The sequence below is a fragment of the Methylobacterium oryzisoli genome (assembly GCF_046557895.1).
GTDB lineage: Bacteria > Pseudomonadota > Alphaproteobacteria > Rhizobiales > Beijerinckiaceae > Methylobacterium > Methylobacterium oryzisoli.
In genome coordinates this window covers 1-91168 of sequence record NZ_JBKIBX010000023.1, presented here as the reverse complement: position 1 = coordinate 91168, position 91168 = coordinate 1, and the positions used below count along the sequence as shown (strand labels likewise).

82 protein-coding genes, 1 tRNA gene and 3 pseudogenes are annotated in these 91168 nt (G+C 71.8%); 52 read left to right on the top strand and 34 right to left on the bottom strand.

The features are described 5' to 3' along the window. Positions 1 to 396 precede the first annotated feature (396 nt). Positions 397 to 1623 carry an FAD binding domain-containing protein gene (locus ACKUB9_RS20870; protein ID WP_407526454.1) on the top strand — a complete coding sequence of 409 codons (1227 nt, stop codon included), beginning with the start codon at positions 397 to 399 and terminating at the stop codon, positions 1621 to 1623. A gap of 4 nt (positions 1624 to 1627) precedes the next feature. On the opposite strand, the gene ACKUB9_RS20865 is transcribed toward ACKUB9_RS20870, so the two are convergent. Further along, the gene (locus ACKUB9_RS20865) at positions 1628 to 2074 is read right to left on the bottom strand and encodes a cupin domain-containing protein (protein ID WP_407526452.1); all 447 of its coding nucleotides are present in this window, start codon (positions 2072 to 2074) and stop codon (positions 1628 to 1630) included. After that, on the bottom strand, positions 2040 to 2789 hold the full coding sequence (locus tag ACKUB9_RS20860) for a TetR/AcrR family transcriptional regulator (RefSeq protein ID WP_407526450.1): 750 nt from the start codon (positions 2787 to 2789) through the stop codon (positions 2040 to 2042). Before ACKUB9_RS20860 ends, ACKUB9_RS20865 begins: the two co-directional genes overlap by 35 nt. 114 nt (positions 2790 to 2903) lie before the next feature. Between ACKUB9_RS20860 and ACKUB9_RS20855 the strand changes: the two genes are divergently transcribed. The 10 genes and pseudogenes from ACKUB9_RS20855 to ACKUB9_RS20810 all read left to right on the top strand — a co-directional run bounded on the left by ACKUB9_RS20855 (position 2904) and on the right by ACKUB9_RS20810 (position 13248). Continuing rightward, complete coding sequence (locus ACKUB9_RS20855) at positions 2904 to 3749, top strand: FAD binding domain-containing protein (protein WP_407526447.1); 846 nt, start codon at positions 2904 to 2906, stop codon at positions 3747 to 3749. Further along, entirely contained in the window at positions 3749 to 4276 is a 528-nt protein-coding gene (locus ACKUB9_RS20850; protein WP_407526444.1) for a (2Fe-2S)-binding protein, read from the top strand. Before ACKUB9_RS20855 ends, ACKUB9_RS20850 begins: the two co-directional genes overlap by 1 nt. Then, positions 4273 to 4467, top strand: a pseudogene (locus ACKUB9_RS20845) (hypothetical protein); the annotation flags it as partial. The gene ACKUB9_RS20850 and the pseudogene ACKUB9_RS20845, both read left to right, overlap by 4 nt. A gap of 130 nt (positions 4468 to 4597) precedes the next feature. After that, positions 4598 to 6751, top strand: coding sequence for a xanthine dehydrogenase family protein molybdopterin-binding subunit (locus ACKUB9_RS20840; RefSeq protein ID WP_410825884.1), 2154 nt, complete (start codon positions 4598 to 4600; stop codon positions 6749 to 6751). Between the two features lie 23 nt (positions 6752 to 6774). Continuing rightward, complete coding sequence (locus ACKUB9_RS20835; RefSeq protein WP_407526441.1) at positions 6775 to 8019, top strand: ABC transporter substrate-binding protein; 1245 nt, start codon at positions 6775 to 6777, stop codon at positions 8017 to 8019. 156 nt (positions 8020 to 8175) lie between these two features. Then, positions 8176 to 9066: a branched-chain amino acid ABC transporter permease gene (locus ACKUB9_RS20830; RefSeq protein WP_407526438.1), complete on the top strand. Its 891-nt coding sequence runs from the start codon at positions 8176 to 8178 to the stop codon at positions 9064 to 9066. Next, positions 9063 to 10064, top strand: coding sequence for a branched-chain amino acid ABC transporter permease (locus ACKUB9_RS20825; RefSeq protein ID WP_407526435.1), 1002 nt, complete (start codon positions 9063 to 9065; stop codon positions 10062 to 10064). The genes ACKUB9_RS20830 and ACKUB9_RS20825 overlap by 4 nt, the downstream gene beginning before the upstream one ends. After that, positions 10061 to 10828, top strand: coding sequence for an ABC transporter ATP-binding protein (locus ACKUB9_RS20820; protein ID WP_407526433.1), 768 nt, complete (start codon positions 10061 to 10063; stop codon positions 10826 to 10828). Before ACKUB9_RS20825 ends, ACKUB9_RS20820 begins: the two co-directional genes overlap by 4 nt. Further along, positions 10825 to 11541, top strand: coding sequence for an ABC transporter ATP-binding protein (locus ACKUB9_RS20815; RefSeq protein WP_407526430.1), 717 nt, complete (start codon positions 10825 to 10827; stop codon positions 11539 to 11541). The genes ACKUB9_RS20820 and ACKUB9_RS20815 overlap by 4 nt, the downstream gene beginning before the upstream one ends. 186 nt (positions 11542 to 11727) lie before the next feature. Further along, positions 11728 to 13248: a carbohydrate porin gene (locus ACKUB9_RS20810; protein WP_407526427.1), complete on the top strand. Its 1521-nt coding sequence runs from the start codon at positions 11728 to 11730 to the stop codon at positions 13246 to 13248. A 20-nt stretch (positions 13249 to 13268) separates the two neighbouring features. Here the strand turns inward: ACKUB9_RS20810 and ACKUB9_RS20805 are convergent, their stop codons facing one another. Next, the gene (locus tag ACKUB9_RS20805; RefSeq protein ID WP_407526423.1) at positions 13269 to 14291 is read right to left on the bottom strand and encodes a CorA family divalent cation transporter; all 1023 of its coding nucleotides are present in this window, start codon (positions 14289 to 14291) and stop codon (positions 13269 to 13271) included. 381 nt (positions 14292 to 14672) lie between these two features. Between ACKUB9_RS20805 and ACKUB9_RS20800 the strand changes: the two genes are divergently transcribed. Then, positions 14673 to 15590, top strand: coding sequence for a hypothetical protein (locus ACKUB9_RS20800; protein ID WP_407526420.1), 918 nt, complete (start codon positions 14673 to 14675; stop codon positions 15588 to 15590). Between the two features lie 55 nt (positions 15591 to 15645). After that, positions 15646 to 16059: a hypothetical protein gene (locus ACKUB9_RS20795; protein WP_407526418.1), complete on the top strand. Its 414-nt coding sequence runs from the start codon at positions 15646 to 15648 to the stop codon at positions 16057 to 16059. Between the two features lie 133 nt (positions 16060 to 16192). On the opposite strand, the gene leuB is transcribed toward ACKUB9_RS20795, so the two are convergent. After that, positions 16193 to 17299 (bottom strand): 3-isopropylmalate dehydrogenase, encoded by a 1107-nt coding sequence (gene leuB, locus ACKUB9_RS20790; protein WP_407526415.1) that lies wholly within the window; start codon positions 17297 to 17299, stop codon positions 16193 to 16195. Between the two features lie 141 nt (positions 17300 to 17440). Continuing rightward, positions 17441 to 18454, bottom strand: a complete 1014-nt coding sequence (locus tag ACKUB9_RS20785; RefSeq protein ID WP_407526413.1) for a polyprenyl synthetase family protein — start codon at positions 18452 to 18454, stop codon at positions 17441 to 17443. 92 nt (positions 18455 to 18546) lie between these two features. On the opposite strand from ACKUB9_RS20785, the gene mtgA reads away from it, so the two are divergent. The 3 genes from mtgA to ACKUB9_RS20770 all read left to right on the top strand — a co-directional run bounded on the left by mtgA (position 18547) and on the right by ACKUB9_RS20770 (position 20777). Continuing rightward, positions 18547 to 19245 (top strand): monofunctional biosynthetic peptidoglycan transglycosylase, encoded by a 699-nt coding sequence (gene mtgA, locus ACKUB9_RS20780; protein WP_407526410.1) that lies wholly within the window; start codon positions 18547 to 18549, stop codon positions 19243 to 19245. A gap of 117 nt (positions 19246 to 19362) precedes the next feature. Then, positions 19363 to 19707, top strand: coding sequence for a hypothetical protein (locus ACKUB9_RS20775; protein WP_407526407.1), 345 nt, complete (start codon positions 19363 to 19365; stop codon positions 19705 to 19707). 14 nt (positions 19708 to 19721) lie between these two features. After that, the gene (locus ACKUB9_RS20770; RefSeq protein WP_407526404.1) at positions 19722 to 20777 is read left to right on the top strand and encodes a DUF4424 domain-containing protein; all 1056 of its coding nucleotides are present in this window, start codon (positions 19722 to 19724) and stop codon (positions 20775 to 20777) included. A 43-nt stretch (positions 20778 to 20820) separates the two neighbouring features. Here the strand turns inward: ACKUB9_RS20770 and ACKUB9_RS20765 are convergent, their stop codons facing one another. Then, positions 20821 to 22062: an argininosuccinate synthase gene (locus ACKUB9_RS20765; protein WP_407526401.1), complete on the bottom strand. Its 1242-nt coding sequence runs from the start codon at positions 22060 to 22062 to the stop codon at positions 20821 to 20823. 177 nt (positions 22063 to 22239) lie between these two features. Here ACKUB9_RS20765 and ACKUB9_RS20760 point away from each other — a divergent pair, with 177 nt between their 5' ends. Next, entirely contained in the window at positions 22240 to 22866 is a 627-nt protein-coding gene (locus tag ACKUB9_RS20760) for a 2-hydroxychromene-2-carboxylate isomerase (protein ID WP_407526398.1), read from the top strand. A gap of 10 nt (positions 22867 to 22876) precedes the next feature. On the opposite strand, the gene ACKUB9_RS20755 is transcribed toward ACKUB9_RS20760, so the two are convergent. Further along, positions 22877 to 23863, bottom strand: coding sequence for a transporter (locus tag ACKUB9_RS20755; protein ID WP_407526396.1), 987 nt, complete (start codon positions 23861 to 23863; stop codon positions 22877 to 22879). Positions 23864 to 24245: 382 nt separating this feature from the next. On the opposite strand from ACKUB9_RS20755, the gene ACKUB9_RS20750 reads away from it, so the two are divergent. Together ACKUB9_RS20750 and ACKUB9_RS20745 are read left to right on the top strand one after the other, a co-directional pair. Further along, positions 24246 to 27488 (top strand): caspase family protein, encoded by a 3243-nt coding sequence (locus tag ACKUB9_RS20750; protein WP_407526393.1) that lies wholly within the window; start codon positions 24246 to 24248, stop codon positions 27486 to 27488. A 102-nt stretch (positions 27489 to 27590) separates the two neighbouring features. After that, complete coding sequence (locus ACKUB9_RS20745) at positions 27591 to 28334, top strand: DsbA family protein (RefSeq protein WP_407526390.1); 744 nt, start codon at positions 27591 to 27593, stop codon at positions 28332 to 28334. A gap of 18 nt (positions 28335 to 28352) precedes the next feature. On the opposite strand, the gene ACKUB9_RS20740 is transcribed toward ACKUB9_RS20745, so the two are convergent. The 5 genes from ACKUB9_RS20740 to kaiC form a co-directional block, all read right to left on the bottom strand. Continuing rightward, complete coding sequence (locus ACKUB9_RS20740) at positions 28353 to 29690, bottom strand: cytochrome P450 (RefSeq protein ID WP_407526387.1); 1338 nt, start codon at positions 29688 to 29690, stop codon at positions 28353 to 28355. A gap of 180 nt (positions 29691 to 29870) precedes the next feature. Next, a complete protein-coding gene (locus ACKUB9_RS20735) occupies positions 29871 to 31655 on the bottom strand; it encodes an ATP-binding protein (protein WP_407526384.1) in 1785 nt (594 codons plus the stop codon). Further along, a complete protein-coding gene (locus ACKUB9_RS20730; RefSeq protein ID WP_407526382.1) occupies positions 31645 to 31971 on the bottom strand; it encodes a circadian clock KaiB family protein in 327 nt (108 codons plus the stop codon). The genes ACKUB9_RS20735 and ACKUB9_RS20730 overlap by 11 nt, the downstream gene beginning before the upstream one ends. Further along, the gene (locus tag ACKUB9_RS20725) at positions 31968 to 32309 is read right to left on the bottom strand and encodes a circadian clock KaiB family protein (RefSeq protein ID WP_407526379.1); all 342 of its coding nucleotides are present in this window, start codon (positions 32307 to 32309) and stop codon (positions 31968 to 31970) included. Before ACKUB9_RS20725 ends, ACKUB9_RS20730 begins: the two co-directional genes overlap by 4 nt. Further along, entirely contained in the window at positions 32306 to 33991 is a 1686-nt protein-coding gene (gene kaiC / locus ACKUB9_RS20720; RefSeq protein WP_407526377.1) for a circadian clock protein KaiC, read from the bottom strand. Before kaiC ends, ACKUB9_RS20725 begins: the two co-directional genes overlap by 4 nt. Before the next feature lie 538 nt (positions 33992 to 34529). Between kaiC and ACKUB9_RS20715 the strand changes: the two genes are divergently transcribed. Genes ACKUB9_RS20715 through mnhG form a run of 6 tightly spaced genes read left to right on the top strand, consistent with a single transcriptional unit; the run spans position 34530 to position 40488 of the window. Next, positions 34530 to 37448, top strand: a complete 2919-nt coding sequence (locus ACKUB9_RS20715) for a monovalent cation/H+ antiporter subunit A (protein ID WP_407526374.1) — start codon at positions 34530 to 34532, stop codon at positions 37446 to 37448. Then, complete coding sequence (locus ACKUB9_RS20710) at positions 37448 to 37792, top strand: Na+/H+ antiporter subunit C (RefSeq protein ID WP_407526371.1); 345 nt, start codon at positions 37448 to 37450, stop codon at positions 37790 to 37792. Before ACKUB9_RS20715 ends, ACKUB9_RS20710 begins: the two co-directional genes overlap by 1 nt. Continuing rightward, positions 37789 to 39381 carry a monovalent cation/H+ antiporter subunit D gene (locus ACKUB9_RS20705; RefSeq protein WP_407526369.1) on the top strand — a complete coding sequence of 531 codons (1593 nt, stop codon included), beginning with the start codon at positions 37789 to 37791 and terminating at the stop codon, positions 39379 to 39381. The genes ACKUB9_RS20710 and ACKUB9_RS20705 overlap by 4 nt, the downstream gene beginning before the upstream one ends. Positions 39382 to 39422: 41 nt before the next feature. Then, positions 39423 to 39860: a Na+/H+ antiporter subunit E gene (locus ACKUB9_RS20700; RefSeq protein WP_407526470.1), complete on the top strand. Its 438-nt coding sequence runs from the start codon at positions 39423 to 39425 to the stop codon at positions 39858 to 39860. Between the two features lie 11 nt (positions 39861 to 39871). Further along, positions 39872 to 40153, top strand: a complete 282-nt coding sequence (locus ACKUB9_RS20695; protein WP_407526467.1) for a K+/H+ antiporter subunit F — start codon at positions 39872 to 39874, stop codon at positions 40151 to 40153. Further along, positions 40150 to 40488, top strand: a complete 339-nt coding sequence (gene mnhG / locus ACKUB9_RS20690; RefSeq protein WP_407526366.1) for a monovalent cation/H(+) antiporter subunit G — start codon at positions 40150 to 40152, stop codon at positions 40486 to 40488. Before ACKUB9_RS20695 ends, mnhG begins: the two co-directional genes overlap by 4 nt. Positions 40489 to 40528: 40 nt before the next feature. Here the strand turns inward: mnhG and ACKUB9_RS20685 are convergent, their stop codons facing one another. The 3 genes from ACKUB9_RS20685 to hemE are packed head-to-tail and all read right to left on the bottom strand — an operon-like array spanning position 40529 to position 42923. After that, positions 40529 to 41386, bottom strand: coding sequence for an alpha/beta fold hydrolase (locus tag ACKUB9_RS20685; protein WP_407526464.1), 858 nt, complete (start codon positions 41384 to 41386; stop codon positions 40529 to 40531). Positions 41387 to 41406: 20 nt separating this feature from the next. Then, positions 41407 to 41832 (bottom strand): protoporphyrinogen oxidase HemJ, encoded by a 426-nt coding sequence (gene hemJ / locus ACKUB9_RS20680; protein WP_407526364.1) that lies wholly within the window; start codon positions 41830 to 41832, stop codon positions 41407 to 41409. An 8-nt stretch (positions 41833 to 41840) separates the two neighbouring features. Then, on the bottom strand, positions 41841 to 42923 hold the full coding sequence (gene hemE / locus ACKUB9_RS20675) for a uroporphyrinogen decarboxylase (RefSeq protein WP_407526462.1): 1083 nt from the start codon (positions 42921 to 42923) through the stop codon (positions 41841 to 41843). Between the two features lie 160 nt (positions 42924 to 43083). Here hemE and ACKUB9_RS20670 point away from each other — a divergent pair, with 160 nt between their 5' ends. Further along, entirely contained in the window at positions 43084 to 43872 is a 789-nt protein-coding gene (locus tag ACKUB9_RS20670) for a trypsin-like serine protease (protein ID WP_407526362.1), read from the top strand. Positions 43873 to 43900: 28 nt separating this feature from the next. On the opposite strand, the gene ACKUB9_RS20665 is transcribed toward ACKUB9_RS20670, so the two are convergent. Then, on the bottom strand, positions 43901 to 45334 hold the full coding sequence (locus ACKUB9_RS20665) for an NAD-dependent succinate-semialdehyde dehydrogenase (protein ID WP_407526359.1): 1434 nt from the start codon (positions 45332 to 45334) through the stop codon (positions 43901 to 43903). Between the two features lie 155 nt (positions 45335 to 45489). Here ACKUB9_RS20665 and ACKUB9_RS20660 point away from each other — a divergent pair, with 155 nt between their 5' ends. Then, positions 45490 to 45969, top strand: a complete 480-nt coding sequence (locus tag ACKUB9_RS20660) for a hypothetical protein (RefSeq protein WP_407526356.1) — start codon at positions 45490 to 45492, stop codon at positions 45967 to 45969. Here ACKUB9_RS20660 and ACKUB9_RS20655 read toward each other — a convergent pair. Continuing rightward, positions 45950 to 46879: a 50S ribosomal protein L11 methyltransferase gene (locus ACKUB9_RS20655; protein WP_407526353.1), complete on the bottom strand. Its 930-nt coding sequence runs from the start codon at positions 46877 to 46879 to the stop codon at positions 45950 to 45952. The genes ACKUB9_RS20660 and ACKUB9_RS20655 overlap by 20 nt on opposite strands. A gap of 158 nt (positions 46880 to 47037) precedes the next feature. On the opposite strand from ACKUB9_RS20655, the gene ACKUB9_RS20650 reads away from it, so the two are divergent. Together ACKUB9_RS20650 and ACKUB9_RS20645 are read left to right on the top strand one after the other, a co-directional pair. Further along, positions 47038 to 47247 carry a hypothetical protein gene (locus ACKUB9_RS20650; RefSeq protein WP_407526350.1) on the top strand — a complete coding sequence of 70 codons (210 nt, stop codon included), beginning with the start codon at positions 47038 to 47040 and terminating at the stop codon, positions 47245 to 47247. A gap of 70 nt (positions 47248 to 47317) precedes the next feature. Next, a complete protein-coding gene (locus tag ACKUB9_RS20645; RefSeq protein ID WP_407526347.1) occupies positions 47318 to 48157 on the top strand; it encodes a universal stress protein in 840 nt (279 codons plus the stop codon). A gap of 145 nt (positions 48158 to 48302) precedes the next feature. Here the strand turns inward: ACKUB9_RS20645 and ACKUB9_RS20640 are convergent, their stop codons facing one another. Next, entirely contained in the window at positions 48303 to 49064 is a 762-nt protein-coding gene (locus ACKUB9_RS20640; protein WP_407526345.1) for a hypothetical protein, read from the bottom strand. 415 nt (positions 49065 to 49479) lie between these two features. On the opposite strand from ACKUB9_RS20640, the gene ACKUB9_RS20635 reads away from it, so the two are divergent. After that, a complete protein-coding gene (locus ACKUB9_RS20635) occupies positions 49480 to 49782 on the top strand; it encodes a hypothetical protein (RefSeq protein WP_407526342.1) in 303 nt (100 codons plus the stop codon). Between the two features lie 113 nt (positions 49783 to 49895). After that, a complete protein-coding gene (locus ACKUB9_RS20630) occupies positions 49896 to 50141 on the top strand; it encodes a PsiF family protein (protein ID WP_407526339.1) in 246 nt (81 codons plus the stop codon). 10 nt (positions 50142 to 50151) lie between these two features. On the opposite strand, the gene ACKUB9_RS20625 is transcribed toward ACKUB9_RS20630, so the two are convergent. The 4 genes from ACKUB9_RS20625 to ACKUB9_RS20610 form a co-directional block, all read right to left on the bottom strand. Next, positions 50152 to 51393, bottom strand: a complete 1242-nt coding sequence (locus ACKUB9_RS20625; protein WP_407526336.1) for a cytochrome P450 — start codon at positions 51391 to 51393, stop codon at positions 50152 to 50154. Positions 51394 to 51398: 5 nt separating this feature from the next. After that, on the bottom strand, positions 51399 to 52688 hold the full coding sequence (locus ACKUB9_RS20620) for an NAD(P)/FAD-dependent oxidoreductase (protein ID WP_407526333.1): 1290 nt from the start codon (positions 52686 to 52688) through the stop codon (positions 51399 to 51401). After that, positions 52681 to 52902 (bottom strand): ferredoxin, encoded by a 222-nt coding sequence (locus ACKUB9_RS20615; protein ID WP_407526330.1) that lies wholly within the window; start codon positions 52900 to 52902, stop codon positions 52681 to 52683. Before ACKUB9_RS20615 ends, ACKUB9_RS20620 begins: the two co-directional genes overlap by 8 nt. Before the next feature lie 123 nt (positions 52903 to 53025). Then, on the bottom strand, positions 53026 to 53247 hold the full coding sequence (locus tag ACKUB9_RS20610; RefSeq protein WP_407526328.1) for a hypothetical protein: 222 nt from the start codon (positions 53245 to 53247) through the stop codon (positions 53026 to 53028). Between the two features lie 138 nt (positions 53248 to 53385). Between ACKUB9_RS20610 and ACKUB9_RS20605 the strand changes: the two genes are divergently transcribed. After that, a complete protein-coding gene (locus tag ACKUB9_RS20605; RefSeq protein ID WP_407526325.1) occupies positions 53386 to 54477 on the top strand; it encodes a CgeB family protein in 1092 nt (363 codons plus the stop codon). Then, positions 54478 to 55281 (top strand): sugar phosphate nucleotidyltransferase, encoded by an 804-nt coding sequence (locus tag ACKUB9_RS20600; protein WP_407526322.1) that lies wholly within the window; start codon positions 54478 to 54480, stop codon positions 55279 to 55281. A gap of 7 nt (positions 55282 to 55288) precedes the next feature. Here ACKUB9_RS20600 and ACKUB9_RS20595 read toward each other — a convergent pair whose 3' ends face one another. From ACKUB9_RS20595 to ACKUB9_RS20580, 4 genes are all read right to left on the bottom strand, one after another. Then, a complete protein-coding gene (locus tag ACKUB9_RS20595) occupies positions 55289 to 56260 on the bottom strand; it encodes a D-2-hydroxyacid dehydrogenase (RefSeq protein ID WP_407526319.1) in 972 nt (323 codons plus the stop codon). A 348-nt stretch (positions 56261 to 56608) separates the two neighbouring features. Next, the gene (locus ACKUB9_RS20590; protein ID WP_407526317.1) at positions 56609 to 57325 is read right to left on the bottom strand and encodes a ribonuclease activity regulator RraA; all 717 of its coding nucleotides are present in this window, start codon (positions 57323 to 57325) and stop codon (positions 56609 to 56611) included. 111 nt (positions 57326 to 57436) lie between these two features. After that, positions 57437 to 59170: an L-arabinonate dehydratase gene (gene araD / locus ACKUB9_RS20585; protein WP_407526314.1), complete on the bottom strand. Its 1734-nt coding sequence runs from the start codon at positions 59168 to 59170 to the stop codon at positions 57437 to 57439. A gap of 151 nt (positions 59171 to 59321) precedes the next feature. Beyond that, positions 59322 to 60332 (bottom strand): ABC transporter substrate-binding protein, encoded by a 1011-nt coding sequence (locus tag ACKUB9_RS20580; protein WP_407526311.1) that lies wholly within the window; start codon positions 60330 to 60332, stop codon positions 59322 to 59324. Between the two features lie 327 nt (positions 60333 to 60659). Here ACKUB9_RS20580 and ACKUB9_RS20575 point away from each other — a divergent pair, with 327 nt between their 5' ends. From ACKUB9_RS20575 to ACKUB9_RS20560, 4 genes and pseudogenes are all read left to right on the top strand, one after another. Further along, positions 60660 to 61436: a GntR family transcriptional regulator gene (locus tag ACKUB9_RS20575; protein WP_407526309.1), complete on the top strand. Its 777-nt coding sequence runs from the start codon at positions 60660 to 60662 to the stop codon at positions 61434 to 61436. Then, positions 61427 to 61503, top strand: a tRNA-Arg gene (locus ACKUB9_RS20570). Before ACKUB9_RS20575 ends, ACKUB9_RS20570 begins: the two co-directional genes overlap by 10 nt. Positions 61504 to 61995: 492 nt before the next feature. Next, positions 61996 to 62367 (top strand): annotated as a pseudogene (locus ACKUB9_RS20565) (transposase family protein); the annotation flags it as partial. Positions 62368 to 62622: 255 nt separating this feature from the next. Next, entirely contained in the window at positions 62623 to 63441 is an 819-nt protein-coding gene (locus tag ACKUB9_RS20560; RefSeq protein WP_407526306.1) for a universal stress protein, read from the top strand. A gap of 290 nt (positions 63442 to 63731) precedes the next feature. On the opposite strand, the gene ACKUB9_RS20555 is transcribed toward ACKUB9_RS20560, so the two are convergent. Next, positions 63732 to 64532, bottom strand: a complete 801-nt coding sequence (locus ACKUB9_RS20555; protein WP_407526303.1) for an IclR family transcriptional regulator domain-containing protein — start codon at positions 64530 to 64532, stop codon at positions 63732 to 63734. Positions 64533 to 64878: 346 nt separating this feature from the next. Here ACKUB9_RS20555 and ACKUB9_RS20550 point away from each other — a divergent pair, with 346 nt between their 5' ends. The 3 genes from ACKUB9_RS20550 to ACKUB9_RS20540 are packed head-to-tail and all read left to right on the top strand — an operon-like array spanning position 64879 to position 68952. Further along, positions 64879 to 66234, top strand: coding sequence for an aromatic ring-hydroxylating dioxygenase subunit alpha (locus ACKUB9_RS20550; protein WP_407526300.1), 1356 nt, complete (start codon positions 64879 to 64881; stop codon positions 66232 to 66234). Positions 66235 to 66275: 41 nt separating this feature from the next. Further along, the gene (locus ACKUB9_RS20545) at positions 66276 to 67709 is read left to right on the top strand and encodes a glutamine synthetase family protein (protein ID WP_407526294.1); all 1434 of its coding nucleotides are present in this window, start codon (positions 66276 to 66278) and stop codon (positions 67707 to 67709) included. A gap of 22 nt (positions 67710 to 67731) precedes the next feature. Next, a complete protein-coding gene (locus ACKUB9_RS20540) occupies positions 67732 to 68952 on the top strand; it encodes an ABC transporter substrate-binding protein (protein ID WP_407526291.1) in 1221 nt (406 codons plus the stop codon). Between the two features lie 317 nt (positions 68953 to 69269). Here ACKUB9_RS20540 and ACKUB9_RS20535 read toward each other — a convergent pair whose 3' ends face one another. Both ACKUB9_RS20535 and ACKUB9_RS20530 read right to left on the bottom strand, forming a co-directional pair. Beyond that, entirely contained in the window at positions 69270 to 70598 is a 1329-nt protein-coding gene (locus ACKUB9_RS20535; protein ID WP_407526288.1) for a HAMP domain-containing sensor histidine kinase, read from the bottom strand. Further along, positions 70582 to 71262 carry a response regulator transcription factor gene (locus ACKUB9_RS20530; RefSeq protein WP_407526459.1) on the bottom strand — a complete coding sequence of 227 codons (681 nt, stop codon included), beginning with the start codon at positions 71260 to 71262 and terminating at the stop codon, positions 70582 to 70584. Before ACKUB9_RS20530 ends, ACKUB9_RS20535 begins: the two co-directional genes overlap by 17 nt. Positions 71263 to 71682: 420 nt before the next feature. Here ACKUB9_RS20530 and ACKUB9_RS20525 point away from each other — a divergent pair, with 420 nt between their 5' ends. After that, positions 71683 to 73785, top strand: coding sequence for a TonB-dependent receptor (locus ACKUB9_RS20525; RefSeq protein ID WP_407526457.1), 2103 nt, complete (start codon positions 71683 to 71685; stop codon positions 73783 to 73785). 187 nt (positions 73786 to 73972) lie between these two features. On the opposite strand, the gene ACKUB9_RS20520 is transcribed toward ACKUB9_RS20525, so the two are convergent. The 4 genes and pseudogenes from ACKUB9_RS20520 to ACKUB9_RS20505 form a co-directional block, all read right to left on the bottom strand. After that, complete coding sequence (locus ACKUB9_RS20520; RefSeq protein WP_407526286.1) at positions 73973 to 75046, bottom strand: alpha/beta fold hydrolase; 1074 nt, start codon at positions 75044 to 75046, stop codon at positions 73973 to 73975. Positions 75047 to 75237: 191 nt separating this feature from the next. Then, positions 75238 to 75551, bottom strand: a pseudogene (locus tag ACKUB9_RS20515) (transposase family protein); the annotation flags it as partial. A 60-nt stretch (positions 75552 to 75611) separates the two neighbouring features. After that, entirely contained in the window at positions 75612 to 76262 is a 651-nt protein-coding gene (locus ACKUB9_RS20510; protein ID WP_407526284.1) for a hypothetical protein, read from the bottom strand. Positions 76263 to 76496: 234 nt separating this feature from the next. After that, a complete protein-coding gene (locus ACKUB9_RS20505; RefSeq protein ID WP_407526281.1) occupies positions 76497 to 77318 on the bottom strand; it encodes an inositol monophosphatase family protein in 822 nt (273 codons plus the stop codon). 94 nt (positions 77319 to 77412) lie between these two features. On the opposite strand from ACKUB9_RS20505, the gene ACKUB9_RS20500 reads away from it, so the two are divergent. From ACKUB9_RS20500 to xylB, 10 genes are all read left to right on the top strand, one after another. Further along, positions 77413 to 78450 carry a zinc-dependent alcohol dehydrogenase gene (locus ACKUB9_RS20500; protein WP_407526279.1) on the top strand — a complete coding sequence of 346 codons (1038 nt, stop codon included), beginning with the start codon at positions 77413 to 77415 and terminating at the stop codon, positions 78448 to 78450. 22 nt (positions 78451 to 78472) lie between these two features. Continuing rightward, positions 78473 to 79828: an ABC transporter substrate-binding protein gene (locus ACKUB9_RS20495; protein WP_407526276.1), complete on the top strand. Its 1356-nt coding sequence runs from the start codon at positions 78473 to 78475 to the stop codon at positions 79826 to 79828. Between the two features lie 208 nt (positions 79829 to 80036). Beyond that, on the top strand, positions 80037 to 80597 hold the full coding sequence (locus tag ACKUB9_RS20490) for an SIS domain-containing protein (RefSeq protein ID WP_407526273.1): 561 nt from the start codon (positions 80037 to 80039) through the stop codon (positions 80595 to 80597). Beyond that, positions 80594 to 81559 (top strand): carbohydrate ABC transporter permease, encoded by a 966-nt coding sequence (locus ACKUB9_RS20485; RefSeq protein WP_407526271.1) that lies wholly within the window; start codon positions 80594 to 80596, stop codon positions 81557 to 81559. Before ACKUB9_RS20490 ends, ACKUB9_RS20485 begins: the two co-directional genes overlap by 4 nt. After that, positions 81556 to 82374 carry a carbohydrate ABC transporter permease gene (locus ACKUB9_RS20480; protein WP_407526267.1) on the top strand — a complete coding sequence of 273 codons (819 nt, stop codon included), beginning with the start codon at positions 81556 to 81558 and terminating at the stop codon, positions 82372 to 82374. Before ACKUB9_RS20485 ends, ACKUB9_RS20480 begins: the two co-directional genes overlap by 4 nt. Continuing rightward, complete coding sequence (locus tag ACKUB9_RS20475) at positions 82371 to 83303, top strand: sugar phosphate isomerase/epimerase family protein (protein ID WP_407526264.1); 933 nt, start codon at positions 82371 to 82373, stop codon at positions 83301 to 83303. The genes ACKUB9_RS20480 and ACKUB9_RS20475 overlap by 4 nt, the downstream gene beginning before the upstream one ends. Then, positions 83300 to 84274, top strand: a complete 975-nt coding sequence (locus ACKUB9_RS20470; RefSeq protein ID WP_407526261.1) for a sugar-binding transcriptional regulator — start codon at positions 83300 to 83302, stop codon at positions 84272 to 84274. The genes ACKUB9_RS20475 and ACKUB9_RS20470 overlap by 4 nt, the downstream gene beginning before the upstream one ends. Before the next feature lie 430 nt (positions 84275 to 84704). Continuing rightward, the gene (locus ACKUB9_RS20465; RefSeq protein ID WP_407526258.1) at positions 84705 to 86336 is read left to right on the top strand and encodes an FGGY-family carbohydrate kinase; all 1632 of its coding nucleotides are present in this window, start codon (positions 84705 to 84707) and stop codon (positions 86334 to 86336) included. Positions 86337 to 86342: 6 nt separating this feature from the next. Further along, positions 86343 to 87425 (top strand): ABC transporter ATP-binding protein, encoded by a 1083-nt coding sequence (locus ACKUB9_RS20460; RefSeq protein ID WP_407526255.1) that lies wholly within the window; start codon positions 86343 to 86345, stop codon positions 87423 to 87425. 72 nt (positions 87426 to 87497) lie between these two features. Next, positions 87498 to 88973 carry a xylulokinase gene (xylB, locus tag ACKUB9_RS20455; protein ID WP_410825882.1) on the top strand — a complete coding sequence of 492 codons (1476 nt, stop codon included), beginning with the start codon at positions 87498 to 87500 and terminating at the stop codon, positions 88971 to 88973. A gap of 105 nt (positions 88974 to 89078) precedes the next feature. Here the strand turns inward: xylB and ACKUB9_RS20450 are convergent, their stop codons facing one another. After that, positions 89079 to 90071 (bottom strand): M23 family metallopeptidase, encoded by a 993-nt coding sequence (locus tag ACKUB9_RS20450; protein WP_407531120.1) that lies wholly within the window; start codon positions 90069 to 90071, stop codon positions 89079 to 89081. 512 nt (positions 90072 to 90583) lie between these two features. Between ACKUB9_RS20450 and ACKUB9_RS20445 the strand changes: the two genes are divergently transcribed. Next, positions 90584 to 90838, top strand: coding sequence for a hypothetical protein (locus ACKUB9_RS20445; RefSeq protein WP_407531118.1), 255 nt, complete (start codon positions 90584 to 90586; stop codon positions 90836 to 90838). Positions 90839 to 91168: the final 330 nt, after the last annotated feature.

Genomic DNA, 91168 nt, shown 5'->3' with positions numbered 1-91168 from the left:
CGGGTTTCCCCAGACCTGTGAGCTTTCTCGAAAAACGTCGGTCGAACATCATCTCTCACGCCAGGGCACAAACCCCGGCCGCAAGGACAACGCCGTCCACGCTTCTCTTTCTCAGATCAACTTGTCAAAGAGCACGCCTCGGCGACAGAAAGGCCGATCCGGGTAAGTCACCCGGCTCAAGCCCGCGGCCTGTCGGAAAGAAGCGAAGGCGACCGAGCCGCTGAAGTCCGCGGCCGGCGCCGATGGGCAGTCGTATACGGCCGCCCCGCCCACCCGTCAACACCCAACACGAAACTTTTGCGACAGTCCCGAGACCGCCCTCCCCTCCCCCGCCGGCCACCGCCCCGCTAGAACGGTGGGCAGGGCCGCGCGAGACGGCCCGACCGGGAGACGCCGATGGCGCGGGAGCGGCTGCACATCCTCGTGGTCGGCGGATCGATCGCCGGCCTGTTCGCGGCCCTCGCGCTCCGGCGGCAGGGACACGCGGTCTCGGTGTTCGAGCGCTCGGCCACGCCCCTCGACGGGCGCGGCGCCGGCATCGTCACCCATCCGGCCCTGTTCGCGCTGATGCGGGAGGCCGGTCTCGCCTTCGTGCCGGAAGACCTCGGAGTCTCGGTGCCGGGCCGGCGGGTGCTCGCGCCCTCGGGCGCGATCGCGGGCGAGCGGGCCCTGCCGCAGATCCTCACCAGCTGGGGCCGGATCTACCGCCTGCTGCGCTCAGGTGTGCCGGAGACCAACCTCCATCACGGCAAGGCTTTGCTGCGCGTCGACGAGAGTGCGGACGGGGTCGCGGCCACGTTCGCGGACGGCACCCGGGCCGAGGGCGACCTCCTCGTCGGGGCGGACGGGCTTTTCTCGGCGGTGCGGGCGCAGATCCTGCCCCAGGCGCGCCCGCTCTACGCCGGCTACGTGGCGTGGCGCGGCCTCGTCGAGGAGGCGGACCTGTCGCAGGCAGCGCGAAAACTCCTGTGCGACCGCTTCGCCTTCTGCCTGCCGCCGGGCGAGCAGATGCTGAGCTATCCCGTGGCGGGCGCGGACGAGGCCGTGACGCCGGGACGGCGGCGCCTCAACTTCGTCTGGTACCGGCCGGCGGCGGCGGAGGGCGAGTTGCCCCGCCTGCTCACCGACCGCGACGGCACCCGCCACGACCTCTCGATCCCGCCCCACCGGATCCGGCCCGAGGTGCTGGACGCGATGCGCGCCGACGCCGAGCGCCTGCTGGCGCCGCCCTACGCGGAGGCGGTGGCGCGCACCGCCCAGCCCTTCCTGCAGGCGATCCTCGATCTCGAGACCCCGGCGATGGCCATGGGCCGGGTCGCGCTCGTCGGCGACGCCGCCTTCGTGGCCCGGCCGCATGTCGGCATGGGGGTGACGAAGGCGATGGCGGACGGGGCCGCGCTCGCGCGGGCGGTCGCGGCCGAGCCCGATATCGCGGTCGCGCTCGCCGCCTTCGACCGGGCGCGGCGGCCGGTCGGGGCGGCGGTGATCGCCCGCGCCCGCGCGCTCGGGGCCTACATGCAGGCGCAGGGGCTGAGCCCGGCGGAGCGGGAGGCGGCCGAGCGCCACCGCCGGCCCGAGGCCGTGATGGCCGAGACCGCGGTCGCGACGCCCGACCTGCTCTGACGTTTCAGGAGGGCATCGGCGCCGGAGCGGCCTCGGCGCGCACCGCCTCCGGCAGGGGCAGCGGCGGGTTGGCCCCGCCGAGGAACTCGACCGTGGTGAAGATCAGCGTGGTGTCGCCGATGTTTTCCAGGTCGTGGGTCATGTGCTGGCCCGGCCCGTAGCTCTGGTGGCTGATGTCGCCCGCCGCGTAGGCGACCTCGGCGACCCGCCCATCCTCGTAGCGCGAGCGCGCCCGGCCCGCCGTCACCGCGGTCCAGAAATAGTCGAGGACGTGGGTGTGCAGGTCGATCCGCTCGCCGGGCTTCAGCTCGATCGTCCAGACGCGCACCCGCTCGGTCTCCGAGAGCAGGCGCGTGCCGACGCAGCCGTTGTGGCGCGCCCGCGCGAAGGCGTCGCCGAGATCCGGAGGGGCAGCCTCATGGGGGCGGGTCTGAGGGGCGGCGTGCGGCATGCGTCTCCTCCTGTTCGATGGGAATCGAGCCTAACGGCGCTCCGTTCCCCGGGGAAGCTGCCTCCACGGCCCGGCGCACCACCGCGCAATGGGCTTGGCGCAGGCCCACCAGCGCCGAATCGAGCAGCGCCTCCCGGGTGGCCACCGGATCCTCCGGCAGGGCGAGCCCGTAGACGAGGCCGCGCAGGCCCACGTAGACGAGGGCGCCGTGGATGCCGAACAGCAGTTCGAACTCGCCCTCGCCGAGCGGCAGGGCGTCGGGGGCCGGCAGCGCGTATTCCCGGCGCATCTCGACCAGAAGCGGCGCGAAGACGCGCTCGCGGACCATGCCGAGGTAGCGCCGCGGCAGGTCGTAGCCCTTCATGCCGGCCGAGACGAAGATGCGCAGCCACGCGTAGTCGTGGATCACCCGCTGGTAGTCGCCCTCGAAACGGCGGAAGCGCTCGATGCAGGGCAGGCCGCGATCCGCGATCACCGCCTCCCATTCGGGCTTCCAGCGGCGCAGGTAGACCTCCTCGTAGATCCGCTCGATCAGGTCCTCCTTGCTCGGGAAGTAGCGGTAGAGGAGCGGCTGCGTGATGCCGAGCCGGCGCGCCAGTTCGCGCGTGTGGCCGTCGAGGCCGACCTCCGCGAAGAAGGCGATCGCCCCCTGGACGATCTGGCGCTCGCGGTCCTGGGGCCGGAGGCGGCGGGCGGGTCTGGTCGGATCTGCCATCGGGGACGACTTGACGAACCGGGCGGGCCGAGCCTTAATTGAAGAAGCGATAAACAAAAGCGCGAACCGTCGGCGTATGCAAGCCGGGGGGGCGCTCCCGGGGAGGGAAAAGGCGTGAAGGCGCCAGACGTTGCTTATGCGCGGCCGGATTCGCTCGACGAGGCGCTGGCCCTGCTCGCCGCGCACGGCGAGGCCGCCCGGCCGCTCGCGGGCGGGCAGAGCCTCGTCACCTCGCTGAACATGCGGCTCGCCGCGCCAGGTCTCCTCGTCGATCTCAACGGCCTGCCCGACCTGACCGGCATCGCGGAAGACGGCGAGGTCATCCGCATCGGCGCGATGACGCGCCACCGGGAGCTCGCCGCCTCGTCCCTCGTGGCCGAGCGGCTGCCCCTGATCGCCGCGGCGGTGCCGCACATCGCCCACCCGGCCATCCGCAACCGCGGCACGATCGGCGGCTCGGTGGCGCTCGCCGACCCGGCGGCGGAGCTGCCGGCCTGCTGCCTCGCGCTCCAGGCCAGGTTCGTGATCCGCGGCCCGGCCGGCGAGCGGCGGGTCGCGGCGGACGACTTCTTCCGCGGCCTGTTCGAGACCGCCATCGGGCCGGGCGAGATCCTGGTGGCGATCGAGATCCCCGTGCCCGGCGCGGAGGCGGTGTCCGGCTTCGACGAACTCGCCCGCCGCCACGGCGACTACGCGCTCGCCGGCCTCGCCGCGCAGGGCCGGCGAGACGGCGCGGGCCTCGGCGATCTGCGCCTCGTCTTCTTCGGCGTCGGCGACCGGCCGGTGCTGGCCAAATCCGCGGCCGCGGCCTTCGCGGCCGGCGGCGTGAAGGCCGCGCAGGACGCGCTGGCCGACGACATCGACCCGGCCGACGACGTGGCGGTCAGGGGCGCCACGCGCCGCCACCTCGCGCGCGTGCTGCTGGGCCGCGTGCTGGGCCGCATGACCGGAGAGGCCTGATGGAGAACGAGCAGCGCATCGGCTTCACGCTGAACGGCGAGCGGGTGCGGGCGCGGGTCGCCGCGCGCCAGCATCTCGGCGACCTGCTGCGGCTCGAATTCGGCCTCACCGGGGTGCATCTCGGCTGCGAGCACGGGGTCTGCGGCGCCTGCACCATCCGGGTCGACGGCCGGGCGGTGCGCGCCTGCCTGATGCTGGCGGTGCAGGCCGAGGGCGCGGTCGTCGAGACGATCGAGGGCCTGACCGAATCGGGCGAGATCGCCGACCTTCAGGACGCCTTCCACCGGCGCAACGCGCTCCAGTGCGGCTACTGCACGCCCGGCATGCTGGTGACCGCGGCCGAACTGCTCGCCGAGACCCCGCGGCCGAGCCGCGAGGCGATCCGCGAGGCGGTGGGCGGCAATTACTGCCGCTGCACCGGCTACCACGCCATCGTGGACGCGATCGCGGCGACCGCGGAGACCCGGGTCGCGGCGACCGCGGAGACCCGGACCGCCGCGGCGGTCCCTGCGGAGGCCGGCCGATGAGCGAGAGCAGCCTCAGCTTCCTCGACCGGCCGAACAGCTATATCGGCCGCTCCGTCCCGCGGCCGAACGCGCGCCGCCTCGTGGAGGGGCGCGGCACCTACGTGGACGACGTCGCGGTGCAGCGGCTGACCCACGTCGCCTTCCTGCGCAGCCCGCTCGCGCATGCCCGCATCACGGCCCTCGACACCGCGGCCGCCAGGGCGATGCCCGGAATCGTTGCGGTGGTGACGGGCGCGGAGCTGGCCCGGGTGTGCACGCCGTGGGTCGGCGTGCTCGGCCACTTCAAGGGCCTGCGCTCGGCGCCCCANCGGAATCGTTGCGGTGGTGACGGGCGCGGAGCTGGCCCGGGTGTGCACGCCGTGGGTCGGCGTGCTCGGCCACTTCAAGGGCCTGCGCTCGGCGCCCCAGCACGCGCTGGCGGTCGACCGCGTCACCTGGGTCGGCGAGCCGCTCTGCGCCGTCGTGGCGGCGAGCCGCGCCGAGGCCGAGGACGCGCTCGCCGCCATCGCGGTGGAGTACGAATCCCTGCCGGCCGTGGTCGACATGGAGACGGCGCTCGATCCCGCGACGCCGCCGATCCACCCGGATCTCGGCGACAACCTCGCCTTCGAGCGCGTGCTGGAGGTGGGCGACGTGGACGGCGCCTTCCGGGACGCCGCCGCGGTGGTGGAGGAAACCTTCCGGTTCGGGCGCCACACCGGGGTCTGCCTCGAACCGCGGGCGATCCTGGCCGACTGGCAGGCGGCGGACGGCACGCTCACGGTCCACCATTCCTTCCAGGCCCCGCACATGATGCAGGACATCCTGTGCAAGCATCTCTCCCTGCCGGAGGGGGCGGTGCGGGTGATCTGCCGCGACGTCGGCGGCTCGTTCGGCATCAAGGTCCACATCTACCCCGACGAGATGGCGACCTGCGCCCTGTCGCTGATGCTCAGGCGCCCGGTGAAGTTCGTGGCCGACCGGCTGGAGAGCTTCACCAGCGACATCCATTGCCGCGACCACCGGGTCACGGCCCGGATGGCGCTCTCGGCCGAGGGCGACATCCTCGCCATCGACATGGACGATCTCACGGGGATCGGCCCCTACTCGGTCTACCCGCGCACCAGCGCCGTCGAGGCGAACCAGGTCGTCAACCTGACGGGCGGTCCCTACCGGCATCAGGCCTACCGGGCGCGGGCGCGGGTGGTGCTGCAGAACAAGGCGCCGACCTGCCAGTACCGGGCGGTGGGGCACCCGATCGCCACCATGGTGGCGGAGGGGCTCCTCGACCTCGGGGCGGCGCGCCTCGGCCTCGACCCGGCGGCGATCCGCCAGCGCAACGTCATCCCGGACGACGCCTATCCGTGCGCGGGGGCCTCGGGCATCAAATTCGAAAAACTGTCGCACCAGCGGGCCATCGCCACGCTCCTGGAGATGATGGATTATCAGGGCCTGCGCGCCGAGCAGGCGGCCCTGCGCGCGCAGGGCATCCACCGCGGCATCGGGCTCGCCACCTTCGTGGAGATCACCAATCCGTCGGCGGCCTTCTACGGGGTCGGCGGCGCGCGCATCTCCTCGCAGGACGGCTGCACCCTCCGGCTCGACCCGCAGGGCGGGGTCGTGGCGGCGGTGAGCATCACCGAGCAGGGCCAGGGCACCGAGGGCATCATCGCCCAGATCGTCGCGACGGCGACCGGCGTGCCGATGGAAGAGGTGCGCGTGGTCACCGGGGACACGCAGGCGACCCCCTACGGCGGCGGCACCTGGGCCTCGCGCGGGGCGGGCATCGGCGGCGAGGCGGCGTGGCAGGCCGGCAAGGCCCTGCGCGCCAACGTGACCGCGGCGGCGGGCGCGATCCTGCAGACCAGGGCCGACACCCTCGACATCCGCGAGGGCCGCATCGTGGACGCGGCGACGGGGGCCGAGCGCATGACGCTGGCCGAGCTCGGGCGCATCGTCTACTTCCGGCCCGACACGCTGCCGCCCGGCCTCCAGCCCGAGTTCATGGTCACGCGGCACTACGTGCCCAAGGACTATCCCTTCGCCTTCACCAACGGCGTCCAGGCCTCCTACCTCGAGGTCGATGTCGAGACCGGCTTCGTGCGGCTCCTCAAGCACTGGTGCGTGGAGGATTGCGGCACGGTGCTCAACCCGCTGCTCGTCGACGAGCAGATCCGGGGCGGGATCGTCCAGGGCATCGGCGGGGCGCTGTTCGAGCACTGCCTCTACGATGCGGAGGGGCAGCTCCTGAACGGATCGATGGCCGATTACCTCGTGCCGATGGCGGGCGAGATGCCGGACATCGCGGTGGCGCACGTGGTCTCGGCCACCGCCTCCTCGGAGATCGGCGCCAAGGGCGCGGGCGAGGCCGGCACGGCGGGCGCTCCGGCGGCCGTGGTCAACGCGATCAACGACGCCCTGCAGCCGTTCGCCGCAAGGGTGTCGCGCCAGCCCGTCACGCCCGAGGTCATCCTCGAAGCGCTGGGCACGATCTGAGCGACAATCATCGGGAGGGGATCATGGCGGACGACACGGCGCGAGGCGGGGCGCTCAGCCGGCGCGGGCTCCTGCAGGGCGGCGCGCTGGCGCTGGCCGCACCCGCCCTGATGCGGCAGGCCTGGGCGCAGGGCGCCGGCCCGATCCGCATCGGCTTCCCGGTGCCGCTCACCGGCGCCTTCGGGGCGGAGGCGAACGATCAGGTCCGCGCCGCCCAGATCGCCGTGAAGGAGTTCAACGCGGCGGGCGGACTCGACGGCCGCATGGCCGAACTCCTGGTGCGCGACGACAAGCTCAACCCCGGCGAGGCCGCCACCCGCACCCTCGAACTGATCGAGAAGGACAAGGTCAACTTCCTCGTCGGCGCCCTCTCGGCGGCGGTGACGCTGTCGGTCAACAACGTCGCGCGCGAGCGGGGCGTGCTCTACAACTCGATCAGCCAGTCCGACGCGATCAACGAGGCGAAGGATTTCGGGCGCACCACCTTCCACGAGGCGCTCAACCCGCACATGACCGCGGGGGCGGTGGGCCGCTCCGTCTTCCCCAAGCACGGCAAGCGCGTCGCGTTCCTCACCGCGGACTACGCCTACGGCCACGAGATGGTGCGGGGCTTCCGCCGCGCGGGCGAGGCGCTGGGCATCGAGGTGGTGGCCGACATCCGCCACCCGATCGGCGCCTCCGACTACTCGGCCTTCCTGCCGCGCCTCGCCGCCCTCAAGCCCGACGTGCTCTGCCTGTGCAACTTCGGCCGCGATCAGGTGGTGTCGATCCAGCAGGCGACGGAGTTCGGCCTCAAGCGCAACACCAAGCTCGTGGCGCCGGTCCTGCTGTTCACGGCCCGCAAGGCGGGCGGCGACGCCTTCGAGGGCGTGGTGGGCGGCACCTCCTACTACTGGCGCCTGGAGGATTCGGTCCCGACCGCCAAGGCCTTCAACGACAAGTTCCGCGCCGCCTACAACGGCGCCGTGCCCTCCGACTACGGCGCGCTCGGCTACGCGGGGGTCCGCTCGGTGCTGGAGAGCGTCAAGGCGGCCAAATCCACCGATACCGACAAAGTGATCGCCGCAATGGAAGCCTTGAAGGCCGACTTCTACAAGGGTCCGCAATACTACCGCGCCTGCGACCACCAGTCGGTGCAGTCGGTTCTGATCGTGGAGTCGAAGCACAAGGACCAGAAGGGGCCGGACGACGTGTTCACGATCGTGGGCACCGAGCAGCCGGACGAGGCGCGCCTGCGCACCTGCGCGGAACTGGGCCACAAGGGATGAAAACGTCCCCCAGACATGGCGCGGGCGGCATTCCCTCTCCCGTGCGGGAGGGAGGCAAGCGCGGGATCCCCTCTCCCGTGCGGGAGAGGGGTTCCTCGCGTTTCGTCCGGGCGTCGTGGCGGTATCCCCGATGATGTCCTCCCCGGTCCCCGCCCCATGATGATCGGCCCCTACCCCCTCGATCTCCTGGCGCTCCAGCTCGTCACCGGCATCGCGCTCGGCGCCATCTACGTGCTGGTCGGAATCGGCCTGTCGCTGATCTTCGGGCTGATGACCATCGTGAACTTCGCCCACGGCGCCTTCTTCATGGCCGGCGCCTACGTGGGCGTTTTCCTCTACGGCTACACCGGCAACTTCTGGCTCAGCCTCGTGGCGGCGCCGCTGGCGATGGGGGCGCTCGGCCTCGCCGTGGAGCGGCTGCTGGTGCGCCGGCTCTACGGGCGGGGCATCGACGATCCGCTGCTCCTCACCTTCGGCCTGTCCTACGTCATCGTCGAGAGCGTGCGCATCCTGTTCGGGCTCACCGGCATCCCGTTCGGCGCGCCGCCCGCCCTGCGCGGCGCGGTCGACATCGGCATCGGCTACTTTCCGCTCTACCGGCTCTTCCTCATCGTGTTCACGGGGCTGGTCGTCGCGGCGCTGTGGCTGTTCGTGGAGCGCACCTCCTTCGGGCTGATCATCCGGGCGGGCGCCCGCGACCGGCAGATCGTGCAGGTGCTCGGCATCGACGTCTCGAAGGTCTGGCTCGTGGTCTTCGCGCTGGGCTGCGGGCTCGCCGGCCTCGCCGGCATCCTGGCCGCGCCCCTCCAGGGGGTGACGCCCGAGATGGGCATCCCGGTCCTGGCCGAGGCCTTCGTGGTCACGGTGGTGGGCGGCATGGGCTCGCTCGCGGGCGCGGTGCTGGCGGGCCTCCTCGTCGGCATCGTGGTGGCGATGACCTCGCTGATCGCCCCTGACATGACCAAGATGGCGATCTTCGCCCTGATGGCGCTGGTGCTGCTGGTGCGCCCGCGCGGGCTCCTCGGGCGGGCGGGGGCGCTCGGATGAGCGAGGCCGTGATTGCCCCCGCCGCCCGCGGGAGCGCGGGCCGCGGCCGGCGGCTCCTGCGCACGGCCGCGCGCCACCGCGTCGGGCTGACGCTGGCGGCGCTGGCGCTGTTTCCGTTCGTGGCGCCCTACGAGGCGCTCGCCGTGAACGTGCTCGTGCTCGGCCTCTACGCGCTCGGGTTCAACCTGCTCTTTGGCTACACCGGGCTCCTGTCCTTCGGCCACGCCGCGTTCCTGGGCGCGGGCGCCTACGGGGCCGGCATCGCCATCGTGCAGGGCGGGCTGCACCCGCTGCTGGCCATCGCCGCCGGGGTGGTGCTGGCGACGCTGATCGCGGCCGTGATGGGCTTCCTCGCCATCCGCACCCGCGGCATCTACTTCGCGATGACCACGCTCGCGCTGTCGATGTGCGTCTACTACGCCTTCTACCAGATGGAGCCGCTCACCGGCGGCGAGAACGGCCTGCGCGGCATCAACGTGCCGGCCCTGAACCTCGGCCTCGTCAGCCTGCCGCTGATCAACCCGCTGGTGAAGTACTACGTCATCCTGGCCTTCGTGGGCACGGCGGTGTGGCTGTTCTCGCGGCTCCTGGCCTCGCCGTTCGGGGCGGTGCTGGAGGCGATCCGCGAGAACGAGAACCGCGCCCGGGCCTGCGGCTACGACGTGGCGCGCACCAAGCTCGTCGCCTTCGTGATCTCGGGCGCCGTCTGCGGCCTCGCCGGCGCGCTCAACGCCATCCACCTCTCGATCGTGCCGATCGAGACCATGCACTACGCCATGTCGGGCGAGGCGGTGATGATGGCGCTGCTGGGGGGCATGCGCACCTTCTTCGGTCCGTTCGTCGGGGCCGCCACCTTCCTGATCCTGCAGGACGGGCTCGCGACCCTCACCAGCCACTGGCAGCTCTTCACGGGGGCGATCTTCATCGCCTTCGTGCTCTTCCTGCCCTCCGGCATCTGGGGCGAGGTGGTCGCCCGCCTCAAGCGGGTCGGGCCATGAGCGGCGCGATCCCGCGCGCCGGGGGCGCGATTCTGCGCACCGAGGGCTTGGGGAAGCGCTTCGGCGGCTTTCGCGCCCTCGACGGGGTGAGCGTCGCCTTCCCCGAGGGCGGCGTCACGGCGATCATCGGGCCGAACGGCGCGGGCAAGAGCACCTTCTTCAACCTGATCTCCGGCGCGCTGCCGCCGAGCGAGGGGCGCATCCTGTTCCAGGGGCAGGACATCACGGGGCTTCCCCCCCACCGCTTCACCCGGCTCGGCATCGCCAAGTCCTTTCAGATCACCAACGTCTTCCCCGACCTCACGGTGTTCGAGAACGTGCGGGTGGCCGCGCAGGCCCGGCGCGTGCGCTTCGACCTCTTCCGCGACCGCTCCGCCTACCCGGATCTCGCCCTCAAGGCGGAGGCGCTGCTCGCCGAGGTCGGGCTCGCCGGCCGCGAGGAGCGGCTCGCGCGCGAACTCGCCCACGGCGAGCAGCGCGCGCTTGAGATCGCCATGGCGCTCGCCGCCGATCCCGTCCTCCTCCTCCTCGACGAGCCCACCGCCGGCATGAGCCCGGAAGAAACCCGCACGATGATGGACCTCGTGCGCCGGCTCGCCGCTGAGCGCACCCTGATCCTCGTGGAGCACAAGATGAAGCTGGTGATGGATCTCTGCCGCCGCCTCATCGTGCTCCACCAGGGGGCGCTGCTGGCCGAGGGCACGCCCGACGAGATCCGCGCCAACGCCGAGGTGCGGCGCGTCTACCTGGGCAAAAGCGCGTGAGCGCCCCCCTTCTCGCGGTCGCCGACCTCAACGCGTGGTATGGCCACAGCCACATCCTCCAGGGCGTGGCGCTGGAGGTGCGGCCGGGCGAGATCGTCACCCTCATCGGCCGCAACGGCGCGGGCAAGACCACGACGCTGAAATCGGTCATGGGCCTCGTGCCGCGGCGCGAGGGGCGCGTGACCTTCGCGGGCGAAGAAATCCTGGGCCTTCCGGCCCATGCCCGCTTCCACCGCGGCCTCGCCTACGTGCCGGAGGAGCGGCGCATCGTGCCGGGCCTCACCGTTGAGGAAAATCTGCGCCTCGGCATCCTGGCGGCCCGCACGCGCGCCCGCGAGGCCGAGCGGATCGAGGCGATCGCCGAGACCTTCCCGCGCCTCAAGCAGCGCCTGCGCCAGGAGGCGGTGACCCTGTCGGGCGGCGAGCAGCAGATGCTCGCCATCGCCCGCGCCCTCATGGCCGAGCCCCGGATGGTGCTCCTCGACGAGCCCTCCGAGGGCATCATGCCGATCCTCGTGGAGGAGATGTTCGCGCAGTTCGCCGCCATGAAGCGGGCCGGCACCACGATCCTGCTCGTGGAGCAGAACGTCGACCTCGCCCTCGACATCTCCGACCGGGTCTACGTCATGGACCAGGGCGCCATCGTCCATCACGACACCGCCGCCGCCCTGAAGGCCGACCCGGTGATCCAGGACCGCTACTGCTCGGTCTAGAACGGCGCTCGACCGCGTTGCGATCGAAGGCCGCTCGCGATTCTTCTTGTGCCGCGCTCCCCTGCGCCGAACCGGCATCGCCTTCAGCGGGGGAGAAGTGGTGTCTCGAAGCAGTCGGCGGATCCCGGTCGCAAGACGGTCATCCTGCTCTGCGCAGATGGGCGGGCAACGGAGGCGCAGATCGCGATGCGGCGTCGAGTCCGCGGATCCTCACGGCGCCTCGCCCTGACCGCGGCCCTGGTGCTGGCGGGCGCGGCGGCCCTCGCGCAGCAGCCGGGCCGAACGCAGAGCGAGGCCGAGCGCATCGCCGCCGAGGGCATCGCCATCGGGTCGGAGGCCGGCGCGGGCGACGATCCCCAGACCTCCGTCGCCCAGCCGGTCTTTTCGGCGCGGCGCTCGGCCGAGGTGACGACCTCGATCCAGGACCTGCTCGGCCCCGCCGGAGACCCGGGCGGGTTCCGCGCCTTCCTGCGGGACCGGGGCATCACCTACGGGCTGCTCTACTTCGCGGAGGCGCTGCACACCGCCCGCGGCGGCCTGCGGCGCGGCACCGCCGGGCTCGGGCTCGTGGATCTCGACATCGACGTCGATCTCGACACCCTCGCGGGCTGGACGGGCGGGGCGCTGCACACGACGTTCTACCAGATCCACGGCCGCGGGGCGTCCCGCTCCTACGTCGGCAACCTCCTGACGGTCAGCGACATCGAGGCGCTCACCGCCTCGCGCCTCAACGAGCTGTGGTTCGAGCAGAGCCTGTTCGACGGCCGCCTCGCGGTGCGCATCGGCCAACTCGCCACCGACACCGAGTACATGGTGAGCCAGACCGGCATCCTGTTCGTCAACGGCTCCTTCGGCTGGCCCGCGGTCCTGGCCACCGACGTGCCGGGCGGCGGCCCGGCCTATCCGCTGGCGGCCCCGGGCGTGCGGGTGAAGGTGGTGCCGAACGCCAACCTGTCGATCCAGGCCGGGGTCTACGATGGCGATCCGGGCGGGCCGGACCGCTTCGGACGCGAGCCCGACCCGCAGCGGCGCAACCGCACCGGCACCCGCTTCCCCCTCTCCGATCCCGCCTTCGTCATCGCGGAGGTCGCCTACGCCTACAACATCGAACCCGGCGCCAAGGGGGAACCCGGCACGGTGACGCTGGGGGGCTGGTACCATTTCGGGCGCTTCGACGCGCTCGCCCGCAACGCCGAGGGGCGCTCGCTCGCCGATCCGGCGAGCACCGGCATCGGCCGGCGGCTGCGGGGCGACAACGGCATCTACGGCCTCATCGACCAGACCGTCTACCGCGAGCCGGACGACCCGAACGACGGCGCCAGCATCTTCGTCCGCGCCTCCGGCTCGCCGGGGGACCGCAACCTGATCGACCTGTACGTCGATGCCGGCATCGCCTACCGGGGCCTGTTTCCGGGGCGATCGGACGACACGGTCGGGGTTGCCGTCGGGGTGGCGCAGGTCTCGCGGGCGGCGCGGCGCCTGGACGCCGAGGCCGCCGCGCTCGGCGACCTGCCGCGCCCGCGGCGCAGCGTGGAGGCGGTGATCGAGGCGACCTATCAGGCGGTGCTCGGCCCCGGCCTCGCCCTCCAGCCGACCATCCAGTACGTCTTCAAGCCGGGCGGCGGCATCGCCAACCCGTACGATCCGGACCGGGTCCGCGTCCGCAACGCGGCGGTGTTCGGCCTGCGGGCGATCATCCGCTACTGAGGCAGCACCCCCGGTTCCGGTCAGTCGCGCGGCGGCCGGATCCCGAGCAGGCGGATCGCCGCGAAGGCCGCGACCGCCGACAGGAGGGCGAGCCCGATCGCGATGCCCGATCCGCCCTCCGTCTCGGCGAGCGGCAATCCCCTGGTGTTCATGCCGAACAGGCCCGTCACCAGGGTGGGAGGCAGGAACAGGGCGGTCATGACCGAGAGCGTGTAGAGCTGCCGGTTCGCCTGCTGGTTGACGTAGGAGGCCAGCTCCTCCTGCATCAGACGGCTGCGCTCGGCCAGCACCACCATGTCGCGGTCCAGGGCGTCGAGCCGCTGCGCGATGCGGGCGGCGGCGGCGAGCGCGGCCGGCGGCAGGTCCCCCTCGCCGCCCGCGCCCTCGAGGCGGTGGAAGACGGCCCGCAGGCCGAGCAGCTGACGGTGCAGGCGGACCGCGTCGCGCCGGATCGGCCCGAGCCGGCGGCGGTCGCCGCGGAAGCGCTCGTCGAGGATGTGATCCTCGATCTCGTCGAGTTCGTCGGCGAGCCGCCCGCCCCTCGTCGCCATCGCGGTGACGACGTGACCGATCAGGATCTCCAGCAGGGCGACCGGCTCCGCGATGGCCCGGCCCTCGGCGGCGGCCTCCCGCGCCACCTCCGGTCCGGCCACCGGATGCCGCCGTCCGCTCACGAGCAGGCGCGGCCCCAGCACGAAGTGCAGGCGCCCGCCCGCGTCGGCCGGGGCGCCGCCCCCCGCCTCGCGCACGAGGTCGGCGACCACGCCTCCCACATGCCCGTCCTCGACGGCGACGCGCTGGTGGGGATCGTTCGCGAAGGTCGCGGCGACGAGCTGCCGGGGCCCCAGATGGCCGTCCGCGATCAGCCCGGCGACCCGGGCATCGTTGAGGTTGACGTGCAGCCAGAGAAAACCTTCGCCGAAGCTGCCGGGCGCGGGCAGCGGCTCGCCATGCGCGACGAGGTGGCCGCGGCCCGAGGCGTCGAACCGCATCGCCCAGAGCAGCCCCGGCAGCGCCGGCTCGTCGCTCAACAGCCGGCCCATGCGCCGAGGCTCCGTGTGGGACCGCGCGGGACGGGCCGGCCGCGCCCGGGAGAGGCGGGCCGCCGGCAGGCCGTCCACGGCCGCGGCCGTGCGCTCCCTCAGCATCATCGGCCGAACCGGCGACCGCTTCGGCGGCGAGAACGATGCGGGAGCAGTCGCCCGAGCGGGAACGCCCAGGTCCTCCTGCTTAGGCGCGCCCGCGCGACAGAACGATGACGGCGGATCCCCGGAGATCGCCGAGCGGCACGCCGTCACGCTTCGTTCACCACGCGCCCGGAAAGCCGGGGACCGGACCGCCCGCTCGAAGGGATTCGCCAGACCTCGCGGGCTCTCCTGTCCGGGTGCGGCCAAGCCCGGCCGCCGAAACGGATCGGAGGCAGCGTGCCGCTCAGGCCCGACTTCGACGACGCGGCCCTGACCCGGGCCGGGCGGGCACTCGCCTGGGATCTCGGCCCGGCCGAGCCGGTCGTGCCGCGCCCCCTGCGCCGCGCGGTCCGGCCCCGGCGCCGGCGCGCCCTGCCGCGGATCGTCGTCGCCGCCGGGGTGATCGCGCTCCTCAGCGTGCTGGCGAGCGAGCGCCGCGAGGCCGCGCCTGCGCCCGGCTCCGACCTCTTCGCCGAGCGCGCCGCCCCGCCCGCCTGGGAGCCCGTGGCGGCGGACCGCTACCGCATCGCCGGGGCCGACGAGACGCTGGCCGCGGCCAGGCGCCGGACCGGGGGCGGGCCGCGGGAGGACAGCCTCGCGCTCGGGAGCTTCGCCGTCCAAGAGGCGCCGTTCCTGCGCCTCACGCTGGCGGAGGCGCCCGAGACCGACGGGACCCTGTTCGTCGCGCTGGCGCGCCGGGCGGCCGAGAGCGACGGCCTCGCGGTGGTGCGGACCGGCGAGCGCGGTCGTGTCGAGAGCCGGTTCGGCCCCCTCGACACCCTCGACGCCACGCTCTCCGGCCAGGGCGGCACGCGCGCCTGCACGGCCTTCCGCCTCGCGGAGGCGCCGGTGCGGCTCGACGGCTGGCTCTGCGCGCCGCTCGGCCAGCTGCCCGAGCCCCAGGCGGTCGGCTGCGCGGTCGACCGGCTCGGGGCACGGCCCGAGGTGCTGCTGCGGGCGGAGGTGATCGACCTGCTCACGCGGCCGGAGCGGCCGGTCTGCGGCCCGCCGGAGCCGGCCGTCACCGCCGCCGCCGCCGAGCCCCGCCGGAAGCGGGGCCGGGCGAATGCGGCGAAATTGCGAAATTCGGCGAAAGCGTGGCAGGAACCGGGAACCACAGCCGCGCTGGCACGTCATTCCTCTGACACCCGCTGACCTTTCCTAAAGGGATCGGCGCTAGGCTAGAGGCTCGATAACCACAGGTACCGTCATGCGCTTCTCGACGTCGGCCCTCATCGGGCTTCTCTCTCTCTCGGCGCTCGGCGCGGGCATCAGCGTCGCCCAGGCGCAGGACGAGTACGTGATCCGCAGCTACCGGGGCGGCCAGGGCATCGCCATCCGGGTGCGTCCGCGCAGCTGGCTCGACGCCGGCAACGTGGTGGAACCCAATTCGGGTGCGGTCTCCAACCCGGCCACCAACCCCCACTTCATCACCGCCTCGTACCTGAACTCGCCCCCCTACATCAGCAACCGCGAGCGCTGGGGCGGCGCGGGCATCCTGCCCGACCCGATCACCAACGGCCCGTTCATCGGCGCCCGCCGCTCGGCCGTCACCCTCGACCTGTCGGGCATCGACTGCCTCGACCCGACCTCGCAGATGGTGCGCACCGGCAATTGCTACTGAGCGAACCGCGTTCGACTGGAGGGCGAACGGGCTCCGAAAGGAGCCCGTTCTCGTTTCGGTGGCATCAGCTTCCTCTGCCGGCAGACATCCCGCCGGACCGCGGCCGATCAAGCGCGGGCCGCGCGCCGCCGCCCTAACCCGCCTTCGCCTGCAGCTCCCGCACGATCGCGTCGCCCATCTCCGCCGTGCCGACCGCGTTGGCGCCCGGGCCGGCGATGTCGCGGGTGCGCAGGCCCGCGGCGAGCGTGCGGGTGATGGCGCCCTCCAGAAGCTCGGCGGCGTCGAGGAGCCCGAAGGAGTAGCGCAGCGCCATCGCCAGCGAGCCGATCATCGCGATCGGGTTGGCGAGGCCCTGGCCGGCGATGTCGGGGGCCGAGCCGTGCACCGGCTCGTAGAGGGCCCGCCGCGTGCCGTTCTCCACCGCGCCCAGCGAGGCGGAAGGCAACATGCCGAGCGAGCCCGTGAGCATCGCCGCCACGTCCGACAGGATGTCGCCGAAGAGGTTGTCGGTGACGAGCACGTCGTACTGCTTGGGGTTGCGCACGAGCTGCATGGCGCAGTTGTCGGCCAGGACGTGCTCCAGCTCCACGTCGGGAAACCGCTCGGCATGGACGCGGGTGACGACCTCCTTCCACAGGACGCCGGTCTTCATCACGTTGTGCTTCTCGGCCGAGGCGACCTTGTTGCGGCGCTTGCGCGCGAGGTCGAAGGCGACGGCGGCGATGCGCTCGATCTCGCCCGTCGTGTAGATCTGCGTGTCGACGGCCCGCTTGGTGCCGTCCTCCAGGGTCACGATCTCCTTCGGCTCGCCGAAATAGACCCCGCCGGTCAGCTCGCGCACGATCACGATGTCGAGCCCCTCGACCAGCTCGCGCTTGAGCGCCGAGGCGTCGGCGAGCGCCGGGTAGCAGATCGCCGGCCGCAGGTTCGCGAACAGGCCGAGATCCTTGCGCAGGCGCAGCAGCCCCGCCTCCGGACGCTTGGCGTAGGCGACGTTCGCCCATTTCGGCCCACCCACCGCCCCGAACAGCACCGCGTCCGCCGCCCTGGCGCGGGCGAGCGCCGCCTCGGTGAGCGGCACGCCGTGCGCGTCGATCGCCGCGCCGCCGACGAGGTCGGTCTCGGTCTCGAAGGCGGCGAGCCCGCTGCGGGTGAACCAGGCCACCACCTTCTCGACCTCGCGCGCCACCTCGGGGCCGATGCCGTCGCCGGGAAGGAGGAGGAGCTTGTACGTGGTCATGGCGGAGCGTCCGGTTGGGGGAACGGGGTGAGGGCGAATAGCGAATAGCGAATAGAGGGGTGCATCCGGTCGGAGGGACCCTCAAGGCCCCCTATTCGCTATTCGCTACTCCCTATTCGCGGCGGCCCGAAGGGCCGCCCCTCACGTCTTGCGGGCCACCGTGAAGCGGGCGGCCTCGCGCAGGGTCTCGGCGGCGGCGCCCCAGGGGGCCAGCGCCGCCTCGCAGACGCCGACGAGGCGCTCGCACTCGGCCCGGGCGCCGTCGAGTCCGAGCCGGTCGACCAGCGTCGCCTTGCCGGCCTCCTTGTCCTTGCCGGTGCGCTTGCCCATCGCCTCCGCGGAAGCCTCGCGGTCGAGGATGTCGTCGGCGACTTGGAAGGCCTGGCCGAGCGCCCGGCCGTAGGCGAGGAGGGCGGCGCGCTCCTGCGCGCTCGCCCCGCCGACGAGCGCGCCGGCCTCCACCGAGACCGCGAGCAGCGCCCCGGTCTTCATCGCCTGGAGCTGCAGCGTCGCGTCGACGTCGAGGTTGGCCGGGCCGAAGCGCCCCTCGGCCCCGAGGTCGAGGAGCTGGCCGCCGACCATGCCGCCGAGGCCGGCCGCGCGCGCCGTGCGCAGCACGAGCTCCGCCCGCACCCCGGGATCGGCCTGCCAGACGGGATCGGCCTGGATCTCGAAGGCGAGGGTCAGGAGCGCGTCGCCGACCAGGATCGCAGTCGCTTCATCGAAAGCCTTGTGGACGGTGGGCTTGCCGCGGCGCAGGTCGTCGTCGTCCATCGCCGGCAGGTCGTCATGGACCAGCGAATAGCAGTGGATGAGTTCGATGCCGCTGCCGGCCGCGAGCGCGCCCGCGAAGGGGCCGCCGAGCAGCCGCGCGGTCTCGATCGTCAGGAAGGGCCGCAGGCGCTTGCCGCCGCCGAGCACGGCGTGCCGCATGCCCTGCATCAGCCGCGGCGGGCGGGCGAGTTCGCCCTCGTCCGCGCCGTCGCCGAGGCGGTCGGCCAGAAAGGCCTCCACGGCATCCGCCACCGCGGTGAGCCGGGCGGGGAAATCCGCGCCGTCCGGATAGCCGCCGGCCGGCCCGGCATGCGAAGGAAGGCTCGACTGTGCGTGGGGACGGCCGGGCGAAGCGGCCGACTCAGCCTGCAGTGATGTCATGGTGAAGGCCTGTGAGGGTGGTCCGCTCGGGCGGGACGAGGGAGGGACGGATTCACGATCTGCACGCCCCGGCGCAGAGCGAGGAGGGCCGGGTGCCGCCCGTGGCACCCCCGCGGCGGGCCGGGCGGTTCGCACGCGCGCTGCGCGTCATCGTCCTCCTCCCCGTCATGGCGGTCGTCCTCGTGCTGACCCTGGCGCTCGTCTATCGCGCGGTGACACCGCCCTCAACCCTGATGCTCGGCCGCTGGCTCAGCCTGCGCAATGTGGAGCGCGACCCGGTGGAGCTGTCGGGCATCGCGCCGGCCCTGGTCGAGGCGGTGATCGCCTCCGAGGATCAGCTCTTCTGCCGCCACGCCGGCGTGGACTGGACCGCCCTGCGCAAGGTCATGGGCGACGAGGACGGGCCCACGCGCGGGGCCTCGACCATCACCATGCAGACGGTCAAGAACGTCTTCCTGTGGCCGGGCCGCTCCTACCTGCGCAAGGCGCTGGAGATCCCCCTCGCGCTCGGCGTCGACGCGGTCTGGGGCAAGCGGCGGACGCTCGCGATCTACCTCAACGTGGCCGAGTGGGGCGACGGGCTGTTCGGGGCCGAGGCGGCGGCGCGCCACTGGTTCGGCAAGCCCGCCCGCGACCTCACCCGCGCCGAGGCGGCCCTGCTCGCCGCCGCCCTGCCGAACCCCGCCGCCTTCGATCCGGGCCGGCCCTCGCGCCAGCTGCGCGCCCGCGCCGCCCGCGTCCAGCGGCGCATGGCCGGAATCGGTGCACTGACGGAGTGCGTGCGGCCCTGACGCGCCGGAACGGGGTTGGCGGCCGGACCTTTCTCCCCCAAGAGACTGTCGCCCCCGAAGGGGGCTCGGGCTCCCCGCCGGGAGCCGCCGCGCACCGCGCGACGCCAGGAGGCCAGCATGTACACGCTCGAGATCGACGGAACCCCGGTTGCCATCATCCGGTCGACCGAGGCGCGCGCCCGGGAGCTTCTCGACGTCGAGGGCTTCAAGGACGACCTGCGCACGATGACGAGCGACGGGCGCCCGCTCTGGTCCGGCGATGCCGCCCACCTCACGCTGCGGCCGGCCACCGCGCAGGAGACGGAGACCTTCGACGACGCGATGGCGGAGGACGACGAGTTCGACGACGAGCCGGACGATGCGGGCACCCCGGTCGCCGATTCGGAGGACAAGACGGACGAGGAGGAAGAGGACGTGGACATCCTGTTCCTCGTCGACATCGACGACGAGAGCGCGGCCTGACGGGAGCCCGGCGCGTGTTTCACCCGTCCGCTGGGCGGCGCCGCGGCGCCGTCCTCGCCCAAGCCCTCGCCCAAGCCCTTGCCCGAATCCCTGCCCAAGTCCCTGCCCTGGCCCTCGCCGCGCTCCTCGTCACCGGCCCCGCCCGGGCCAACGACAGCGCGGCGGAACTCGACGCGGGCGGCCTCGTGCTGGTCCGCGACGCCGACATCGCGCTCCTGTCCGAGGACCTGCGCGTCGGCCTCGACCGCATCGCGGTCGACTACGTCTTCCGCAACCGCGCGGCGGAGCCCAAGCGCGTGCGGGTCGCCTTCCCGCTGCCGGCGATCGACGGCGCCACGCTGAGCTTCTCCGCCCTCTCCCTCCCGTTCGAGGACCGGGCGAACTTCGTCGGCTTCACCGTGACGGTGGACGGGGCCGAGATCCGGCCCGAGCTCGAGGAGCGCGCCTATCTGGGCGAGCGGGAGGTGACCGACACCCTGAAGCGGCACCGGCTGCCGCTCAATCCGCTGCGCCGCGACGACATGGAGAAGGCGGTGGCGGCCCTCTCGCCCGAGACCCGCCGGGCGCTGATCGCCGACGGCCTCCTGCCGGAGGCGGACGGGCCGGATGGCGCCCTCTGGCGCCTCGACGCCAAGTTCCACTGGGAGCAGGTCTTTCCGCCGGGCCGCGACCTCGCGGTGTCCCACGCCTACGTGCCCGTGAAGGGCTTCCACCTGCTCGACATGCGGGAGGCCGCCGGCCGCGAGTACCGCACCCGCTACTGCCTCGACGACGCGGGCCTGCGCGGGGTCAAGCGGCTCTCCGAGCGGATGAAGACGCCGGACAAGCTCGTCTACGCGGCGGTGGTTCCCTACATCGTCACCACGGCCAAGAACTGGGCCGGCCGGATCGGCCGCTTCACCCTCACGGTCGACAAGGGCCGCCCCGAGACGCTGGTGAGCTTCTGCCGCAAGGGCGTGACGAAGACGGGCCCCACCACCTTCCGGTGGGAGGCGAACGACTACGCGCCCGACGACGACCTGCGGGTCCTGTTCCTGTCCGGCGATCCGGCGGCGGTGGGGATCAAGTAGCGGCCGGGACCGCCGCGGCCTGCCGCGGCGGCCCGAACGGCTCTCAGGCGCCGAGCTTGCGCCGGCGCTGGCCGAGCGTGCGCAGCCGCAGGGCGTTGAGCTTGATGAAGCCCGCGGCGTCGCGGTGGTCGTAGGCCACCGCGCCCTCCTCGAAGGTGACGAGGTCCTGGTCGTAGAGGGAGTTCGGGCTCTCGCGGCCGATCACGTGCACGCCGCCCTTGTAGAGCTTCAGCCGCACCGTGCCGGTGACCAGCTCCTGGCTCTTGTCGATGAGCGCCTGGAGCATCTCGCGCTCGGGCGAGAACCAGAAGCCGTTGTAGATCAGCTCGGCGTAAGCCGGCATCAACTCGTCCTTGAGGTGGGCCGCGCCGCGGTCGAGGGTGATCGATTCGATCGCCCGGTGGGCCGGCAGCAGGATGGTGCCGCCGGGGGTCTCGTACATGCCGCGGCTCTTCATGCCGACGAAGCGGTTCTCGACGAGGTCGAGGCGGCCGATGCCGTTGGCGCGCCCGAGGTCGTTGAGCCGGGCGAGCAGCGTCGCGGGCGAGAGCCGCTCGCCGTCGATCGACACCGCGTCGCCGCGCTCGAAGCCGATGGTGATGACCGTCGGGGTGTCGGGCGCCTCCTCGGGGGAGAGGGTGCGGGAATAGACGTAGTCCGGCACCACCTCGGCCGGATCCTCCAGCACCTTGCCCTCGGAGGAGGCGTGCAGGAGGTTGGCGTCGACCGAGAACGGCGCCTCGCCGCGCTTGTCCTTGGATATCGGGATCTGGTGCTGTTCCGCGAAGGCGATCAGCGCCTCGCGGCTCCGGAAGTCCCACTCGCGCCAGGGGGCGATCACCGTGACGTCGGGCTTGAGCGCGTAGTAGCCGAGCTCGAACCGGACCTGATCGTTGCCCTTGCCGGTGGCGCCGTGGGAGACCGCGTCCGCCCCGACCTTCTCGGCGATCTCGATCTGCTTCTTGGCGATGAGCGGCCGGGCGATCGAGGTGCCGAGCAGGTAGACGCCCTCGTACTGGGCGTTCGCCCGGAACATCGGGAAGACGTAGTCGCGGACGAATTCTTCGCGCAGGTCCTCGATGAAGATGTTTTCGGGCTTGATGCCGAGCAGCTCCGCCTTGCGCCGCGCCGGCTCCAGCTCCTCGCCCTGGCCGAGATCGGCCGTGAAGGTGACCACCTCGCAGCCGTAGGTGGTCTGGAGCCACTTGAGGATGATCGAGGTGTCGAGGCCGCCCGAATAGGCGAGCACGACCTTCTGCACGCGCTTCTGGGTCTGGTCAGACATGGGGGCGGGGCCTTGTGCGAGGGCGGGTGAGGGAAGCCGGCGGCTTATCAGCCGAGCCGGGCCGCGCGCAACAGGGCGGCCCCGCGAATGGTCCCGTGGCGATGCGACGCCCGGATCGGCGCTTGTGGCGGCCGGGGCGAGCCGCGAAGCTGGCGGAAGCCCTCAGGAGTACACCGCATGGCGCGCCAGCCCACCCTCGAATTCTGGTTCGAGTTCGCGTCGACCTACTCCTACCTCGCCGCGATGCGCATCGAGGGATTGGCGGAGGCGGCGGGCGTGGGGGTGCGCTGGCGGCCCTTCCTGCTCGGGCCGATCTTCGTCAGCCAGGGCTGGACCAGCTCGCCCTTCAACCTCTACCCGGCCAAGGGCCGCCACATGTGGCGCGACATGGCCCGCGAGGCCGCGCGGCTCGGCCTGCCGCCGGTGCAGCGCCCGCCCGACTTCCCCCAGAACAGCCTCGCGGCGGCGCGCGCGGCGGTCTACGGGGCCGACCAGCCCTGGATCGGCCCCTTCACGCGCGCCGTCTACGCCGCGCAGTTCGCCCGCGGCGAGTCGATCGCCGAGCCCGGCAGTGTGGCGGCTCTCCTCACCGGGCTCGGCCTCGACGGGCCGGCCATCGTCAAGGCGGCGGCGGGGGAGCCGCACAAGAGCCGGCTGCGGGTGGTGGGCGAGGAGGCGAAGTCGCGCGGCATCTTCGGGGCGCCGACCTTCCTGACGGAGGACGGCGAGCTGTTCTGGGGCAACGACCGGCTGGAGCAGGCGCTGGCCTGGGCGGCGGGCGAGCGCCCGCCGGGGCTGCGCTGAGCGGCGGCCGTCAGGACTTCGTCACCAGCGGCCCGGGCGGCGGGGTCACGGCCTGCCCGGCATCGGGCGCGTAGAGCGGCAGGATGAGGCGGAACCAGCCGCGGGTCTCCTCGTTCTGCTGCCGTAGGCCGGCCTGGGTGAAGGTTTCCCGGGCGACGACGTCGCGCGTGACGTAGGCCTGGACGGCGAACCGGTCGAAATTGTAGCCGACGAGGCCGCCCACCGCGATCTGCCCGGTGCGCTGGTAATTGCGGTAGAGCGGGTCGCCGCGGTTCACCGGCAGGTCCGTCGACATGTAGGCGACGGGTCCGATCTCGAACTTGCCGAACTTCTTGACCATCGTCAGGTCGAGGTTGAGCGAATCCGCCTGCGCCTGCGGGCCGAGCGCCTGACCGACGAGGCCGCCGAAGCGGGCGCGCGGATCCGCGGTGAGCCCGTAGGTCAGCGACGCCGTGAGATTGTAGCTGCCGTCGCCGACATAGGTCGCCATGAAGGTCTGGCGGATGGTGGCCGAGGCGATCTGGGTCGCGATCGGCGTGCCGGCGAAGCCCAGGCCGAGCGAGCCGCGGTCGCCGAACGGCAGGTAGGCGCCGAGCAGGTAGGAGACGCCGAAGCCGCGGCCGAGATCCCAGGCGAACAGGCTGCCGATGAAGGGATTGTAGAGGAAGCTGACGTTCCGGTCCGGGAGGGGCGCGGGGTTGCGGGTGTGGATGAACCCGGTGGGCTGGGAGACGATGGGCTGGATGCGTGCGCCCAGGATCTTGTAGGGCGAGGCCCAGACCAGGAACGGGATGTTGCCGATCACGTCCTGGGCGTTCGCGCGATCGGCCCGGCCGACCGTGAACGTGTCGACCGCGATCACCACGCCCTCGGGCAGGGGATAGCCTCCCGCGAGGCCGACCTGCTCGCCCGGTCGCGTCACCGGGGCGGCCTGGGCCAGAGTGGCCGTCGTGAGGGAGACCGCGACCGCACCGATTGCCGTCCAACTCCTGCGCATCGCGTCATCCTGCCCCTGAGTTTCTTATGTCGACCGGATGACCGGCTCGCATGATCGTCTTCGCCGCGACCTGCTCGCCATCTTCGAGTTCCCACAGCATCGTCATGCTATGGCGCCCACCTTCAACGACGCAAGACGATGTCGTTCGCACGACGAGATCTTCGGATCATGACGCCCGCCTGTTGCGGGGCAACCACAGGACGAGCGATCCTCGATCGGAAAGCGGCGCGGGCCGCGCGATGATCCTGCCGCCGGCGGCCTCATCCCGAGTTCGGAACGACCGACGATCCGCACATCACGCAATGTCTTATCCAGTACATTTGAAGTCGCACGAAATCTTGTCTAAGTTGTCATTCAGTCAGACGCCGCCCGAAGGCCCGCGATGTCACGGACGATCATGGGATGGATTGCGGCAGCGATCCTGGGGAGCCAAGTCCTGGGAGGCCAAGCCCCAGGAGGCCAAGCCCGGGCCGCGGACTGCGAGCAGACACGGGCGGCGATCGCGGAGGTGCGGCAGGGCGCGCGGGTCAGCGTGGCGTCGGCCGCGACCCATGTGGGAGCGCCGGTCACGCTCCGCTGGTCCCGCTCCGGACCGGCGCCGCGGGCCACGTTCCTCGTGGTGGCCACCGACAAGCCGGTGCGCTTCTCGGGCCAGGGCCTGTATGGGCTGACGCCCGGGGCCGAGGCGGCGTTCCGGTTCCAGCGCTTCGCCGGGATGACGCGGGCGGTGATCCCGCTGTTCGGCGAGGGCGCGGCGCGCCAGGGCTCCTTCGACGTCACCGCCCTCGCCCCGGGCGCCTCCGTGCTGCACTGGGACGTGGTGGGCCACGACGGCTGCCGCGAGAGTGCCGGACAGGGCGCGGCGCGCACCGTCGCGATCCAGGCTCGGCCGGGCGGGCGGCCGGCCCTGGTGATCGGCGATCCCCTCGATGCCGGCACCCCGTCGGACCGCATCGTCTCGGCGGACGGCGCGCGCATCCTCGACATCCACGAGGGCCGCTACCGCCTCGTGGATGCGGCGAACGGCGCCGAGATCGCGGAGCGCGCCGGCACCCGGCCGCGCTTCTCGCCCACCGGCCGCTTCGTCGCCGCCGAGGAGCAGGACGGCATCGCCGTGCTCGACGCCATCGACGGCGCACGCTTGGTCACGCTGGGCGGGACCGATGCCATCGCCTGGGACAACGCCGACAGCTTCATCGCCGGGGGCAGTCCGCAATGGGGCACTCTCAGCGTCGTCAACGCCCTCAATCCCGGGGCGCCGGGCTACGGCGGCACCCATCTCAGTGCGCGCTGCTGCAGCGGGGTCGATGACAGCGCCTACCGGATCGACCTCGAGGCCAACCTCGCGGCGTTCGCCGGACCGCTCGGCGTCATCATCGACAGCCTGACGGGCGCGAACCTCTACAGCGGCACGCTCCTCGACCTCGACAAGGTCCCGGCGGCGCGCGAGGAGGCCGTGCGCGTGGCGCGGGCGGCCTCGGGCCTGCGCTCCTTCGCGCTGCCGAAGGTCTGGGAGACGCGCGGCCCGCTCGTCTTCACGCATCTGGGGTTGCCCACGCCCGCGGAACGCAGCCCGACACAGAAGGCGCTCGCGAAGTTCCTTGCCGCTCCCCGCAAGGCCCCGCCGGTCCGGGTCCTGGCCGAGACCGAGGCGGCCACCACGGTCGGCATGGACCGGGCGGCGTGGCGCGGCACCCCGGCGCAGGCGGAAACCGGCCGAACGGCGGTCGACCGCTTCGCGCGGCGCCTCACCGAGTTCGGCTTCGCCTTCCTGCCGGTCGCGGCGCCCGAGCGCACGGTCGGTCGGTTCGAAGCCGGCTACCAGAAGGAATTGCCCAAGCCGCAGGCCCTGCGCGTGGCGGCCAGCATCGCCGCCGAGGTGCCGGCCGCGCGGGGCACCTTCGAGTATCTCGACGGGCTGGACTGTCAGCCGGAGCAGGCCGGCCGCTTCAACAGCAACATCAACGTGGCCCGTCGCTGGACGCTGGGCGCTCGCCGCATCGTCTGGCTCGCGTGGCGCGGCTGCACCGAGGGCAACGCCGCCTTCAACAGACCAAACCTCTACGTGTTCGATTCCACGAGGAAACGCGTGGTCGAGTTCATGGACAAGGACGCGCGCCGGTTGCTCCGCAACGACGCCGAGGCCGGCGCGCCGAGCTGCGCCTACACGGTGGATTCCTGCCTCGACAACGCCGAGCTGCACGGGGAGCGCTACCTCGTCCTGACCTCCCGCGAGGGTCAGGCCTTCGCGGTCTACGACCTCCAGACGGAGACGGTGGTGGCCAAGCGCTTCGACCTGTCGCGCGGGCCGCAGATGCGCCGCATCCTGCTGACGGCGTCCCGGGACCACGCGGTGCAGATCAACCAGGACGGCACGGTCTTCGTCTACCGCCTCGCGGGCGGCGCCCAGGTGCTCGCCGGGCGCATCGTCGACGACGAGGTGGTGGTCGCCGCGCCCGACGGCCGCTTCGACGCCACCGCGGAGGGCGCCGAGATGGTGCGGCTGCGCTTCCCCGGCCAGCGCGGCGAGCACGCGCTGGCGCAGTTCGCCGCGCTGCTGCGCGCGCCGGGGCTGGTGGCGTCGGTGCTGGCCGGCGGAGCAGCGCCGGCCGCGGTGAGCGTCGGCGTTCCGCCCTCGCTCGCGGCGACGATCGCCCGCGAGGGGCCGGAGGTGCGCATCACCGCGCGGGCCGACGGCTCGGCGCCGGTGCGCACGATCCAGGTCTACGAGGACGGCCTCCTGACCCGCCAGGAGCCATATCCGACTCCTGGGAGGACGATCGAAGCGCGGTTCGCGCCGCTTCCCGGCACCCGCTGGGTGAGCCTGCTCGCCGTGGACGAGACGGGGCTGGCGAGCGCCCCGGTGGGGCGCGACATCGGGCCGGCCGGCCGGCGCCGCGCCCACGTCCTGGCGGCGGGCGTCGACCGCTACGACGACCCGCAGGTGCCGCAGCTCACGATGGCGACCCGCGACGCCGAGGCCTTCGCGGCGGCGCTGGCGGCGCCGGCCGCCGGGCTCTCCCTGGCGGGGCCGCCGGTGCTGCTGCGCGACCACGAGGCTTCGCCGGCCGCGCTCAAGCAGGCGCTGGCCGCGGCGGTCGACGCCGCCGCCGCGGACGAGACCGTCATCCTGTTCTTCGCCGGGCACGGGGTGCGCGACGCGGCGGGGCGGCTGTTTCTGGCGACATCGGGCCTGCGGGCCGACGCCATCGCGGCGACCGGCCTGCCCTGGGACGACCTCGTCCCGATCTTCAACCGGGCCAAGGGGCGGGTCGCGATCTTCCTCGACACCTGCCACAGCGGCGCGGCCGGGACCGGCTTCCTCGCCACCAACGACGCCTCCGCCTCGGCGATCCTGGCCGGGATGCCCTCGCGGATCATGATCTTCTCGGCCTCCAAGGGCCGCGAGGTGGCCCGGGAACTGGCCACGGGCGGCGTGTTCACCCGCGCCATCATCGACGTCATCACGACGGAGCGCGACCGCCACGACCTCAACCGCAACGGCGTGATCGAACTCAGCGAGTTGCACCGCGGCGTGAAGGCCCGGGTCTGGTCCGCGACGCAGGGGCAGCAGACGCCCTGGTTCGCCCGCAGCCAGATGGTGGGTGATTTCTCGCTGTTCTGACGCCCCGAACCCGACGCCGGACGGCCTTCATCCAGCCCCAATGGCCGAGCTTATGACGGGCCGGCGGACGGCGCGCAGCCCGGGGTCATGCGGGAGGGAACGATGCGGCACCTTGATCCTGCGGGGAGCGGCCCCCTTCCGGGCGGACCGGTCGGCCTCTCCCGCCGCACGCTCCTGGCCGGCCTCCTCGCGGCGTGGCCCATGGCCGCCCGGGCGCAGGCGGAGGGCCAGTGGCACGCGCTCACCGGCGACGACGGCAAGCCCGTGCCGAACACGCGCCTGCCCGGGGAGCTGACCTCCGAGATCGCGGGCCTGCGCGGCGTGACCTGGATCGGCCCGCGCGAGGCCGGCATCACGCTGCACGAGTTCTACGACTACAACTGCCCCTGGTGCCGCGCGGCGGCGCGCGACATCGCGGCGCTCGTCGTGGCGACGCCGGACCTGCGCGTCGGCCTCGTCCAGAACCCGATCCTCTCGCCCCGCTCGGCCCAGGCCGCCAAGGTCCACCTCGCGGTGCAGCGCCGGGCCGGGTCGGCGGCGGGCTACGCGCTCTACGCCAAGCTCCTCGGCGCGCCCGGCGCCATCGACGGCCCGCGCGCCCTCGATGCCGCGCGGAGCCTCGGCCACCCGCGCGACGCGATCGAGGCGGAAGCGGACTCACCCGAGATCGGCGCCGCGCTCGCCACGCAGATGCGGCTCGCCGCGAATCTCGGCCTCGCCGCCACCCCATCCTACGTCGTGGGCACCACCGGCGTGCTCGGACACCCGGGCGGCCGGGCGCTGGCCCGGATGGTCGCGGCCGTGGCCGCCTGCGACGCCGTCACCTGCGAGGGCCAGCCCGGCTGAGCCGCGCGCCGCCCCGCATCAGGCGCGCGCCGGCGCGATGACGAACCCATCGCGGGGCCGGGCCGGGATGCGGCCGAGGTCGATCCGCAGGTCCTGGTCCGGCACCGCGTAGGCCATCTCCCGGACCAGCAGCGGCACCATGGCCTTCATCTGCGTCAGCGTGATTCCCTCGCCCGGACAGCGGTGCCCGGTCTCGTGCGCGCCGCCGCCCTGCGGGATGAGCGTGTTGGGATCGCCCGACCACCCCCGGAAGCGCTCGGGCCGGAAGCGCTCCGGCGCCTCCCAGAGGCGCGGGTCGCGGTTGGTGCCGTAGAGGTCCATCAGCACCCAGTCGTTGCGCGCGAAATGGTGGCCGTGGAGCTCGAACGGCGCGAGGACGCGCCCGCCGATGAAGGGGATGAAGGGATAGAAGCGCCGCACCTCGTGGACGAAGTGGGTCAGATCGGCCTCGTCGCCCGCGCGCAGGGTCTCCTTCGTCTCGGGGTGGAGGTGCAGCGCGTGGGCCGCGAAGACGAGGTAGCGGGCATTCGCCACGGTCGGGCGCAGCACGTTGATGAGTTCCACCCCCGCCACCGTCAGGTTGAGAGGTTTGCCCTCCGGGTCGCGGTGATGCGCGATGACGTGGACCGCGCTGTCCGGCGGCGCCTCGCGCTGGCCCTCCCGGACCTGACGGATCGCCTCTCGCGCCCAGCGCTCGGTGCGGGCGCGCCGCCAGTGGCCGCGCCAGTTGCGCGGGCCGACCGAGCCGGTGCCGTCGATCATGGCCAGAAACTCGCCCGTGCGCGCCCGCACCTCAGCCTCGGTGAGCGGCAGGCCGGCCCATTCGCAGACCGCGGCCGTGAGGGGGGCGTGGGCCTCGTCGAGCAGCGCCACGCGCTCCTGCGCGGCCCAGCGCGCGGCCCAGGCCCGCCAGTGCCGGATTGTCGCCTCCCCGAGCCGCCGCAGGGCGGCCGGCCCCATGAGCGAGAGGAACATCGCCTTGCGCCAGCGATGGGCATCCCCGTCGAGCACCATCACGCTGCCCTGGTCCTGGATCAGCGCGAAGGAGGCGCGCGGCAGGGCGTGCCGGCGGGTGAAGCGGTCGGGCTCGTAGAACCGGGCGGCGGCCTCGGCCCCGGTCATGCAAATCGCCCGGGTCAGCATCAGCCGGGTCTCGAACAGGTCGGAGCCGTAGGCCCGGCAGCGGCCGGGGATGAAGCCGTAGCCCTCGCGCAGCAGCGCCAGGGTGCTGTCGGGCGCGCGGTCGCGCGGGATGCCTCCGCGCCGCGGCACTGACAGCGGCGCCGCGTCGCGGATCGCGCCGGCCTGATCCGGACCCGGTGCCCCTCGCACGGCATCGTCTGCATCGACCGTCATGCGCGAACCTCCTGCGGTCCAACAGGAGGAGGCCGGCCCCGTTCCAGCAGGGCGTCGGGAATGCCGGGACGGCTTTCAGCGCCGATCGTGCCGACGCACGGTGGCCATCACCAGCAAGGGCCGGCCGATTCACGTCTCGACACGTCCACGAACGACCGCATGGCAAGCGCGGGCAGCAGCTCAGCCGGTGATCCCGTCCGCCTCGCCGGAGGCGCGCCGACCGGTCACCGCCTTGCGCAGCACGCGGGAGAGCTGCTCGACCGAGTAGGGCTTCTGGACGAGGTCGAAACCGTGCGCGCCCTCCTGGGCCAGCACGTGGCTGTAGCCCGAGGTCAGCACCACCGGCAGGTCGGGATGGAGCGCGCCGACTTGGCGGGCGAGCGCGATGCCGCCCATTCCCGGCATCACCACGTCCGAGAACACGATGTCGAAGCGGTGCAGGCCCTTCGCCAGCTCCGCGAGCGCGTCCTCGGCATTCGTCGCCCAGACCGTGGCGTGGCCGAGATCCTCCAGGATCTGGGTGGCGAAGCGGCCGACCTCGACGTTGTCCTCCACCACCAGCACGCGCAGGCCGGACTCTTCGGGCCTCCGCTCCTCCGGCGGCAGGCCGAGCCCGTCGGTAGGGTTGGCCTCCACCTGCGGCAGGTAGAGGGTGAAGGTGGTGCCCTGGCCGACCGCGCTCGCCACGTCGACGTCGCCGCCCGACTGCTTGGCGAAGCCGAAGACCTGGGAAAGACCCAGCCCCGTGCCCTTGCCCACCTCCTTGGTGGTGAAGAACGGCTCGAAGATGCGCAGCAGCACGTCGGGCGGGATGCCGCCGCCTGTGTCGGTGAGCGACACCGCCGCGAAGCCGTTGCTGCGCGAGCCGGCATGGCCGCGGATCGGCGGCAGCGCCCGGCGGCCTTCGAGCCGCAGGGTGAGCGTGCCCTCGCCCCCCATGGCGTCGCGGGCGTTCACCGCCATGTTGATCAGCGCCGTCTCGAACTGGCTCAGGTCCGCCCGGATGTAGCAGGGCTCGTCCGGCACCTTGGCGATGACGGCGATGCGCGCGCCCGTCACGGTGTCGAGCATGTCCGCCACCGCGTGCAGGGCGGCCCCGACCTCGAACACCTCGGGCTTGAGGGCTTGGCGCCGAGCGAAGGCGAGGAGCTGCCCGGTGAGCTTGGCGGCCCGGTCCACCGTGTCGGAGATCGCCTCGACGTAGCGGGCGCGGCGCGCCTCGGCGAGGTCGGGCCGCTTCAGGAGGTCGGTGGAGGACTTGATGACCGTGAGCAGGTTGTTGAAGTCGTGCGCGACCCCGCCGGTGAGCTGGCCCACCGCTTCGAGCTTCTGCGACTGGCGCAGCGCCTCCTCGATGCGCTCGCGCTCGCGGCTCTCCGCGAGCAGGCGGGCATTGGCCTCGGCGAGCGCCTGGATGTGCTGCTTCTGCTCGATGAGGTCGGTGAGGATGCCGCACAGGAGCGGCCGGTCGTCCCGCCGCTCCAGCCGGCTCAAGGAGAGGTAGACCGGCCGGTCCGACCCGTCCGCGGCGGCGAACGCGACCTCCTCGCGCACGGGGCTGTCCTTGGCCTCGTCGATGAGGCGGGCGAGCGTCGCCGCGTGGGCCGGGAGCACGAACCGGCCGAGCGGCTGGCCGGTCAGCCGCTCCTGCGGCAGCGCCAGCATCTCGGCGAGCCGCCGGTTGCAGTAGAGCACCACGCCGTCCGGGCCGAGGGTGACGGCGCCTTCCTGGATCTGCTCGATCAGCACCCGGTAGGGCCGGTCCGCGTTCTCCAGCGTGTAGACGAGCCGCTCCTGGTCGGGCCCCTCGACCACCACGGCGTCGAAATCCCCCTGGCGGATCGCCGCGAGGGTGTCCTCGCTCTCCTCCAGGCGCGCCTCGGCCTCGTGCAGACGCGCCGCGAGATCCTCGGCGCGGGCGCGCCACGCCGCCGCGGTGTCCGACCCCGCCTCGTCAGCGCTCATCGGCGCCTCCCGGGGAGGCGGTCAGGCCGAGGCCGCGCAGCACCCGGCCCTCGTCCGAGAGGTCGCCCGTGATCCGGCGCGCGGGCGGCGGGGCGATCCGCAGCAGCGTCGGGGCGGCCAGCACGCCGTCCCGCTGCGCGAGGTCGGGCTGCTGGTAGATGTCGACGACCTCCAGCGCGTAGCGGTCCCGCAGATGGGTGCCGCACAGCCCGTGCAGGGTCTCGACCGTGCGCAGGGAGCGGGCGGAGGTGCCGGCGACGAACAGGCGCAGCAGGTAGGGCCCGGTCTCGTCCGGCTGCGGGCCTTCGGCGCTCACGGGCGACCGTCCCTGGTGCGGATGTCGAGGCCGACCAGCACCTTCTCGGTGTTCGAGAGGTCGCCGATGATGCGCTTGAGCGGCGAGGGCAGGCGGCGCACCAGGGTGGGGATCGCCAGGATCTGGTCGCCCGCGGCGAGCTGCGGGTTCTTCATCAGGTCGATCACCTCGATGTCGTAGCGGCCCGCGAGGTGCTCCTCGCAGAAGCGCCGGAGGTTCGCCATCGCGGCGACCGACTTGGCGGTCTGGCCGGCCACGTAGAGACGCAGGTGATAGTGCCCGGGATCCGAATCGGGATCGGGAGCCGCGTCCCCCGCCGGGTTGGTCTGATCGCTCATTCCGCCGCACTCCGCCGTGCCGCCAGGTCCCGGCGTCCTTCGTCCAGCATCGTCTCGCGCAGGTCGTCCTCCTGGCGCAGGACGGCCTCCTCGTCGTCGGCGGCCTCCAGGCTGGCGCGCAGCTCGTCCAGCTGGCGCTCGATCGCCCGGCGCCGCCGCGCCACCTCGCGGATCCGCCGCTGGCTCTCCTGCCTGTCCCGCAGGAGGGCGGCCTTCTCCTGCGCCTCCTGAACGAGGCGCGCCGTGCCGGTGAGGACCCCGGCCGGACCGATATAGGCGTCCACCAGGGTGATGCCCTCATGCGACATCAGGAACTCGCGGACCTGATGGGAATGGCTCATGCCGCGGGCCTTGATGACGTAGAGGGTGCGCGTGCGCTCGCCGTTGGCCTCGACGTTGAGGAGCTTGACCCAGGCATCCATCAGCGAGGAGACGCCGAGGTCGTCCGCCTGATCGCGGGTCTCGACCCGCAGGCTGGTGAACACCGCCGTGATGCCGCGGCCCTTGAGCATGTCGATCATGCGCAGGAGCGTCGCCTGCAGCTCGGTGGCCGGCCCGTAGAGGGCCGAGACCGGGTCGACCACGACGACGCTCGGCGCGAACCGGTCGACGTCGCGGTGCATGCGCGCGAGGTGCATCTCCAGCCCGTACAGGCTCGGCCGCGCCGCCTCGAAGCGCAGGAGGCCGCTCTCGACGTGCCGGCCGAGGTCGAGGCCGATCGACCGGGCGTTGCGGCAGATCTGCGCCCCGCTCTCCTCGAACACGAACGCCATGCAGCGCTCGCCCCGCGCGCAGGCCGCATCGAGGAGCGAGGCGCTGATCATGGTCTTGCCGGTGCCGGCCTCGCCCGAGATCAGGAGGCTGGAGCCGCGATGGAAGCCGCCCGGCTCCAGCATGGCGTCGAGGCCCGGGATCCCGCTTGAGATCACCCCGCTCGCCACGCGGTAATCGAGGTCGGTCGAGGTCACCGGCAGGACGCTGATGCCCTCGTCGTCGATGAGGAACGGGTACTCGTTGGTGCCGTGCGCCGAGCCGCGGTACTTCACCACCCGCAGCCGGCGCGTGGTGATCTGGTCCTCGACGCGGTTGTCGAGCAGCACCACGCAGTCGGAGACGTACTCCTCCAGACCCTGGCGGGTGAGCTGCCCGTCGCCGCGCTCGCCCGTGATGACGGCGGTGAGCCCGCGCTCCTTGATCCAGCCGAACAGGCGGCGGAGTTCCGCGCGCAGGATCGACTGGTCGGTGAAGCCGGAGAAGAGGGTCTCGATCGTGTCGAGCACCACCCGCTTGGCGCCGACGCTGTCCACCGCGAAGCCGAGCCGGATGAACAGGGCTTCGAGGTCGTACTCGCCCGTCTCCTCGATCTCGCTGCGCTCGACGCGCACGTGGTCGATGGCGAGCCTGCCGGCCGCCACGAGCCCGTCGAGGTCGTAGCCGAGCGAGGCGACGTTCGCCGTCAGATCCTCGGCGCGCTCCTCGAAGCTCATGAACACGCCGGGCTCGTCGAACAGCCGCACGCCGTTCACCAGGAAGGTGGTGGCGAACAGGGTCTTGCCGCAGCCGGCCGAGCCGCAGACGAGCGAGGGCCGCCCGGCGGGCAGCCCGCCCTGCGTGACCTCGTCGAAGCCCGCGATGCCGGTGGGAGCCTTGAGCAGCTTCGGGGCTGCGATGACCTCAGACACGTCGGCGCGATCCCCTCAGCCCCGATCCGGCGCCCGCGGCGGGCGCCCGCCCCTCGTCCCGGCGCTCCCGCCATCGGGCCGGACCGCGGGACGGTTCATCTTTCGGCTCCGCGCCCGCAATGCAAGGCGCCCGTCCGGCCGAGTCCAGCTAAAGCAGCCCCCGGGCGATGGCAATACGAGGGGCAGGGGAGTATGCCGCGCCGCCGGAAGGGCCCCGCCGCGCCGGGCGCCGACGGCGCCGTCAGGCGACCGCGCCGCCCGCGCATGGCCTCGCGCGGGCCTTGGCGCCAGGCCACCAGGGGTTGCTTGGCCGCGACCCAGCGCTAACTGATACGCCGAACCCTCAATCCCTCGCGAGCGGCCCCGATTGCGTGAGCATCGTACCGATCCCCTCGTCGCGCGCCCGCCCTCTCGGCGGGACCCGCGGCGCATCCTTCGGCACGGCCTCGACGCAGGGTTGCGGACCGGCCACCCTTCGGGTTCGGGCACGTCCCGCGGACTGGCCTGAAACCCGACGGCGTGGGATGGGTCCGGCGACATGACGGATGAACTTCTCGTTGCGGCCGCCGCGCTGCCCTTCGCGGCGGCGCTCGGGGTCGCCCTCCTGCCGCGCCGGGCGCGGGACGCCGCCGCCGGGCTCGCCGGCCTCGCGGCGCTGGGCGGGCTCGGCTGCGTCCTCGCCCTCGTCCCGGCGGTGGCCTCGGGCCGCGCGGTCGCCGTGTCCCTCCCCTGGCTGCCCTCCCTCGGCCTCACCTTCACGCTGCGCATCGACGGGCTGGCGTGGCTGTTCTCGCTCCTCGTCCTCGGCATCGGCGCACTCGTGGTGCTCTACGCGCGCTACTACATGGCGCCCGGGGAATCGGCCTCGCGCTTCTTCTCGCTCCTCCTCGCCTTCATGGGGGCGATGCAGGGCGTGGTGCTGGCGGGCGACCTGATCCAGCTGGTGGTGTTCTGGGAACTGACCAGCCTCCTGTCGTTCCTGCTGGTCGGGTACTGGTCCGGCAAGCCCCAGGCCCGGGACGGCGCGCGCATGGCGCTCACCGTCACGGCGGCGGGCGGCCTGTGCCTGCTCGCCGGCATGATCCTGATCGGGCGCCTCGTCGGTAGCACGGACCTCGCCACCGTGCTGGCCTCGGGCGACCGCATCCGGGAGAGCCCGCTCTACCTGCCCACCCTGGTGCTGGTGCTCGCCGGCGCGCTGACCAAGAGCGCGCAGATGCCGTTCCACTTCTGGCTGCCGCGCGCCATGGCGGCCCCGACCCCGGTGAGCGCCTACCTGCACTCGGCGACCCTGGTGAAGGCCGGCATCTTCCTGATGATCCGGCTCTACCCGGTGCTGGCCGAGACGGATGCGTGGTACCTCCTCGTCGGCACGGCGGGCGTCGCCACCATGCTGTTCGGGGCGTGGTGCGCGGTCTTCCAGCACGATCTCAAGGGGCTGCTCGCCTACTCGACCATCAGCCATCTCGGGCTGATCACGCTGCTGCTCGGGCTCGACTCCACCCTCTCGGTGGTGGCGGCGATCTTCCACACGGTCAACCACGCCACCTTCAAGGCGTCGCTGTTCATGGCGGCGGGGATCATCGACCACGAGACCGGCACCCGGGACCTGCGCCGCCTGAGCGGCCTGCGCCGCGCGATGCCGGTGACCGCCACCCTGGCGATGGTGGCGGCCGCCGCGATGGCGGGGGTGCCGCTCCTCAACGGCTTCCTGTCCAAGGAGATGTTCCTGGCCGAGGCGGTGGCGGGCACGCACGACCGGGCGCTCAACGCGGGCCTGCCGCTCGTCGCGACCCTCGCCAGCGCCCTGTCGGTGCTCTACTCGCTCCGCTTCATCCGTCAGACCTTCTTCGGGCCGCCCGCCACCGACCTGCCGCGGGCGCCGCACGAGCCGCCGCGCTGGATGCGCTTCCCGGTCGAGGCGCTGGTGGTGGCCTGCGTCGCGGTCGGGCTCGTGCCCAACCTCACCATCGGCACCGCCCTGGAGATCGCCGTCGCCGCGGTCTTTGGCGACCGCGCGCCCGCCTACAGCCTGAGCGTGTGGCACGGGTTCAACGCGCCGCTCGCCCTCAGCGTCGCGGCCCTGGTCGTCGGGGTGGGGCTCTACCGCCTGCTCGGGCCGCGCATCGACACCAATCCGCGCGGCGGCCCATGGCTCCTCGACCGGCTCGACGCGGCCCGCCTGTTCGACCGCGCGATGGTCGGCCTGGAGCGCGGCGCGCGCTGGCTGGAGGACCGGCTCGGCGCGGCGCGGCTGCAGGACCAGCTGCGGATCCTGCTCCTCGTCGCCCTGATCGTCGCCCTCGCGGCCCTCCTGCGCGGCGAGGGCACCGCGCCCGTGAACCTCCGGCTCCCGGAGGCGGGTCTCTATCCCGCCTTCGCGCTGCTGTGGCTGGTGGGCGGCGCCTGCGCGGTCGCGGCGGCGGCCACGGCGAAGTACCAGCGCCTCGCGGCGATCATCTTCGCGGGGGGAGCCGGGCTCGTCTCCTCCATCACCTTCGTGTGGCTCTCGGCGCCGGACCTCGCCGCCACGCAGATCCTGATCGAGGTCGTCACCACGGTGCTGCTGCTGCTCGGCCTGCGCTGGCTGCCGAAGCGCGACCGCACCATCCCGATCCCCGACTCCGAGAAACCGCGGGCGCGCCGGCGCCGGGCGGCGGACCTCGCCCTCGCAGTGGCGTTCGGGGCCTGCCTCGCCGGCCTGTCCTACGCGGTGATGGCGCGGCCGGCGGGCGAGGGCATCGCGCGCTTCTTCGTCGAGAACGTCTATTCGGGCGGCGGCGGGCGCAACGTCGTCAACGTGCTGCTGGTCGATTTCCGCGCCTTCGACACGCTGGGCGAGATCACCGTGCTGGGCATCGTCGGGCTCACCGTGCTGGCCCTGCTGCGGCGCTTCCGCCCGGCCGCCGACAGCCTGGACCGGCCCGCCCAGCAGCGCCGGCTCGCCGCCTGGGAGGAGGCGCGCCCCGACCGGACGCCCGGCGACAGCATGGCCGACGCGATGCTGGTGCCCGCCACCGTGATGACGTGGCTGTTTCCGGTCCTGGTGGTGCTCGCCCTGCACCTGTTCCTGCGCGGCCACGACCTGCCGGGGGGCGGCTTCGCGGCGGGCATCGCGCTCTCGATCGCCTTCGTGCTGCAGTACATGGCGCACGGCGCCCGCTGGGTGGACGAGCGGCTGACGATCCGGCCGGTCACCTGGATCGGCTCCGGCCTCCTCGTGGCGGCCTGCGTGGGGGCGGGCTCCTGGCTGTTCGGGCGCCCCTTCCTGACCACGGCCTTCGCCTACGCGGAGGTGCCGGGCCTCGGCAAGATCCCGCTCGCGAGCGCGCTGCTGTTCGATCTCGGCGTCGTCGTGCTGGTGGTGGGCGCCACGGTGCTGATGCTCGTCGCCCTCGCGCGCCAGTCCCTGCGCCGCGCCCGCGCCGAGGGGCTTCCCGAGCGGGAGGAGGTGTGATGGAGGCCGTGCTCGCCGCCGGCATCGGGGGCCTCGCCGCCGCGGGTGTCTGGCTCATCCTGCGCCCGCGCAGCTTCCAGGTGGCGATCGGCCTGACCCTGCTCGGCTACGCGGTGAACCTGTTCGTGTTCTCGATGGGGCGGCTGCGGGTCGGCGCCCCTCCGGTGCTGGCGAGCCCGGAGGCCAACGACCCCGCCCTCTACGCCGACCCGCTGCCGCAGGCGCTCGTGCTGACCGCCCTCGTCATCAGCTTCGCGCTGACCGCCCTCTTCCTCGTCGTGCTGCTGGCCGCCCGCGGCATCGCGGGGAGCGACCACGTCGACGGCCGGGAGCCCGACCGATGAGCCTGCCCGCCGACCACCTGATCGTGGCGCCGGTGGTACTGCCGCTCGCGGTCTCGGGCGCGATGCTGCTCCTCGACGAGCGGCGCCACGCCCTGAAGGCGGGGATCAGCGTCGCCACCGCGGTGGCGCTGCTCGCCGTCTCGGTGTGGCTGCTGCACGCAGCGGCGGCCTCGCCCGGCGCCCTCGCCTACCGGCTCGGCGACTGGCCGGCGCCCTACGGCATCGTGCTCGTCGTCGACCGGCTCTCGGCGGCGATGCTGGTGCTCGCGAGCCTGCTCGGGCTCTGTGCCCTGGTCTACTCGCTGTCGCGCTGGAACCGGGCCGGGCCGCGCTTCCATGCCCTCTTCCTGCTGCTCCTGATGGGGGTCAACGGCGCCTTCCTGACCGGCGACCTGTTCAACCTGTTCGTGTTCTTCGAGGTGATGCTGGCCGCCTCCTACGGGCTGGTGCTGCACGGATCGGGCGAGGCGCGCATCCGCGCGGGCCTCGCCTACATCGCCGTGAACCTCGTGGCCTCGCTGTTCTTCCTGATCGGCGTCAGCCTCGTCTACGCCAATACCGGCACCCTCACGATGGCCGACCTCGCCCGCCGCCTGCCGCTCCTCGGCCCGGCCGAGCGCACGCTGTTCGAGGTCGGGGCGGCCTTCCTGGGCATCACCTTCCTGATCAAGTCCAGCCTGTGGCCGCTCGGGTTCTGGCTGCCCCCGGCCTACGCGGCGGCGAGCGCGCCCGCCGCGGCGGTGCTCTCGATCCTGAGCAAGGTCGGGGTCTACGTCGTGGTGCGGCTGAGCCTCCTGCTGTTCGGGGCCGAGAGCGGCCCCTCGGCGGGATTCGGGACGCAGTGGCTGCTCGCCGCCGGCATCGCCACCCTGGCGTTCGGGACCTTCGGGCTGCTGGGCGCGCGGGACCTCGCGCGCGCGGCGGCCTTCGCGGTGATGATCTCCTCGGGCACGGTGCTGGCGGCCTTAGGGACCGGCAGCGCTGCGGCGGTGTCGGGCGCGCTGTTCTACCTCGCCGGCTCGACGCTCGCGGCCGCCACGCTCTTCCTCCTCGCCGAGATCCTCCAGCGCGGGCGCGATCCGGCCGCCTCCGCCACCGAGGCGGTGTTCGAGGACGAGGATTTCGACCCCTTCGAGGCCGACGAGACCGTGGCCGCCCTCGACATCCCGGCCATCGTCGCGCTCCTGGGGGCGGCCTACTTCGTCTGCGCCCTGATGCTGGCGGGTCTGCCGCCGCTCGCGGGCTTCATCGGCAAGCTCGCGATCCTCTCCGGGCTCGCCGGGGCCGCGGCCCCCGCCGGTCCGGTCGCGGCCTCGTCCTGGCTCCTCGTCGGCGCGCTCCTGCTGTCGGGGCTCGGCACGCTGATCCCGCTGCTGCGCTTCGGCATCTTCAACTTCTGGGTCCCGTCGGACGGGCCGTCCCCGGCCCTGCGGACCGCCGAGGCCGCGGCGCTGGCGGGCCTGCTCGCCGGCTGCCTCGGCTTGAGCCTGTGGGGCGGGCCGGCGCTCGCCTACGCGGAGGCGACGGCGCACTGGCTCGCGAGCCCGGGGGCCTACGTGGGCGCGGTGCTGCGGGAGGCGGTCCCGTGAGGCTACTGCCCCATCCCCTGCTGTCGCTCGGCCTCGCGCTGATGTGGCTCCTGCTCAACGCGCCGGTCACCCCGGCGACCGGGCTCCTCGCCGCCGCGGTCGGGCTCGTCGTCCCGCTGACCCTGCGGGCGCTGCGGCCCGAGCCCCTGCGCGTGCGCGCCCCGCGCGCGCTCCTCATCCTCGCCGGCCGGGTGGCGGTGGACGTGCTGCAATCCAACGTCGCGGTCGGCCGGATCATCCTCGGCCTGCGCCCGGGCGTGCGGCGCAGCGGCTTCGTGCACGTGCCGCTCGCCATCCGCAGCCGCGCCGGGCTCACGGCGCTCGCCATCGTCCTCACCAGCGCGCCCGGGACGCTCTGGGTCCAGCACGACCCGCGCAGCGGCCGGCTGCTCCTGCACGTGCTCGACCTCGACGAGGCCGACTGGCCGGCCCGGATCAAGGAGCGCTACGAGGGCCTGCTGATGGAGATCTTCCCGTGAGCCCGCCGACCCTGAGCGCCCTGATCCTGACCTGGGGGCTGACCCTCGCGGCCGTGCTCCTCGTCCTCGCCATGGGCCTGTGCGCGTACCGGATGCTGCGCGGCCCCCGCGCCCAGGACCGGGTGCTCGCCCTCGACGCCCTCTACGTCAACGGCCTGCTGCTGATCCTGGTGCTGGGCATGCGCCAGGGCAGCGGGCTCGCCTTCGAGGCCGCCCTCATCATCGGCCTCGTCGGCTTCACCGCCACGGTGGCGCTGGCCAAGTTCCTGATGCAGGGCGAGGTGATCCGGTGAGCGCCGCCCTGCCTCTCTGGGCGGCCTGCCTCGTGGTCGGGCTCGCGCTGGCGGGCGCGGCGGTCTCCTTCGTCGGGGCGCTCGGCCTCGTGCGCCTGTCGCACTTCTACGAGCGGGTCCACGCGCCCTCCCTGTGCGCGACGCTCGGCCTGATCCTGGTGGTGGCGGCCTCGTCGCTGTTCTTCTCGCTCGCGGAGGGGCGGGTGGTCCTGCGCGACGGGCTGGTCGCCCTGTTCGTGATCGTGACGACGCCCGTCACCCTGCTGCTCCTCGGCCGCGCCGCCGCCTACCGCGACCGGGTCGAGAAGAACCCGGTCGCGCCGCCCGAGCCGTGAGGCCGTCCGGCGAGACCGGACTCACCGGACAGGGATCGCGTCAGGCGTCCGCCAGGATCGCGGCCGCCACGGCCTCGGCGTGCTCCTCGTGGGCGGCGAGCGCGCCCGGCACCCGGACCGTCGCGACGCCCGGGGCGGCGGCGAGCGCGTCCATCTCGGCGCCGGAGCGGCGCGGGGCCCTGTCCGGGCGCAGCATCAGCACCGGCGGCAGGCCGGGTCCGAACAGGGTGAGGAACTCGGCGCGGGTCTCCACCGGATCGAGGCCGCCCGTGACGAAGGCCGCCGTGCCGAAGCGGGCGCCGGGCTGGCGCGCCACGCGGGCCTTGTCGGCCAGCACAGCGGGCGTGACGCGGGCGGCATCGGCGTAGACGTGGGCGCGCATCATCCGGGCGATGACCGGCGTGCTGAGGTTGATCCGGTAGAGAAGGTCGCCGAGGAGCGGCGTCTCCACCGCGCGGCGCAGGCGCCCGAAGAGCGGGCGGCGCGCCTCGCCCATCGCGGTCGGCAGCGGCCCGCGCCAGGTCGGCGCGACCAGGACGAGGCGGGCGAACGCCCCCGGATGCCGGCGCGCCGCCGCCAGGAGATAGCCCGCCGCGTGCCCGGCCCCGATCCCGAGGGCGTAGGGTCCCGGCTGGGCGGAGAGGAGCGCGTCGAGCACGCCGTGGAGGGCGGCGGGCGAGAGCGGCAGCCGCGCCCGCGGCTCCGCCCCGAAGCCCGGCCAGTCCGGGACGTGACAGCGGAAGCCGGTGAGCCGCTCCGCCAGCGGGCGCATCTCCTCGCGGGTCGCGATGGAGGAGAGCGCCGGCAGGAGCAGCGCGTCGGGGCCGGACCCGTAGACGTCGCAGCCGACCGTCACCGGGCCGGAGGGCAGCGCGAGGGTGAGGCGGCGGGTCTCGATGGCGGCCATCGGGTCGGCTCTCAGAAGGGCTTCACGATCACCAGGATCACGATGGCGATCATCAGGAGCGTCGGCGCCTCGTTGACGATCCGGTAGAAGCGCGGCGGCCGGGTGGCGCGGTCGGCCGCGAAGTCCTTGACCATGCGCGAGAACCAGCCGTGCAACCCGCTCATGGCGAGGACCAGGGCGAACTTGGCGTGCATCCAGCCCTGCGTGTAGGCGCCGCTCATCACCACCAGCGCGATGCCGAGCACCCAGGTGGCGATCATCGCGGGCGTCATGATCGCCTTCAGCAGGCGGCGCTCCATCACCTTGAAGGTCTCGCCCTGCGGCGAACCCGCCGGCAGGGCGCTGTGATAGACGAACAGGCGCGGCAGGTAGAGCATGGCGGCCATCCAGGCGATGATCGCCACGACGTGGCCGGCCTTGATCCAGAGGTAGAGCATCGGAGCCCTCAGCCGCGCAGCCGCGCCAGCATGCGCTCGACATGGGGGATGGGCGTCTGCGGGGTGATGCCGTGGCCGAGGTTGAACACGTGCGGGTGACCGGCGGTGGCGGCCAGGATCGCGTCCACCGCGGCGTCGAGGGCCGCGCCGCCCTCGATCAGGGTCTCGGGCGAGAGATTGCCCTGCGTCACCGCCGAGGCTGGCAGGCGCGCCCGCACCGCCGCGAGGTCGACGTCCCAGTCGACCCCGACCGCGTCGGCGCCCGTCTCGGCCAGCGCGCGGGCATGCCCGTCGAGGCCCGAGCCGCGGGGAAACACGATCACCCGGGCGCCCGGGACCCGGGCGCGCAGGCCCGCGACGACCCGGGCGATCGGCCGGAAGCTGAAGCGCGCCAGCGCGTCGCCCGTCTCCCCGGCCGGCACCGCCGGCAGCGCGCCCGCGTGGCTCTCGAAGATCTGCACCGCGTCGGCCCCGGCCTCGATCTGGCGGGCGAGGTACTCCACCGACACCGTGACGAGCCGGTCGAGGAGCGCGTCGAGGAGGGCGGGGTCGCGCGCCGCGAGGCCGCGGGCGGGGGCGAGGTCCGGGGTGCCGCGCCCGCCGATCATGTAGCTCGCCACCGTCCAGGGCGCGCCGCAGAAGCCGAGCAGCGTGGTCTCGCGCGGCAGCGCCGCCCGCACGCGCGCCACTGTCTCGAAGACCGGGCCGAGATGGGCCATGATCCGGGCATCGCCGGGCTCGCGCAGGGCCTCGATCTCCCCCCGCTCCGCCACCGGGTCGAGGCGCGGCCCCTCCCCTTCCACGAAGCGCACGCCCTGGCCGAGCGCGTGCGGCACCACGAGGATGTCCGAGAACAGGATCGCCGCCTCGAAGCCGAAGCGGCGGATCGGCTGGAGCGTAACCTCGGCGGCGAAGTCCGGCGTGTAGCAGAGGTCGAGGAAGGAGCCGGCCTTGGCGCGCAGCTCCCGGTACTCGGGCAGGTAGCGCCCGGCCTGCCGCATCATCCAGGCCGGGGGCGGCGTCAGCGCCTCGCCCCCGAGCACGCGCAGCACGGGCCGCGCCGCCCGCGCGCCGGTCTCGGTCTCGCCCATCACGCCCCGCGCCTCCGCTCCCTGTGTCCGTTGACGTTACCCTATGACCGCAGACGCGCCGCGGCGCCAGCCTGACCGTTCGTCGCCCTGCGGCAGCGCGACCGGTTGAACCGGCCGGCGAACCGCTTAGGTCGATCGAGGGATCAGGCGGGAGCGGTCGATGAAGGGCTGGGTGCGGGGAGTGCTGGGCGCCGCGCTGCTCGCCGCGGCGGGCCTGCCGGCGCGCGCGATCGAGGGCGGCGCGATGGCGGGCGGGCGCGATGCGCTGACCCGGGCCACGGTGGCGGTCGGCACGGTCGGCCGCTCCGACGAGGACGACGACAAGGTCAACCTCACCCGCTGCTCGGGCGTGCTGATCGCCCCCGCGCTGGTGCTCACGGCGGCCCATTGCGTCGGCGACAACCCGCTCGGGGCGGCGGTGATGTTCTACCGCGGCAGCCGCGCGGTGCGGCCGGCCCACCGGGCGGCCTCGGTCGCCCGCTACGTGGTGGAGCGGGACGACGACATCGGGGTCAACCTGTCGAACCTCGCCCTCGACATCGCGGTGGTGCGCCTCGCCGCGCCGGTGCGCGCCCGCGCACCCCTGCCGCTGGCGCGCGCGGGCGGCCTGCCGGGATCCCTGCGGATCGCGGGCGTCGGCCTCTCGGGCGGCGCGCCGGGCACCCTCAAGACCGCGCGCCTCGTGCCGCTCGCGGTCACCGGGAGCGGCCTCACGCTGGCGCGCGCCGTGGGCGCGCGGATCTGCATCGGGGATTCGGGCGGGCCGGTGGTGACGGGCGGCGGGCGGCTCTGGGGCGTGGCGAGCGCGGTCATCACCCGCACCCCGCCCTGCGGCGACCTCGTGGTGATCGCCCCGGCCGGCCAGCGGCTGACCGGGGCGGCGGCGCCCGGAGGCCCGAACCGCGTGGCCCGGGTCCCGGGCGCCCTCGTCATGCGCACGGCGCGGTGAGCGGCGGACCGGGAGGTCCGCCGCCCGATCAGAGCGAGGCCTGGGTGACGAAGCGGGTGTTGAGGTAGCCCTCGATCGCCTCCGAGCCGCCCTCGCTGCCGTAGCCGGAATCCTTCACGCCGCCGAAGGGCGTTTCGGGCAGGGCGATGCCGTGGTGGTTGATCGACATCATGCCGCTCTCGACGCGGGTGGCGAGCTTCGTCGCGGTCTCGGCCGAGCGGGTATAGGCGTAGGCCGCGAGCCCGTAGGGCAGGCGGTTGGCCTCCGCGAAGGCCTCCTCGTCGTCCGAGAAGCGCTGGATCGCGGCGATCGGCCCGAAGGGCTCCTCGTTCATGATGCGCGCGTCGAGCGGCACGTCGGTGAACACGGTCGGCTCGAAGAAGTGGCCGCGGTTGCCGATCCGCTTGCCGCCGGTGCGCAGGGTGGCGCCCTTGTCCTGCGCGTCGGCCACGAAGGCCTCCATCGCCTCGATGCGCCGGCCGTGGGCGAGCGGCCCCATCTTCACGCCCTCCTGCAGGCCGTCGCCGACCTTGAGGTCCTGCGCCAAGCCCACGAAGCGGTCCACGAAGCTGTCGAAGACCGAATCGTGCACGAGGAAGCGCGTCGGCGCGACGCAGACCTGGCCGGCGTTGCGGAACTTGTTGGCGCCCAGCACCGAGGCCGCCTTGGCGACGTCCGCGTCGCGGAAGACGATCGCCGGGGCGTGGCCGCCGAGCTCCATCGTGGCGCGCTTCATGTGCTGGCCCGCCAGCGCCGCGAGCTGCTTGCCTACGGCCGTCGAGCCGGTGAAGGACATCTTCCGGATCACCGGATGCGGGATCAGGTAGGAGGAGATGGTCCCCGGGTCGCCGTAGACGAGGCCGACGGCATCGCCCGGCACGCCCGCGTCGAGGAGCGCCCGGACCAGCGCGGCGCAGCTCGCCGGCGTGTCCTCCGGCCCCTTCAGGATCACCGAGCAGCCGGTGCAGAGCGCGGCCGAGACCTTGCGCACCGCCTGGTTGATCGGGAAGTTCCAGGGCGTGAAGGCCGCCACCGGCCCCACCGGCTCGCGCAGCACGAGCTGCATCACGCCCTCGGCCCGGGGCGGGATCACCCGGCCGTAGGCGCGCCGGCCCTCCTCGGCGAACCAGTCCATCGTGTCGGCGCCGGCCATGACCTCGACGCGGGCCTCCGCGAGCGGCTTGCCCTGCTCCAAGGTCATGATGCGGGCGATCTCGTCGGCCCGCGCGCGCAGGAGATCGGCGGCCTTGCGCAGCACCTTGCTGCGCTCGAAGGCCGAGACCCTGCGCCACGCGGCGAAGCCCCGGTCGGCGGCGGCGAGCGCGGCGTCGAGGTCGTCGCGGCTGGCCACGGCGAGTTGGGCCAGGGTCTCGCCGGACGCCGGATTCTGGATCGGCATGGTCTGGCCGGCGGAGCCGCCGCGCCACTGGCCGGCGATGTGAAGCTGGACGTCGGGGAACATCGTTGGGCCGCTTCCTCAACAGATCGGGGACGAAGGCGCCCGATGTAGCGCATTACCGCGCAAAAGGCACAGGTCGCGCGCGGCTGGTCGCGGCCCCGCTCCGACCTACCTTGCGGGCGGGCGCGGGCTCGTGCGCCCGGCATCGGAGATCGTCCGTGGCATTCTCGCGTTTCCTGGCGCTCGCCCTGCTGGCGGCGGCCGCGCCGGCGCTGGCCCAGCCGGCCGCCCCGCCCGCCCCGGTGGTGCCCGTTCCCCCGCCCGCGGCGCCGGGGCCGACCCCGCCCGAGTTTCCCGAACTCACGACGACCCCGCTCAACCGCGTGGTGCCGGTCAACGAGGCGCGCACGATCGCCTTCTTCACGGCGCTCTACCCGGACTGCTCCTCGCAGGGCCCCCTCGTGGCCCGGCTCGTCTCCAAGCCCGAGCACGGCACCGTGACCTTCTCGCAGGATCAGTCCTTCCCGCGCTACTCGGCCTCCTCGCCGCTCGGCCCCTGCAACGCCAAGAAGGCCCCGGGCCTCAAGGTCACCTTCGAGGCGGCGGAGGGCTACGAGGGCCTCGACCGCTTCCGGATGCTCCTCATCTACCCGGACGGCACCGCCGGCCAGTACGACGTCAGGGTCTCGATCCGGTAGACCGGGGGGCGCTACCGCCGCGGCGCAGTTCCAGCGTCGCCCAGCCCTCGATGGTGCGGCGGCGGCGCAGGCGAAACCCCTGCGCGGCGTAGGCCGACAGCACCCCCGGCACATCGCGGGGGATGAGCCCCGAGAGCACCAGCGTGCCGTCCCGCGCCACCACCCGGGCGAGGGAGGGGGCGAGGTGCCGCAGCGGCCGGGCCAGGATGTTGGCGAAGACGAGGTCGAACCCGCGCACCCGGTCGGCGAGGGCATGGCGCACGCCCGGCGCCTCGTAGAGGCTGACGAAGGGCCCGAGCCCGTTCAGCGCCGCGTTGCTGCGGGCGGTGGCCACCGCCTCGGGGTCGAGGTCGCCCGCCACCACCCGCGCGCGCAGCAGCCGCGCCGCCGCGAGGCCGAGGATGCCGGTGCCGGTGCCGACATCGAGCACGCGCCGGGGCCGGCGGCGCTTGAGGTCGTCCACGAGGGCGGTGAGGCAGCCGAGCGTGGTGCCGTGGTGGCCGGTGCCGAAGGCGAGCGCGGCCTCGATCTCGATCGGCCGGTCGTTGGGGCGCACCTGCGCGCGGTCATGGGCGCCGTGCACGAGGATCCGGCCCGCCCGCACCGGCTTGAGGCCGTCGAGGGAGGCGCGCACCCAGTCCTGCTGGTCGATGGCCGTGAAGCTCGCCCGGTCGGCGGCCTCGCCCACGATCGGGCGGATCAGGTCGCGCACCACCGCCTCGTCCGGCGGCTCGGCGAAGTAGGCTTCGAGCCGCCATGTTCTGCCGTCCTCGTCCTCGAAGGCCGCCACCGCGGTCTCGGTCGGGTCGAACACCTCGCCGATCAGGTCGGTCATGGCGCGGGCGGCGCGCTCGTCGGTGTCGAGGCGCAGCACGTGGGTCGGGCGGTGGGGAGGCAGGCCTTCGAGCATGGCGCGCGGTCTACCACCCGGACCCGGGCCCCGCCAGCCGCCAGCCGCCGCGTCACCGCGGCGTCACGGGGTGGAGGCAGAAGGCGGGAACCGGCGCCGATGATTCGCGTTCACTGGCGCGCCGGCCGCGAAGAAGCCGGGCCTTGAAGGACGTCGCGATGCGTATGCGAGTGCGTGTGCCCTTTCGGACGGAAGACTCGTCGCAGCCCCCGTCGCCCACCCGGCGCGGTCGCCGCCGCACCCGGACGAACCCGCTCGCCGCGGAGGAGACCGCGCTGCCCGGCCACCTGCTGGTGCTGCTGAGCCGGCTGCACCGGGCCGAGGGCGAGGCCGCGTCCCCGCCGTCCCCGGCGGGCGACCTGCGCTGAGCGGGGGATCGCCGCCGCCCGCGCTGGACGGCGAAGCGGCGCCGTGATGGAATCGGCGGCGGAGGCCGTCATGAAGACCCTGCTCGTTCCGGTCGCGCGCCACGCGCTGCTCGACTCCGTCCTAGAGACCGCCCTGCTGGCGGCGCGCCGCTTCGGCGGCTGCGTCGAAGGCTTCGGCCTGCGGCCGGCGCTCGCCGAATACGTGCCCGTCGACATGGTCGGCGGCATGACCTGGGTCCGGGACGAGGAGGCCGACCTCGCCGAGGCCCGCGATTGCGGCGGCCAGTTCCAGGCCTTCATGGAGCGGAACGGCGTGCCGCGCGAGCGCGCCGGCGCCCCCGGCGACGAGCCGCGCTACCGCTGGCTGCCCGACGCCCCGCCCGGCGACGGCTTCCTGGCCCAGTACGCCCGGCTCTTCGCCGGGACCGTGGTGGGCCGGCCCGGCGGCGAGGCCGGCCCGCGCATGACGACGCTGGAAGCGGCCCTGTTCGAGAGCGGGCGCCCCCTGCTGATCGCCCCGCCCGCCCCGCCCGCGAGCCTCGGCGAGACGGTGATGATCGCCTGGAACGGCTCGACCGAGACCGCTCGCACGGTGGCCTTCGCGGAGGGTTTCCTGCGCAAGGCCGCCCGCATCGAGGTGCTGGCCATCGACACCGGCATGGTCCCGGGGCCGAGCGCCGAGCAGATGGCCGCCGCCCTGGTCCGCGAGGGCCTCACGGCCCGCGGCCGCACCCTCACGGCCGGCCGGCGCAGCGCGGGCGAGATCTACCTCGACGAGGCCGAGGCGCTGGGCTGCGACCTGCTGATCAAGGGCGCCTACACCCAGAGCCGCCTGCGCCAGATGATCTTCGGCGGCCCGACGAGCCACATCCTCGCCCACGCGACCATGCCGGTGCTGATGGCGCACTGAGCCGGGCGGCCGGCAGGGCCGGGGCTGCACTTCACCTGTTCTGCCCTGGCGCTCATTCGCCGGCCGCGACCTTCCGCCCGGCGGAACGATGCAGAGCGCCGTTTCAGGGTCAAACCGCAGCGGATGCGACCGCACGCACGTTCGGTCACTTCGGACCGACCAGCACTTCGAAGCCGTGCTTCCTGCCCAGATCCGCTATGATCTTCGAATCATCCGGATACCAGTAAGTCTCTATGCCTGGCACATGAAATCTCTGTTCCAGAGCACGCCTGCTCCAAGTCCAGAAATGCACGTTCCGGCTATCCCACCCAGCCATCCAGGCTTCGCATCCAGGATGAATCAGATCCGGCCCCAGTGCCAATCGCCGATCTACCTTCGCGGCGTCGAAGAATTGTTGCGACAGTTGATAGACAAGCTGCAGCCTGCCATCGTTGTCGAGCAGCTTTTGCCGGAACGAGGGCTCTGCTCTCGGCGCCCCGTGCCAAGCCAGGATGGTGTCGGGCATAAGATACTTGCGAAAGCCGGCCAGGAAAAAATAGCTGGCACACGATGACAAACATAGGCCGTGAGCCGCCACATCCAATCGATTTTCGAGGATGTGCAAGCCGATCTTGGCGGCAGCGATACCGTCTCCGCCGATGCTGTTGACGATGAATATTTTGTCTTTCCGAGACAGCAGAGGAATGATCGCCCGGTCAGCATCGCGGCCGATGCGGCCCCTGAAGCAAACGGCCGACTCCATCTCCGTCAGCGTTGCCTGGTTCGGATTTGCCGCTTCTGCGTTCTTGCATTCATCGACGGCCTTCATCACACGAACTATATTCCGATCGCCATTTCCGGCATGTGCAACGGCAGCAAAAAGAGAGGACTGCATCCAGATCGATATCACCAAAGAGCCGAACTTCATTTTGATGATCCCGATTTCATTTCAGACCGCCAAATCACCAAGGGCCTGATTAAGGAGTAAAGTGCAAAATCGCAACCAATTAATATCTTGAGCAAGTCCGATGGAACGATTGATTTTATATCACAATCTTGTCAGCAAAATGAATATCGGTGATTTATATTTCGGCTTGCAGGATCAAATGTCTGGCCGTTGTCCAGGCAGCTGCAGGAAGTCATGCGCCACACATCACAGGACACCCATTCCATGGCTGTCAGGGCATGCCGGCCTGACGAGCGGCGACGGCATCGGAAGAGCCCGGTGCGCCTCGCCCGTGCGCACGCATCGCCACGGGGTTAGGCCACCTGGCCGTCTTGCCGGACTTCGCCGATCTGATACGCGCCGGATCCGGGGCCGCGCCCCGTCAGGGCGTACCCCCATGCTCCCGATCCGCCCCGCCGCCCTCGCGCTCGCGAGCCTTCTCCTCGGCATCGGCCCGGCCGCGGCCGATGATCTCCTGGCGCGCTGGCAGCGGGCCGACGCGCTCTGTGCCCTGCCGCCCTCGCCGATGACCGAGCAGGCCTGCCAGGACCGCGAGCGCACCGCGCGGGCGCTCGTGCGGGCGGGCTGGTGCGAGACCGCGCCCGCGACGCCGTTCGCGCACTGGGGCTGGCAGAGTTGCGGCCGGCGCGCGGTCGTCCGGCCGCATCACCGGACGCGCAGGGCGCAAGGGAAGGCCTAGACCTCCGTCCCGCAAGACCAGTGCATCGAGCCTCGATCCCTCTGGTCGCACTCTCCAAGATGTGGTCCACTCCCTTCGTCGTGCGACGACGACGGATATTCAGGGAGAGCGCGATGCGTGGTGTCGTGGCGGCCGTGATCCTCTGCCTCGCAGGTGCGACGGGCGCGGTCGCACAGGAGAGTTGCACGGCGCAGGCAACCGAGAAGAAGCTCGCCGGCGCCGCCCTGAAGAGCTTCATGACCAAGTGCGAGAAGGACGCGGGCGCCCGCTGCGACGCGCAGGCCACCGACAAGAAGCTGTCCGGCGCGGCCCGCACCAGCTTCAGCAAGAAGTGCGTCAAGGACGCCACCGGCGCCTGAGACCAACTTTCTAGGCGACGCCCTCGATGGCGAGCCGCAGGTGCTGCGGCCCGCGCAGGGACGCGCCCGGCCGGTAGGGCGGCGGGTCCTCGATCAGGCGCGGGGCCTTGAGGCGGCGCGCCAGCGCGACCAGCGCCGCCTCCGCCTCCAGCCGCGCCAGCGGGGCGCCGACGCAGAAGTGCAGGCTCCCGCCGAACCCGAAATGCTGGTTGTCCTCCCGGTCGGGATCGAACCGGTCGGGGTCGCGGAAGCGGGCCGGGTCGCGGTTGCCGGCGGCGAAGAGCAGCACCACCGGCGCGCCCTCCGGGATCGTCGTCCCGTCCACCCGGATGGCGGCGAGCGCCTTGCGGGTGCGGAAGTGCACGGGCGGCTCGTAGCGCAGCAATTCCTCGATCAGCCGCGGGGCGAGGTCGGGGTCGGCGCGCAGCCGCTCCAAGTGCTCGGGGAAGCGCAGCAGCGTCAGCATCCCGTTGGTGATCAGGTTCACGGTGGTCTCGTGGCCCGCGATCAGCAGCAGGATCGCGGTGGCGATCAGGTCGTAGTCGCCCATCCGGCCGACCTGCGGGTCCTTCCGGGTCGCGAGCCCGGTGAGGATGTCGTCCCTCGGGTGGCGCCGTTTCTCCTTGATCAGGTCCTGCATGTAGGCCGCGATCTCGTCGAAGGTGGCGATGTTCCTGTCCCGGTTCTCCTCGTCCTCGCGGGCGTCGGGTTCGAGGGCGGTGGCGAGCTGCGTCGCCCAGCCGTGGAAGCGCGCCTCGTCCTCCGGCGGCACGCCCAGCATCTCGCAGATCACCGTGACGGGCAGCGGGTAGGAAAAATCGTCCACGAGGTCGATCTGGCGGGCCTCGCGCTTCCGGTCGAGGAGGTCGGCCACCAGCGCGTCGACGCGCGCATGCATCGCGCTCACCCGCGCGGCCGTGAACTCGCGCATGACGTGGCGGCGCAGCACGTCGTGGTCCGGCGGGTCGCGGAAGATGAAGGGGCGGTGCCGGGACCGGATCCGGTCCCTGATCGGGTTGATGATCCAGTCCTTGAACGGGTTGCCGGTGTGCGGGTGCGCGGTGTCCGGCAGGTCCTCGGAGGAGAGGCGCGGGTCGAACACCAGCGCGCGCAGGGCCGCGTGGGTCGTCACCACGCAGGTGCCGTCGTCCTGGACCGCCACCGGGTTTTCCCGCAGGCGGGCGTAGAGCGGGTAGGGATCGGGGCGGTGGGCCGGGTCCTTGACCGCGGCGAACAGGGTGGGGTCGGACATCGCGGTCAGCCTCGCGCCGGGCGCTGCGGAAAGCCGGGATCGGCGAGCGCGACGCGGCCCTGGTCGGTGGCCCCGAGGATCGGCGGGAAGGCGTCGCCCGCCGCGATGCGCGCCGCGTAGGCCGGCAGCCAGCGGGCGGAATCGAACGACACCGCCGCCACCGTGCGGCCGGCCCGGCCGTAGACCGCCACGAAGCGCCGCTCGGCGAGGCTGCCCTGGGCGATCGCCACCGTATCGGCCCCGTTGGTGAGGCCCACCGACTTGATGGTGAGGTCGAACTGGCTCGACCAGAAGGCCGGCATCGCCGCGTAGGCGCCGTGACCCTCCGGCGGGCCCACGAGGGTGCGGGCGGCGTGCTGCGCCTGCTCGACCGCGTGGCCCCAATGCTCGAAGGCGACCGGCCCGTCCGGGAAGAGCGGATGGGGAAAGCGCGCCACGTCGCCCGCCGCCGCCACGCCCGCCACGGGCCGGCCCTCGCGGTCGAGGACGCGGCAGAACCCGTCGCACGCGATCCCGCCCGCATCCGCCGCGACGCCGGAGCCCGCGAGCCACTCGGTGTTGCGCATTGCGCCGAGCGCCACCACGATCACCGGCGCGGCGACCCGCCCGCCGCCGACGAGGCGCGCCCCGCTCACCCGGCCCGCCGCGTCCGCCTCCAGGGCCTCGACCCGGGTCTCAGGGCGATAGTCGACGCCCTCCCGGCGCAGCATCTCGGCGACGACGCGCCCAACCCGGGTGCCGAGCACGGTGGCGAGCGGCGTCGGGTTCGGGTCGACCAGCGTGACGGGTAGACCGATGTCGCGACAGGCGGCGGCCGCCTCGCAGCCGATGAAACCCGCCCCGATGATGAGGACGCGCGCGGGCGCGGCCGCGAGCGCGGCGCGCAGGGCCGCCGCATCGTCCCGGCCGCGCAGGGTGAACACGCCGGAGAGCCCGGCCTCGGCCGGGTGCGGCCAGGGCCGCGCCCGCGTGCCGGTCGCGATCAGCAGCCGGTCGAAGGGCAGGCGCTCGCCCGTGGCCAGCGCCACCTCGCGGGCCGAAAGATCAAGGCCCACCGCCGCCGCCCCGAGGCGCCACGTCAGGTCGAGGCCCGCCTGCGCGGGCAGGTCGATCGCCTCGGGCCGCGCCTCGCCGCTGAGCACGCGCTTGGAGAGCGGCGGCCGGTCGTAGGGGCGGTGGGGCTCGTCGCCCACCAGGGTGATCGGGCCGCGATGCCCCTCGCGGCGCAGGGCCTCGGCGCCGCGAAGGCCCGCGAGGGAGGCCCCCACCACCACGGCGCGCAGCGCCTCAGCCATGGCGGCCCTCCTCCCGCTCCGAAGGCTCGGCCTCGAACCGGATGGCGCGGACCGGGCAGGCCTGCACCGCCCGCTCGATCTCCCGGCGCCGCTCGGGCGGGGGCGCGGGATCGTAGATCAGCACCTCGGGCCCGTGCAGCGCGAAGCTCGACGGCGCGGCGTAGCAGCACTGCGCGTAGGCTTGGCAGCGGTTCAGATCGACGACGACGCGCATGGGATCTCCCGCCTGTGGCGACCGGGGCTCGGGCCGCGCCCCCGTCACCGGGGCCATATGGAGGCCGGCGGCCCCCCTCCCAGTCTCCCACCTCGTTTCGTCCGACGGACCGCGCGGGTTACCTCACGCCTCGGCCGGGTCGAGGATCAGGCCGAGGCGGTCGCCCTTGCGCACCATCCCGCCGCCCGGCGGCTCCACCACGTCGTTGATGCTGCGCGCCACCCCGTCCACGCTCACGGGCGCGCCGACCAGTTCGTCCAGTCCGTTGGGGAAGTCGCGGGGCGCCCGCACCCAGATCAGCCCCTCGGCCGTCTCCGGCCCGTCGATCACCTCGGCTTCCCACACCTGTCCATTCCTCCATCACCGGACCGATCTCCGCGAAAACGCGGCCGGAGGCAACAGCGGGCGCGTCCAGGAACTCACCCAGAGTATACGAGTTGGGGCATCGGGCCGGGCCGGACGGCGGGGACGCACGGGGAGCGGATGCGGATCGTCGTCTTCGGACTCACCGTCTCGTCGTCCTGGGGCAACGGGCATGCCACACTCTGGCGCGGCCTGTGCCGGGCGCTCGCGCGGCGGGGCCACCACGTCACCTTCTTCGAGCGCGATGTTCCCTACTACGCCGAGGCCCGCGACTTCACGGCGCTGCCCGGCGGCGACCTGATCCTCTACCCCGACTGGACCCCCGAACTGCGCGTCCGCGCCGCGCGGGCGGTGGCGGCGTGCGACGCGGCGATCGTCACCTCCTACTGCCCGGATGCGGTCGCGGCGACGGCGCTCGCGCACGAGGCGCCGATCAGCGTCTTCTACGACCTCGACACGCCCGTGACGCTGGCGCGCCTCGCGGCGGGCGAGGCGGTGCCCTACCTCGGCCCGCGCGCCCTGCGCGACTTCGACCTCGTGCTGAGCTACACGGGCGGCGCGGCGCTCGACGCCCTGCGGGAGCGGCTCGGCGCGAGGCGCGTGCGGCCGCTCTACGGCCACGTCGATCCCGACGCCCATCGGCCGACCGCGCCGGTCCCCCACTACATCAGCGACCTGTCCTACCTCGGCACCTACGCGGCGGACCGGCAGGCGGGGGTCGAGCGCCTCCTCGTCGCGCCCGCCCGGCGCCGGCCGGCGCAGCGCTTCCTCATCGGCGGCGCGCAGTATCCGCCGGACTTCCCCTGGACGGAGAACATCGCCTTCGTGCGCCACCTGCCGCCGGCCGAGCACCCGGCCTTCTTCTCCTCCTCGCGCTTCACCCTCAACGTCACCCGGCAGGCGATGGCGGCGATGGGCTGGTGCCCCTCCGGCCGGCTGTTCGAGGCGGCGGCCTGCGGCACGCCGCTCATCACCGATCCGTGGGAGGGGCTCGACACCTTCTTCACGCCGGGGCGCGAGATCGTGGTGGCGCACACCACCGAGGACGTGGTGGCGGTCCTCGGCATGAGCGAGGCCGAGCGCGCGGCGCTCGCCCGCGCGGCGCGCGAGCGGACGCTCGCCGAGCATTCCTCGGACCGCCGCGCCGCCGACCTGATCGCCGCCCTCGATGCCCCGGAGGCCGTCCGGGGACCCTTGGCCGCGGAGGCGTGAATGTGGGGCATCGTTCCGGCGGCGGGCCGCGGCAGCCGCATCCAGCCGCTCGCCTTCTCGAAGGAATTGCTGCCGGTCGGCAGCCGACTCGACCACGGCATCGAGCGCCCCTGCGCGGTGAGCGAATACCTCGTGGAGCGGATGATCCGGGGCGGGGCCGACAAGCTCTGCTTCGTGATCTCGCCGGGCAAGTCGGACATCCTCGACTATTACGGTGCGGCCTATGGCGGCGCCTCGATCGCCTACGTGGTGCAGCCCGCCGCGGCCGGGCTGTGCGACGCGATCTTCCGGGCGCTGCCGCTCGTCGCCGACGACGAGCCGGTGATCATCGGGCTGCCCGACACGGTGTGGTTCCCGGCCGACGCGCTGGCGCTCCTGCCGGACGACGCGCTCTCCTTCCTGCTCTTCCCGGTGGAGCGGCCCGAGTTCTTCGACGCGGTGGTCCTCGACGGCGACGCCGTACGGGAGATCCAAGTGAAGCAGGCGGACGCCACCTCGCCGTGGATCTGGGGGGCGTTCAAGATGCCGGGCCGGACCTTGCGCGCGCTGCACGGCCTCTGGCAGCGGCGCGACGGCCGCGACGAGTACATCGGCACCCTGGTGAACGCCTACCTGGCGGAGGGGGGCCGGGCGCTCGGCCTGCGGGCGGGGCGGTCCTACGTCGATGTCGGCACCCTGCACGGCTATCGCGCGGCCATCGGCCTGCTGAGCGAGGCCGCCGCCCGGCCGGGCGACAGCGGCGCCCGGGTGGCCCTGGGCTGGCCGGGTGGGCGCCCGGCCCTGCACGCGATGGTGCGGGAGTAGGCGGGCCTCACACGAGGCCGTTGCGCAGCTCCGCCTCCCCGCGCGCGAGGCGCCCGAGATTGTCGAGCAGGATGTCGATCACGCTCGTCTCGTAGGCCCGCGTCTCGCCGGCGCTGTGGGGCGTGACGATCACGTGCGGCATCGCCCAGAGGGAGGACTCGGCCGGCAGCGGCTCCTCGTGCACGCAGTCGAGGCCGGCCCCGGCGAGGCGCCCCTCCTGCAGGGCGGCGATCAGGGCCGGCTCGTCCACCACCCGCCCGCGCGCCACGTTGACGAGCAGAGCCGAGGGCCGCAGGGCCGCCAGCGCCGGGGCATCGATCAGCCCCTCGGTCTCGGGGGTCAGCGGGCAGGTCAGCGCGACGATGTCGGCCTCGCCGAGGGCTTCGTACAGGCGCTCCGGGGGCAGGAGCGCGTCCACCTCCGGGCAGGGTCCGGGCCGGCGCCGCACGCCGAGCAGGCGGAAGCCGAACGGCCGGGCGAGGGCTGCGAGCCGCAGCCCGATGCGCCCGAGCCCGACGATGACCAGCGTCTTGCCCCCGGATTCCTCCTCGCGCAAAGCGCGGTCGGCGAGGATCGGGCGCCAGTACCGCGCGGCCTGGTGGTCGCGGGCGAGGTGGAGCTGGCGCTGCAGGCCGAGGATCAGCGCCATCGCGTGCTCGGCCACCGCGCGCTCGTTGGCGCCCTGCGCGCTGGCGAGCCGGATTCCGGCCCGGGCGAGGCGCGTCTTGTCGAACTGATCGGTGCCGGCGCTCACCGACTGGATGAAGCGCAGCTTCGGGGCGGCCTCGATCATGTCGTTGCGCCAGAGCCCGGACGCCACGACCACGTCCGCCTCGCCGACATGCGCCCGCAGGCCGTCGGCGCTGCGCGCCTCGAGGACGCGGGCCGGATGGCCGCGCCCGGCGAACTCCGCGGCGAGCCCGTAGGCCTGATGCGCGAAGGCGATCGTGAGAGCCTCGGGCGGGGGCAGCAGGGGCATGGATCGATCTCTCGGCATAACGGTGACGATGAAGCGGATCCCCGCTTCCGCATTGAGCGCGGGATCCCCTCTCCCGTGCGGGAGAGGGGTAGGGGTGAGGGTCCCGGGAGGGTGCAGCAAGAAGACACCACGCTGCCGCTACCAGCACCACGCTTCGTGCTTGAGCCTGACCCGTTCCGCTCCTCTCACCGCGCTCTCAGCTTTAAAACGGAACCATCTGGACCCTCACGCGGGATCTTCGATCCCCTGCCCCTCTCCCGCACGGGAGAGGGGTTCCCCGCGAGTCCCACGCGAACCGAGGGCGTTGCGGCGTCGATGCCGCCGCCAAGCCACATCACACAGCCCCCCTCACCGCCCCTTCTCCGCCCGCCACGCCGCGAAGTCGGCGCGCGCCTGCTCGTCGGTGGGCGGGTAGAGGCCGAGGATGGAGCGACCCTCCAGCACCTTCTCGGTCACGAAATCCTCGAAGGCTGTCATCTCCACCGCCTCCGCGGCGACCTCGTCGGCGAGGTGGGCCGGGATGACGACCACGCCCTCCCCGTCCCCCACCACCACGTCGCCGGGCCAGACCGGCACGTCGCCGCAGCCGATCGGCACGTTGATGTCGAGGGGCTGGTGCACGGTCAGGTTCGTGGGCGCCGCCGGACGGTGGTGATAGGCGGGGATCGCCAGGGCGGCGATCTCCGGGCTGTCGCGGAACCCGCCATCCGTGACGATGCCGGCCACGCCCCGCACCATCAGGCGGGTGACGAGGATCGAGCCCGCGGAGGCCGCGCGGGCGTCCTTGCGGCTGTCGATCACCAGCACGGCGCCGGGCGGGCACTCCTCCACCGCCTTGCGCTGCGGGTGGGCGCGGTCCTGAAACACCGTGATCGGGTTGAGGTCCTCCCGCGCCGGAATGGTGCGCAGCGTGTAAGCCTCCCCGACCATCACCTCGCCCTTGGGGCTCAGGGGGCGCACGTCCTGGATGAACTGGTTGCGCAGGCCGCGCTTGAACAGGGCGGTGCAGAGCGTCGCGGTGCTGACGCTCCGCAGCCTGTCGCGGGTGGCGGGGGCGAGCGGCATGGTCGTCCTCTCGAGCATTGTCCGACGAAGTGGCCACCGGTTCGTCGCAGACAATGCGACAACATCAAAGACTTAGAGCAGGATCCGATCGCCACGCGATCGGATCCTGCTCTAGAAGATGGCGGGCTCGCGGACCGGAGCGCCGAAATCGGTGCGCAGGAAATCGAAGTCGCAGCCCTGGTCGGCCTGGCCGATGTGGCGGGAGAACATCCAGCCGTAGCCGCGCTCGTAGCGGGGCTCCGGCGGCGGCAGGGCGGCGCGACGGCGCGCCAACTCGTCCTCCGGCACGTCGAGGCGGATCGTGCGCGCCGGCACGTCGACCGCGATCAGGTCCCCGGTCTGCACCAGGGCCAGCGGCCCGCCGACGTAGGATTCGGGCGAGACGTGCAGGATGCAGGCCCCGTAGGAGGTGCCGCTCATGCGCGCATCCGAGATCCGCACCATGTCGCGCACGCCCTGGCGCACCAGCTTCTTCGGGATCGGGATCATGCCCCATTCGGGCATGCCGGGGCCGCCGAGCGGGCCGGCGTTGCGCAGGACCAGCACGGTGTCGGGCGTGACGTCGAGGTCGTCGCGGTCGATCATCCCCTTGAGCATCGGGTAATCGTCGAAGACGAGGGCCGGCCCGGCATGGCGTAGCAGGTGGGGCGCCGCCGCCGAGGGCTTCATCACGCAGCCGTTCGGCGCGAGGTTGCCGCGCAGCACCGCGAGCGCCCCTTCGGCGTAGATCGGCCGGTCGAGGGGCCGGATCACGTCGTCGTCGTAGACCTGCGCGCCCTCCAGGCACTCCGCCCAGGGGCGGCCCGACGCCGTGATCTGCGAGAGATCGAGGAAGGGCGCGAGGCGGCTCATCAGGGCCGGCAGGCCGCCCGCGTAGTAGAAGTCCTCCATCAGGTAGCGGTCGCCGCTCGGGCGGATGTTGGCGATCACCGGCACCCGGCGGCTCGCCGCGTCGAAATCATCGAGACCGAGCGCGTGGCCGGCGCGGCGGGCCATCGCCACGAGGTGGATGACCGCGTTCGTCGAGCAGCCCATCGCCATCGCCACCACGATGGCGTTGCGGAAGGCGGCCTCGGTCAGGATCCGGGCCGGGGTGAGGTTTTCCCACACCATCCCGACCGCCCGCCGGCCCGCCGCCGCGCACATGCGGATGTGGTTGGAATCGGCCGCCGGGATCGAGGAGGCGCCGGGCAGCGTCAGGCCGAGCGCCTCGGCGAGCGCCGTCATGGTGGCGGCGGTGCCCATCGTCATGCAGACCCCGTAGGAGCGGGCGATGCCCACCTCCATCTCGCTCCAGTCCTTGTCCGAGATCGCGCCCGCGCGCCGCTCGTCCCAGTACTTGAAGGCGTCGGAGCCCGACCCCAGCACCGTGCCGTGCCAGTTGCCGCGCAGCATCGGGCCGGCCGGCACGAACAGAGCCGGGATCCCGGCGCTGATGGCGCCGAGGACGAGGCCCGGAGTGGTCTTGTCGCAGCCTCCCATCAGCACCGCGCCGTCGACCGGGTGGGAGCGCAGCAGCTCCTCGGTCTCCATGGCGAGGAAGTTGCGGTAGAGCATCGTGGTCGGCTTGACCTTGCTCTCCGAGAGCGAGATCGCCGGCAGCTCCACCGGGAAGCCGCCGGCCTGCAGCACGCCGCGCTTCACGTCCTCCACCCGCTGCTTGAAGTGGGCGTGGCACTGGTTGAAGTCGGACCACGTGTTGATGATCGCGATGACCGGCCGGCCGACGTAATCCTCGGCCGCGTAGCCCATCTGGTTCATGCGCGAGCGGTGCCCGAACGAGCGGAAATCGTCCGGCAGGAACCAGCGCGCGCTGCGCAGCTGGTCGGGGGTCTTGCGGGTCATGGGGCAGCCTCGGGGGAAAGGGGACCGGAATCAGGCCCGGCGGCACCGCCCGGGCGCACCGGAGGCCGCCGGCCGCCCCACCCGGCCGGGCGGAGGGGCCGATGCGGCGGGCGGCCTCGCTTCGGGAGCGACCGCCCGGCCCGCGACCCGGTCAGTTGCCCGGCAGATCATGGGCGACCGGGAGATAATAGTCCTTCCACGAGCCCGGCAGGGTCTTCAGCGCCCCGGTCTTGTGCAGGTGGGCGGCGAACTTCATGGTGCCCTGCGGGTAGAGGTTCCACTCCATCATGCCGGGCTGGGCCAGGAGGTCGAGCAGATCCTCGGCCGGGGTCTTGTCGGAGGTGACCTCCCGGTAGATCTCCACCGCCTCGCGGGTGTTCGTCTCGATGAAGGCCTTGGCCTCCTGGGCGGCGGCGCGCACCGCCTGGATGATGACCGGGTTGGCGGTGGCGAAGCGCGTGGTGGTGAAGAACTGGCCCTGCGAGAGCGGCCCGCCGATGATGTCGGCGGAGTTCGCCACCACGTGCGCGCCCGGGATCGTCTTCAGCTCGTAATGGTGGAAGGGCGGGGCCGCGAAGTGGTTGCGCACCTCGTGGTTCGGGTTCTTCATCGCCACGAAGGCGTCGGGATGGCCGAGCTGCACGGTGATCGGGTCGAGCCGCCCCCACTGGTCCGGCCCGAAGGTCGCGGCCGCCCCCATCTGCAGCAGGATCGCCTGCGTCGAGACGCGCACGGTCGGCACCGCGATCCTGTCGCCGGGGCCGAAATCCTTGAGGCTCGTCACCCGCGGGTCGCGGCTGACGAGGACGAGGGGCTGGGCGGTGGTCGCCACGATGCCCCGCACGCCGCCCCGGGTGCGGTCCCACAGCAGGAGCAGCTGCCCGGTGCCGGTGTTGATGATGTCGACGCCGCCCGACAGGAGCGCGTCCTGCTGCGCCCCGCCGTTGCTGAAGGACAGCCACTTGGTGGTGACCCCCGGCTGGCCCAGCGCCTCGGCGTGCTTCTCGATCAGCCGGCGCTTCTCGATCACGTGGATCGGCATGTAGAGGATGCCGGGCTGGCGGCTGATCGTGATCTCCGACTTCGCCTGCGCGTGCGCACCGCCCGGCGCGAGGGCGGCCCAGGCGGCCGCGCCCGCGAGCCACGTCCTGCGGTTCACCATGGGACATCCCTCCTGACCGGTCATGTGGGTCAGCCCACGGCCTGGATCCGCACGCGGCGTGGCCGGCGGCACGCCCGGACACCATCACCTGGCGCAGCACGGCGCGCGCCCCTCGCACGAGGCTCGGGACGCGCGGAAACACCCGCCGATGACGGACCGGGCGCAGGCGCTGGCAGGGGCATGCGGGCGTTTCCTGGCTGCGGGCCGGATCTGTCGCCCGGCTGGCCGGGAGAGAAGCACTGATGCATTAGTGCGTCAAGCGAGCGCCGTGCTATGGATTCGTGCGGGGCGCGAGAGGGCGACGGCGCGATGAACGAGGCGGTGAGCATGTCCGGCGTCCGGGAGCGCGGCAGCGCCGGCCCGGTCTTCGCGACGCTGCGCCAGGAGATCATCTCGCTCGCGCTCGCCCCCGGCACCGTGCTGTCGCGGGCCGCGCTGCAGGCGCGCTTCGGCCTGAGCTCCACTCCGATCCGCGACGGGCTGATGCGGCTCGAAGAGGAGGGCTTGGTGGAGATCTTTCCTCAGCACGCCACCATCGTGAGCCCGATCGACCTCGGGCTGGCGCAGCAGGGCCAGTTCCTGCGCCGCTCGGTCGAGATGGAGATCGCGCGCGTGCTGGCGCAGGCGCCGGATGCGGTCCTGCTGGAGGCGCTGCACCGGCTGATCCGCCGCCAGGCCGCCTTCGCGGATCTCGACGATCACGCCGCCTTCGCGGAGGCCGACCATGCCTTCCACCGCACGATGTACGAGGCGGCGGGCGTGGCCGGGCTGTGGCACCTCGTGCGCCGCCAGGGCGGCCACATCGATCGCCTGCGGCGGCTGCACCTGCCGGTGGCCGGCAAGATGCGCGCGATCCTGCGCGACCACGAGGCGATCGTCGCGGCGATCGCGGCCGGCCGGCCCGCCCGCGCCCAGGACAGCGTGCGCGCCCATCTCTCCCATTCCCTCGACGCCGTCGACGCCCTCCGGGCGCGGCACCCCGCCTATTTCCGCCACCGGCCGGCCGCGCCGCGCGATGAATTTCAGGGTTGCCAAGCCGCACCGGACCCTCTAGATGACGGCTCCACCGACGGAGGCACCGCCCTCCGCGCCAGGCGCCCGTAGCTCAGCTGGATAGAGCACCAGACTACGAATCTGGGGGTCAGAGGTTCGAATCCTTTCGGGCGCGCCATTTCTTTTCAAACACTCAGCTACTGCAGAGCCAAGCGTGACTTCCCAAAGTTCATGCTTGGGAAGCAGCCTCGGCCGTATGGAGTCGATTCTGCATGCTCCGGCGAGGCATCTGACGAGGATCATGGCGGCAGGCAGCGCGGAGGATGGCGCCGCCTCATGATCACGGGCGGGTCTGTGACGCCGGCTTACTCAGCTGAACGTTGGTTCGACAATCCGGCACCGGATCTGCACTGCAGAGCTTTTTCGGCCACCGTCTGGTTGGACGATCTCCACCACGAGAGATGCTGCGCAAGCCCTGCGCTAGTCCTTCTGGGTGCGATCGGCCATGCAGCGGGTCGGGAACGGCCACTGACGGTGCGAGGCCGGTAGCAGCGCGACACCACCATCGCTGTCGTACACGTCAGCGGCCGAGACCCTGACCAAGCGTAATGTCCCGCCCGCGTCGGTGAGAGCGTGGCGCTTGCGCCCTGTGATGCGCTGGATCGGATGAAGGGGCTCTGCCACCGGCCTGAGCCCGACGGACCGGGGTAAGGCGAGGACATCACGCCATCTCGCCACCGACGCCCGCGGCACGCCGCTTGGCATCGCGCTGAGCGGGGCCAAGCGGCACGACAGCGTTGTGATGGCCCCGACGCGCGATGCCATCCCATCCTTGCGCACCGCCAACCGGGGACGGCCGCGGCATCGGCCGGACAAGCTGCACGCCGCCAAGGCGTACGATGCCAGAGCGCGCCGACACGAGTGCCGGGCGCGCGGGATCGTGCCACGCATCGCACGGCGCGGCATCGAGTGCGGCGAGAGGCTTGGTCGGCACCGCTGGGTCGTGGAGTGTGATCACTTCTACGACACCCGCTTCTCGCGTCGAAGCGGACGACCAAAGCCGCGATGCGGAGGGGCCGCTCCGGGTCAGGAGTTCGCATGCCGCTTGTTCGGCTACGCGCCACGTCCGGATCTCCGAGCGGTGCTGCTGGTATGGCCAGCATTCAGGTCCAGCGAACCGACGAGCCTCAATCACCGCGGCACGGATACGATTCTCATCGTCGGTGAGCCCGCTGCGAAGTACAGCCAATTTTATGGTAGCCTTGGTTCGCGCGAAGGGCGAAGTCAGAGGTGCGCCGTGACGATCGCGAGCGTCATGGTTCCTGTTGAACTGGAATCTGGTGGTGCGGAACGTCTGTTGCTCGCGCGCAGTCTCGCCGAACGGTTTGCGTCTCGCCTGATCGGGATCGCGGCTTGCGAGCCGCTGCCGATCCGCCACTACGGTCGCGGCGCATACATCAACGCCCGCATCGCCGAGGAAGGTGAGTTGCGCGCGTCAAAGCAACTGATGGAGGCCGAAGCGCTCTTCCGGGCTCACACCTGCGGTATGACCCGGGCTGAGTGGCGCATATCGCGCGGGGCGTTGACGCCGTTCCTGGCAGAACAGGCTCGGGCAGCCGACCTCATCGTTCTTGGGCGGTGGCGGTTGGGCCCGGCCACGATCGGGAGCGACACGGTCGATCCCGGCGAGATGATCCTGCGGCTCGGCCGCCCGGTGCTGGTGGTCCCTCCCGACATCAGGACGCTGCATTCGGCTCGGATCATGATTGCCTGGAAGGACACGCGCGAGGCGCGGCGGGCCGTTCATGACAGCCTGCCGTTCCTGGCTATGGCGGACCGGGTCTGCATCGCGTCCGTCGCTCCTGAAGCCTCTCGCGACGGTGCGGACGATCTTGCCGATTACCTCGCCCAACATGGCATCGCCGACACCGAGATCAGGCGCACCCAAGCCGGTCCCGGGGTCGCCGACGTGCTGCTCAGGCTGGCGCGCGACGCTGCCGCCGATCTCATCGTTGCCGGCGCCTATGGCCACTCGCGCCTGCGCGAGCGGGTCTTTGGCAGCGTGACCGAGAAACTGCTGGTCGCCACACCCGCCTGCACGCTGATGAGCCATTAGGTGCGCTCGCCGCTCACTCCGGCAGATCGCCCACCGGATGGCCGACTGAGCCGCACGGTCCACAAACGCTGGCAGGCACGATGGAGATCAGCGGCTCGCGCCGGAGATCCAGAAGCGTTCGAGCCGAGCTATCGTCACGCCAAGCTCGGAGCGCCGTTCCGCTGCGCGACATCCTGACGGCCGACAAGGTGCCGCCCCGACCCCGCAGCGTGCAGGCCGATGAGGCGACGCAGGCGCTCGCCGACCCGCACGGATCTGCCCCGGTCGTGGCCGGCCCGACCCGAGCCCCCTCAGATCATCCGCGCGCCCAGCGTCGCGGCCGCCTCACGCAGGACAGGCAGGAAGGTTTCCAGCATCCGTTCGACCGGGACGCGGTCGACATTCGCCCCGGCATTCAGCGCGCAGACGATTCGCCCGTCGTAGCGCCGGACCGGGACCGCGAGGGAGCGGTAGCCGACCTCCGCCTCCTGATCCACCAGGGAGTAGCCGCGCTCGCGGTCCCGGTGGATCGCCGCCGCCAGGGAGGTGCGGTCGACCAGGGTGTGCGGCGTCAGCGGCGCGGGCCGGATGCGGTCTAGGAACGCGGCGAGGTCCGGCGCGTCGAGCCCGCCGAGGAGCACCCGCCCCATCGAGCTGCAATAGGCCGGGATCCGGTAGCCCACATCCACGCCCACGCCGAGCAGCCGCGTCGGTCCGGCCCGAGCGATGAACACCACGTCCTCGCCGTCGAGGATCGCGGCCGAGCAGGATTCGCTGAGCTGCGCGGCGATCTGCTCGACGGCCTGCTGCAGCATCGCGGACAGGCCGTTCGAGGCGAGGTAGGCGGCGGCGAGGGACAGGACCTTGGGCGTGAGCTGGAACAGCCGTCCGTCCGACTTCACGAAGCCCAGGCAGCCGAGGGTGAAGAGGGCGCGCCGGACCGTCGCCCGCGGCAGGTCCACCTCCCGGGCGACGTCGGCGAGCGTCATCCGGGGGCGCTCCGCCCCGAAGGCCGCGATGATGCGCAGGCCCCGCGCCAGGGCCTCCGAGAAGTCCGGACCGTGCTCGTCGACGAGTTGCTGGTCCGCCTCGGACCGTCTGACGCGCGGCATGATCTGTCTCTGATGCTACAACCGGGGCGCTGGGCCGGTTCCCTGTGCGCGGCCTCGCCCGGCCTGGCAAGCGCCGCGCGCCGCGCCGGCGTGCCGGCCGGGTGGACGGCGCGGCATCCCGTCTCCTGCACGCAGGTGCGATCCTCCAAGATCCCGCGCGGCTCTGCGCCGGGAGAGGCAGGATGACGTCCATGCGGGCAATCCGGGGGGATCGGCAGGGCGCGGGCGCGCCCGCCGATGCCCAACGATGCGGCTTGCAATGCCCCCGTCACCGCTTAGAATTGAACTTAAGTTCGTTCAATGAACACTTTGCGGTCCGGAGCGCCGCGCGACGGAGGCTGACGCCATGATGAGCCGGGAGCAGAACGACCTGATCACCCGCAGCGGGCCGGGGACGCCGCTCGGCACCCTGATGCGCCGCTACTGGCAGCCCGCCGCCCTGGTGGATGAAGTGAAGGAGGAGCGCCCGGTGGTGCCGGTGCGGCTCCTGGGCGAGAACTTCGTGCTGTTCCGCGACGAGGCCGGGCGCTACGGGCTCCTCGACCGCGACTGCCCGCACCGCGGCGCCGACCTCGCCTTCGGCCGGCTGGAGCACGGGGGCCTGCGCTGCGCCTTCCACGGCTGGCTGTTCGACACGGAGGGGCGCTGCCTGGAGACGCCCGCCGAGCCCGCCGGCAGCAAGCTCTGCCAAAACATTCGCCAGCGCGCCTACCCGGTGGTCGAGCGCAGCGGCATCCTGTTCGCCTATCTGGGCGAGGGCGAGCCGCCGGCTTTCGCGGAACTCGACTGCTTCGTGGCGCCCGACGCCTACACCTTCGCGTTCAAGGGCCTGTTCGAGTGCAACTGGCTGCAGGCCCTGGAGGTCGGCATCGATCCGGCGCACGCCTCGTTCCTGCACCGCTTCTTCGAGGACGAGGACACCTCCGCCGCCTACGGCAAGCAGTTCCGGGCCGCCTCGGCCGACAGCGACCTGCCGATGACCAAGATCCTGCGCGAGTACGACCGGCCGCTCATCAACGTCGAGCGCACCGAGTACGGCATGCGGCTGATCGCCTTGCGCGAGATCGACGAGGCGCGCACCCACGTCCGGGTCACGAACCAAGTCTTCCCGCACGCCTTCGTCATCCCGATGTCGGCGGACATGACCATCACGCAGTGGCACGTGCCGGTCGACGACGAGCACTGCTACTGGTACGCGATCTTCACGAGCTACGCGGCGCCCGTGGACAAGCAGCGCATGCGCGACCAGCGCCTGGAGCTCTACGAATTGCCGGCGTACCGCTCGCGGAAGAACAAGACCAACGATTACGGCTTCGATCCGCACGAGCAGGCGCATGCGACCTATACGGGGATGGGGCTCGACATCAACGTCCACGACCAGTGGGCGGTGGAATCGATGGGGCCGATCCAGGACCGGACCCGCGAGCATCTCGGGCAGTCCGACAAGGCGATCGTGCTCTACCGCAGGATCCTGCGCGAGCAGATCGACAAGGCCGCGTCGGGAGACGCGCCGCTGATGGTGCTCGACGCGCGGCACGCGCGCGGCATCCAGGGGCCCGCCACCATGGACGGGATCGGCCCGTCGAAGGGTTGGGAGACCTACTGGATGGAGGTGGACGTCCGCCGCCGCCGCGGCGCCCCGTGGATGCCCGCGGTTCCGGCCGAGGACTCCCCCGGGGCGCCCCTCAAGGCGGCCGAGTAGCCCGGCGCACCGATTGCTTGCTGGCCCGGAGGGATGTGGCCGTGACCTTCGTCGACGATCATGGGCTGTGGAGTGCCGCGCAGGCCGATGCGGCGCGCGCGGTGCGCGAGCGCTGCGACCCGGAGCGGATCGACACCGTCCGCTTCTCCTTCCCCGACCAGCACGGGATCCTGCGCGGCAAGACCCTCGTCGCCGCCGAGGCGGTCAAGGCCCTCACCGGCGGCTGCGCCATCACCACGACGATGCTCGCCAAGGACACGGCGCACCGCACGGTGTTTCCGGTCTTCACGGCCGGGGGTGGATTCGGCATGAGGGAGATGGAGGGCGCCGCCGACGTCGTCATGGTGCCCGACCCCACGACCTTCCGCACGCTGCCCTGGGCGCCGCGGACCGGATGGCTGCTCTGCGACCTCCACTTCCAGGACGGGCGGCCCGTGCCCTTCGCCACCCGGGGCCTCTACCGCGCGGTGCTGGACCGGCTGGCGCAGCGCTCCCTCGACTACGTGGCGGGGCTGGAGGTCGAGTTCCACGTCTTCAAGCTCGACGATCCCCGCATGGCGCCCTCCGACGCCGGGCAGCCCGGGGAGCCGCCCGCCGTCAGCCTGATCTCGCACGGCTACCAGTACCTGACGGAGCAGCGCTACGATCAGGTCGAGCCGGTGCTGGAGATCATCCGCCGGGACGTGCTGGCCCTCGGCCTGCCCCTGCGCTCGATGGAGGTCGAGTACGGGCCGAGCCAGTGCGAGTTCACCTTCCAGCCGACCACCGGGCTGGTGCCCGCCGACCTGATGGTGCTGTTCCGCAGCGCCGTGAAGCAGATCTGCCGTCGGCACGGCTACCACGCCACCTTCATGTGCCGGCCGCGCATCCCGAACGTGGTGCCGTCGGGCTGGCACCTGCACCAGTCGCTCCGCGACGCCCGCACCGGCGCCAACGCCTTCGTGCCCGAGGGGCCGGGTCCCCTCTCGCCCCTCGGCACCGGGTTCCTCGCCGGGCTCCTGGCGCATGCCCGCGCCGCGACCGTGTTCACGACGCCGACCATCAACGGCTACAAGCGCTACCGCTCCTACTCGCTGGCGCCCGACCGTGCGGTCTGGGGCCGCGACAACCGCGGGGTGATGATTCGGGTGCTCGGCGGGCCGGGCGACGCGGCGACCCGGCTGGAGAACCGGGTCGGCGAGCCGGCGGCAAACCCCTACCTCTACATGGCGGCGCAGATCCTGGCCGGGCTCGACGGAATCGATCGCGGCCTCGACCCCGGGCCGAGCGCCGACACGCCCTACGAGGCCGCGGCGCCCCTGCTGCCCAAGAGCCTGCGGGAGGCGGTGTTCGCGCTGCGCGAGGACCCGTTCTTCCGCGCGGCCCTGGGCGCGGGCTTCGTCGACTACTACACCCACATCAAGACCGCCGAGATCGAGCGCTTCCAGGCGGAGGTCACCGAGTGGGAGCAGCGCGAGTATTTCGAGATCTTCTGATCCACTGACGCAGGAGCCAGGGATGACGATGGGGCGTGGGATTCGGTTCGTCGCGTGCGTGATGCTGGCCTGTGCCTTGCTCCCAGCTCCGGGCCGGGCGCTCGACCGGCCCGTCCGGATCGGCGTGCTGAGCGACATGAGCGGGCCGTTCTCCGACCAAGTCGGCGCGGGCTCGGTGGCCGCCGCGCGGCTGGCCCTGGAGGATTTCGGCCGGGAGAGCGGCGGGGTGCAGGTCGAACTCCTCTCGGCCGACCACCAGAACAAGCCCGACATCGGGCTCGGCATCGCGCGGCGCTGGCTCGACCAGGAGCAGGTCGCGGCGATCGTGGACCTGCCGAATTCGGGCGTGGCGCTGGCCGTCGCCAACCTGATGCGGGAGCGCAACCGCGTGGCGCTGGCCTCCAGCGCGATGACCTCCGACCTGACGGGCAAGTTCTGCGCCCCGACCACCGTGCAGTGGGTCTCGGACACCTGGGCGCAGGGCTCCGCGACGGCGCGGGCCCTGGCCGAGCGCGGCGCCCGCGCGTGGTACTTCCTCACGGTCGACTACGCGCTCGGCCACGCGCTGGAGCGCGACGCCACGCGGGCTCTGGCGGAGAATGGCGGCCGCTCGACCGGCAGCTCGCGCCTGCCGCTCGGCACCGCCGACTTCTCCTCGGCGCTGCTCTCGGCGCAAGGGTCCGGTGCGCAGGTGCTCGCACTCGCCAATACCGGCGCCGATATGATCAACGCGATCAAGCAGGCGGGCGAGTTCGGGCTCACCCCGAAGATGACGCTCGCCGCCTTGTTCATCCAGCTCTCGGACACGCACTCGCTGGGGCTGGAGGCGGCGCAGGGCCTGCAGCTCGTCTCCGCCTTCTACTGGGCCCGGACCGACGCCACCCGCGCCTTCAGCGACCGCTTCGCCGCCGTGATGAACGGCCGGCGCCCGACGGAGGACCACGCCGGCGTGTACTCGACCACCCTCGCCTATCTGCGGGCCGTGCGCGATGCCAGGACGATCGAGGGCGACAAGGTCGTGGCGGAGATGCGCAAGGCGCCGATTGCCGACCCGCTGTTCGGGACGGTGACGATCCGGCCGGACGGGCGGGCGGTGCACGACCTCTACCTCTACGAGGTGAAGCCGCCCAGCGAGAGCAAGGGGCCGTACGATTACTACAAGTACGTCCTGACCATCCCGGGGGAGCGGGCGTTCCGGCCGTTGCAGGACGGAGGGTGTGCGGTGAAGGGCGCCGGCAATTGAGGACCGATCCTTCGAGATCCAGAGCCCTGCCGATCCACAGGCCGTGCTCTGCCGCTCCCTCGTTCAGGCGTGACGCGTGCGGGAAGGTCTCGCTTGATGCGACAGGCCCGGCTGCGGGCCGCGCCGCGACCGGTCTGCGTCCGTCATCGACCCGGCCGCCACGGCCCGAGCAGGGACGCGCGGCCACGCTTCGTTGGGCTTGGCACGCCTCGAGTCGAGAGCGTTTTCCGACGAAGCGATCACCGGATCGTCGCAGACAATGCGACCATATCGAAGACTGAGAGCGGGATCCGATGGCGACGCGATCGGACTCCGCGCTAAGGATACTTGGGAAACGTTATGATGATCTGAAGCCCGGGATCGTTGTCGGCCAACACGATCGATCCGCTGTGCAGATCGACGATCGCCGCGACGAGGCTCAAGCCAAGACCATGGCCTCCACGCACTCTGCTCTTTTCAAGCTGATAAAATCGTTGAAAAACCTTCGATCGCTGGTCGGCCGGGATGCCAGGACCGTCATCTTGGATGATGATCTCGATTTTGTCTTTCACTCGCAGAACGCAATTCAGATTTGACCGAACAGGAGTATGTTGTATTCCATTCTCGATGACATTCGAGAATAGTTGCGTCAGGAGATCGTGGTCTCCATAGATCAAAACGTCGCGCTCGATCTGAGCAGTTAATGTTCGGCCACTCTCTTCGACGGGAGCGACGTAAGCATCCGCAACCGTGTGAAGGAGAGAGGACAGATCGACGACCCGGAACGCGGCGCGGCGGGCTCCGCCCTCGACCTGAGCGATGCGCAGGAGGGCCGAGAAGATATCCAGGATGACGTCGGTCTCGGTGATCGCGCGGGTGACGGCACCCCGATAGGCGTCCACCGTCGCACCGCGCCGATCGACGGATTCCAGGCCTTGCCGCAAGCGCGACAAAGGCGTTCGGAGATCGTGCGCGATGTCGCTGGACACCTGCCGGAGGTTGTCGAGCAGGCCGCCGATGCGGTCGAGCATGCGATTGAGCGTCGCCGCAAGTCGATCGAATTCGTCGCCCGATCCGTTCATCGCGATGCGGTGGCCGAGGTCGCCGGCCACCACGGCCTCCGCCGTGCGCGTGATCGCGTCGAGGCGCCGCAGGAGGAAGCCCGACAGGAGCAGCCCCGTCCCGAGACCTAGGAGAGCGGCGGTCCCGAGAGCCACCAGGAAGGCCTGCAGCAGGATGTCCTCGATGGCGCGCTCCTCCGCGAGGTCATCGGCAACGATGATGCGCGAGCCGTCGGCCAGAATCCGGACAGCATGGATCAGGCCTGGAGGGACCGCTTCGCCTCCCGAGTGGGCCGGCCCGAGACGCGGATCGCGCTGGTCGACGCGGCCCGCCGCATCGAGAACCGCGTAGCGATAGTAGACCGACGGGTTCGTGAAGCGTCCGGCCAGGGCCGCATCGAGATCGACCCGGCCGCCGTGATTGAACTCGTCGACGAGGGCGTCCGCCTCGATCTCGATCCGCTGCCGCGCCTGCGTCTCCATGGCCCCGTGCACGGACGCGCGGGTCAGCCAGCCGATGCCGGCCACCGAGACCATGAAGGCCGCGGTATACATGAGCGTCAGGCGGAACCCCGAGCCGAGAAGCAACCTACGCAGCGGGGTCACGGATGAGGTATCCTACGCCGCGAACGGTCACGATCAGCTTCTGCCCGCATTCCCGCTCGACCTTGGTGCGCAAGCGGCTGATGTGCGTCTCGACGATGTTGGTCTGCGGATCGAAGTGAAACTCCCAGACTCCCTCCAGAAGCTGTCGACGCGTCACCACGTTGCCGACGTTCCGCATCAGGAATTCCAAGAGCTGGAACTCCCGTGGCTGCAGCTCGATGGCGTGATCGCCCCTCCACACTCGCCGCGTGACGACATCCATCCTCAGGTCGGCGACGCGAAGCTGCGTCTCCGCGGAGGCGGATGTCGGGCGCCGGGTGAGGGCACGCAGGCGGGCATGCAGTTCGGCGAAGGCGAAAGGCTTGACGAGGTAATCATCGCCGCCCGCCTCCAGCCCGTCGACGCGGTCCTCAATGCCCGACATCGTCGTCAGAAACAGGATCGGGGTGCGCCATCCCGTGCGTCGCAGCGACTGCACCAAGCTGATCCCATCGAGCCCCGGCAGCATGCGATCCACGATCGCGACGTCGAACCCTCCGGCAACCGCGAGCCTGCGGCCCGTCGCTCCATCGGACGCATGCACGACGTGGCAGCCGGCCTCCATCAGGCGCTCGGTGAGGAATCCCACCGTGACGAGATCGTCCTCGATCAGAAGGACTCTCACGGCCGCCCTCCGTAATTGGTCGGTCCTCGCGCCGCCGAACGCGGCGCGAGCCTGTGGCATCGGGGCAACAGCCCTCTCCTGCGATCAACCATGCGGGCCGTGACATGCATTAATGCTCGCAGGGCCACAAGTATGCAAATCTATCTCAGGTTTGTGCGAGCATTCTTCGATCTCGCTTCGTCTTGATACTAATAATAATCATTCCAATCTGGAAAGATTGGGAATCCGTAATTTGACCGGCCGTGCTGGCCTCTCGATAGAGAAATGGCAGCCCAGCGCCCGGACGAGCCGGCAATTCATGCCGTTCGCCTAGTATTCAGGACACAAGCCGTGACGACAACTTCCAGGCTCGACCGCGTGGCGTCCCTGCTCGCGACGACCATCGTCGGCTCACTTGCCGGGCTCGCACCGGCCGGTGTGATGGCGCAACCCGCGCCACGCGCCGGCGACGACGCCAATGCGGGCACGATCAGGCTCGAAGAGATCAGCGTGGCGGGAGGGGGCACCGGTGTCGTGGGGCCTCAGGGTGGCGTCACGATCGGCTACCTCACCAAGCAGACGCGGAGCGCGACCAAAACGGACACGCCTCTGATCGACACGCCGCAATCCATCACGGTCGTCACCCGGGAGCAGATCCGCGACCAGAACTTCCAGAACCTGACCGAGCAGCTCCGCTATGTGCCAGGCGTGATCCCGGCCCAGGGCGAGAACAACCGCGATCAGGCCATCATCCGCGGCCAGAGCACGAGCGCGGACTTCTTCGTCAACGGCATGCGGGACGACGTCCAGTATTATCGTGACCTTTACAACATCGACCGAATCGAGGTGCTGAAGGGACCCGACTCGCTGATCTTCGGCCGTGGCGGTGGCGGTGGCGTGATCAACCGCGTCCTCAAGGAAGCCAACGGCCTGCGGGTCCGCGAAGTCGTCGCGGGAGGCGGTCAGTTCGGCGACAAGCGCGTCGCGGTCGACGTCGGCGATCGCATCAGCGACTCCGCCTTCTTCCGCCTGAACGGTGTGTTCGAGGACAGCGGCACCTACCGGCAGTTCGGCGAGCTGACGCGCTACGGCGTCAACCCGACCATGACCTTCCTCATCGATCCGGTCACGACGCTGAAGCTCTCCTACGAGTACTTCCACGACGACCGCTTCCCGGACCGCGGCATCCCCTCGCAGTTCGGCCGCGCCTACAACTACCGCAACAATATCAGAACGTTCTTCGGCGACCCGCTCGTCAACTTCACGAAGGTCGACGCCAACATCGCCACGGCGACCCTTGATCATCTGTTCGACAGCGGCGTGCAGATGCACAGCCAACTGCGGTTCGCCGATTACGATCGCTACTACATCAACAGCTTGCCGGCCGGCCCGGTCAACAACGCCGGCACGGCCGTCTCGATCAGCGGCTATCGCAACGATACCCCGCGAACCAATTATTTCAGCCAGAACGATTTCACGTACAAGTTCCTGACCGGAGACATCAAGCACACGCTGCTCGCAGGATTCGAACTTGGCTACCAGGAAGGCAAGGTCTTCCGGCAGACGGTCCTCTTCGGCAACACCCTGGCACCCAGCTTCGTCGTCAATCCGCTGTCACCGAGCGCAAGTCTGCCCTTCATCGTGCGGAACAACGGCACGACGGACGCCAACAGCCGCTACAATCTCGGGCTGGCGGCCGTCTATGCGCAGGACCAGATCGAGCTCAATCCCTACGTTCAGATCATCGGCGGCCTGCGCTACGACCATTTCGACTTCTCTGCGCAGGACCAGCGCACGCGCGCGACGAACGCCCGCGTCGACGACCTCGTCTCGCCACGCGCCGGCCTCGTGATCAAGCCGCTGGCCAACCTCGCCGTCTACGGCAGCTACAGCGTGTCCTATCTGCCGAGCTCCGGCGATCAGATCGCCGGATTCACCCCGGGCCTCGCCATTGCCCAGCCGGAGCGGTTCCAGAACCTGGAAGTCGGCGTGAAGTACGACGTGAGCCCGGTGCTCCAGCTGACCGCGGCCGCCTATAACCTCGACCGCACCAACCAGCGCCTGCCCGATCCGAACAGGGCCGGCTTCTTCATCCTGTCGGGCAAGACGAACACGCAGGGCATCGAGATCGGCGCCAACGGCTACGTCACCGACTGGTGGCAGGTCGCCGGCGGCTACGCGCTGACCGACGCACGGATCGAGAGCGCGACCTCCGCGACGATCGTGAAGGGCAACACGGTGGGCCTCGTGCCGTTCAACTCGTTCTCCCTCTGGAACAAGTTCTCGGTCACCAGGGAGTTCGCGGTCGGCGTCGGCTACATCTACCAAACGCACACCTATGCCACTTCCGACAATACGATCCGACTGCCGGGATACAATCGTTTCGACTTCGCCTTGTTCTATGATGTCAGCGAATCCGTTCGGGCTCAGCTCAACATCGAGAACATCTTCGATCGTCGATATATCTACACAGCCGACAACAACAACAATATCACGCCGGGCGCACCGCGGACCATCAGGGCACAGGTCATCGTCAGGTTCTGAGCCTCTTGCGGTCTCCCCGACGCGAAGCGGTTCGAGCGCCCCGTCGCGGTCGGGCCGGAGGCCGCGCCACGGGCGCCCCACTGCGCCAGCGCGTCCGGCACGCCGCACGAGCCGAGCATGGCAGAGGGAACACCGAACCACCGCCTCCGAGCACCGAGAGTGCGGATGAATGCATGTGGATGCTGAACTACATGGCCCGCTTCGGCACGGCTTGCAGGAACTCCTGGACCTGCTGCTTGTAGAACCTGGCCCAGCCCGTGGTGCCGTGGCCGGTGGTCTGGTCGCTGGCCGGGATCAGGTACAGGCGCCCGTTCTTCACCCGCTTCATCTCGCGCTCCATGATCCCGGTCTCGGGCGGGTTCCGCTCATCGTCACTGGAGTTGATGGCCAGCACCGCGGCTTCGATCTTCTCCAGGCTCGGGGAGGGATTGTAGCCGCGCGACGATTCCCACTGATAGATGTAGTCGTTGGCGTCGGCGTTGAACGGCATCGCCAGTCGTGCATCCACGAGCTTGTCGGCCAGCTCACCTGTCGGCGCCTGCTTCTGCAGTGCCAACGTGCCGCCACTGGTGCCAAGGGCGAAGAACACGTTGGCGACGCGCAGCGAGGGCGGCTGAGCTTTATACTCGCCGTCGGCATAGGCCGGATCGCGCAGGATGGTCTCGATCAAGAGCCTGCGCATGATCCAGTTGCGGCTCGCCATCTCGCTCGGCTGCGACGCCATGGGCACGAGGGCGTCCATATACTCGGGATGCTTCACGCCCAAGATCCACGCGTGCATGCCGCCCATGGAATTGCCGATGATCAGGCGGACGCGGTTGAGGCCGAGATGCGTCTTGAGCAGCAGGTACTGAGCGTCGGCCATGTCATCGTAGTTATACTTCGGAAATTTCGCCTTGAGCCCATCCGAAGGTTTGGACGATTTTCCGTGACCGATCGCGTCCGGGATGATGATGTAGTACTTGGCTGCATCGAGCGGCTGACCGGGACCGAACAGCTCTCCGGCGAAGCCGGGCGTCAGCATGCTGACCGCCGAGCCGGTGGTGCCGTGCAGGACGACCACCGGCTCGCCCTTCGGATCCCCGACAGTCGTATAGTGCAGGCGCAGCTCCGGCAGGACTTCGCCGGTGTGGAACTTGAAGTCCTTGATGATCCAGGCGCTCTCCTTGGGTGCCGGATAGTCGGCGGCGTTCGCCACGAGACCGATCAAGGACAAGGCCGCACCCACAGTCGCAGCCTGCAATAGACTCAGGGCCCGCATGCAACCTCCCTCGAAGCGTCGATCTCTTCGTTATGTTCGCCAGGCCAGTATTGCGTCACCCACCTCGGCAGGCAATGGGTGAGGCGATCCATCCGGAGCTTCGCCCTCCCGTTGTTCGGCCTTGCGCCATCACGGCACTGTCGCGTGTGAGAGGCGGACGGTCCGCTCCTGATGGATGGATGGTGGCGCGGCAGGCGGCAACCGGGCCGGCGCTCCAGAAGCAGCGCGCCGGCCTTGCGGTCGGCGACTTGGCCACCCGTCGGCAGGACGGCAGAAGAGATCGGTGAGCGCGTGGATCGTTGTCGTGCGTCCGCCCCGCGAGCGGCCGTTGGCCTGGTTCTGCTCCCCTCCGGGAGCGTGGCGGTGCGCCTCCACTGCCGAGGAGTCGATCAGCACCCGGGCCGACGCCGGCTTGGGCACGCGTCTCGAACGGCCCGACCCAGACGCCCTCGGCTGCCCGGCGCACGAAGCGGCTGTCGTGGGTCTCTTTCGGCCCGTGAGCTTCCAGGAACCTCATCTATCCAGCCCACTCGCCGGAAGACGGCGCGGATTGAGAGCCTGCGGCTCACTGTTCTGTGACGATCCTGCGAAAGAAAGTCTCTCCGATCCGTTTCGACTCACCCTCCTCGTGGCCGACCGGTTCCTCGACCAGGATCCAGTTGGACGGCGCGTTGAGGGCGAGCAGACGGCGGATGGCGACCTGTCGCCACTCCGCGTCCTTGTTGCCGAGGAAGAAGAGTCCGGGCACTTGGCGGGCTGTCGCGGGCAGTGCCTCGTCAGGATAGATGCCACCCTTGTTGACCACGAAGGCCGCGACCTGCTCGGGCTTCCAGGCGACGAAGCCGTAGTTGAACTGGCCGCCGGCCGAGAACCCCCACAGGAGCAGCGGCGCGCGCACCATCTCCGGTCGCCTGGCGCGCGCGGCGAACACGCCGATCGCGTCGAGCAGGGCCTTCCCGCTGCCATGCCGGGCCTGCGTGTAGGCGTCGGAGAGGCCGCTTCCCTTCTTGTTGACGAAGCGCACGCCGATCAGGACGGCTCCGACCTGCGTCGCGAAGGTCCGCCATGCCGCGTCCCCTACCATGGGACGACCATCCGCGTTGATGCCGGTGCTGAGCACCAGCACGTAGCGAATCGATCTCCTGCGCGGCGGCGACCAGAAGCGGAACTCGGCTGCCTCGTAGTTCTGGCCGGGAGGCGCGGTCCAGTCCAACACGCTGGAGTCAGTCGGCTCGGCCCATGCCACTGTTCCTCGAAGGAGCGCGAAGCCGCATAGACCAATTCGTAAGCAGCCCCGATAAACCATCGCCACCTCCTCCGATCGTTCGGATCGTCATTGGGCGTCAGCCACGCATCACGCCCCGGATCGGATGAAGCCTGCGCCACCGCCTCCCGAGACAGCCGCCACGGAAGGCAAACGCATCGTCCCGATCAGACTGCCCAGGTAGCGCTAGCGATCGGGGTGCAGCGTGGTGCTCAGGCGGCGCAGATCCTCCACCACCGCCCGGGTGCCGGCCCGCAGGGCGCCACCCGTGAGCATGTCGTCGGAGCCGTCGTACTCGGCGACGCCGCCGGCCTCCTCCACCAGCAGCAGGCCGGCGTAGCAGTCGTAGGCGTTGAGGCCGGGGTCGTAGTAGCCGGCGAGCCGCCCGGCCGCCACGTAGGCGAGCATCAGGGCGCCCGAGCCGTTGCGGAACATCACCCCGCCCTCGCGGTAGAGGGCCTCGACGAAGGCGGCGGCCTCGGCGGGCGGGGTCTTGGTGGTGGCGCCGAAGCCGATATTGGCTGAGGTGAGCGTCGCGGCGGGGTCGAGGCGGATCGGCCGGCCGTTCAGGGTCGCGCCGGCGCCGCGGCGCGCCGCATAGGTCTCGTCGAGCACCGGGGCATGGATCACCCCCGCGTCGATCCCGGCAGGGCCGCGCACCGCGATCGACACGCACCAGTTCGGCTGGCCGTTGAGGAACGGGCTGGTGCCGTCGATCGGGTCGACCACCCAGGCATAGCCCGAGCGGCCGGTGCTCATGCCCGCCTCCTCGCCGAGGATCGCGTCGTCCGGGAAGGCCACCGCGACCGCCGCGCGGATCAGCCCCTCGACCTCCCGGTCGGCCTGCGAGACGAGGTCCTGCGCGTTGGTCTTGCGCTCGATCACCAGGGTGTCGCGGGCGCGGAAGTAGGCAAGTGCCCGTTCCCCTGCCGCGTGGGCCACCGCGAGGGCGAGGGCGTGGCGGGCGGCGACCGGGTCCTGGGAATCGTCGGGCGTGGGCGTCGTCATGCGGGGCTCCTCGCTGTCCGGGAGAGCTACATACACTTGCATCTCGAAAATTACATCTGTAAGAATGACGCCGGAAACGCACGCCGGAGCGCCGATGAGCGGTCCCACCCACCACGCCCTCTACCTCCACGGCCCCTACGACGCGCGCCTCGCGCCCTACGCGCTGCGCGACGGCCGGCCCGGCGAGGCCCTCCTCGACGTCGCGGCGGTCGGGCTCTGCGGCTCCGACCTGCACTACTACAAGGACGGCGGCATCGGTGCGGCGACCATCGCGCAGCCCTTCGTGCCCGGGCACGAGTTCTGCGGCCGGCTGACCTGCGACGACCCGGAGCTGGGCCTGGCCCGGGGCACGCTGGTGGCGGTCGACCCGAACAAGGCCTGCGGGCATTGCGAGTTCTGCGAGCGCGGCCACCCGAATCTCTGCCCGAACGTCGAGTTCATCGGCGCGCCGCCGTTCGACGGCGCCATGACCGAGCAGATCTGGGTGCCGAAGAGCCAGGTCGTGCCGCTGCCGCAGCACCTCACGCCCCTCGACGGGGTCATGCTGGAGCCCCTCGGGGTGGCGATCCACGCGGTCGACCTCGCCAAGCCGCGGCTTCTCGAGCGGGTCGCGCTGATCGGGCTCGGGCCGATCGGCCTCCTGATCCTGCAGGTGCTCAAGGTGGCGGGTGCCGGCGAGGTGCTGGCGGTCGACCCCCAGGAGCACCGGCGCGAGCTGGCCCGACGCCTCGGCGCGACCGCGGTCGGCGCCTCGGTCGAGGACATCCGCGCGTGGACGCGGGGCGAGGGCTGCCCGCTGGTGGTCGAGGCGACCAACGCTCCGGAAGGTTTTCGCGATGCGGTGCGGGCGGCCAAGATCGGCGGCCGGGCCGTGCTCGTCGGCATCCCGGACGGGGACGTCTACACGATGCCGGCCGCCGAGGCCCGGCGCCGCGGCCTCAAGATCAAGTTCGCCCGCCGGATGGGCGAGGTCTACCCCCGCGCGATCGCGCTGGTGGAGAGCCGCCAGGTCGACGTCGCGAGCCTGGTCAGCCACCAGGTCGGCCTCGACGGGGCGGCCGCCGCCTTCGGGCGCCATGCCCAGAATACCCCCGGCGTCGTCAAGACCCTGATCTACCCCAACGGGCAATAACGAGGGATCGATGAGGAAACGCATGAGAGGCACCGCCGCGGCCCTGGCCGTCTCGGCGGGAGCGGCCCTGGCGGGCGCGACCCTGTGGCAGGCCCCGGCCCGGGCCGCCGACTGGCTGGAGAGCGCGGCCGCCCCGCTCAAGGGCACCGCCGTCACCACCACCTTCCTCGACCGGCCGGGCTACCGCGCCATCATCAAGCTGCTGCCGGAGTTTGAGAAGAAGACCGGCATCAAGGTCAACTACGAGATCGTCCCCTACGAGAACGCCCGCGAGAAGCAGGTCCTGAACTTCACCTCGCGCGGCGACCTCACGGTGGCGCTGGTCGACCTCGTCTGGATCGGCGAGTTCGCCGAGAACGGCTGGATCGAGCCGATCGACGGCCTCAAGGGCGACGCCAAGATCACCGATCCGAACCTGAACCTGCCGGGCTTCTTCCCGCTCCTGCTCGATGCCTTCGGATCCTGGGGCGGCAAGGTTTACGGCCTGCCCTTCGACAACTACTCGGGCCTCCTGTTCTACAATTCCTGCAGGCTGAAGGAGGCCGGCTTCGACAAGCCGCCGGCCAGCTGGGAGGCGCTGCTCAAGGACTATGCCCCGAAGCTGACCAAGGCCGACAGGAACCAGTTCGCCTTCGCGCTGCAGTCGCGCCGCGGCGAGACCCAGTCGGCCGACAGCTTCATGCGGGTGCTGTGGCCGTTCGGCGGCTCGCTCCTCGACAAGAGCTTCAAGTCCAACCTCAACAGCCCCGAGAGCCAGGCCGGCCTGCAGTTCCGCCAGGACCTGATGAAGTACATGCCGCCGGGCGTCGTCAGCTTCGACCACAACGAGGCGGTGAACGCCCTGGCACAGGGCCAGGTCGCGATGATCACCGAGTGGTCGGCCTTCTACGGCACGCTCACCGACCCGAAGACCTCGAAGCTCGGCGACTGCCTGGCGGTGGCGCCGGAGCCGGAAGGCCCGGCCGGGCGCCTGCCGGCCCTCGGCGGCTTCTCCCTCGCCGTCGCCTCGCAGGCCTCCGACGCGGAGAAGAAGGCGGCCTGGCTGTTCATCCAGTGGGCCACCTCGGAGGCGATCGCCCGCCCCTACGTCGAGGCCGGCGGCGTCTCGGGCCGCACCGCGATCTACCAGCAGCCCGACATCAGGGCCTCCTACAAGTTCGTCGAGCCGATGGTCGCCTCCTGGCAGAAGGGCGTGCCGCAGTACCGGCCCCGCTTCCCGGCCTGGCCGGCGATCTCCGAGGTCGTGGCCGAGTGGGGCTCGAAGATGATGCTGGGCGAGACCACCCCGGCCGCGGGCGCCAAGGAGATCGGCACCCGCATGGAGGGGATCCTGGCCAAGGAGGGGTATTACTCGGGCAAGAAGGCGCTGCTGCAGTAGGCCGGCGGACGCGTCGGGGCGTCCTTGCCGGGGCCGGAGCGAGCGCGGAGCGCGAGGGTGAGGTGCCCCGACGGAGCCTCATCCGGCAACACCCCCTCACCCTCGCTCCGGCTGCGCCTGCGCTCGTCACGGCCCGACAGGGGGCCGTAACCCTCTCCCCGCCCGCGGGGAGAGGCGGATGCCCGTCACCCCGCCAGGAGAACCGCCCGTGCAGACCTCCTATCGCCAAGCCCTCGCCGAGCTGGAGCGCGTCTTCGAGAGCCTCGACGACGCGGCCGTCGACGCGGCGGTCATGGCCATCGCCGGGGCGGGGCGGATCGCGCTCTACGGCGTCGGGCGCGAGGGGCTGCAGGTGCGCGGCCTCGCCATGCGCCTGTTCCATCTCGGGCTGCGCGCGAGCGTCGTCGGCGACATGACCACCCCGCCGATCGGGACCGGCGACCTGCTCGTGGTCTCGGCCGGGCCCGGCAGCTTTTCGACCGTGCTGGCGCTGATCGACACCGCCCGCGCGGCCGGGGCATCCGTCCTGGTGGTGACGGCGCAAGGCGGGGGCGAGGCGGCGCGGCGCGCCGACCGCGTCCTCGTCGTCCCGGCCCAGACTATGGCGGACGACCGGGCGGGTGACCCGGGCAGTGCCTCGATCCTGCCGATGGGTTCGCTCTACGAGGGCGCCCTGTTCGTGCTGTTCGAGATCATGATCGTGAAGCTCCGCGCGCAGCTCGGCGTCAGCCCGGAGGCGATGCGCGCCAACCACACCAACCTCGAATGACCCCGCCCCCTGCCGAGACCGGGACCGCGGCGCACGCCGCCGGCCCGGACGCACCGCGCCAGCGCGCTTCCGGCCGGCTCAAACCCGGCTACGGCCGGCTGACGCCGCTGTGGTTCCTGCTGCCGGCGGTCGGAACCCTCCTGGTGATCGGGATCTACCCGACGCTGTTCGCGCTCGTGACCTCGTTCCGGCGCTACAACCTCGCCCGGCCGCGGGACGGCTTCCCGTTCGTCGGGTTCGAAAATTATCTGAGCGTGCTGAGCGACCGGACCTACTGGGACTCGCTCCTCCTCACCGCCCGGTTCTTCCTGACCGTGATGCCGGTCGAGCTGGTTCTCGGCATCGCCATCGCGCTGATGCTGCACCAGCCGGGCCTGCCCTTCCTGCGGGCGCTCGCCCGGGTCTCGCTGGTGGTGCCGCTCGCCACCACCTTCGCGGTGGTCGGGCTGGTCGGGCGGCTGATCTTCAACCGCGACTTCGGGGTTGCCAACCAGCTCCTCGGACTCGTCGGGCTCGGCGGCTTCGACTGGCTCGGCTCCTCGGCCGGGGCCTTCGCGGCGATCGCCATCATGGACATCTGGCAGTGGACGCCGTTCTGCGCCCTGATCTTCCTCGCCGGCCTGTCGATGGTGCCGGTGGAGATCGAGGAGGCGGCGCGCCTGGAGACGCCCTCGCGGCTCGCGCTCCTGCGCCACGTGCAGCTGCCCTACCTGCTGCCCGGGCTCACCGCCGTGCTGATCCTGCGCTCGGCCGACATCCTGAAGCTGTTCGACATGGTGTTCGTGATGACCCGGGGCGGGCCGGGCTCGGCCACCGACCTGATCTCGATCTACATCCAGCGGATCGGCTTCCGGGTCTTCGACATGGGCACCGCCTCGGCCCAGGCGATCCTGCTCCTCGTCGTCACGATCATCCTGAGCCGGCTCTACATCCGGCTCCTCTACCGGGAGATCGACACGTGACCGGTCGTTCCGCGCGCCTGCTGCACGCCCTCGGGCTCCTCGTCACCCTGGGCTTCACCCTTTTTCCGTTCTACTGGATGGTGTCGTCGAGCCTGAAGGAGCAGGCCGCGCTGCTGGCCTCGCCGCCGGTGTGGTTCTTCCGCCCGACGCTCGCGCATTATGCCGAGATCTTCGCCGACCAGAAGGTCTCGGGCGCCATCGTCAACTCCCTGATCGTGGTCTGCACCACCACCTTCCTGGCGGTCTGCCTCGGCACGCCGGCCGCCTATGCGCTGGCCCGGTTCGAGTTCCGCGGCAAGCGCGACCTGTGGTTCTGGTTCATCTCGAACCGGATGATCAGCCCGATCGTGCTCGCCCTGCCGGTCTACCTGCTGGCGCTCCAGGTCAACCTGCTCGACACGCATCTCGTCCTGATCCTGATCTATCTCACCTTCAACCTGCCGATCGTGATCTGGATCTGCACCGACCAGTTCCGGTCGATCCCGCGCGACCTCGAGCAGGCGGCGCGTCTGGAGGGCGCCGACCAGTTCACGATCTTCCGCCGGATCTACCTGCCGCTCGGCGTGCCCGGCATCGCGGTCTCGGCGATCTTCAGCTTCATCTTCTCGTGGAACGAGCTGCTCTACGCCCTCGTGCTCACCCGCCGCCAGGTGCAGACCGCTCCCGTCGTCGCGACCAGCTTCATGTCCGGCTACGAGCTGCCCTGGGGCAAGATCATGGCGACCGGCACCGTCATCGTCCTGCCGGTGACGCTGTTCGCGCTCGCGGTCTCGCGCCACATGGTCCGCGGCCTCACGATGGGAGCGACCAAGTGACGAGCCCGCTAGCGACGAACCCGGACGTGACGAACTTAAGGGTCGGCATCAACCTGTCGTTCTGCGTCAAGCGCTGGGTCACGCCGGCGCTCTGGGCGCCGCTGGTGCGGGACGAGCTCGGCCTCGACCTCGTCCAGCTCACCTTCGACCTCGTCGATCCCCTCTGGCCGGACGCGGTGCTCGACGCCGCGGCGGACGACATCCGGACCGGGGCGGACAGCCACGGGATCACGGTCCACAGCGCCTTCGTGGGGCTCGCCCACTACAGCTTCAACCAGCTCCTCCACCCCGATCCGCGCCTGCGCGAGGTCGCCGAGCACTGGCTCGTCCGCGCCTACCGCTTCGCCGCCCGGGCCGGCATCCCCCGCGTCGGCGGCCCCCTCGGGGCGGTGGCCGCGCGCCCCGACGGGCACGAGCCGGACGCGATCCCCGAATCCGACTACCGCGACCTGATCGCCCGGATGCACCGCCTCGCCGAGGCCGGGGCCAGTGCGGGACTCACCGAGCTCCTGGTCGAGCCGACTCCGCTGCGCCGGGAATGGCCCTGGAGCGTCGCGCAGGCCGTCCGGATGGCGGACGACCTCGCGGGCGCGGCCCTGCCCTGGCGCTACTGCGTCGACTGGGGCCACGCCACCTTCGAGCCGCTCTACGGGCCGGGCCGGGCCGCGATGGAGCCGTGGTTCGACGGGCTGGGGCGCCGGATCGGCGCGGTCCACCTCCAGCAGACCGACTACCAGCTCGACCGCCACTGGGACCTGACCAAGCCGGGCCGGGTCGACCCGCGCGCGGCCCTCGCCCTCCAGCGCCGCGCGGGCCTCGGCCACGCGCCGGTGTTCCTCGAGGTGTTCTACCCCTTCGAGCAGGACGATGCCTCGGTGCTCGACGCGGTGCGCCGCTCGGCGGCCCTGCTGCGCGAGGCGGCCGCGTGAGGGCGGCGTCGCCCGAGGCGGAGGCCGACCACGAGGGCGAGCACGTCCGCGCCCGGGTGGCCTGGTACTACTTCATCGCCGGCCTCAAGCAGCAGGAGATCGCCGACCGGCTCGGCATCACGCGCCTCAGGGTGAACCGGATCGTCGGCCAGGCCCGGGCCGACGGCTCGGTGCGGATCGAGCTGCGGATGCCGCTCGCCCAGTGCGTCGCCCTGGAGGCGCGCCTGAGGGACCGCTTCGGCCTCGCCGAGGCCGTCGTGGTGCCGGCGGTCGACGACCCGTCCGCCCAGCAGCGCGTCATCGGCGAGGCGGCGGGCGCCCTCCTCGACCCCCTGCTGGCGGAGGGCCGCGGCCTCGGCGTCGGCTGGGGCAGCACGCTCTCGGCAGCGGCCCGGCGGATCAGCCCGCGGCGCCTGCCCGGCGCCTGGGTGGCGGCCCTGATGGGCGGCCTCACCCGGGGCTCGGGCACCAACACCTTCGAGGTCGCGACGGAGTTCGCCCGGGCGCTCGGAGCCGAGTGCTACTACCTCCCGGCCCCGATCTACTGCCCGTCGAGCGAGAACCGGCTCGCGCTCCTGACCCATTACGGCCTCGCCGAGGCGATGCGGCGGGCGCGCCAGGCCGACGTCGCCCTGGTGGCGGCCGGCGACCTGTCCGACCTCTCGCTGCTCGCCCGCACCCAGACCGTCTCGGAGAACCGCGCGGCGCTCGCGGCGGCCGGCGCCGTCGGCGACCTGCTCGGCGTCTACCTCGACCGCGACGGCCGGCCGGTCGACCACCCCCTCAACGCCCGCGCGGTCGCCCTGCCGCCGGAGGACCTGCGCGAGGTGCCGTGCTCGATCCTCGCCGCCGGCGGTCCGCACAAGGCCGGAATCGTGGCGGCGGTGCTGCGGGCGGGCTACGTCAACCGCCTCGTCACCGACGAGGCGGTGGCGGGGGCGATCCTGGACGAGGGGGAGGCGCGCGCGTGAGCGGGATCCGGACGAGCCGATGCCGGCGGAGGAGCGGGGCAATCCCGGGGCGATTCAGGGTCCGGCGCGGGTTTCCTCCTGTCCCGGTGGACGGCAAGGCTGTCCGGGGAGAAGAAAAGACGCGGATTTTCTCCTCTCCCCGCGGGCGGGGAGAGGGCCGTGCACCCGTGCAGGGTGCACGGCAAGCCCGTAGGGCGAGGGTGAGGGGGTGTCTCCGGAGGAGACTCCTCCGGCATCTCCCCCTCACCCTCGCTCCGGCTGCGCCTGCGCTCACTTCATCGACGACGAGGTCGATGAAGTCCTCTCCCCGCCCGCGGGGAGAGGAGGGGACCCGCACTTCATTCTTCACCGGACAGCCCTGCGCGGACGGGACGCGGCGGACGCGCACCGGCCGCGAGCCCGATCGCCGGCAACCCGCGCGGGAGGCGCGATGACGGCCCCCCTCGTCCTCGCCGTCGACGTCGGCACCCTGTCGGCCCGGGCCGGGCTGTTCACCCGGGACGGGCGCTGCCTCGTTGCGCGCCAGGCCCCGTTCCGGCTCCTGCGCCCGGCCGAGCACCACGCGGTCTACCGCATGGCGGAGATCTGGGCGGCGGTGGGCGCCTGCGTGCGCGAGGGCCTGGCGGCCGAGCCCGGCGCGGCCGCGCGGATCGCAGGGCTCGCCTTCGACGCGACCTCGTCGCTGGCGCTCACCGCCACGGGCGCGCCCCCGCTCGACGGCGAGGCCGACGTCGTCTGCTGGATGGACCACCGGGGCGAGGCGGAGGCGCTGGAGATCGACCGCACCGGCCACCGCTTCCTCGACCACGTCGGCGGAGCCGTCTCGCCGGAGACGAACCTGCCGAAGCTGCTCTGGCTCAAGCGCCACCGCCCCGAGGCCTGGGCGCGGCTGACCGCCGCCCGCGACCTCTGCGACGAGCTCGCCTACCGGGCGACGGGCATCGACCGCCATTCGGTCTGCGGGCTGGCCTGCAAGTGGCCCTACCTGCCCCACGAGGACGAGCCCTGGTGCCGCGACCTCCTCGACGCGCTCGGCCTCGACGACCTCATCCGCCTCGGGCGCCTCGCCGCAGCACCCGCCCATGTCGGCACGGTGCACGGGCCGCTCTCCGAGGACGCGGCGCGGGATTTCGGCCTGCCGGCCGGCCTGCCGGTCGCGGTCGGGCTGATCGACGCCGAGGCCGGCGCCCTCGGGGTGCTCGGCCGCGACTGCCGCCCGCGCCTCAACCGGGTGCTGCCGATGATCGCCGGCACCTCGACCTCGTTCATGCCCTTCGCCCCCGACGCGCGCCGCGTGCCGGGCGTCTGGGGCCCGTTCAAGGACGCGGTCTTCCCCGGCCTGTGGATGCACGAGGCCGGGCAGAGCCTGTCGGGCGCCGCCCTCGACGCGGTGCTGGCCCACCACCCGGCGAGCCCCGGGCCGCCGACGCCGGAGCGCCACGCGGCCGCCGCGGCCGCGGTGCTGGCCCGCCTCGACGCCGAGGGGCCGGCCTTCGCGGCCCGCCGCCACGTCGTGCCGGACTGGCTCGGCAACCGGGCGCCGCTCGGCGACGGGCGGGTGCGGGCCCTCCTGACCGGCATCGGCGAGGAGACGAGCGAGCGCTCGTTCCTGGAGGCCTACTACGCCACCGCCCGGGCGCTCGCCCTCCAGACGCGGCACATCCGCGAGCACCTGAACCGCCACGGCTACGCCATCGACACGGTGGCGCTGGCCGGCGGGCACCGGCACAACCCGCTGCTGATGCGCCTCTACCGCGACGCCCTCGGCTGCACCCTCGTGGTCGGCGAGGCGGCCGAGCCGGTGCTGCTCGGCACCGCCATGGTGGCCGCCACCGCCGCGGGGCTCGTCCCCGACCTGTTCGGCGCCCTCGACGCGATGGCGTCCGAGCCCCGTGCGCTCGTCCCCGACCCGGCCTGGGCGCAGGCCCACGCGCGCGCCTACCGCACCTACCTGACCCTGTTCGAGGTCCGCAACGCGATCGAGCGCGACGCGCGGGCGGCGGAAGCCGCCCCTCTCGCCCGCGACGTCGCGCAGGCCGGCCTCGCCGCCGACCACGGATAACACGAGATGGCCTTCCTCAGCCTCGACGGCATCGTCAAACGCTACGGCGACCACACCGTGGTCGATGGCGTCGGCTTCCGCGCCGAGAAGGGCGAGTTCATCGTCTTCGTCGGTCCCTCCGGCTGCGGGAAGTCGACCCTGCTGCGGATGATCGCGGGCCTGGAGGAGATCAGCGCCGGCACGCTGTCGATCGATGGGCGCGAGGTCACCCACGTCGAGCCCGCCGCCCGCCAGGTCGCGATGGTGTTCCAGTCCTACGCGCTCTACCCCCACATGAGCGTGTTCGAGAACATGGCCTTCGGCCTGCGCATGGCGAAGATGCCGGCCGACGAGATCCGCCGCCGGGTCGAGGAGGCGGCCGCCATCCTCCAGGTCGGGCCGCTGCTCCAGCGCAAGCCGCGCCAGCTCTCCGGCGGCCAGCGCCAGCGCGTCGCGATCGGGCGGGCCATCGTGCGCCACCCCAAGCTCTTTCTGTTCGACGAGCCGCTCTCGAACCTCGACGCCGAGCTGCGCACCCAGATGCGCATCGAGATCGCCCGGCTGCACCAGAAGCTCGGCGTGACCATGGTCTACGTCACCCACGACCAGATCGAGGCGATGACGCTGGCCGACCGGATCGTGGTGCTGCGGGCGGGCCGCGTCGAGCAGGTCGGCACGCCGTCGGAGCTCTACGACGCCCCGGTCAACACGTTCGTGGCCGGCTTCATCGGCTCGCCGCGCATGAACTTCCTGCCCGCCACCGTGACCGAGGCGGCGGGCGGCCGCCTGACCCTGGCGCATCCGAGCTTCGTGGGCGGCCACCTCACCGCCGCGCCCCGCCGCGGCGGCGCGCGGGTCGGCGACCGCGTCACGGTCGGGCTGCGGCCCGAGCACCTCGCCCTCGACGGGGCCGCGCCCTCGCTGCGCCTGCGGGCGGAGCTGACCGAGAACCTCGGCGGCTCGACCCAGATCTACGCCCGGCCCGTGGAGGGCGACGCCCTGTCGATCCTCACCCCCGGCCGCCCCGCGGTCGCGGCCGGCGACGAGCTGCCGGTGCGGGTCGCGCCCGAGCAGATCTACCTGTTCGACGAGGCCGGGCTCGCGATCTGAGGCGGGGATGGAGGCCATGGTCTCCCCGCCCGCTCCCCTCCCCTCACGCCGTAACCCGTCAATGACCTCGCCATGACCCAGCCCGCCCGCTTCCTCGGCATCGACATCGGCACCTCCTCGGTGAAGGCGGTGCTCCTCGACGAGAACCAGACCTGCCTCGCCGAGGGCAGCGCATCGGTGGCGATCGCGCGGCCGCGCCCGCTCTGGTCGGAGCAGGACCCGGAGGCGTGGTGGCAGGCGACGCTCGCCGCGGTGGCCGAGGCGCGCGCCCGGGCGCCGGGGGCGGAGCTCGGCGCCGTGCGGGGGATCGGCCTGTCGGGCCAGCAGCATAGCGCCACCCTGCTCTCGGCCTCCGGCCAGGTGCTGCGCCCGGCGATCCTGTGGAACGACGGCCGCTGCGGGGCGGAATGCGCGGAGCTGCTCGCCCGCGTGCCGGACTTCACGGCGCGCGCGGCCAACGTGCCGATGCCGGGCTTCACGGCCCCGAAGCTGCTCTGGGTCGCCCGGCACGAGCCCGAGATCTTTGCCCAGATCGCCAAGGTGCTGCTGCCGAAGGACTACGTCCGCTGGCGGCTCTCCGGGGCCTTCGTGTCGGAGATGTCGGATTCCGCCGGCACGCTCTGGCTCGACGTGGCGGCGCGGCGCTTCGACGACACGCTGCTCTCTGCCTGCGGCCTCACCCGGGCGCAGATGCCCGACCTCGTCGAGGGCTCCGAGGTGTCGGCCCACCTCTCGGCCGACCTCGCGGCGGCGTGGGGCCTCGGCGGAGACAGGATCCCGATCGCCGGCGGGGGCGGCGACAACGCCTGCTCGGCGGTGGGGATCGGGGCGACGCAGGCCGGCGACGGCTTCCTGTCGCTCGGCACGTCGGGCGTGCTGTTCGTGACGACCGACCGGATGGTCTCGCTGCCCGAGCGCACCCTGCACGCCTTCTGCCACGCCCTGCCGGGGCGCTGGCACGGCATGGCGGTGGCGCTCTCGGCCGCCGCCTCCCTGTCGTGGCTCGCCGGCATCGTCGGCGAGGGGGCCCAAGTCGGCGCCCTGATCGCCCGGGCCGAGGCCTTCGCGGCCGATCCGGGCCGGCGGGCCCACGCGCCGGTCTTCGTGCCCTATCTCACGGGCGAGCGCACGCCCCACAACGACCCCGACCTCACCGCCTCGTTCACGGGCCTCAGGGCCGAGCACGGCCTCGACGCGCTGGTCTATGCCGTGCTGGAGGGCGTCGCCTTCGCGATGGCGGATTGCCTCGACGTGCTGAGCGAAGCCGGCGCGGCGCCGCGCCGCTGCGTCGTCGTCGGCGGCGGCTCGCGCACGCCGTTCTGGAACCAGCTCATCGCCGACACGCTCGACTTGGACCTCGCTTGCCCGCGGGGTGGCGAGCTCGGCGCCGCCTTCGGGGCGGCGCGGCTCGGCATGCTGTGCGCCGGCGGCACCGAGCCGGAGGTCTGCACCCGCCCTCCGACCCGCGCCGTGCTCACGCCGGACCGGCGCTTCGCCGGGGAGAGCGCGGCGCGGCGGCAGCGCTACCTGGCGGCGGGGCGGGTCTAGGGGTTCGAGACCGCCGCGCTTGTGAGCCGATCTGTTCCAAGTCGGGGTAGGACTTGATACGGCCGGCCTCTGCCGCGAGCGCATTCCAGCCGCGACAGCGCGTCTTCAGGGCGACGATCCCCAATCCACGACCGAGAGGTCCAGCGGCAGGGCATGGCGCACCGCCAGCGGGGGAGACCGCGGGGTCAGCGTGAGCGGCGAGCCGGTCGCCTCCGCCCGATCGAAGTCCGCGGTCCCGGCCTCGTCCGAGGCCGAGATGGTGTAGCTCTCGAACACGTAAGGCAGGCCGTTCGCCAGCAGGCCGCTCGCATGGTCCATGACATGCAGGTGAAGATGCGGCGCTTGGCTGTTGCCGCTGTTGCCCACCTCGCCGATGGGCTCGCCGCGCCGGACCCGCTCGCCGACGCGCACCCTGACGCGTCCGGGGCGAAGGTGGGCGTAGAGCACGAAGGCACCGCCGCCGATGTCGATCACGACGAAGTTGCCGTCAGCCTCGGCGATCGGCAGGTTCGGCGGCAGCGCCCCGGGCACTTGGTCGGGCAGATCATCGCGTGCGCCGACCACCGCCCCATCGGCCACCGCCAGCACGGGCTCGCCGTAGATGCGGTAGCTCCTGACGTCCTTCAGGTCGCCTCGCACGATCCGATTCTCGCCGTCGATCCGCTCCCAGTCGATCGCGAAGCGCTGCGCCAGACGAAAGGCGCCGTTCAGCGGCAGGAGGGCGCGGACATGCCGGATGGAGTCGCAGCAGCCATCCCCGGCGACGTAGCCGCCACCGCGCAGCGGAGCTGCGAGAACGGGCAGAGGTTCGTCGATCACCGGCGTTTCGGCGATCTGCATCGACAGGTCGGTCTTCAGCGGCTCAGCAAATCCGTCGATCTCATGAATGAGAGTCGCGGGAATGCGCGCTCCCGGGTCGAGGCCGACATGGAGGAAGACGACCCCGAACTGAGAGGCACCGAGCGATGCCGCCTCGCTGCCGCGACGGCCACCGAGCGACAAGCGCTGGCCGATCGCGCCCCGGTCGAGCACGAGGAGAGGTCGTCCCGAGCTGCCGTCCAAGACGGCGAGGCGTTTGACGTCGAACCGGCCGTCCAAGACGTTCGAGAGGCCGAGTTCGTAGACGAGGTGGTTGCGCCCATCCGACATCGGCACGACGCGAGGGGGCGCCAGCACTTGGCCGACGAGCGGCGTCAGGACGGGCAGCGCAGACGCGCCCGGCCGCCCGGGCTCAGCCGCAGTCGCGGCACCGCAGAGCAGCAGGACGACGACGGACAGCGCGCGGGCGAGAGCGGGGCAGCGCATGAGAGATCCTTGAAGCTGGGACGGCATGTCGGCGCGGCGCACCGACGGCTTCGGGCAGAGGAGCGGACGAACCAGCCGTTCTCGGGCTGGCGGCCGCCTGCGCCTGTCACCTACCCGGATTCGGCGTTCCGGCTACCCTCCGCCACAGCCATGCAGCAGCCTCTCCATCAGACCGGTACAGAATCCGGTCAGGTCCGTCCCACAGGTCCCTTATGGATGATTAAGCAATCCATGCGGATGAGGACGCTTTCATTCAACAGTCACACCTCTCACACTCCTATGTACCAGGAACAGAGGAGGCAGAGGTGCAGGGCAGCTTCGACTGGCATCGGTATGCGGTGGTTCATTGGTTCGACAAACTGGATCCCAAGATCAGCGCCACTCGGGCTGGCAACCGTACACGGGCCTTCGCTGAGCTCGCGGAAGCAGTCCTGTTTGCGATGCGACTGGATACCCAGCAACAGCAGGCGGTCCGTGTCAGTTGTTATGGCAAGATGTATGACGCTCTTGAAGTTGTGAGACTTGCGAAACGTCCGGATTTCCCGCATACAAGCGGATAGATTCCCAACTCGTTTCAATTTTCGGAAGGCGCGTTCGATGTGGCCAGGTCCGGCCGCAGCAGCTGAAAACGTTCTGCTGGACCTTGCCTCAGGAGAACGCTCACCGGTGCCTGGTTCTGCCCCGCGGCTCATGCGCGGGCGCCATTGATCTCGTCGGCCAGGTAGGCGGCTCTGACGACGATCGGACCGCACCGTCTCCGGAGGAGAGCGGAGACGGTGCGGCACCGAGGGTTCAGGCGTTGGAGCGATAATCGCCCGCCGCGGCGAGGCCAGCGGTGCTCACGCCGCCGGCATCGTTGACGCCGAAGCGCCGGAAGCCGCGGCCGAAGC

What these genes read in the sequence shown, in the direction of transcription:
- ACKUB9_RS20500 (WP_407526279.1), top strand. Translation starts at nt 77,413, where the DNA reads ATGAGCGGTCCCACCCACCACGCCCTCTACCTCCACGGCCCCTACGAC.
- ACKUB9_RS20575 (WP_407526309.1), top strand. Translation starts at nt 60,660, where the DNA reads ATGTCCGGCGTCCGGGAGCGCGGCAGCGCCGGCCCGGTCTTCGCGACG.
- ACKUB9_RS20640 (WP_407526345.1), bottom strand. Translation starts at nt 49,064, where the DNA reads ATGAAGTTCGGCTCTTTGGTGATATCGATCTGGATGCAGTCCTCTCTT.
- ACKUB9_RS20625 (WP_407526336.1), bottom strand. Translation starts at nt 51,393, where the DNA reads ATGTCCGACCCCACCCTGTTCGCCGCGGTCAAGGACCCGGCCCACCGC.
- ACKUB9_RS20505 (WP_407526281.1), bottom strand. Translation starts at nt 77,318, where the DNA reads ATGACGACGCCCACGCCCGACGATTCCCAGGACCCGGTCGCCGCCCGC.
- ACKUB9_RS20595 (WP_407526319.1), bottom strand. Translation starts at nt 56,260, where the DNA reads ATGCCCCTGCTGCCCCCGCCCGAGGCTCTCACGATCGCCTTCGCGCAT.
- ACKUB9_RS20750 (WP_407526393.1), top strand. Translation starts at nt 24,246, where the DNA reads ATGTCACGGACGATCATGGGATGGATTGCGGCAGCGATCCTGGGGAGC.
- ACKUB9_RS20485 (WP_407526271.1), top strand. Translation starts at nt 80,594, where the DNA reads ATGACCCCGCCCCCTGCCGAGACCGGGACCGCGGCGCACGCCGCCGGC.
- ACKUB9_RS20795 (WP_407526418.1), top strand. Translation starts at nt 15,646, where the DNA reads ATGCGCTTCTCGACGTCGGCCCTCATCGGGCTTCTCTCTCTCTCGGCG.
- ACKUB9_RS20620 (WP_407526333.1), bottom strand. Translation starts at nt 52,688, where the DNA reads ATGGCTGAGGCGCTGCGCGCCGTGGTGGTGGGGGCCTCCCTCGCGGGC.
- ACKUB9_RS20465 (WP_407526258.1), top strand. Translation starts at nt 84,705, where the DNA reads ATGACGGCCCCCCTCGTCCTCGCCGTCGACGTCGGCACCCTGTCGGCC.
- ACKUB9_RS20820 (WP_407526433.1), top strand. Translation starts at nt 10,061, where the DNA reads ATGAGCGGCGCGATCCCGCGCGCCGGGGGCGCGATTCTGCGCACCGAG.
- ACKUB9_RS20760 (WP_407526398.1), top strand. Translation starts at nt 22,240, where the DNA reads ATGGCGCGCCAGCCCACCCTCGAATTCTGGTTCGAGTTCGCGTCGACC.
- ACKUB9_RS20810 (WP_407526427.1), top strand. Translation starts at nt 11,728, where the DNA reads ATGCGGCGTCGAGTCCGCGGATCCTCACGGCGCCTCGCCCTGACCGCG.
- ACKUB9_RS20520 (WP_407526286.1), bottom strand. Translation starts at nt 75,046, where the DNA reads ATGCGGGCCCTGAGTCTATTGCAGGCTGCGACTGTGGGTGCGGCCTTG.
- ACKUB9_RS20865 (WP_407526452.1), bottom strand. Translation starts at nt 2,074, where the DNA reads ATGCCGCACGCCGCCCCTCAGACCCGCCCCCATGAGGCTGCCCCTCCG.
- ACKUB9_RS20860 (WP_407526450.1), bottom strand. Translation starts at nt 2,789, where the DNA reads ATGGCAGATCCGACCAGACCCGCCCGCCGCCTCCGGCCCCAGGACCGC.
- ACKUB9_RS20755 (WP_407526396.1), bottom strand. Translation starts at nt 23,863, where the DNA reads ATGCGCAGGAGTTGGACGGCAATCGGTGCGGTCGCGGTCTCCCTCACG.
- ACKUB9_RS20635 (WP_407526342.1), top strand. Translation starts at nt 49,480, where the DNA reads ATGCTCCCGATCCGCCCCGCCGCCCTCGCGCTCGCGAGCCTTCTCCTC.
- hemJ (WP_407526364.1), bottom strand. Translation starts at nt 41,832, where the DNA reads ATGCTCTACCTCTGGATCAAGGCCGGCCACGTCGTGGCGATCATCGCC.
- ACKUB9_RS20850 (WP_407526444.1), top strand. Translation starts at nt 3,749, where the DNA reads ATGGAGAACGAGCAGCGCATCGGCTTCACGCTGAACGGCGAGCGGGTG.
- hemE (WP_407526462.1), bottom strand. Translation starts at nt 42,923, where the DNA reads ATGGGCGAGACCGAGACCGGCGCGCGGGCGGCGCGGCCCGTGCTGCGC.
- ACKUB9_RS20740 (WP_407526387.1), bottom strand. Translation starts at nt 29,690, where the DNA reads ATGACGGTCGATGCAGACGATGCCGTGCGAGGGGCACCGGGTCCGGAT.
- ACKUB9_RS20735 (WP_407526384.1), bottom strand. Translation starts at nt 31,655, where the DNA reads ATGAGCGCTGACGAGGCGGGGTCGGACACCGCGGCGGCGTGGCGCGCC.
- ACKUB9_RS20775 (WP_407526407.1), top strand. Translation starts at nt 19,363, where the DNA reads ATGTACACGCTCGAGATCGACGGAACCCCGGTTGCCATCATCCGGTCG.
- ACKUB9_RS20870 (WP_407526454.1), top strand. Translation starts at nt 397, where the DNA reads ATGGCGCGGGAGCGGCTGCACATCCTCGTGGTCGGCGGATCGATCGCC.
- ACKUB9_RS20705 (WP_407526369.1), top strand. Translation starts at nt 37,789, where the DNA reads ATGAGCCTGCCCGCCGACCACCTGATCGTGGCGCCGGTGGTACTGCCG.
- ACKUB9_RS20670 (WP_407526362.1), top strand. Translation starts at nt 43,084, where the DNA reads ATGAAGGGCTGGGTGCGGGGAGTGCTGGGCGCCGCGCTGCTCGCCGCG.
- ACKUB9_RS20835 (WP_407526441.1), top strand. Translation starts at nt 6,775, where the DNA reads ATGGCGGACGACACGGCGCGAGGCGGGGCGCTCAGCCGGCGCGGGCTC.
- ACKUB9_RS20650 (WP_407526350.1), top strand. Translation starts at nt 47,038, where the DNA reads ATGCGTATGCGAGTGCGTGTGCCCTTTCGGACGGAAGACTCGTCGCAG.
- ACKUB9_RS20655 (WP_407526353.1), bottom strand. Translation starts at nt 46,879, where the DNA reads ATGCTCGAAGGCCTGCCTCCCCACCGCCCGACCCACGTGCTGCGCCTC.
- ACKUB9_RS20825 (WP_407526435.1), top strand. Translation starts at nt 9,063, where the DNA reads ATGAGCGAGGCCGTGATTGCCCCCGCCGCCCGCGGGAGCGCGGGCCGC.
- ACKUB9_RS20460 (WP_407526255.1), top strand. Translation starts at nt 86,343, where the DNA reads ATGGCCTTCCTCAGCCTCGACGGCATCGTCAAACGCTACGGCGACCAC.
- ACKUB9_RS20785 (WP_407526413.1), bottom strand. Translation starts at nt 18,454, where the DNA reads ATGACATCACTGCAGGCTGAGTCGGCCGCTTCGCCCGGCCGTCCCCAC.
- ACKUB9_RS20765 (WP_407526401.1), bottom strand. Translation starts at nt 22,062, where the DNA reads ATGTCTGACCAGACCCAGAAGCGCGTGCAGAAGGTCGTGCTCGCCTAT.
- ACKUB9_RS20525 (WP_407526457.1), top strand. Translation starts at nt 71,683, where the DNA reads ATGGCGCAACCCGCGCCACGCGCCGGCGACGACGCCAATGCGGGCACG.
- ACKUB9_RS20540 (WP_407526291.1), top strand. Translation starts at nt 67,732, where the DNA reads ATGACGATGGGGCGTGGGATTCGGTTCGTCGCGTGCGTGATGCTGGCC.
- ACKUB9_RS20600 (WP_407526322.1), top strand. Translation starts at nt 54,478, where the DNA reads ATGTGGGGCATCGTTCCGGCGGCGGGCCGCGGCAGCCGCATCCAGCCG.
- ACKUB9_RS20725 (WP_407526379.1), bottom strand. Translation starts at nt 32,309, where the DNA reads ATGAGCGATCAGACCAACCCGGCGGGGGACGCGGCTCCCGATCCCGAT.
- ACKUB9_RS20550 (WP_407526300.1), top strand. Translation starts at nt 64,879, where the DNA reads ATGATGAGCCGGGAGCAGAACGACCTGATCACCCGCAGCGGGCCGGGG.
- araD (WP_407526314.1), bottom strand. Translation starts at nt 59,170, where the DNA reads ATGACCCGCAAGACCCCCGACCAGCTGCGCAGCGCGCGCTGGTTCCTG.
- leuB (WP_407526415.1), bottom strand. Translation starts at nt 17,299, where the DNA reads ATGACCACGTACAAGCTCCTCCTCCTTCCCGGCGACGGCATCGGCCCC.
- ACKUB9_RS20495 (WP_407526276.1), top strand. Translation starts at nt 78,473, where the DNA reads ATGAGAGGCACCGCCGCGGCCCTGGCCGTCTCGGCGGGAGCGGCCCTG.
- ACKUB9_RS20700 (WP_407526470.1), top strand. Translation starts at nt 39,423, where the DNA reads ATGTGGCTCCTGCTCAACGCGCCGGTCACCCCGGCGACCGGGCTCCTC.
- ACKUB9_RS20665 (WP_407526359.1), bottom strand. Translation starts at nt 45,334, where the DNA reads ATGTTCCCCGACGTCCAGCTTCACATCGCCGGCCAGTGGCGCGGCGGC.
- ACKUB9_RS20715 (WP_407526374.1), top strand. Translation starts at nt 34,530, where the DNA reads ATGACGGATGAACTTCTCGTTGCGGCCGCCGCGCTGCCCTTCGCGGCG.
- ACKUB9_RS20615 (WP_407526330.1), bottom strand. Translation starts at nt 52,902, where the DNA reads ATGCGCGTCGTCGTCGATCTGAACCGCTGCCAAGCCTACGCGCAGTGC.
- ACKUB9_RS20645 (WP_407526347.1), top strand. Translation starts at nt 47,318, where the DNA reads ATGAAGACCCTGCTCGTTCCGGTCGCGCGCCACGCGCTGCTCGACTCC.
- ACKUB9_RS20580 (WP_407526311.1), bottom strand. Translation starts at nt 60,332, where the DNA reads ATGGTGAACCGCAGGACGTGGCTCGCGGGCGCGGCCGCCTGGGCCGCC.
- ACKUB9_RS20805 (WP_407526423.1), bottom strand. Translation starts at nt 14,291, where the DNA reads ATGGGCCGGCTGTTGAGCGACGAGCCGGCGCTGCCGGGGCTGCTCTGG.
- xylB (WP_410825882.1), top strand. Translation starts at nt 87,498, where the DNA reads ATGACCCAGCCCGCCCGCTTCCTCGGCATCGACATCGGCACCTCCTCG.
- ACKUB9_RS20745 (WP_407526390.1), top strand. Translation starts at nt 27,591, where the DNA reads ATGCGGCACCTTGATCCTGCGGGGAGCGGCCCCCTTCCGGGCGGACCG.
- ACKUB9_RS20710 (WP_407526371.1), top strand. Translation starts at nt 37,448, where the DNA reads ATGGAGGCCGTGCTCGCCGCCGGCATCGGGGGCCTCGCCGCCGCGGGT.
- ACKUB9_RS20605 (WP_407526325.1), top strand. Translation starts at nt 53,386, where the DNA reads ATGCGGATCGTCGTCTTCGGACTCACCGTCTCGTCGTCCTGGGGCAAC.
- ACKUB9_RS20590 (WP_407526317.1), bottom strand. Translation starts at nt 57,325, where the DNA reads ATGCCGCTCGCCCCCGCCACCCGCGACAGGCTGCGGAGCGTCAGCACC.
- ACKUB9_RS20555 (WP_407526303.1), bottom strand. Translation starts at nt 64,532, where the DNA reads ATGCCGCGCGTCAGACGGTCCGAGGCGGACCAGCAACTCGTCGACGAG.
- ACKUB9_RS20830 (WP_407526438.1), top strand. Translation starts at nt 8,176, where the DNA reads ATGATGATCGGCCCCTACCCCCTCGATCTCCTGGCGCTCCAGCTCGTC.
- ACKUB9_RS20630 (WP_407526339.1), top strand. Translation starts at nt 49,896, where the DNA reads ATGCGTGGTGTCGTGGCGGCCGTGATCCTCTGCCTCGCAGGTGCGACG.